Origin of the sequence: Kluyvera cryocrescens NBRC 102467 (genome assembly GCF_001571285.1) — a bacterium.
GTDB classification, from domain to species: domain Bacteria; phylum Pseudomonadota; class Gammaproteobacteria; order Enterobacterales; family Enterobacteriaceae; genus Kluyvera; species Kluyvera cryocrescens.
The window spans coordinates 1-115,343 of record NZ_BCTM01000014.1; the positions used below are offsets into that span (position 1 = coordinate 1).

At 54.4% G+C, this 115,343-nt stretch carries 100 protein-coding genes and 2 rRNA genes (1 of these 102 running past the window's edge); 66 read left to right on the forward strand and 36 right to left on the reverse strand.

The genetic code is table 11. The annotated features are described in order from the left end of the window. The 3 genes from KCR01S_RS11315 to KCR01S_RS11325 form a co-directional block, all read left to right on the forward strand. A 23S ribosomal RNA gene (locus KCR01S_RS11315) occupies positions 1-200 on the forward strand; the annotation flags it as partial. Between the two features lie 94 nt (positions 201-294). Continuing rightward, positions 295-410 (forward strand): 5S ribosomal RNA (rrf, locus tag KCR01S_RS11320). A gap of 386 nt (positions 411-796) precedes the next feature. Further along, entirely contained in the window at positions 797-2,095 is a 1,299-nt protein-coding gene (locus tag KCR01S_RS11325; RefSeq protein ID WP_061282853.1) for an MFS family transporter, read from the forward strand. A gap of 2 nt (positions 2,096-2,097) precedes the next feature. On the opposite strand, the gene KCR01S_RS11330 is transcribed toward KCR01S_RS11325, so the two are convergent. The 5 genes from KCR01S_RS11330 to trxC form a co-directional block, all read right to left on the reverse strand. Next, positions 2,098-2,424: a YfiM family lipoprotein gene (locus KCR01S_RS11330; protein WP_061282854.1), complete on the reverse strand. Its 327-nt coding sequence runs from the start codon at positions 2,422-2,424 to the stop codon at positions 2,098-2,100. Between the two features lie 43 nt (positions 2,425-2,467). Next, complete coding sequence (gene pssA / locus KCR01S_RS11335) at positions 2,468-3,823, reverse strand: CDP-diacylglycerol--serine O-phosphatidyltransferase (protein WP_061282855.1); 1,356 nt, start codon at positions 3,821-3,823, stop codon at positions 2,468-2,470. Between the two features lie 108 nt (positions 3,824-3,931). Next, the gene (locus KCR01S_RS11340; protein WP_061282856.1) at positions 3,932-6,583 is read right to left on the reverse strand and encodes a bifunctional acetate--CoA ligase family protein/GNAT family N-acetyltransferase; all 2,652 of its coding nucleotides are present in this window, start codon (positions 6,581-6,583) and stop codon (positions 3,932-3,934) included. Between the two features lie 35 nt (positions 6,584-6,618). Beyond that, positions 6,619-7,317, reverse strand: a complete 699-nt coding sequence (locus KCR01S_RS11345) for a tRNA-uridine aminocarboxypropyltransferase (RefSeq protein ID WP_061282857.1) — start codon at positions 7,315-7,317, stop codon at positions 6,619-6,621. Positions 7,318-7,386: 69 nt separating this feature from the next. Next, on the reverse strand, positions 7,387-7,812 hold the full coding sequence (gene trxC, locus KCR01S_RS11350) for a thioredoxin TrxC (protein WP_061282858.1): 426 nt from the start codon (positions 7,810-7,812) through the stop codon (positions 7,387-7,389). A gap of 204 nt (positions 7,813-8,016) precedes the next feature. Between trxC and KCR01S_RS11355 the strand changes: the two genes are divergently transcribed. Continuing rightward, positions 8,017-9,117: a tRNA/rRNA methyltransferase gene (locus KCR01S_RS11355; RefSeq protein WP_061282859.1), complete on the forward strand. Its 1,101-nt coding sequence runs from the start codon at positions 8,017-8,019 to the stop codon at positions 9,115-9,117. A gap of 92 nt (positions 9,118-9,209) precedes the next feature. On the opposite strand, the gene ung is transcribed toward KCR01S_RS11355, so the two are convergent. Further along, entirely contained in the window at positions 9,210-9,890 is a 681-nt protein-coding gene (gene ung, locus KCR01S_RS11360; RefSeq protein ID WP_061282860.1) for a uracil-DNA glycosylase, read from the reverse strand. Between the two features lie 319 nt (positions 9,891-10,209). Between ung and grcA the strand changes: the two genes are divergently transcribed. Then, the gene (grcA, locus tag KCR01S_RS11365) at positions 10,210-10,593 is read left to right on the forward strand and encodes an autonomous glycyl radical cofactor GrcA (protein ID WP_061282861.1); all 384 of its coding nucleotides are present in this window, start codon (positions 10,210-10,212) and stop codon (positions 10,591-10,593) included. Positions 10,594-10,671: 78 nt separating this feature from the next. On the opposite strand, the gene KCR01S_RS11370 is transcribed toward grcA, so the two are convergent. Then, entirely contained in the window at positions 10,672-12,039 is a 1,368-nt protein-coding gene (locus KCR01S_RS11370; RefSeq protein WP_061282862.1) for a PTS transporter subunit EIIC, read from the reverse strand. Between the two features lie 273 nt (positions 12,040-12,312). On the opposite strand from KCR01S_RS11370, the gene KCR01S_RS11375 reads away from it, so the two are divergent. Then, positions 12,313-13,512 (forward strand): enolase C-terminal domain-like protein, encoded by a 1,200-nt coding sequence (locus KCR01S_RS11375; protein ID WP_061282863.1) that lies wholly within the window; start codon positions 12,313-12,315, stop codon positions 13,510-13,512. 1 nt (position 13,513) lies between these two features. Here the strand turns inward: KCR01S_RS11375 and KCR01S_RS11380 are convergent, their stop codons facing one another. Further along, on the reverse strand, positions 13,514-14,233 hold the full coding sequence (locus KCR01S_RS11380; protein WP_061282864.1) for a GntR family transcriptional regulator: 720 nt from the start codon (positions 14,231-14,233) through the stop codon (positions 13,514-13,516). Between the two features lie 58 nt (positions 14,234-14,291). Beyond that, complete coding sequence (gene srmB, locus KCR01S_RS11385) at positions 14,292-15,623, reverse strand: ATP-dependent RNA helicase SrmB (protein ID WP_061282865.1); 1,332 nt, start codon at positions 15,621-15,623, stop codon at positions 14,292-14,294. Between the two features lie 127 nt (positions 15,624-15,750). Here srmB and trmN point away from each other — a divergent pair, with 127 nt between their 5' ends. Beyond that, the gene (trmN, locus tag KCR01S_RS11390) at positions 15,751-16,491 is read left to right on the forward strand and encodes a tRNA(1)(Val) (adenine(37)-N(6))-methyltransferase TrmN (RefSeq protein ID WP_061282866.1); all 741 of its coding nucleotides are present in this window, start codon (positions 15,751-15,753) and stop codon (positions 16,489-16,491) included. On the opposite strand, the gene nadB is transcribed toward trmN, so the two are convergent. Further along, positions 16,476-18,095, reverse strand: a complete 1,620-nt coding sequence (gene nadB, locus KCR01S_RS11395; RefSeq protein ID WP_061282867.1) for an L-aspartate oxidase — start codon at positions 18,093-18,095, stop codon at positions 16,476-16,478. The genes trmN and nadB overlap by 16 nt on opposite strands. 417 nt (positions 18,096-18,512) lie before the next feature. Between nadB and rpoE the strand changes: the two genes are divergently transcribed. The 11 genes from rpoE (at position 18,513) to acpS (ending at position 27,891) form a co-directional block, all read left to right on the forward strand. After that, complete coding sequence (gene rpoE / locus KCR01S_RS11400; RefSeq protein WP_052282240.1) at positions 18,513-19,088, forward strand: RNA polymerase sigma factor RpoE; 576 nt, start codon at positions 18,513-18,515, stop codon at positions 19,086-19,088. A 31-nt stretch (positions 19,089-19,119) separates the two neighbouring features. Beyond that, on the forward strand, positions 19,120-19,767 hold the full coding sequence (gene rseA, locus KCR01S_RS11405; protein ID WP_061282868.1) for an anti-sigma-E factor RseA: 648 nt from the start codon (positions 19,120-19,122) through the stop codon (positions 19,765-19,767). Beyond that, complete coding sequence (gene rseB, locus KCR01S_RS11410; protein ID WP_061282869.1) at positions 19,767-20,720, forward strand: sigma-E factor regulatory protein RseB; 954 nt, start codon at positions 19,767-19,769, stop codon at positions 20,718-20,720. The genes rseA and rseB overlap by 1 nt, the downstream gene beginning before the upstream one ends. Then, entirely contained in the window at positions 20,717-21,193 is a 477-nt protein-coding gene (rseC, locus tag KCR01S_RS11415) for a SoxR-reducing system protein RseC (protein ID WP_061282870.1), read from the forward strand. The genes rseB and rseC overlap by 4 nt, the downstream gene beginning before the upstream one ends. A 174-nt stretch (positions 21,194-21,367) precedes the next feature. Further along, a complete protein-coding gene (lepA, locus tag KCR01S_RS11420) occupies positions 21,368-23,167 on the forward strand; it encodes a translation elongation factor 4 (RefSeq protein ID WP_061282871.1) in 1,800 nt (599 codons plus the stop codon). Between the two features lie 15 nt (positions 23,168-23,182). Beyond that, positions 23,183-24,157: a signal peptidase I gene (gene lepB / locus KCR01S_RS11425; protein ID WP_061282872.1), complete on the forward strand. Its 975-nt coding sequence runs from the start codon at positions 23,183-23,185 to the stop codon at positions 24,155-24,157. 221 nt (positions 24,158-24,378) lie between these two features. Continuing rightward, positions 24,379-25,059, forward strand: coding sequence for a ribonuclease III (gene rnc, locus KCR01S_RS11430; RefSeq protein WP_052282246.1), 681 nt, complete (start codon positions 24,379-24,381; stop codon positions 25,057-25,059). Continuing rightward, complete coding sequence (gene era / locus KCR01S_RS11435) at positions 25,056-25,961, forward strand: GTPase Era (protein ID WP_061282873.1); 906 nt, start codon at positions 25,056-25,058, stop codon at positions 25,959-25,961. The genes rnc and era overlap by 4 nt, the downstream gene beginning before the upstream one ends. A gap of 11 nt (positions 25,962-25,972) precedes the next feature. Then, positions 25,973-26,680, forward strand: coding sequence for a DNA repair protein RecO (recO, locus tag KCR01S_RS11440; RefSeq protein ID WP_061282874.1), 708 nt, complete (start codon positions 25,973-25,975; stop codon positions 26,678-26,680). Positions 26,681-26,779: 99 nt separating this feature from the next. After that, on the forward strand, positions 26,780-27,511 hold the full coding sequence (gene pdxJ / locus KCR01S_RS11445) for a pyridoxine 5'-phosphate synthase (RefSeq protein ID WP_061282875.1): 732 nt from the start codon (positions 26,780-26,782) through the stop codon (positions 27,509-27,511). Then, positions 27,511-27,891: a holo-ACP synthase gene (acpS, locus tag KCR01S_RS11450; protein ID WP_061282876.1), complete on the forward strand. Its 381-nt coding sequence runs from the start codon at positions 27,511-27,513 to the stop codon at positions 27,889-27,891. Before pdxJ ends, acpS begins: the two co-directional genes overlap by 1 nt. On the opposite strand, the gene KCR01S_RS11455 is transcribed toward acpS, so the two are convergent. Beyond that, on the reverse strand, positions 27,888-28,148 hold the full coding sequence (locus KCR01S_RS11455; RefSeq protein WP_061282877.1) for a YfhL family 4Fe-4S dicluster ferredoxin: 261 nt from the start codon (positions 28,146-28,148) through the stop codon (positions 27,888-27,890). The genes acpS and KCR01S_RS11455 overlap by 4 nt on opposite strands. A gap of 387 nt (positions 28,149-28,535) precedes the next feature. Between KCR01S_RS11455 and KCR01S_RS11460 the strand changes: the two genes are divergently transcribed. Together KCR01S_RS11460 and potE are read left to right on the forward strand one after the other, a co-directional pair. Next, entirely contained in the window at positions 28,536-30,839 is a 2,304-nt protein-coding gene (locus KCR01S_RS11460; RefSeq protein ID WP_061282979.1) for an Orn/Lys/Arg family decarboxylase, read from the forward strand. A gap of 31 nt (positions 30,840-30,870) precedes the next feature. Further along, a complete protein-coding gene (gene potE / locus KCR01S_RS11465; RefSeq protein WP_061282878.1) occupies positions 30,871-32,295 on the forward strand; it encodes a putrescine-ornithine antiporter in 1,425 nt (474 codons plus the stop codon). Between the two features lie 26 nt (positions 32,296-32,321). Here potE and KCR01S_RS11470 read toward each other — a convergent pair whose 3' ends face one another. Further along, positions 32,322-33,170, reverse strand: a complete 849-nt coding sequence (locus KCR01S_RS11470; RefSeq protein WP_061282879.1) for a MurR/RpiR family transcriptional regulator — start codon at positions 33,168-33,170, stop codon at positions 32,322-32,324. Positions 33,171-33,394: 224 nt separating this feature from the next. On the opposite strand from KCR01S_RS11470, the gene yfhb reads away from it, so the two are divergent. Together yfhb and tadA are read left to right on the forward strand one after the other, a co-directional pair. Further along, the gene (gene yfhb, locus KCR01S_RS11475) at positions 33,395-34,030 is read left to right on the forward strand and encodes a phosphatidylglycerophosphatase C (protein WP_061282880.1); all 636 of its coding nucleotides are present in this window, start codon (positions 33,395-33,397) and stop codon (positions 34,028-34,030) included. Between the two features lie 65 nt (positions 34,031-34,095). Continuing rightward, a complete protein-coding gene (tadA, locus tag KCR01S_RS11480; RefSeq protein ID WP_061282881.1) occupies positions 34,096-34,611 on the forward strand; it encodes a tRNA adenosine(34) deaminase TadA in 516 nt (171 codons plus the stop codon). Position 34,612: 1 nt separating this feature from the next. Here the strand turns inward: tadA and mltF are convergent, their stop codons facing one another. Continuing rightward, on the reverse strand, positions 34,613-36,139 hold the full coding sequence (mltF, locus tag KCR01S_RS11485) for a membrane-bound lytic murein transglycosylase MltF (RefSeq protein ID WP_061282882.1): 1,527 nt from the start codon (positions 36,137-36,139) through the stop codon (positions 34,613-34,615). Positions 36,140-36,384: 245 nt separating this feature from the next. Between mltF and purL the strand changes: the two genes are divergently transcribed. From purL to glnB, 5 genes are all read left to right on the forward strand, one after another. Then, positions 36,385-40,272 (forward strand): phosphoribosylformylglycinamidine synthase, encoded by a 3,888-nt coding sequence (gene purL, locus KCR01S_RS11490; RefSeq protein WP_061282883.1) that lies wholly within the window; start codon positions 36,385-36,387, stop codon positions 40,270-40,272. 579 nt (positions 40,273-40,851) lie between these two features. Next, positions 40,852-42,288, forward strand: coding sequence for a sensor histidine kinase (locus KCR01S_RS11495; RefSeq protein ID WP_061282884.1), 1,437 nt, complete (start codon positions 40,852-40,854; stop codon positions 42,286-42,288). Then, positions 42,285-42,998, forward strand: coding sequence for a two-component system QseEF-associated lipoprotein QseG (qseG, locus tag KCR01S_RS11500; RefSeq protein WP_061282885.1), 714 nt, complete (start codon positions 42,285-42,287; stop codon positions 42,996-42,998). The genes KCR01S_RS11495 and qseG overlap by 4 nt, the downstream gene beginning before the upstream one ends. After that, a complete protein-coding gene (gene glrR / locus KCR01S_RS11505; protein ID WP_061282886.1) occupies positions 42,991-44,328 on the forward strand; it encodes a two-component system response regulator GlrR in 1,338 nt (445 codons plus the stop codon). The genes qseG and glrR overlap by 8 nt, the downstream gene beginning before the upstream one ends. A 68-nt stretch (positions 44,329-44,396) precedes the next feature. Next, a complete protein-coding gene (gene glnB / locus KCR01S_RS11510) occupies positions 44,397-44,735 on the forward strand; it encodes a nitrogen regulatory protein P-II (RefSeq protein WP_002438074.1) in 339 nt (112 codons plus the stop codon). A 60-nt stretch (positions 44,736-44,795) separates the two neighbouring features. Here the strand turns inward: glnB and hmpA are convergent, their stop codons facing one another. Continuing rightward, positions 44,796-45,986 carry an NO-inducible flavohemoprotein gene (gene hmpA, locus KCR01S_RS11515; RefSeq protein ID WP_061282887.1) on the reverse strand — a complete coding sequence of 397 codons (1,191 nt, stop codon included), beginning with the start codon at positions 45,984-45,986 and terminating at the stop codon, positions 44,796-44,798. Between the two features lie 327 nt (positions 45,987-46,313). On the opposite strand from hmpA, the gene glyA reads away from it, so the two are divergent. Then, positions 46,314-47,567, forward strand: coding sequence for a serine hydroxymethyltransferase (glyA, locus tag KCR01S_RS11525; RefSeq protein WP_061282888.1), 1,254 nt, complete (start codon positions 46,314-46,316; stop codon positions 47,565-47,567). Between the two features lie 65 nt (positions 47,568-47,632). Here glyA and KCR01S_RS11530 read toward each other — a convergent pair whose 3' ends face one another. The 6 genes from KCR01S_RS11530 to hcaE all read right to left on the reverse strand — a co-directional run bounded on the left by KCR01S_RS11530 (position 47,633) and on the right by hcaE (position 52,447). Beyond that, positions 47,633-48,055, reverse strand: coding sequence for a DoxX family protein (locus KCR01S_RS11530; protein ID WP_061282889.1), 423 nt, complete (start codon positions 48,053-48,055; stop codon positions 47,633-47,635). Between the two features lie 174 nt (positions 48,056-48,229). After that, on the reverse strand, positions 48,230-49,432 hold the full coding sequence (gene hcaD / locus KCR01S_RS11535) for a phenylpropionate dioxygenase ferredoxin reductase subunit (RefSeq protein WP_061282890.1): 1,203 nt from the start codon (positions 49,430-49,432) through the stop codon (positions 48,230-48,232). Between the two features lie 9 nt (positions 49,433-49,441). Next, positions 49,442-50,254, reverse strand: coding sequence for a 3-phenylpropionate-dihydrodiol/cinnamic acid-dihydrodiol dehydrogenase (gene hcaB / locus KCR01S_RS11540; protein ID WP_061282891.1), 813 nt, complete (start codon positions 50,252-50,254; stop codon positions 49,442-49,444). Then, a complete protein-coding gene (hcaC, locus tag KCR01S_RS11545) occupies positions 50,254-50,571 on the reverse strand; it encodes a 3-phenylpropionate/cinnamic acid dioxygenase ferredoxin subunit (protein ID WP_061282892.1) in 318 nt (105 codons plus the stop codon). Before hcaC ends, hcaB begins: the two co-directional genes overlap by 1 nt. Then, positions 50,571-51,089 carry a 3-phenylpropionate/cinnamic acid dioxygenase subunit beta gene (gene hcaF, locus KCR01S_RS11550; RefSeq protein ID WP_061282893.1) on the reverse strand — a complete coding sequence of 173 codons (519 nt, stop codon included), beginning with the start codon at positions 51,087-51,089 and terminating at the stop codon, positions 50,571-50,573. Before hcaF ends, hcaC begins: the two co-directional genes overlap by 1 nt. Further along, a complete protein-coding gene (gene hcaE, locus KCR01S_RS11555) occupies positions 51,086-52,447 on the reverse strand; it encodes a 3-phenylpropionate/cinnamic acid dioxygenase subunit alpha (RefSeq protein ID WP_061282894.1) in 1,362 nt (453 codons plus the stop codon). Before hcaE ends, hcaF begins: the two co-directional genes overlap by 4 nt. Before the next feature lie 136 nt (positions 52,448-52,583). On the opposite strand from hcaE, the gene hcaR reads away from it, so the two are divergent. Both hcaR and KCR01S_RS11565 read left to right on the forward strand, forming a co-directional pair. After that, positions 52,584-53,474 (forward strand): DNA-binding transcriptional regulator HcaR, encoded by an 891-nt coding sequence (gene hcaR / locus KCR01S_RS11560; protein ID WP_061282895.1) that lies wholly within the window; start codon positions 52,584-52,586, stop codon positions 53,472-53,474. Positions 53,475-53,654: 180 nt separating this feature from the next. After that, entirely contained in the window at positions 53,655-54,791 is a 1,137-nt protein-coding gene (locus KCR01S_RS11565) for a 3-phenylpropionate MFS transporter (RefSeq protein ID WP_061282896.1), read from the forward strand. Here KCR01S_RS11565 and csiE read toward each other — a convergent pair. Then, a complete protein-coding gene (csiE, locus tag KCR01S_RS11570) occupies positions 54,788-56,065 on the reverse strand; it encodes a stationary phase inducible protein CsiE (RefSeq protein WP_061282897.1) in 1,278 nt (425 codons plus the stop codon). The genes KCR01S_RS11565 and csiE overlap by 4 nt on opposite strands. 116 nt (positions 56,066-56,181) lie before the next feature. Here csiE and KCR01S_RS11575 point away from each other — a divergent pair, with 116 nt between their 5' ends. Beyond that, positions 56,182-56,820 (forward strand): DUF1007 family protein, encoded by a 639-nt coding sequence (locus KCR01S_RS11575; protein ID WP_061282981.1) that lies wholly within the window; start codon positions 56,182-56,184, stop codon positions 56,818-56,820. Beyond that, positions 56,811-57,791 carry a nickel/cobalt transporter gene (locus tag KCR01S_RS11580; RefSeq protein ID WP_061282898.1) on the forward strand — a complete coding sequence of 327 codons (981 nt, stop codon included), beginning with the start codon at positions 56,811-56,813 and terminating at the stop codon, positions 57,789-57,791. Before KCR01S_RS11575 ends, KCR01S_RS11580 begins: the two co-directional genes overlap by 10 nt. A gap of 81 nt (positions 57,792-57,872) precedes the next feature. On the opposite strand, the gene suhB is transcribed toward KCR01S_RS11580, so the two are convergent. Beyond that, positions 57,873-58,676 (reverse strand): inositol-1-monophosphatase, encoded by an 804-nt coding sequence (suhB, locus tag KCR01S_RS11585; RefSeq protein WP_061282899.1) that lies wholly within the window; start codon positions 58,674-58,676, stop codon positions 57,873-57,875. A gap of 118 nt (positions 58,677-58,794) precedes the next feature. Between suhB and trmJ the strand changes: the two genes are divergently transcribed. The 11 genes from trmJ (at position 58,795) to sseB (ending at position 67,779) form a co-directional block, all read left to right on the forward strand. Continuing rightward, positions 58,795-59,529: a tRNA (cytosine(32)/uridine(32)-2'-O)-methyltransferase TrmJ gene (gene trmJ, locus KCR01S_RS11590; RefSeq protein ID WP_061282900.1), complete on the forward strand. Its 735-nt coding sequence runs from the start codon at positions 58,795-58,797 to the stop codon at positions 59,527-59,529. Positions 59,530-59,768: 239 nt separating this feature from the next. Further along, positions 59,769-60,260, forward strand: a complete 492-nt coding sequence (gene iscR, locus KCR01S_RS11595; protein ID WP_061282901.1) for a Fe-S cluster assembly transcriptional regulator IscR — start codon at positions 59,769-59,771, stop codon at positions 60,258-60,260. 162 nt (positions 60,261-60,422) lie between these two features. After that, positions 60,423-61,637 (forward strand): cysteine desulfurase, encoded by a 1,215-nt coding sequence (iscS, locus tag KCR01S_RS11600; RefSeq protein ID WP_052282276.1) that lies wholly within the window; start codon positions 60,423-60,425, stop codon positions 61,635-61,637. Between the two features lie 23 nt (positions 61,638-61,660). Further along, positions 61,661-62,047, forward strand: coding sequence for a Fe-S cluster assembly scaffold IscU (gene iscU, locus KCR01S_RS11605; protein ID WP_004866383.1), 387 nt, complete (start codon positions 61,661-61,663; stop codon positions 62,045-62,047). A gap of 18 nt (positions 62,048-62,065) precedes the next feature. Then, positions 62,066-62,389, forward strand: a complete 324-nt coding sequence (iscA, locus tag KCR01S_RS11610) for an iron-sulfur cluster assembly protein IscA (RefSeq protein ID WP_052282277.1) — start codon at positions 62,066-62,068, stop codon at positions 62,387-62,389. A 79-nt stretch (positions 62,390-62,468) separates the two neighbouring features. Further along, positions 62,469-62,984, forward strand: a complete 516-nt coding sequence (gene hscB / locus KCR01S_RS11615; protein WP_061282902.1) for a co-chaperone HscB — start codon at positions 62,469-62,471, stop codon at positions 62,982-62,984. Between the two features lie 15 nt (positions 62,985-62,999). Continuing rightward, entirely contained in the window at positions 63,000-64,850 is a 1,851-nt protein-coding gene (hscA, locus tag KCR01S_RS11620; RefSeq protein ID WP_061282903.1) for a Fe-S protein assembly chaperone HscA, read from the forward strand. A gap of 1 nt (position 64,851) precedes the next feature. Next, positions 64,852-65,187 carry an ISC system 2Fe-2S type ferredoxin gene (fdx, locus tag KCR01S_RS11625; protein ID WP_052282280.1) on the forward strand — a complete coding sequence of 112 codons (336 nt, stop codon included), beginning with the start codon at positions 64,852-64,854 and terminating at the stop codon, positions 65,185-65,187. Positions 65,188-65,198: 11 nt separating this feature from the next. Next, positions 65,199-65,399: a Fe-S cluster assembly protein IscX gene (gene iscX / locus KCR01S_RS11630; RefSeq protein ID WP_052282281.1), complete on the forward strand. Its 201-nt coding sequence runs from the start codon at positions 65,199-65,201 to the stop codon at positions 65,397-65,399. 123 nt (positions 65,400-65,522) lie between these two features. Then, the gene (gene pepB, locus KCR01S_RS11635) at positions 65,523-66,809 is read left to right on the forward strand and encodes an aminopeptidase PepB (RefSeq protein ID WP_061282904.1); all 1,287 of its coding nucleotides are present in this window, start codon (positions 65,523-65,525) and stop codon (positions 66,807-66,809) included. A 193-nt stretch (positions 66,810-67,002) separates the two neighbouring features. Beyond that, entirely contained in the window at positions 67,003-67,779 is a 777-nt protein-coding gene (gene sseB / locus KCR01S_RS11640) for an enhanced serine sensitivity protein SseB (RefSeq protein ID WP_052282283.1), read from the forward strand. Between the two features lie 50 nt (positions 67,780-67,829). Here the strand turns inward: sseB and KCR01S_RS11645 are convergent, their stop codons facing one another. The 4 genes from KCR01S_RS11645 to KCR01S_RS11660 all read right to left on the reverse strand — a co-directional run bounded on the left by KCR01S_RS11645 (position 67,830) and on the right by KCR01S_RS11660 (position 72,445). Continuing rightward, complete coding sequence (locus tag KCR01S_RS11645; RefSeq protein ID WP_061282905.1) at positions 67,830-68,603, reverse strand: MurR/RpiR family transcriptional regulator; 774 nt, start codon at positions 68,601-68,603, stop codon at positions 67,830-67,832. Beyond that, complete coding sequence (gene sseA, locus KCR01S_RS11650) at positions 68,604-69,449, reverse strand: 3-mercaptopyruvate sulfurtransferase (protein WP_061282906.1); 846 nt, start codon at positions 69,447-69,449, stop codon at positions 68,604-68,606. Between the two features lie 73 nt (positions 69,450-69,522). Beyond that, positions 69,523-70,887 carry a 6-phospho-alpha-glucosidase gene (locus tag KCR01S_RS11655; RefSeq protein WP_061282907.1) on the reverse strand — a complete coding sequence of 455 codons (1,365 nt, stop codon included), beginning with the start codon at positions 70,885-70,887 and terminating at the stop codon, positions 69,523-69,525. Between the two features lie 13 nt (positions 70,888-70,900). Further along, on the reverse strand, positions 70,901-72,445 hold the full coding sequence (locus tag KCR01S_RS11660; RefSeq protein WP_061282908.1) for a PTS transporter subunit EIIC: 1,545 nt from the start codon (positions 72,443-72,445) through the stop codon (positions 70,901-70,903). Between the two features lie 274 nt (positions 72,446-72,719). On the opposite strand from KCR01S_RS11660, the gene KCR01S_RS11665 reads away from it, so the two are divergent. The 13 genes from KCR01S_RS11665 to KCR01S_RS11725 all read left to right on the forward strand — a co-directional run bounded on the left by KCR01S_RS11665 (position 72,720) and on the right by KCR01S_RS11725 (position 90,930). Continuing rightward, positions 72,720-77,681: an alpha-2-macroglobulin family protein gene (locus tag KCR01S_RS11665; RefSeq protein ID WP_061282909.1), complete on the forward strand. Its 4,962-nt coding sequence runs from the start codon at positions 72,720-72,722 to the stop codon at positions 77,679-77,681. Position 77,682: 1 nt separating this feature from the next. Next, the gene (pbpC, locus tag KCR01S_RS11670; protein ID WP_061282910.1) at positions 77,683-80,001 is read left to right on the forward strand and encodes a peptidoglycan glycosyltransferase PbpC; all 2,319 of its coding nucleotides are present in this window, start codon (positions 77,683-77,685) and stop codon (positions 79,999-80,001) included. Positions 80,002-80,254: 253 nt separating this feature from the next. Continuing rightward, positions 80,255-80,686 carry a nucleoside-diphosphate kinase gene (ndk, locus tag KCR01S_RS11675; protein ID WP_052282290.1) on the forward strand — a complete coding sequence of 144 codons (432 nt, stop codon included), beginning with the start codon at positions 80,255-80,257 and terminating at the stop codon, positions 80,684-80,686. A gap of 170 nt (positions 80,687-80,856) precedes the next feature. Further along, a complete protein-coding gene (rlmN, locus tag KCR01S_RS11680) occupies positions 80,857-82,023 on the forward strand; it encodes a dual-specificity RNA methyltransferase RlmN (protein WP_052282291.1) in 1,167 nt (388 codons plus the stop codon). Positions 82,024-82,300: 277 nt separating this feature from the next. Further along, entirely contained in the window at positions 82,301-83,314 is a 1,014-nt protein-coding gene (gene rodZ, locus KCR01S_RS11685; RefSeq protein WP_061282911.1) for a cytoskeleton protein RodZ, read from the forward strand. A gap of 26 nt (positions 83,315-83,340) precedes the next feature. Further along, entirely contained in the window at positions 83,341-84,459 is a 1,119-nt protein-coding gene (ispG, locus tag KCR01S_RS11690) for a flavodoxin-dependent (E)-4-hydroxy-3-methylbut-2-enyl-diphosphate synthase (RefSeq protein ID WP_061282912.1), read from the forward strand. Positions 84,460-84,550: 91 nt separating this feature from the next. Further along, a complete protein-coding gene (gene hisS / locus KCR01S_RS11695) occupies positions 84,551-85,825 on the forward strand; it encodes a histidine--tRNA ligase (RefSeq protein WP_061282913.1) in 1,275 nt (424 codons plus the stop codon). A 33-nt stretch (positions 85,826-85,858) separates the two neighbouring features. Beyond that, positions 85,859-86,479 carry a YfgM family protein gene (locus tag KCR01S_RS11700; RefSeq protein WP_061282914.1) on the forward strand — a complete coding sequence of 207 codons (621 nt, stop codon included), beginning with the start codon at positions 85,859-85,861 and terminating at the stop codon, positions 86,477-86,479. A 10-nt stretch (positions 86,480-86,489) separates the two neighbouring features. Continuing rightward, entirely contained in the window at positions 86,490-87,668 is a 1,179-nt protein-coding gene (gene bamB / locus KCR01S_RS11705; protein ID WP_061282915.1) for an outer membrane protein assembly factor BamB, read from the forward strand. 188 nt (positions 87,669-87,856) lie between these two features. Continuing rightward, the gene (der, locus tag KCR01S_RS11710) at positions 87,857-89,335 is read left to right on the forward strand and encodes a ribosome biogenesis GTPase Der (protein WP_061282916.1); all 1,479 of its coding nucleotides are present in this window, start codon (positions 87,857-87,859) and stop codon (positions 89,333-89,335) included. Between the two features lie 153 nt (positions 89,336-89,488). Then, the gene (locus tag KCR01S_RS11715; protein ID WP_061282917.1) at positions 89,489-89,893 is read left to right on the forward strand and encodes a VOC family protein; all 405 of its coding nucleotides are present in this window, start codon (positions 89,489-89,491) and stop codon (positions 89,891-89,893) included. A gap of 206 nt (positions 89,894-90,099) precedes the next feature. Continuing rightward, positions 90,100-90,582 (forward strand): cold-shock protein, encoded by a 483-nt coding sequence (locus tag KCR01S_RS11720; protein WP_061282918.1) that lies wholly within the window; start codon positions 90,100-90,102, stop codon positions 90,580-90,582. Positions 90,583-90,684: 102 nt separating this feature from the next. Continuing rightward, complete coding sequence (locus tag KCR01S_RS11725; RefSeq protein WP_061282919.1) at positions 90,685-90,930, forward strand: DUF2543 family protein; 246 nt, start codon at positions 90,685-90,687, stop codon at positions 90,928-90,930. Positions 90,931-90,938: 8 nt separating this feature from the next. Here the strand turns inward: KCR01S_RS11725 and KCR01S_RS11730 are convergent, their stop codons facing one another. Continuing rightward, positions 90,939-91,907 carry a LysR family transcriptional regulator gene (locus KCR01S_RS11730; protein WP_174522457.1) on the reverse strand — a complete coding sequence of 323 codons (969 nt, stop codon included), beginning with the start codon at positions 91,905-91,907 and terminating at the stop codon, positions 90,939-90,941. Positions 91,908-92,132: 225 nt separating this feature from the next. Between KCR01S_RS11730 and KCR01S_RS11735 the strand changes: the two genes are divergently transcribed. From KCR01S_RS11735 to KCR01S_RS11750, 4 genes are all read left to right on the forward strand, one after another. After that, positions 92,133-93,413 carry an amino acid permease gene (locus KCR01S_RS11735; protein WP_061282921.1) on the forward strand — a complete coding sequence of 427 codons (1,281 nt, stop codon included), beginning with the start codon at positions 92,133-92,135 and terminating at the stop codon, positions 93,411-93,413. Between the two features lie 51 nt (positions 93,414-93,464). Further along, on the forward strand, positions 93,465-94,646 hold the full coding sequence (gene metC / locus KCR01S_RS11740) for a cystathionine beta-lyase (protein ID WP_061282922.1): 1,182 nt from the start codon (positions 93,465-93,467) through the stop codon (positions 94,644-94,646). 89 nt (positions 94,647-94,735) lie between these two features. Continuing rightward, positions 94,736-95,827 (forward strand): Gfo/Idh/MocA family oxidoreductase, encoded by a 1,092-nt coding sequence (locus KCR01S_RS11745; RefSeq protein WP_061282923.1) that lies wholly within the window; start codon positions 94,736-94,738, stop codon positions 95,825-95,827. 51 nt (positions 95,828-95,878) lie between these two features. Continuing rightward, positions 95,879-96,100: a zinc ribbon domain-containing protein gene (locus KCR01S_RS11750; protein ID WP_061282924.1), complete on the forward strand. Its 222-nt coding sequence runs from the start codon at positions 95,879-95,881 to the stop codon at positions 96,098-96,100. A 43-nt stretch (positions 96,101-96,143) separates the two neighbouring features. Here the strand turns inward: KCR01S_RS11750 and xseA are convergent, their stop codons facing one another. After that, the gene (gene xseA, locus KCR01S_RS11755) at positions 96,144-97,520 is read right to left on the reverse strand and encodes an exodeoxyribonuclease VII large subunit (RefSeq protein ID WP_061282925.1); all 1,377 of its coding nucleotides are present in this window, start codon (positions 97,518-97,520) and stop codon (positions 96,144-96,146) included. A gap of 160 nt (positions 97,521-97,680) precedes the next feature. Between xseA and guaB the strand changes: the two genes are divergently transcribed. After that, positions 97,681-99,147 (forward strand): IMP dehydrogenase, encoded by a 1,467-nt coding sequence (gene guaB, locus KCR01S_RS11760; protein ID WP_061282926.1) that lies wholly within the window; start codon positions 97,681-97,683, stop codon positions 99,145-99,147. 68 nt (positions 99,148-99,215) lie between these two features. Then, positions 99,216-100,793 carry a glutamine-hydrolyzing GMP synthase gene (gene guaA, locus KCR01S_RS11765; RefSeq protein ID WP_061282927.1) on the forward strand — a complete coding sequence of 526 codons (1,578 nt, stop codon included), beginning with the start codon at positions 99,216-99,218 and terminating at the stop codon, positions 100,791-100,793. A 50-nt stretch (positions 100,794-100,843) separates the two neighbouring features. Here the strand turns inward: guaA and KCR01S_RS11770 are convergent, their stop codons facing one another. Together KCR01S_RS11770 and KCR01S_RS11775 are read right to left on the reverse strand one after the other, a co-directional pair. Then, the gene (locus tag KCR01S_RS11770; RefSeq protein ID WP_061282928.1) at positions 100,844-101,368 is read right to left on the reverse strand and encodes a GNAT family N-acetyltransferase; all 525 of its coding nucleotides are present in this window, start codon (positions 101,366-101,368) and stop codon (positions 100,844-100,846) included. A gap of 5 nt (positions 101,369-101,373) precedes the next feature. Next, positions 101,374-102,567: an MFS transporter gene (locus KCR01S_RS11775; RefSeq protein WP_061282929.1), complete on the reverse strand. Its 1,194-nt coding sequence runs from the start codon at positions 102,565-102,567 to the stop codon at positions 101,374-101,376. Positions 102,568-102,664: 97 nt separating this feature from the next. Between KCR01S_RS11775 and KCR01S_RS11780 the strand changes: the two genes are divergently transcribed. Next, on the forward strand, positions 102,665-103,549 hold the full coding sequence (locus tag KCR01S_RS11780; RefSeq protein ID WP_061282930.1) for a LysR family transcriptional regulator: 885 nt from the start codon (positions 102,665-102,667) through the stop codon (positions 103,547-103,549). A gap of 17 nt (positions 103,550-103,566) precedes the next feature. Here the strand turns inward: KCR01S_RS11780 and mscS are convergent, their stop codons facing one another. Further along, positions 103,567-104,445 (reverse strand): small-conductance mechanosensitive channel MscS, encoded by an 879-nt coding sequence (gene mscS, locus KCR01S_RS11785; protein ID WP_061282931.1) that lies wholly within the window; start codon positions 104,443-104,445, stop codon positions 103,567-103,569. A 363-nt stretch (positions 104,446-104,808) separates the two neighbouring features. Then, positions 104,809-105,012 carry a YfgG family protein gene (locus KCR01S_RS24175; RefSeq protein ID WP_072277141.1) on the reverse strand — a complete coding sequence of 68 codons (204 nt, stop codon included), beginning with the start codon at positions 105,010-105,012 and terminating at the stop codon, positions 104,809-104,811. Positions 105,013-105,365: 353 nt separating this feature from the next. Here KCR01S_RS24175 and KCR01S_RS11795 point away from each other — a divergent pair, with 353 nt between their 5' ends. Continuing rightward, positions 105,366-107,648: a sensor domain-containing phosphodiesterase gene (locus KCR01S_RS11795; RefSeq protein ID WP_082767958.1), complete on the forward strand. Its 2,283-nt coding sequence runs from the start codon at positions 105,366-105,368 to the stop codon at positions 107,646-107,648. Here KCR01S_RS11795 and ppx read toward each other — a convergent pair. The 4 genes from ppx to purM form a co-directional block, all read right to left on the reverse strand. Then, positions 107,601-109,148, reverse strand: coding sequence for an exopolyphosphatase (gene ppx / locus KCR01S_RS11800; protein WP_061282932.1), 1,548 nt, complete (start codon positions 109,146-109,148; stop codon positions 107,601-107,603). The two genes, KCR01S_RS11795 and ppx, sit on opposite strands and share 48 nt — an antisense overlap. A gap of 3 nt (positions 109,149-109,151) precedes the next feature. Then, entirely contained in the window at positions 109,152-111,212 is a 2,061-nt protein-coding gene (gene ppk1 / locus KCR01S_RS11805; RefSeq protein WP_061282933.1) for a polyphosphate kinase 1, read from the reverse strand. A gap of 251 nt (positions 111,213-111,463) precedes the next feature. Next, complete coding sequence (gene purN, locus KCR01S_RS11810) at positions 111,464-112,105, reverse strand: phosphoribosylglycinamide formyltransferase (RefSeq protein WP_061282934.1); 642 nt, start codon at positions 112,103-112,105, stop codon at positions 111,464-111,466. Next, positions 112,106-113,143, reverse strand: coding sequence for a phosphoribosylformylglycinamidine cyclo-ligase (gene purM, locus KCR01S_RS11815; RefSeq protein ID WP_061282935.1), 1,038 nt, complete (start codon positions 113,141-113,143; stop codon positions 112,106-112,108). A 287-nt stretch (positions 113,144-113,430) separates the two neighbouring features. Here purM and bglK point away from each other — a divergent pair, with 287 nt between their 5' ends. After that, positions 113,431-114,309, forward strand: a complete 879-nt coding sequence (bglK, locus tag KCR01S_RS11820) for a beta-glucoside kinase BglK (RefSeq protein ID WP_061282936.1) — start codon at positions 113,431-113,433, stop codon at positions 114,307-114,309. A gap of 24 nt (positions 114,310-114,333) precedes the next feature. Continuing rightward, positions 114,334-115,343: the 5' portion of a 6-phospho-beta-glucosidase gene (locus tag KCR01S_RS11825; RefSeq protein ID WP_061282937.1), read on the forward strand. It continues 421 nt past the right edge of the window; only the first 1,010 of its 1,431 coding nucleotides appear in the window; its start codon is at positions 114,334-114,336; the stop codon falls past the right edge of the window.

The following is a 115,343-nucleotide window of genomic DNA, read 5'->3' on the forward strand; positions in this document are numbered from 1 at the left end:
AATGGCATTGCCCGGTAGCTAAATGCGGAAAAGATAAGTGCTGAAAGCATCTAAGCACGAAACTTGCCCCAAGATGAGTTCTCCCTGACTCCTTGAGAGTCCTGAAGGAACGTTGAAGACGACGACGTTGATAGGCTGGGTGTGTAAGCGTAGCGATACGTTGAGCTAACCAGTACTAATGAACCGTGAGGCTTAACCTTACAACGCCAAAGATGTTTTGGTGAAAGAGACATCGATAATCAGCTTGATACAGATAATATTGACCGGCTTAAAGCGGGTTAATAACAGGATTTGCCTGGCGGCAACAGCGCGGTGGTCCCACCTGACCCCATGCCGAACTCAGAAGTGAAACGCCGTAGCGCCGATGGTAGTGTGGGGTCTCCCCATGCGAGAGTAGGGAACTGCCAGGCATCAAACAAGTGAAGAAGCCCATCCTGACGGATGGGCTTTTTTGCGTCTGTACGATGATAAAGCCGCGAATGGTAGTGGTGTTTACGCCGGCCGCTGAGCACTTCTTGCATACTGCAAATGCAGCAAATGACGAGCTCTCCTCACTCATCAACGTACTCTCAATACACGGTGCACCGTATGCACCTGTTCCCAGAAGCAATTCCTTTATTCATCAGCTCTTAAACGCTACAGCTAATCCTAAATCGTGATCTTGCTAACGAAAAATGTGACATATCTCACTAATTCTGCAATAACAATTGTATAACATTTTGTTTACTAAAATATCTGCCTATGTGTCGTGTTACGACCGGTAAGGCAGGAGATCGCTTTTGGCAGGAGTTAACTCATGGCTGTAACCAGTGTGACCACAGAAAGGACGCTAACCGACAGCGACACTCGTCGTCGTGTCATGGCGATTGTCGGCGCTTCATCAGGGAATCTTGTGGAGTGGTTCGACTTTTATGTCTATTCGTTCTGTTCTCTGTATTTTGCGCATATTTTTTTCCCATCCGGAAATACAACTACCCAGCTGCTGCAAACCGCAGGTGTTTTTGCAGCCGGTTTCCTCATGCGTCCTATTGGGGGCTGGCTGTTTGGTCGCATTGCCGACCGCCGCGGTCGTAAAGTATCAATGCTGATTTCCGTCTGCATGATGTGTTTTGGTTCGTTAGTTATCGCCTGCTTACCCGGCTATAGCGTCATTGGGACCTGGGCGCCAGCATTATTGCTGTTAGCACGCCTTTTCCAGGGCCTGTCCGTAGGCGGCGAATATGGCACCAGCGCAACCTATATGAGTGAAATCGCCGTGGAAGGGCGCAAAGGATTCTACGCCTCATTCCAGTACGTTACCCTGATTGGCGGCCAACTATTGGCGGTGCTGGTTGTGGTGATATTGCAGAATATCCTTAGTAGCGAAGATCTGCATGCATGGGGATGGCGAATACCGTTTGCGATGGGGGCCGTGCTGGCTGTTGTTGCGCTATGGCTACGTCGCCAACTGGATGAAACGTCGCAGAAAGAGACGCGAACCTTGAAAGAAGCGGGATCGCTCAAGGGGCTGTGGCGTAATCGTAAGGCATTCGTGATGGTACTTGGGTTTACCGCTGCCGGTTCACTCAGTTTCTATACGTTTACTACGTACATGCAAAAATATCTGGTCAATACTGCCGGTATGAGCGCTAACCTCGCGAGCGTGATTATGACCGCGGCGCTGTTTGTTTATATGCTGGTACAACCGCTTTTTGGCATGCTGTCGGATAAAGTCGGGCGTCGTACTTCAATGCTGTGCTTTGGTGCCTTTGCGACGCTATTCACAGTACCCATTCTGACGGCACTACAAAGCATCAGCTCTCCCTACCTGGCGTTCGCGCTGGTGATGTGTGCGCTGCTGATCACCAGTTTTTATACCTCTATCAGTGGGATCCTGAAGGCGGAAATGTTCCCCGCCCAGGTGCGTGCATTAGGCGTGGGGCTTTCCTATGCTGTCGCTAATGCTTTGTTTGGTGGTTCAGCAGAGTACGTCGCGCTATCGCTCAAATCTGCGGGTATCGAAACGGCGTTCTTCTGGTACGTTACCGTCATGGCCGCGCTGGCATTTCTGGTATCGCTCAAGCTGCACCGTAAAGGAAAAGGCTTACGTCTGTAACGCTAATGCTGCGCCAGTTGCCACACCGCATAGCCGGTTGTGGCACCGGCAACGTCCCAGGCAAAATCTTTCCAGCTCCAGCCGCTCCCCGCGGGGCGACTGTCCCAGAGCTCTTTCGATGCGCCTAAACTTACTGAGAACATAAAGCCGATTGCCGCACTGCGATCGCGACTTATGCCCTGATGCTGAGCATATTCGTTTCCCGCCGCGGCAAGCATTGCCGAGGCAATAAAGTGTTGTGCTTTATCCTGGCCACTCCAGGCATCATTCGCCATATGGCTACAGCCGCTTAGCATGAGCGTACAGCATAGAAGGGCAGTTCGTGGCATAGAGACTCCTGAAAAAAAGCCCCGCTGGAAGGGGGCTATATTTTTAAAGGATACGACTGATGAGCCTATCAATACGGATTCGTCGCAGACGGCGGATCAATTTGCGTACTTTGACCGGGTATTCCGCAATGCTCTGTAATTCACGATAGTGATTAACCACCGTGGTATGTTTGCGGATGAGATCCAGCTCTTTCTGACGCATCGAAGCCAGTTGCTTTTTCGGATCGTGGATCAGGACTGCATTTTCCAAATCCAATCGCCAGGCGCGCGGGTTAAGGTTGTTACCGGTCAGCAGCATCCACTCGTTATCGACCCACATCCCTTTCAGATGGTAGCTGTTATCTCCATCTTTCCACAGACGCACCACCAGTTGATCGGTATTAATGTAATACTGCAAGCGGCTCAGGAAGCGGCGCAGATTAATTTCATACAGATAAGGCAGTGCACCGATAATTTTAAACGGCTCGTTTTCCGGGATGTAAAAATCGTTGGCGGTTTTATCACCGACAATAATTTCCACCTTCTTGCCTTCTCGCAGCAGGCGAATGATGCTACGGACCAGCAGCGCGGGAAGGTTGAAGTATGGTGTGCAGATAGTGAGTTTTTCCTCGGTGCACGGCATAAGGTGGAAAATGGTTTTATTGAGATCGCTGGATTTGCCGAGCCCAACCAGCGGTGTGACGGTCAATTCGTCATCGCTGGCATTCCCGTCAAAATGGTAGCTGGTATCGCGCAATTCCTGGCGATACTGCCGGATATCGTTCTTGATCTCTGGGCTTTTAGGGCGTTCAGTATTATCCAGACGATTAACGCCGCGCCCTTCAACTAGGTTTTGCGAGACCCAGTTAAACATGATGTCGGACATCTGCGGGTTACGAATGCACTGATAACGGTCATAACGATACTTATCGTGCTGATGCAGATAAACATCGTTGATGCTGGCGCCGCTATACAGCACGCAATCATCGATAATAAAGCCTTTAAAGTGAAGCACGCCGAGCGCTTCACGGGTATTAATAGGAACGCCATAAACCGGAACATCTACGCCCGGGTTTTCTTTGGCTGTACGGCAATACCAGTCTGCGTTCGTATTAGACGCAGCGGCACCAATACGCCCACGCTGTGCGCGGTGCCAGTCAACCAGTACCCGTACATCAAGCTCCGGGCGTTGACGCTTGGCATCATACAGTGCTTGCAGAACCGCTTTACCGGCATCATCTTGTTCAAGATATAACGCGACGATACAAATTCGGCGCGTGGCGCTGGCGATTTTTGCGAGCAAAGCGACACGGAAATCTGCTGGAGTATAGAAAAACTCAACATCATCAACAGACTGTGAAAGCTTGGGTAGTTGGGCAAGGTGTTGTTGATGTTTATTACGCTTAAATTTTGACAACATCACAGTGCGTTTCTTCTCTGATTTAGTGAAGGGTCTTCTGTACCAGGCAGATGACGTAAGCGGTCAATGATACCACCTCTATCGGGCAAGGGTAGCATTTCCAGCAACTTAGTCATCACTTAGGCGTAATGATAGACCGACAATGCCATCTTCCAGCTGAATATCTACCTCAAATCCGAGCTTCCTCGCGAGTGCTATCATTCCGCGATTGTTTGGCATGGTAATCCCATTCAGCCGGGCTAAGCCGTGAGTTCGAGTATAGGCAATAAGTTTCTCCAGCAAACGTCCACCAAGGCCAAGGCCCTTCAAATCTGAACGCACCAGTACGGCGAATTCTGCATCGATATTATCGGGGTCGGAGATCGCGCGCGTCACGCCAAGGATCTCAGTATGTTCGCCGGAACCATACACCGCAACAAAGGCCATTTCCCGATCGTAGTCGATCTGCGTCATATTGGCTAAATCATCGTGGGTAAATTCGTTGATCTCGCTAAAATAGCGATAATAGAGATCTTCTTTTGTCACCCGTGCGATAAATTGCTGTAACAGAGGCTCATCTTCCGGAAGGATAGGACGGAAAAGGCAGCGATCGCCATTTTTCATGGTCACCCACTCTTCAAGATGCTGCGGGTAGGGACGAACCGCCAGGCGACTCTCACTTGAACCACTAAATGGCGCAATTTCCAGGCTTACATCCAGCGCGGTGAATTCATTGCCGGAAGCGAGAAGGGGATGAATATCCAACCGCTGTATTTCCGGGCAGTCGACAATTAGGTTAGAAACCTGCACCAGTAGCTGACTGAGACCGGCAATATCTAACGGGCGCAGGGCGCTACGACCACGAATTTTCTTACTCTTAATGGCCTGAATCACCAGATAACGCGCCAGCGTCATATTCAGCGGTGGCAGGGCGACGGCCGCCTGATCTTCCGCACGCCACTCCACGCCGCCTTCACCGAGCATAATTAACGGGCCAAATACCGGGTCGTGTTCAACAACGACGCGCAGTTCCTGGGCACCGGCTCGGTTAGCCATGCTTTGTACCAGCAGGCCATGAATCCGCGCCTGCGGCCAGGCCATTTTTACACGGTCGAGGATGGCGTCCGCCGCCTGCTGTACCTCGGCGGCGGTGCGCAGATAGAGCATGACGCCCTGGACTTCTGACTTATGCGGAATATCAGGTGAACGCAGCTTCAACGCCACCGGGTAGCCAATTTGCTCAGCAATATGCACCGCCTCAGCGCTGTCAGAGGCGATCCAGGTGGGTAGCGTATTCAGACCATAGACGTTTAGGATTGGGCGCACCTCATGGGTATCCAGCGCACCTATCCCGTTATCAATCGCCTGCTGTAAAAGTTCATGCGCTTGGGCAGTATTAGCGGCCAGGCTTTGAGGCAGCGCAGGCGTTTCCCGCAGCTGTTTTTGGTTACGTCGGTATTCCACCATATGCATGAAGGCCGTAATTGTCCCTTCTGGCGTCCGGTAGGTGGGAATTCCCGCGTCGCTAAACATACGGCGCGCTTCAATCGAAGAGTATTCACCGCACCAGTTGGTCAGCACGCTGATAAATTTACCCCGTGGATGCTGCTTAATCACTTCGATCAGCGCGGCGGCGCTCTCGCTGCCGGTGGCTGTGGCGCTAGGGGCGTGAATGATCATTAGCGCATCCAGATCCGCGCTATTGAGTAAAATATTTACCGCGGCAGAGTAGTGGCTAATGCTGGCGTCATCGCGCAGATCTAACGGGTTGTTTGCATCGACGGTATCCGGCAACTGCGCCTGAAGCTGCTGACGGGTTTCGTCGCTTAATGTTGCCAGCTTGCCGTGACGCGCCCAGTGCTCATCCAGCGCGAGCGCCGCAGGAGCCGCGCCATTGCTGATAATCATTAATCGTTCACCGCGAAGCGGACGCATATGGCTGAGCGTTTCAACGGCGGAAAACAGCTCATGCGTATCCTGTACCCGCAGTAAACCCGCGCGCTGAATGGCGGCATCCCAGGCAGGATCCATACCTGAATTCACGTGCAGTAAGCGCTGAGCCGCCGGGCTGCGGCCGCTTTTAATCACCAGAATCGGCTTGTTGCGTGAGGCGCTTCGCGCGGCAGAGACAAAGCGGCGGGCGTCGCTGAGCTGTTCGAGGTAGAGCAAAATGGCGCTGGTTTTGCTATCTCGCGCCAGATAATCCAGTAGGTCGTCAACGTCAATATCCAGGCTGTCGCCTAACGCAATAAAGTAGGAGAAGCCCATTTCACGCTGCTGCGCCCAGTCCAGAATGGTATTCGAGACGGCAGCAGACTGCGAAATAAACGCCAGTTTACCTTTACGAATCGGTACCGGTGAGAAGCTGGCGTTGAGCCCTTGCCACGGCGCCAGCAGCCCCAGGCTGTTTGGCCCCAACAGGCGCATTTGAAAACGCGCGGCACACTGTTTAAGCGCGCCAAACTGGTCGGGAGTGGAAGAAAGAATAATGCAGGTTTTGCAGCCTTTTTCCCCCAACGACTCCAATAGCTCAAGGTTACGGCGGGCGTGGGTACACAGTACCGCCAAATCGGGAGAAAAGGGGAGGCTTTCGACAGTCGGCCAGGCTAGAACGCCCAGCACCGCTTTCCACGCTGGGGTCACGGGTAAAACCGGGCCGGCAAAACCGCCGGCTAACAGGTTTTTCATCATCAAAAAGCCGGCACGCTGAGGCTTCATTGAGGCACCAATAACCGCAATCGATTTTGGCCTCAGAAGTGCTTCCAGCCCACGTTGACTCATACCGGTCTTCCTTACGCGACGATAATCGTATGAGTTTAACCGTTTTCCAGGCTGGCAGTTGTGATGCTGCCCTGATGATGTGATTTTCCTGCCAGATAGTTTTCACGAAAACGGGTGAAATGCTGGCTGAGCGCAGTCGCAGCGCCGGTGTCATTGGCGAGATCCAACAGCGCAATAGCCACTTCAGCGGTGCAGTACTGCCCTTCAGCGTGCACTTCACGCAGGCTGTATGCCGAGACGCGCGAAAGGTCAACGGAGATCAGCGGTAGGCCATCCAGCCACGGGCTTTTACGGAACATCTTACGCGCTTCCGGCCAGGTCCCGTCTAACATAATAAACAGCGGCGGTTTCCCGGATGGCGGAGCGCTCAATACCTGACGTTCGGGGCCCGCATAAGATGAAGGGAACACCACCAACGGCTGATAATCAGGGTTTTTCACCAGTTCCAGCAGTGCCTCAGGCGGCTCGGTACGTGACCATTGGAAGGCGTCAGTCTGCGGCAAGATATCGGCAATCAGACGGCCGGTATTGCTTGGTTTCATTGGCTCGGTATCAAACATCACGAGGCAAAAACGGCTTTTTGCTGGATGCGGAACAATGGTCTCGCACAGACAATAGCCTTTAACCAGCAGGCAGCGCTGACAGCGGCGAACCCGGTTACCTCGGGCAAGAAAAGGGCGAGTCGCGCGGGCTAAACGCTCGGCGCGCAACCGTAGAACGGCATTTTCAATCATGGGAGTCGCGTGGCAAAAACGCTATTGTCGCAGAGGAGAATACGGGGCACAAGATGCGCCCCGTGAGGACTACTGTTGCAGGGCTTCGTTCAACCAGCTATCAAATGGCGCTTTCGGAACCGCACCGTTAAGCATGTCGATAACTTCACCATTTTTGAAAATCATGATCGTCGGAATGCTGCGAATGCGAAAACGGGCGCTGAGTTCACGTTCTGCCTCGGTATTCACTTTTACAAAGCGCACTTTACCGCTACGCTCTTCTGCAACGTCTTCGAAAATAGGGGCAAAATTGCGGCAAGGACCGCACCACGGAGCCCAGAAATCAACGACAACCGGAAGATCGTCCTTCAGCAGTTTATCCAGCGTGCTGTCTGTGGCATTGATAACTTCGCCATCAAACAGATCTTCACCACAGCGTCCACATTTTGCGACGTCGTTGAGACGCTCTTCAGGAATGCGATTAAGCGCCTGGCAGTGGGCACAAACGGTATTCATAACTCACCTCTGGGTCATCGTGTTGCAGGACGGCAGCGTTGCCGAATGTTTCTATAATGTTACACATTATCAACGAGACTGTATTAATCGACAACGCGTTTTATCCAATGGGTACAATAGTCAGCGTCTTTTTTATGAAGTAATGGCTAAGCGCTACCACATCAGGTAATCTGCGCGCTTCGCGCAGCGCAGGTGGAGAAAAACATGAGCGACGAACTGAAGAACAAAAACGGCAAGGTCAAAGTGATGTACGTCCGCAGTGACGATGACTCGGACAAACGCACCCAAAATCCTCGTACTGGTAAAGGCGGAGGCCGTCCTGGCGCATCCCGCGCTGGTACTTCCCGTGCCGAAGGCGGTCGTCGCCCTGCCCGTGATGAGAGAAAGGGGCCTAACAGCGATCGCGGTCGTGAACGTGGGCGCGATCGCGATATCGAGCGCGACCGTGACCGCGGTGAAGGTTCTCCGTGGCGCACCGTTTCGCGCGCGCCGGGCGATGAAACCGCACCGAAGGCCGATCACGGCGGTATCAGCGGCAAAAGCTTTATCGATCCTGAAGTCCTGCGTCGTCAGCGCGCAGAAGAGACCCGAGTATACGGCGAGAACGCCTGTCAGGCGCTGTTCCAGAGCCGTCCAGATGCGATTGTTCGCGCCTGGTTCGTGCAAAGCGTCACGCCGCGCTTTAAAGAAGCGCTGCGTTGGATGGCGGCAAACCGCAAAGCGTATCACGTGGTTGATGAAGAAGAGCTGGCGAAAGCATCCGGCACTGAACATCACGGCGGCGTCTGCTTCCTGATCAAAAAACGTAACGGTACCTCTGTACAGCAGTGGGTTGCGCAGAGCGGCGAAGAGGATTGCGTACTGGCGCTGGAAGATGCGGGTAATCCGCATAACCTTGGCGCGATGATCCGCAGCTGTGCACATTTCGGTGTGAAAGGCGTGGTTCTGCAGGATGCAGCGCTGCTGGAATCTGGTGCGGCGATTCGTACGGCGGAAGGCGGTGCAGAGCACGTGCAGCCGATCACCGGCGACAGCTTCATCGACGCGCTGGAACAGTTCCGCAAAGCGGGCTATGCCATCGTTACGACCAGCAGCAACGGCAAAGGTATGCCGCTGTTTAACGCTGAGCTGCCGAAGAAAATGGTACTGGCGTTGGGTCAGGACCGTGATGGTGTCTCCGACGCGGCCGCAGCCATTGCCGATATGAGCGTATCCATTGATGGTACCCGCGCAGTAGAAGGCCTGAACGTCTCCGTGGCAACAGGTGTACTGCTGGGCGAATGGTGGCGTCAGCATAAAGCGTAATATTGCGAGCTGAAAAAAAACCGGTAGCGCCAGGCGTCTACCGGTTTTTTTATCGCTACAGTTTTTCCGCAGCGGCAGGAAACAGCCGATTTTTATTCCGGTAGCACCGGCATCCAATCAATAGGCGCTTCGCCGCGCTGTTCCAGCCACTGATTAGCCTGCACAAAGTGATTACTACCAAAGAAACCGCGATGCGCCGACAGCGGCGACGGATGTGGTGCTTTCAGTACGTGATGCCGTTGGGTATCAATAATGGCACCTTTCTTCTGCGCATGAGCGCCCCAAAGTAAAAACACCACCCCTTCCCGATGCTCATTAATGAGCGCAATGACCTTATCGGTAAATGTTTCCCAGCCAAGGCTGGCATGCGAGTGGGCCTGGCCTGCGCGAACGGTTAATACCGTATTCAGGAGCAGCACTCCCTGGCGCGCCCAGCTCTCCAGATAACCGTGATTCGGGCGCGTAAAGCCGGGAATGGTGCCTTCCAGCTCTTTATACATATTGAGTAGCGACGGCGGCGTCGCAATGCCCGGCTGTACAGAGAATGCCAGACCGTGTGCCTGGTTTGGACCGTGGTACGGATCCTGGCCCAGGATCACCACTTTAACATCATTAAGCTCGGTAAAGCGAAAAGCGTTAAACACATCTTTCTGCGGTGGATAAATCGTGACGCCTGACTGACGCTCGCTGGCAACGGTGGCCAGGGTATTCACAAAGTAGGGCTGTTGCTTCTCAGTTGCCAGTACGTCATGCCAGGTCAAAGGGGTTGTCATCTCGCTCTCCTGCGATTCTTCATGAGCATAGCTTAACTGCTTCTTTCAGCATCACAAAATCAGATGGTGTAACCCACTGCGTTTACTACAAAAAAAGTTGAATCTTTACAAAAATTTTTACTACCGACAAAGCGCGTAACTTGATGCAAAACAAGTATTTTCACCTATGACCACTTTTGCGGTGTGGTTTTTATTGATTTAAATCAAAGAATCAAGGGTGTTCGAGGGGTATATATACACTCAAGCAACAATGGTTTTACCAATTGGCCGCGAGACGGTCGGTTAAAAAACGAATATAAAGAGCCTTGGGAGGCATCAAATGATTACAGGTATCCAGATTACTAAAACTGCTAACAAAGACCTGCTGAACTCATTCTGGCTGCTCGACAGCGAGAAAGGCGAAGCGCGCTGCCTGTGTGCAAAAGGCGGTTATGCAGAAGATGACGTGGTTGCCGTGAAGGAACTGGGTGACATCGAATACCGTGAAATCCCGGTAGAAGCAAAACCGGAAGTCCGTGTAGAAGGTGGTCAGCACCTGAACGTTAACGTTCTGCGTCGCGAAACCCTGATGGATGCGGTTGAACACCCAGAAAAATATCCGCAGCTAACTATTCGTGTTTCTGGCTATGCCGTTCGCTTTAACTCTCTGACGCCAGAACAGCAGCGCGACGTTATTGCTCGTACTTTCACCGAAAGCCTGTAATTTCTCAGGTTGAGGAAGCCAGCGCCGGGTGTGCTGGCTATGATATCAATCCCTCGCAGGGCGCCTGCGGGGGATTTTTTATTTCACCTGCTCGCGACCAACCAGAATAGTGGTCAGGGTGAAGGAGAGTACTAGCGCAATCGCCACGCCGGAAATCGCGAAGATAAAGTACGGGCCGATATAGGCCGGCAGGCTAAAGATGCTCGATAAAATATAGCCGTACAGCCGCACGCCAAAGAAAGCGATAAAAGCGGACGCCAGCGAACTGGCCACGGTGGCGGCAATGAACGCTTTTTTGTAGCGCGTCAGGACGCCAAACAGCGCGGGTTCGGTAATACCCAGCAGTGCAGAAATGGCGGCAGACAGAGTGACCGTGCGGTTGTCTTTGTTCAAACGCCAGATGGCAAAAGTCGCTCCTGCGATAGCCATATTGGCCATAAACATCATTGGCATCAGCATGTCGTAGCCGCGGTCGCTGAAGTTTTGCAGGGCAATCGGCGTCATGGCGTGATGCATCCCGGTGAGGATTGCCACTGGACGGATAGCGCCTACCACCAGGCCGGCAAAACTTGCTGAGACCCCAAATAATCCTTCAATAAACCATGCCAGCATTTTGCCTAACCAGATGCCGATAGGGCCAATGATCACCAGCGCCGCCAGCGCACCGAGGAATAGCGTCAACGTCGGCGTAAAGACGGTTTTTAGCACCTCCGGCATGATCCGATCGACGGCCTGATGGATATATTTTAGTGCCAGTATCGAGAAGATCACCGGGATCACGCTGGAGGCGTAGTTAAATACCGAGACGGGTATGGTATTGAGCAACCAGATTGCTGAGACCGCGCCCGCCTGATGGGCTGCCAGCGCTTTGGCGGCGTCGATAAGCGTCGGATACATCAGGCATGCCGCCACGGCAACAGCCAGATATTCATTGGTTTTGAAGATCTTCGCAGCCGACACGGCGAGGAAAAACGGCAGGAAGTAAAACACGCCACTGGCGATAAGGTCGATAATCATCACCGTATCGCTTTTGGTGGATACCAGCTTAAGTGCAATAAGGCCGGCCAACAGGCCTTTGATCATCCCAGCCCCGGCAATGGCCGGAACAATTGGGCCAAAGACACCAGACACGGTATCCATAAATAGGGATACCAAGCTTTTGCGCTCTTTGCCTGGCGTACTGCTGGCTGTCTGACTGCCGGAACCCAGCGTATTTTCCAACAATTCAAACCAGCTATTGACCTTCGGGCCGATGATTATCTGAAACTGGTCGCTTTGCAGCTGCGCGCCTAATACACCAGGCAGTTGTTTAATCTCATCCTGGGCAATTTTATTATCATCAACTAAATCAAAGCGTAGTCGCGTCATACAGTGCCAGACTTTATTGATATTTTCCGGTCCGCCCACCAGACGAATAATTCTGCTGATAGCTTCTTGCGTCCCCATAACGGCTCCTGCGATTAGTTTGTTGTTTTCTTTGTGTCGCTGAATGGTAAATAAGCCAATCAACAAAAACAAACCAATAAAACATGATGACAATCACAATTAACCATTCATAAGGCTTTTGGTAGTGCTATTCGATATGATTGGTCCGTTTTTTAAATAGAAATAAACCTATTTTCAGACCAAAAAAATTAAAAAATAAAAAGGTTTACCCGCTGATAAAAATAGGGTGAAGATAATGCCATTATCATTGTTATTTTCCACAGGGAGCTGTCTGTGAAACCTACGCTAATTACTGCGATTGAGTGCTTTATTACTCGCCCTGACCGTCATAATCTGGTGACGGTTCGGGTGACCACCGACAACGGTACGGTGGGGCTTGGTTGCGCCACGTTCCAGCAGAGACCGCTGGCGGTAAAAACGCTGGTGGATGAATACCTCCAGCCGCTGTTGATTGGGCGTGATGCGAACAACATCGAAGACCTGTGGCAGATGATGAACGTCAACGCCTACTGGCGTAACGGCCCGCTGATGAACAACGCTATCTCTGGCGTCGATATGGCGCTGTGGGATATCAAAGCACAGCTAGCCGGTATGCCGCTTTACCAGCTATTGGGGGGAAAATCCCGCGATGCGATTGCGGCCTATACTCATGCCAGCGGTGAAACGCCGGAAGAACTGTTCGTCTCGGTTGATAAACTGTTGGAACAGGGCTATCGCCATATTCGCTGCCAGCTGGGTTTTTACGGCGGTACGCCGCGAGAAATGCAGACTCCGGAAAATCCCACTCCGGGGGCGTGGTTCGATCAGGATGAATATGTACGCAATACGGTCGAAATGTTTCGTCTGCTGCGTGCGCGATATGGTCACCGATTCCATATTTTGCATGATGTTCATGAGCGCCTGTTCCCCCAGCAGGCTCTGCAACTCGCAAAACAGCTCGAGCCCTACCAGCCGTGGTTTATTGAAGATATTTTGTCGCCGCAGCAAAGTCCGTGGCTGGCTCAAATTCGCCAGCAGAGCAGCGTACCGCTGGCCATGGGCGAGCTTTTCAATAATCCAGCGGAATGGCACGATTTAATCGTCAACCGGCAGATTGATTTTATCCGCTGCCATGTGTCGCAGATCGGCGGCATTACCCCGGCGTTAAAACTGGCGGTGCTGTGTCAGGCTTTTGGGGTGCGTCTGGCGTGGCATGGGCCTGGGGATATGACGCCAATCGGCGTGGCGGTCAATACGCATCTGAATATTCACCTGCATAACGCCGCTATTCAGGAATACATTCCGCGTTCGGCTACCACGGATGCCGTTTTCCCGGGCGCGCCGGAAGTTCAAAATGGCTTTATCTACCCGCCGACGGCTGCGGGCATTGGCGTCGGCTTTGACGAAGCGCTGGCGTTAGCGCACCCGGTGGTCTATCGCCCGCATGAATGGACGCAAAGCCGTTTACCGGACGGCGCAATCCATACGCCGTAGTTTATTCTGGCGCCTGCTGGCGGAAGGAGAGGTTGTCACGGTTGTGCGGGATCACATAGGTGCAGGTATAGTTGATATCAATGATATCGCTTATCTCATAAACCCGTCCGCCGTCGAGGATCCCGCGATTATTAATGTGCATCGCCGGGGCGCCTTTTTTACAGCCCAGCAACGTCGCCTGCTCCCGGCTGACGCTCACCGCGCGATAGCTGGTCAGCAGGTGAGATATTGGGTAGCCTTTCTCCAGCACGTACTGCTGCAGCGAGCGTTCAATTACCTGCTGGTTGAGGTCGGTGAACATCGCGGCGGGCATACGAGATACTTCGATTTGCGTCGCCACATCATCGACAAAACGCAGGCGGCAGAACAGCCAGATAAAATCGTTCTCGGTGAGGCCGAAAATTTGTTGGTCTTCCCGGTCTGGGCGTTTTTTATGCAGACTGATCATGCGGTAGCGCATCTGATCGAAGCGTTTTTCGGTGATTGAGTTATAGACCAGAGGATTGCTGCGCGTCTGTTCGTTAATCCAGATCCCTGAGCCCTGCACAATGCGGACGACACCAATACTGGCTAATTTTTCCAGCGCCTGGCGAATGGTAAAGCGAGAGACGCCATACTCCTGCGCCAGTTGGCGTTCAGGCGGCAGCTTACGCGCACCGTCGCTGTGCTGTTGGTATATCTTGCTGAGGAGATCCTGAGTCACAAACTCTTTTTTCTTCATGGCCGTCTGCTCTTATCCCTGAATACGAAAACGCCGGGAAGTTATCCCGGCGTTTGCTTTACTCTTCGGTGCTCTGCTCTGCGGCACTGGTGGCGCTTGGCTTACGACGCTTACCAATATTCTTGGTATCGCGGTGACGTTTCTTCACGCGCGGTTTTTCTTTGTCTTTCTCTTTCTGCTCTGCGCGTTTAGCCAGCACTTTCTTCGATGGTTTGCCCGTCATCTTCTCACTAGGTGGACGAGTCACCGGGCGCAGCCCTTCAATGACGCGGGCTTTCAGCGGCTCTTCAACGTAACGACCAATTTTCATCAGCAGCACGTAGTCATGGGCCTCAACCAGCGAAATGGCGGTACCTTTACGACCGGCACGGCCGGTACGGCCGATACGGTGCAGATAGGTGTCCCCGCTGCGTGGCATATCGAAGTTGATAACGTGGCTCACGTCAGGAATATCGATACCACGGGCCGCCACGTCGGTGGCAACCAGTACGTTAACGCGACCTTCGGTCAGGCGCTTGATGCCCTCGGTACGTTTAACCTGCGCCATCTCACCTTCAAGATAGCAGTTGTTAATCCCTACCGAGCGCAGCTTATCCGCCAGCTCGTGAACACGCTCGCGCTTACGCACAAATACGATAGTACGGGTGGCGTCTTCTTGCTTCAGCAGATGCTCAAGCAGTTTGAATTTATGGTCGAAATCATCGGCGCGGTAATACCACTGATGGATCTTCTTACGTTCACGAGTAGAAGGATCGGCAGATACTTCGACCGGATCTTCCAGCAGACGCTCTGCGAAGTCTTTAATCGCATCGCCTTCCAGCGTTGCTGAGAACAGCAGCGTTTGTTTACGCCAGCGGGTTTCACCGGCGATATGCTCGATATCCTGAGCAAAGCCGAGATCCAGCATGCGATCCGCTTCATCAAGGATCAGCGTTTCGACCGAACGGCAGTCGAAGTTCTCTTCTTTAATGTATTGCATCAAACGACCGGTAGTCGCGACGACAATATCCTGGTTTTCGCTGAATACTTCAGCGTGGTTCATATACGCCACACCGCCGGTGATGGTTGCAATGTCCAGGTGAGTGTTTTTTGCCAGCTCGCGGGCATGATCGGCAACCTGCATCGCCAGTTCACGCGTCGGCGTGAGGATCAAAATACGCGGCGGGCCGGATTTTTTGCGCGGAAAATCGAGCAGGTGCTGCAACGCAGGCAGCAAATACGCCGCTGTTTTACCGGTGCCGGTTGGCGCAGAACCAAGAACGTCACGTCCTTCGAGCGCAGGCGGAATAGCGGCAGCCTGGATGGCAGTTGGGCGCGTAAAGCCTTTACTCTGGAGGGCTTCCAGCAGGCTTTCGTCAAGTTCAAGTTCGGAAAAAGTCGTTACAGTCATGATTACCTCTGTGTGAGGCGGTGATTATAGACGTTACGGCTTTAATCTTCATCTGTTTGTATGGCTATCTGTTCTCGGGTATTGTTCATAACCGAAATATTCTCTCGTTTCATCGGCAAGGTCGCATATGACGTCTGATTCTAAATCCGTGCTGCGTCGCAACGGATTTACCTTTAAAAAATTTTTTGTGGCTCACGATCGCTGTGCGATGAAAGTGGGGACCGACGGCATTTTGCTTGGTGCATGGTCGCCCATTGCCCGCGTCAAACGGGTGCTTGATATTGGTACCGGGAGTGGTTTGCTGGCGTTAATGCTGGCGCAGCGTACTGACGATAGCGTCAATATTGACGCCGTTGAGCTAGACGAAGAGGCGGCGGAGCAGGCCAGAGAAAACGTGGCTGAATCGCCGTGGGCGGACAGAATTCAGATACACACCGCGGATGCCCAGGCGTGGATCGCGGGCCTGACGACGCGCTATAACCTTATCGTCAGCAATCCGCCGTATTACGAGCAGGGCGTGGAGTGTGCGACGCCGCAGCGCGAGCAGGCGCGGTATACCACCACGCTTGATCATCAGACGTTGCTGGCCTGCGCCGCTGATGCCATCACCGAAGACGGTTTTTTATGCGTGGTATTGCCGGAAAATATCGGCCAAACCTTTACCGACCGGGCGCTGTCGATGGGCTGGCATCTACGCCTGCGCACCGACGTGGCTGAGACGGAAATGCGCTTGCCGCATCGGGTGTTACTGGCGTTTTCACCAAAAGCAGGGGAATGCTTTAGCGACAGGCTGGTCATTCGTGGGCCAGAGCAGCAGTATTCTGAGGGCTATACGGCCCTGACCCAGGCGTTTTATTTGTTTATGTGAGTCAGTGGGGAGAGCACCGAGGGGCCGGATTCCGCTAACAGGTCTGGGTAATCCAGCGTGTAATGCAGGCCGCGGCTCTCCTTACGCATCATGGCACAGCGGACGATAAGCTCCGCCACCTGCACCAAATTACGCAGCTCCAGCAGATTGTTAGAGACGCGGAAGCGGGAATAATACTCGTCCAGCTCCTGCTGCAACATAGTGATTCGGCGCAGTGCGCGCTCCAGACGTTTGGTAGTGCGCACGATGCCGACATAGTCCCACATAAATAGACGCAGTTCGTGCCAGTTATGCTGAATCACCACCAGTTCATCCGAGTTTTCGACCCGACTTTCATCCCACGCCGGTAGTTTTTCCGTTTGACGAGCATAAGGCATCCGTTTTTGGATATCTTCTGCCGCTGACCAACCGTATACCAGACACTCCAGCAGTGAGTTCGATGCCATCCGGTTAGCCCCGTGCAGCCCGGTATAACTCACCTCACCAATGGCATATAGCCCATCAACATCGGTACGGCCGTAGTCGTCAACCATCACACCGCCGCAGGTGTAGTGCGCCGCCGGCACAATCGGCACCGGCTCTTTGGTGAGATCGATTCCTAAACCTAATAATTTTTCATAAATCATAGGGAAGTGCTGACGTACAAAGGCTTCGGGCTTGTGGCTGATATCCAGATACATGCAGTCGACGCCGAGGCGTTTCATCTCATGGTCAATTGCCCGAGCCACAATATCACGCGGTGCCAGTTCGCCACGCTCGTCAAAATCGGGCATAAAGCGGCTGCCGTCCGGGCGCTTCAGGTGTGCCCCTTCGCCGCGCAGGGCCTCGGTGAGCAGGAAATTTCGCGCCTGTGGGTGATAAAGAGCGGTAGGGTGGAACTGGTTGAATTCAAGGTTGGCAACCCGACAGCCTGCGCGCCATGCCATGGCGATGCCGTCCCCTGAGGAGATATCCGGGTTCGTGGTGTATTGGTAAACCTTTGACGCACCGCCGGTCGCCAGCACCACTGATTTTGCCGCGCAGGTTTCAACTTTCTCTTTATTACGATCCCAAATCCACGCGCCGACTACGCGACGCGTGCCCGGTAAGCCAATTTTATCGGAAACGATCAGATCAACGGCGTTACTGCGCTCAAGGACGCGGATATTGGGATGGTTAAGCGCTTTACTTACCAGCGTATTTTCGACTTCGCGCCCGGTGGCATCCGCAGCATGCAGAATTCGTCGATGGCTGTGGCCACCTTCACGCGTTAAGTGATAACTCTCTTCCCCGTTCGCCTGCACCTGGGTGTCAAACAGCACCCCTTGGTCGATAAGCCACTGCACGCAGGTTTTGGCGTTGCTGGCGACAAATGAAACGGCCTGACGGTCACAAATGCCGGCGCCGGCAATGAGCGTGTCCTCAATATGTGAGTCAATGCTGTCGGTCTCATCGAATACCGCCGCAATCCCGCCCTGCGCATAGAACGTGGAGCCTTCGCTGATCGGGCCTTTACTGAGCACAATAACGGAACTGTGCTCAGCAAGACGCAGCGCCAGCGATAAACCGGCAGCACCGCTACCGATGATCAGGACATCACAAGAAAGTTCTGGAAGTGAGTTCATTAACTTTGTTTAATTTACTAAACACGGTAACGGCAGAGTAGCACTATAAAAGCGAGTTGTGCAGGATTTTTTTACGATAGAGTTATAATGACTAAACATCTTTGGCGATACCGGCGGGCTGACACGGCATTGAAATAAGAGGAAAGCTACGCGCGCTGGCTGCTATTTATGGTGAAATAAAGGCCGGGTTACGTTACTCTTCACTGGATTTGCGTTTTTATTTCGCAACTTACGTATCGATGTGCACCGGCAGACTTATAATGACAGACAATGAAACGTCTGCTGCTAAACAAAAAACAAAGCGTAACGGAACTTTACGAAAATCGGACACTCTAAGTTTCTGCTTGCTCATAATGCAGTGGTGGAGTGGCATTCTGATTACGCATGGGAATAGGGTTTGGGGAGACATTACCTCGGATGAGCGAGCAGTTAACGGACCAGGTCCTGGTTGAACGGGTCCAAAAAGGAGATCAGAAAGCTTTTAACCTGCTGGTGGTACGCTATCAGCATAAGGTTGCGAGCCTGGTTTCCCGCTACGTGCCGTCTGGCGATGTGCCAGATGTTGTACAAGAGTCTTTTATAAAGGCCTATCGCGCGCTGGATTCTTTCCGGGGAGATAGTGCTTTCTATACCTGGCTGTATCGTATTGCAGTGAATACGGCCAAAAATTACCTGGTTGCTCAGGGGCGTCGCCCGCCGTCCAGTGATGTTGACGCGAGCGAAGCTGAAAACTTTGAAAGCGGCGGCGCTTTGAAAGAAATTTCGAACCCTGAGAACTTAATGTTGTCAGAAGAGCTGAGACAGATTGTTTTTCGCACCATTGATGCGCTTCCGGAAGATTTACGCATGGCGATTACCTTGCGGGAGCTCGATGGCCTAAGCTATGAAGAGATAGCGGCTATCATGGATTGTCCGGTGGGTACGGTTCGTTCGCGTATCTTCCGTGCGCGAGAAGCGATTGATAATAAAGTTCAACCGCTTATCAGGCGTTGACGAAAGCGGGATACTGGAAAAGGTATTAGGCATGCAGAAAGAAAAACTTTCCGCCTTAATGGATGGTGAAACGCTGGATAACGAGCTGCTGACTGAACTGTCACGCTCGTCAGAGTTGCAAGAAACCTGGGAGAGCTATCACCTCATTCGTGATTCGCTACGCGGCGACACGGCTGACGTGCTTCATTTTGATATCTCTTCTCGCGTCATGGCCGCCATCGAAAATGAGCCTGTTCGTCAAACGACAACACCGCTCATTCCTGAAGCCCAGCCAGCGCCGCACCAATGGCAAAAAATGCCGTTCTGGAATAAAGTTCGCCCGTGGGCCAGTTCGCTCACCCAAATGGGGGTGGCAGCCTGCGTATCGCTAGCTGTTATTGTTGGCGTTCAACACTACAATGGGCAATCAGATACATCTCAACCTGAATCGCCGGTGTTTAATACTCTGCCGATGATGGGGAAAGCCAGCCCGGTGAGTCTGGGTGTGCCTTCTGATGCTTCCGCAGGTAATGGCCAGCAGCAGGTTCAGGAACAGCGTCGCCGGATTAATGCTATGCTGCAGGATTATGAATTGCAGCGTCGCTTGCATTCGGAACAGCTTCAGTTTGAGCAGGCACAAACTCAACAGGCAGCGGTTCAGGTGCCGGGCTATCAAACTCTAGGAACGCAATCGCAGTAATGAAGCAACTTTGGTGTGCCATGTCACTTATGGCTGGTAGCCTGTTCTTCTGTGCAAACGCCTCGGCAGATGTATCGTCCGGGGCGTTGTTGCAGCAGATGAATCTGGCCAGTCAGTCACTCAACTACGAGCTGTCGTTCGTCAGCATCAATAAAACCGGCGTCGAATCGCTACGCTATCGTCACGCGCGTCTTAACGGACAACCGCTGGCACAACTGCTGCAGATGGATGGCCCGCGCCGTGAAGTGGTGCAGCGTGGCAGCGAAATCAGCTATTTTGAACCAGGCCTCGATCCGTTTACCTTGAACGGCGATTACATCGTCGACTCTCTGCCTTCGTTGGTTTATACCGACTTTAAACGCCTGGCGCCGTATTACGATTTCATCTCCGTTGGACGCACGCGTATTGCCGATCGCCTATGCGAAGTGATCCGCGTGGTGGCGCGAGATGGTACCCGCTACAGCTACATTGTCTGGATGGATTCGGAAAGCAAGTTGCCTATGCGCGTCGATTTGCTCGATCGCGATGGGGAAACCCTGGAACAGTTCCGGGTGATTGCTTTTAATGTCGGTGATGGCGTGGATAGCAGCATGGATAAACTGGCGAAAGCGAGCCTACCGCCGCTGCTCTCGGTACCGGCGGGAACGAAAGTGAGCTTTAACTGGGCTCCGACCTGGCTGCCGCAGGGCTTTAGCGAGGTTTCCAGCAGCCGCCGTAACTTACCCACTATTGACACTGCCGTGGAGTCACGTCTGTTCTCCGATGGCCTGTTCAGTTTCTCTATCAACGTCAATCAGGCAAATGCCAATAGCAGCGAGCAGTTGCTGCGCACCGGTCGCCGTACGGTGAGTACCACCGTGCGTAACCAGGCTGAAATTACGATTGTCGGTGAATTACCGCCGCCAACGGCCAAACGCATTGCTGACGGTATTCGTTTTAAAGGTGTGCAATGATTAAAGAGTGGGCCACCGTCATCGATTGGGATAACGGTATGGCGCAGGTTAGCTGCGACGTTAAAACTTCCTGCAATAGCTGTTCATCACGTGCCGGCTGTGGGACTCGCGTCCTGAACAAGCTGGGGCCGCAGACCAGCCACACGATTTCCGTACCTAGCGAGCAACCGCTGGTGGCCGGACAAAAAGTGGAGCTGGGCATCACCGAAAGCAGTTTGCTCGGTTCCGCCATGCTGGTGTATATGTCACCGCTGTTGGGGCTATTTGTGGTGGCGACGCTGTTCCAGGTCCTGTTTGGTTCCGATATCGCCGCGCTGTGCGGGGCGATATTAGGTGGCGTGGGTGGCTTTTTGATTGCTAAAGGCTTGTCGCCCCGGCTGGCGGCAAGGGAAACCTGGCAGCCGGTCATCCTCAGCGTCGGACTCCCTCCAGACCTGATTCGCACCACAACTTCTTCCGAAATGAGCCAGTGATTACACTGGCTTTATTATTTTTAGAACACTCCTCGCAGGAAGCGCTATGCTTGGCGGGAAGAGCATTTCCTGGTTAGGCGGTTGTAGTGTAGAATGCGGCGTTTTCGAACGACACAAACGTCAGGCTCCGTACCGCGGCCTCAAAGTATTCGTAAGGCATAAATATATTAATATATGAAGAATATACGTAACTTCTCCATCATTGCACATATCGACCACGGTAAATCAACGCTGTCTGACCGTATCATTCAGATTTGCGGCGGCCTTTCCGATCGCGAAATGGAAGCTCAGGTTCTGGATTCCATGGATCTGGAACGCGAACGTGGTATCACCATCAAAGCGCAGAGCGTGACGCTGGACTTCAAAGCGTCTGATGGGGAAACCTATCAGCTTAACTTTATCGATACTCCGGGCCACGTTGACTTTTCCTATGAAGTTTCCCGTTCACTGGCTGCCTGTGAAGGCGCACTGCTGGTGGTTGACGCCGGGCAGGGCGTAGAAGCGCAGACCCTGGCGAACTGCTACACCGCGATGGAAATGGATCTGGAAGTGGTGCCGGTTCTGAACAAAATCGACCTGCCTGCCGCCGATCCAGAGCGCGTAGCGGAAGAGATTGAAGACATTGTTGGCATCGATGCCACCGATGCGGTCCGCTGTTCGGCTAAAACCGGGCTGGGAGTGACTGATGTACTGGAACGTCTGGTGCGCGATATTCCGCCGCCGGAAGGTGATCCAGAAGGGCCTCTGCAGGCGCTGATCATCGACTCCTGGTTTGATAACTACCTGGGCGTCGTCTCATTGGTCCGTATTAAAAACGGCACCATGCGTAAAGGCGACAAGATCAAAGTGATGAGCACCGGTCAGGTCTACAACGCAGACCGTCTGGGCATTTTCACGCCAAAACAGGTTGACCGTACCCAGCTGAACTGCGGCGAGGTAGGTTGGCTGGTTTGTGCAATCAAAGACATCCTGGGAGCACCGGTCGGCGATACGCTGACGCAGGCGCGTAACCCGGCTGACAAAGCGCTGCCAGGCTTTAAAAAGGTTAAACCGCAGGTTTATGCGGGTCTGTTCCCGGTAAGCTCCGATGATTACGAAAACTTCCGTGATGCGTTAGGCAAGCTGAGCCTGAACGATGCTTCTCTGTTCTATGAACCAGAAAGCTCTTCTGCGCTGGGCTTTGGCTTCCGCTGTGGCTTCCTGGGTCTGCTGCACATGGAGATCATTCAGGAACGTCTGGAACGTGAATACGATCTGGATCTGATCACCACCGCACCGACCGTCGTATATGAAGTGGAAACCACGAGCAAAGAGACTATCTATGTTGATAGCCCGTCTAAGCTGCCGCCGCTGAATAATATCTACGAACTGCGTGAACCGATTGCTGAGTGTCACATGCTGCTGCCGCAGGCCTATCTGGGCAACGTGATTACGCTGTGTATCGAGAAACGTGGCGTCCAGACCAACATGGTTTACCACGGTAACCAGGTTGCGCTGACCTACGAAATCCCGATGGCGGAAGTGGTGCTCGACTTCTTCGACCGCCTGAAGTCTACCTCCCGCGGCTATGCGTCGCTGGATTACAACTTCAAACGCTTCCAGGCGTCTGACATGGTGCGCGTTGACGTCCTCATCAACAACGATCGCGTTGATGCGTTGGCGCTTATCACTCACCGTGATAACTCGCAGAGCCGTGGCCGTGATCTGGTTGAGAAGATGAAAGAGCTTATCCCTCGTCAGCAGTTTGATATCGCGATTCAGGCGGCCATCGGCACGCATATTATTGCGCGTTCAACGGTTAAGCAGCTGCGTAAAAACGTTCTGGCGAAATGCTACGGTGGTGATATCAGCCGTAAGAAAAAGCTGCTGCAAAAACAGAAAGATGGTAAGAAGCGCATGAAGCAGATCGGTAACGTCGAACTGCCGCAGGAAGCTTTCCTCGCCATTCTGCATGTCGGTAAAGACAGCAAATAATCTTAAGGAGTTGGCATGGCGAACATGTTTGCCCTGATTCTGGTGATTGCCACACTGGTCACGGGCGTACTGTGGTGCATTGATAAGTTCATCTTTGCACCAAAACGACGGGAACGTCAGGCTGCAGCGCAAGCTGCAACCGATGGCTCGTTAGATAACAAGACGCTGAAAAAGGTTGGCCCGAAACCGGGCTGGCTGGAAACGGGCGCATCGGTTTTCCCGGTGCTGGCTATCGTGCTGATTGTGCGCTCATTTATCTATGAGCCGTTCCAGATCCCATCGGGTTCGATGATGCCAACTCTGCTGATTGGGGATTTCATCCTGGTGGAGAAATTCGCCTATGGGATTAAAGACCCTATCTATCAGAAAACGATTATTGAGACTGGCCATCCGAAACGTGGCGATATCGTGGTATTTAAATACCCGGAAGATCCGCGTCTTGATTACATCAAGCGCACCGTAGGTTTGCCGGGTGATAAGGTCACCTACGATCCTGTCGCCAAACAGGTCACAATTCAACCTGATTGCAGCTCCGGCCAGGCGTGCGGAAATGCGCTGCCGGTAACGTATTCTAATGTTGAGCCGAGCGATTTCGTGCAGACCTTCTCCCGCAGTAACGGCGGTGAGGCGACCAGCGGCTTCTTTGAAGTGCCACAGGGCGAAAGCAAAGAAAACGGCGTGCGTCTGGCGCAGCGTCAGGAGACGCTGGGTGAGGTTAATCACCGTATCCTGACCGTGCCTATCGCCCAGGACCAGGCGGGAATGTATTACCACCAGTCCGGTCTGCCGCTGGCGACCTGGATTGTTCCACCGGGACAATACTTCATGATGGGCGATAACCGCGACAATAGCGCGGATAGCCGTTACTGGGGATTTGTGCCGGAAGCGAACCTGGTGGGTAAAGCCACCGCTATCTGGATGAGCTTTGAAAAACAAGAGGGTCAATGGCCGACTGGCGTGCGTTTAAGCCGCATTGGTGGGATCCATTAATTGATTGTTTGACTTCACGCGGTGGCCGAGCGGCTGCCGCGTGAATTATTTAATGTTTAAATCTATTCAAACTAACGACATCCATTGTCGTTGCGTATAGAATATCCCCCCGAAGTTTCGGATGTCTCTGACCGGGAGACACGGCACACGAAACCGCATTGGTTTTCCTCAGGTCTGTTTCGTGTGCTGCATTGTTGACGCATTCATTTATTTGGTATCGCATGAACCCCATCGTAATTAATCGGCTTCAACGGAAGCTGGGCTACACTTTTATTCATCAGGAGCTGTTGCAACAGGCGTTAACGCACCGTAGCGCGAGCAGCAAACATAACGAACGCTTAGAGTTTCTGGGTGATTCGATTCTGAGCTACGTGATCGCTAACGCGCTCTATCACCGTTTTCCTCGCGTGGACGAAGGCGATATGAGCCGGATGCGCGCGACGCTGGTTCGTGGAAATACGCTGGCGGAAATCGCCCGCGAATTTGAACTGGGCGAATGTCTGCGCTTAGGGCCGGGTGAATTGAAAAGCGGCGGTTTCCGTCGGGAATCCATTCTGGCGGATACGGTTGAAGCATTGATTGGCGGGGTGTTCCTCGACAGCGATATTCAAAACGTGGAAAGACTGATCCTCTCCTGGTATCAGACCCGTCTGGATGAAATTAGCCCGGGCGATAAGCAAAAAGATCCAAAAACACGCTTGCAGGAGTATCTGCAAGGCCGCCATCTGCCGCTGCCATCTTATCTGGTGGTGCAGGTGCGTGGGGAAGCACACGATCAGGAATTTACTATCCACTGCCAGGTTAGCGGCCTGAGTGAACCGGTGGTCGGCACAGGTTCCAGTCGTCGTAAGGCGGAACAGGCTGCCGCCGAAGAGGCGCTGAAAAAGCTGGAGCTGGAATGAGCGAAGAAAAGAACTACTGCGGATTTATTGCCATCGTCGGTCGACCGAACGTTGGCAAATCCACCTTACTGAACAATCTGCTCGGGCAGAAGATCTCCATCACGTCCCGAAAAGCGCAGACCACGCGTCACCGTATCGTCGGTATCCATACCGAAGGGGGCTATCAGGCGATTTACGTCGATACCCCTGGCCTGCATATGGAAGAAAAGCGCGCCATCAACCGCCTGATGAACAAAGCGGCGAGCAGCTCTATCGGCGATGTTGAACTGATTATTTTCGTGGTCGAAGGCACCCGCTGGACGCCGGACGACGAAATGGTGCTGAACAAGCTTAAAGGTGGTCGTGCACCGGTGATCCTCGCGGTCAATAAAGTGGACAACGTGCAGGAAAAAGCGGATCTCTTACCGCACCTGCAGTTCCTTGGTAGCCAGATGGACTTCCTCGATATCGTTCCTATTTCAGCAGAAACCGGGCTGAACGTGGATACCGTTGCCGGGATCGTCCGTAAGCATCTGCCGGAAGCGACCCACCACTTCCCGGAAGATTACATTACCGACCGTTCACAGCGCTTTATGGCGTCTGAAATCATCCGTGAAAAGCTGATGCGTTTCCTCGGTGCCGAACTGCCGTATTCCGTGACGGTGGAAATCGAACGCTTCCAGTCTAACGAACGCGGTGGCTACGACATCAACGGCTTGATCCTGGTTGAGCGTGAAGGGCAGAAGAAGATGGTCATTGGTAACAAAGGTTCCAAGATCAAAACCATCGGTATTGAAGCCCGTAAGGATATGCAGGAGATGTTCGAAGCGCCTGTTCACCTGGAACTTTGGGTGAAAGTGAAATCCGGCTGGGCCGATGATGAACGCGCGCTGCGCAGTCTCGGTTACACCGACGATCTCTGAGGATAACCCCGATGGAGGGCTGGCAGCGCGCTTTCGTCCTGCATAGTCGTCCCTGGAGCGAAACCAGCCTGATGCTGGACGTCTTCACGGAAGAGTCGGGTCGCGTGCGCCTTGTGGCTAAAGGCGCACGTTCCAAACGCTCTAATCTCAAAGGTGCGCTTCAGCCCTTTACCCCCTTGTTAGTTCGCTTTGGCGGACGCGGCGAAGTCAAAACGCTGCGTAGCGCAGAAGCCGTCTCCCTGGCGCTACCGCTAAGCGGCATCACGCTTTACAGCGGCCTGTACGTCAACGAGCTCATTTCTCGCGTGCTTGAGCACGAAACCCGCTTCTCTGAACTCTTCTTTGATTATTTGCACTGCATCCAGGCGCTCGCTGGCGCAACAGGCTCGCCGGAACCGGCGCTGCGTCGTTTCGAGCTGGCGCTGCTGGGGCATCTTGGGTATGGCGTCGATTTCCTGCACTGTGCGGGGAGCGGTGATGAGGTTGATGACACCATGACCTATCGCTATCGTGAAGAGAAGGGCTTTATTGCCAGTATCGTGATGGATAACAACACCTTTACCGGGCGGCACTTAAAAGCGCTGGCGAGCCGGGAATTTCCTGATACCGATGTCCTGCGCGCCGCTAAGCGCTTTACCCGTATGGCGCTAAAGCCGTATCTTGGTGGCAAACCGCTAAAGAGCCGCGAGCTGTTTCGTCAGTTTGTGCCAAAGCGATAACCCGTATTACACTCGCTCCGCTTTACCCGCTCGCGTATTTTGCGTAGAAGGACGGGGTGAGAGAAAAAGAACGTTAAAAATAAAGACACGAGGATTGTCATGGCTGAATTACTGTTAGGCGTCAATATTGATCACATTGCCACCCTGCGTAACGCACGCGGCACCGCATACCCGGACCCAGTGCAGGCTGCGTTTATCGCCGAGCAGGCCGGTGCTGATGGCATCACCGTGCATTTACGTGAAGACCGTCGTCATATCACCGACCGCGATGTGCGTATTTTGCGTCAAACGCTCGACACCCGCATGAACCTGGAAATGGCGGTGACCGAAGAGATGCTGGCTATCGCCTGCGAAACCAAGCCGCATTTCTGCTGCCTGGTGCCAGAGAAGCGTCAGGAAGTCACCACCGAAGGCGGTCTGGACGTTGCCGGCCAGCTCGACAAAATGCGAGATGCCTGCAAGCGCCTGGCGGATGCGGGTATCCTGGTCTCGCTGTTTATTGATGCTGACAACGCGCAGATTAAAGCTGCGGCTGACGTGGGCGCGCCGTATATCGAAATTCATACCGGCTGCTACGCTGATGCCACCACCGATGCTGAACAGGCAAAAGAGCTGGAACGCATCGCAAAAGCCGCCACCTACGCGGCAAGCCTCGGTCTGAAGGTCAATGCCGGGCATGGCCTGACTTACCACAATGTGAAAGCCGTTGCCGCTCTGCCAGAAATGCACGAACTGAACATTGGCCACGCCATTATCGGACGCGCAGTGATGACGGGCCTGAAAGAAGCGGTCGCCGAAATGAAACGCCTGATGCTGGAAGCGCGCGGCTAATGGCAATTCTAGGGTTAGGTACCGACATCGTCGAAATCGCCCGCATTGAAGGGGTGATCGCCCGTAGCGGCGATCGCCTCGCTCGTCGCGTGCTCAGCGAGAATGAGTGGGCTATCTGGGAAACGCATCAGCAGCCGGTACGTTTTCTGGCGAAACGCTTTGCGGTTAAAGAGGCCGCGTCAAAAGCGATGGGCACCGGTATTCGCAACGGCCTGGCGTTCAATCAGTTTGAAATATACAACGACGAGTTGGGCAAACCGAAGCTGCGGCTATGGGGGGAAGCACAACGCCTGGCAGAGCAGATGGGGATTGTGCATATTCACGTGACGCTCGCCGATGAACGCCACTATGCTTGCGCGACGGTGATTGTAGAAAGCTAAATTTTGTCCGCGTGATGCATCTGGACAAACTTGTCCCACAGCTGCTCTTCGCTTTCCAGATGTGCCGGATCCTTTAAAATAGTATTCGGGATCGGGCACACTTTCTGACAGGTTGGCGTGTCGTAATGGCCGATGCATTCGGTGCAACGATCGCTGTTGATCTCATAGATATTATCACCCATCGAAATGGCCTCGTTTGGACATTCCGGTTCACACATATCGCAATTGATACATTTTTTGGTGATTAACAGCGCCATCAGGAAATTCTCAGAAACATAATAAACAGGGCGGTATTATACGCTCATTCTCCTTCTGGGCCACGTTTTTATTGGTTTTATGTATGTTTTGCAACCGATTTAAATTTCAATTTAATGAAATTTAACGATATTATTACGCCGTTACACTTTCCAATCGCTTTGTATTAACATTTAAATGTACTTATTAAGTTGTAGCGCGATAATAACCTTAATAAAGATAATTGTATTTCCCTGGCTTATAAATGTAATTAGAGTTATTTATCCGTCTAATAGAACCTCATTTCCGTTAAATGCTTGGTATTGTTTTTCATGTTTTATTACAGCTGTATTCTTTATCGATACCTGAAGAAATATTTTCCTGGGAAGGATTCTAAAATGGAGGTAATCATGGAAGTTCACGGTGAAAGACTTATTACGTTAAAAGCATTAATTGTTCATAATAGTACTAGTCATGTCAGCGTCGTTAACGACTCGATAACGACACTAATTAACGAGATGAATAGTAAAGGTATCACTACCGTACTTGCAGATTCTGCGGATGGCGCTACAGCGGTGATACATAATGACGCAACAATTGAATTGGTTATACTTGATTGGGTAATAAATGAAGATGAGCAGCATAATGAATCTGCCAAAAAGGTGATTGAATCCTTACGCAGTAAAAGTCAGATGGTGCCATTATTTTTATTACTTGATAATCGACAGGGCGAAAATCTTACGCATGAGATTATGCGGGAGACAGATGAATTAATATGGATTCAGGAAGATACGCCTTTTTTTCTCGCCGGGCGAGCGCATTCCGCAATTTTATCTTATCGACAAAAAACAGTGCCCCCATTAACGCGCGCTATTTTTGAGTTTGCTCAAAAATACGAATATTCGTGGCATACACCTGGTCATGCCGGAGGAACTGCCTTTATGAAATCTGCCGTTGGGCGAGCCTTCCATGATTATTTCGGCGAAAATTTGTTGCGTTCGGACCTTTCTATTTCGGTGGGTGAACTGGGGTCGTTGCTGGATCACAGCGGGCCGATCGGCGAGAGTGAAAAATTCTGCGCCAAAGTTTTCGGCGCGGATAGAGCCTATACGGTCACGAATGGTTCGTCGATGTCCAACCGCGTCATCATGATGTCCTCGGTAGCACGTGGTGATTATGCTTTATGTGACCGTAATGCGCACAAGTCAACGGAGCAGGCGCTGACAATGACCGGCGTGGTGCCAACCTATTTAATGCCGTCACGTAATTACCTCGGCATTATTGGTCCGGTTTATGCCAGGACGCTGAGCGCATCTGAAGTCAAAAAAGCCATTGCCTGCAACCCACTCGCGACGGATAAAAAACAGAAACCACTACACGCGATAATCACCAACTCGACCTATGATGGCCTGACCTATCATGTGCCGACGGTAGTCAAACAGCTTGATGCTAGCGTAGATCGTATCCATTTTGACGAGGCATGGTACGGTTACGCACGGTTCAATCCGCTGTATGCCGAACGTTTTGGCATGTATGGCGAAGCGGAGGATTATCCGAAAAACCTACCGACCATTTTCACAACGACCTCTACGCACAAACTGCTGGCTGCACTTTCTCAGGCCTCACTTATCGGCGTTAGGGATGGGCGTAATCCTGTGCCGCACTCCCGCTTCAACGAATCTTACATGATGCATGCATCGACCTCGCCGCTCTATCCAATCATCATGGCAAACGAAGTTTCTGCGGAAATGATGCGCGGGCAGAGCGGAAAGTACCTGACGACAGAGTCGATTACTGAAGCGGTACGTTTTCGTAAAGCCGTTAGACGTATTCGCCGTGAATTGCAGGATAACCAGGACTGGTTTTTCTCCACCTGGAACGCGGATTTTGTTACCGATCCTGATTCAGGAAAAACAGTTTCCTTTGAAGATGCGCCGCTTAGTCTGCTGGTAAACGATCCGCGTTGCTGGGAGCTGCGGGCAGATGATAAATGGCACGGTTTTCAGGGGATTGAAGACGGTTACTGCATGCTCGACCCGATAAAAGTGTCGGTCGTGATGCCCGGCATGGCGATCGATGGGTCGCTAGAGGCAATGGGGATACCCGCGGTGCTGGTGACCGCGTTTCTTAGTCAGCGCGGTATCCAGGTAGAGAAAACCACCGATTTCACAATCTTGTTCCTCTTCTCACTTGGAATTACCAAAGGTAAATATGGCACGCTGCTAAACGCCTTGCTGAAGTTTAAAGATGCTTATGATGCCAACGTCCCTGTCGAACAGTTGCTGTATACCCAGGAGAGTGATTGCCCGGCAGCTTACAAAGGCAAGGGGCTGAAAACCCTGGCGGACGAAATGTTTACCTTCTTTAAAGATACTGGGTTAACTCACGTCCAGGCAGAGGCATTTACCACACTTCCTGAACCGGTAATGACCCCCGCGGATGCTTACGTCAAATTAGTGCATAACGACATTCAAACCGTAAGTGTAGATAACCTGTACAACTGTATTCTCGCGACCGGCGTTGTGCCTTATCCGCCTGGAATACCGATGCTGATGCCTGGGGAGAGCGCCGGTGGGAAAGGTAGCCCTTACATACGTTATTTAAAAATTCTGCAGCAGTGGGATCAGCGTTTCCCTGGCTTTGCTCATGATATTCATGGCGTAGAAAATGAAAATGGCATTTATTACGTCCAGTGCCTGAAAACCAGCAAGTAACGCATGTTAATCCTTTTTATGGGAAAATATTATGGCAATTAAAAAAATGAGCGTTACGCAGTTAACAATGCTGACTGCGATAAATATGCTGGGCTCGGGAATTATTTTACTGCCAGCTAAGCTCGCGCAGGTAGGCAATATTTCCATTGTATCGTGGCTGGTGACTGCCACCGGGTCAATGGCGTTGGCTTGGGCCTTTGCTTGCTGCGGGACCATGAGTAATAAACCCGGGGGGATGGGCGGTTATGCAGAATATGCTTTCGGGAAAGCCGGAAATTATATTGCCAATTACACCTATGGTGTAGCAATTGTGATAGGCAATGTGGCTATCGCCATTACGGCTGTAGGCTATATTATCGGCCTGTTTCATATTAATCCCAATCCGTTACAGATTGGTCTGATGACGATAGTGTTATTGTGGATAACGACATTCGCCAATTTCGGTGGGGCAAGTATCACCGGTAAAATTGGTGGAATTACGGTGTGGGGCGTGATTGCACCCGTGGTAGTGGTGTGTACCGTTGGCTGGTTCTGGTTTAAACCCGAAATCGATGCAGCCGGCTGGAATCCGCATAACAGTTCACTGTTTGGTGCCGCAGGCTCTTCGGTTGCGGTTACTCTGTGGGCGTTTTTAGGGCTGGAGTCCGCCTGTGCCAATAGCGATGCGGTGGATAACCCTCAGAAGAACGTTCCAATTGCGGTACTGTTCGGCACTCTCGGCTCGGCAATTATCTACATTGTCTCAACCAACGTCATTGGCGGCATTATTCCTAACCTGGAACTTGCTCACTCCAGCGCGCCTTTTGGCCTCGCATTCGCCACCATGTTTACCCCGATTGTGGGGAATATCGTGACGGGCTTGATGATTATCGCCTGCATCGGCTCCCTGTTGGGTTGGCAGTTCACTACAGCGCAGGTCTTTAAGAGTTCCGCCGATGTTGGTTACTTTGTGAAGATATTTGCGAAGTGCAATAAGCATGGCACGCCCATCGCGGGGATGCTTATTTTGCTGGCGATACAGACGGTTCTGAGTTGGTTTTCTATTCCCGCAAGTCCGGATGGCACGCGCTATGGCTGGGCTCACCACCTGATATCCAGCAACGTTGGTGTTTCCGATCAGTTCTCGGCGGTGGTGGATTTATCGGTGGTGACCAATCTTATCCCTTATATTTTGTCGATGGCGGCACTGGTAACCATCCAGGCGATCAATAAAGTACCGAAACATCGGGCACTTATTAATAACGCCATCGCGGGCGTAGGGGCGGCTTACAGCTACTTCGCGCTCATGAACTCTGGTGATAAGGCGTTGATGTATGGCGGCGTGGCAACCATTCTGGGGTTCACCTTATTTGGTGCCGTCAGCGCGAGGTTTGTGAAAGGCGAACAGGCTGCACATCCGGACCGCGTGATTACCGGTGAAGAAGACGTGCCGGCTATTCCCTGGAAAGAGGAATAATCCCGAACGGGTCGAACTCGGCCCGTTCAAACCAGCTTTTTCACCAGCGCTTCACTGTGGCGAATACGTTCCGGTGCGTTTTCCAGATCCTGCTGTACCAGACCCATAAACAGCAGATCCGTTAGCATCATCTGAGCGCTGGTTGAGGAAATGGCAGCACTGCGCGTGGCCTGCTCTTCGGCGATGGTATACAGGCAGTGCGTCGCACGCTGCTGGAGAGCGTTTGGCGAAAAACCGGTAATTGCCAGCACTTTACCGCCGACCCGCAGCGTTTCGTCAGCGGCCAGATTAATTTCCCGCCGCGCGCCGGAATAGGAGATTGCCAGCAGTAAATCGTCCTGGGTCATCGCCTGCACGGTTGCCAGCAGGGCGTGCATATCCAGCTCAGAAACGGCGTTGACGCCAATTTTCATCAGTTTCCAGCTAAAATTACGCGCGACCAGCCCCGATGCACCAATCCCGGTGAGGATAATGCGCCGCGCGCCGCGCAGCAGCGTGACGGTTTCCGCCAGCTTATCCTCGCTGTTGACGTCAAGAGAGGCGTGCATGGCGGCCACGTTATCCTTTATGAGCTTTTCACCAACCAGACGCAGCGGATCGTCGCCGCAAATTTGGTTATGCACCGGCACCGAGTGCGGGTTGACGCTACTGGCCATCGCTTCACTGAGGGCGAGCTTTAGCGCCGGAAAGCCTTTAAATCCGAGCTTTTGGGCAAATTTAACCACGCTGGACTGGCTGACGCCGGCCTGGCTTGCCAGCTGCTGTGAGCTTAAGTGACGCGCCTGATCGGGCTGCGCCAGAATAAAATCCGCCAGTTTTCTATCGCTTTGCGCCAGCTGAAGATAGCGCTGACGAATACTGATTAAACAATTCATAAGAACCTCACGGGCACAATGACCACTCTGTACCGAAACACCATTCTGCTCGTTTGAAAGAATTATGTATTCTATTATAACCGGATATAGCGAATTAAATATTCCTGTCGCCAGCAAAACGGCATTCTTTTCAACGGACATTTGTTGAAGACTCGTTTGGCGAAAGCGAGCGGTGTATCTGTTAATCTATTTCCTGAACTGATATGTCACTACAGGAGCCGCATTTGACCAACCATTCCCGCCGCGTGGTATTTTTTGATCTCGATGGCACGCTGCATCAGCAGGATCTGTTTGGCGCGTTTATCCGCTATTTGCTGCGCCGTTTGCCGCTGAATGCGCTATTGGTACTGCCGTTATTGCCCGTTATCGGCGCGGCAATGCTAATGAAAGGGCGTGCAGCGCGCTGGCCGATGAGCGTGTTGCTATGGGGCTGCACCTTTGCCCGCCGCGAGGCGACGTTGAACGCACTGGAGGCCAGCTTTATCATCTGGTTCCGGGCGACGGTAACGCCGTTTCCCGTGGTTCAGCAACGCCTGGACAGCTACCTGAGCCGCCAGGATGCCGACGTCTGGCTGATTACCGGTTCGCCGCAGACGCTGGTCGAGCGCGCTTACGCTGATGCGCCGTGGATGCCGCGAGTCAATCTGATTGGCAGCCAAATGCACCGAGGATTCGGCGGTCGGGTGCTATCGGTGCGCTGTCTGGGGCGCGAAAAGGTGGCGCAACTGGAGCAGCGTCTGGGCGCACCGCTGCGTTTATACAGCGGCTATAGCGACAGCAAACAGGATAACCCGCTACTCTTTTTCTGTGAGCATCGCTGGCGGGTGACGCCGCACGGGGAGCTTGAACAGCTGGAATAAGCGGGCGCTGCGCTTTGATGGATATTGTGTATAATGCGCGGCGTTGATTATCTGGAGTCCTCACGTTGTCCGACATTGAACTGAACCATGAATACTGGATGCGGCATGCGCTGATGCTCGCCAAACGCGCCTGGGAAGAGGGCGAAGTGCCGGTGGGCGCGGTATTAGTGCATAACAACCAGGTGATTGGCGAGGGCTGGAATCGTCCGATTGGCCGCCATGACCCAACCGCGCATGCGGAAATCATGGCACTGCGTCAGGGCGGTTTGGTGTTGCAAAACTATCGTCTGATTGATACCACGCTGTATGTGACGCTGGAACCCTGCGTGATGTGCGCCGGGGCGATGGTCCATAGCCGGATTGGGCACTTGGTGTTTGGCGCCCGTGATGCCAAAACCGGTGCGGCGGGGTCATTAATCGACGTGCTGCATCACCCTGGAATGAATCACCGGATTGAATTTACCGAAGGGGTGCTGGCCGACGAGTGTTCTGGCATGCTGAGCGACTTTTTCCGCCATCGACGTCAGCAGCAAAAGGCGCTGAAGCAGGCCGCGAAAGCCAATCCTCCCGCGACCCTATAACTTATTTTTGCCGTGACATTAAAAACGACACCGCGTCGTTTTGATTTGGTGACGGCATAAATGAGAACAAGCTGTAGTGATTCTGGTTCAATTCATCTGACGATACTGCCGGGTAGGCTTGCGCTATCGCCATCTCATCCGTGGCCTTTTTCTCTTTTTCCTGCAAATAACCGACTAGGCTTATCTGATACTTACGGATGTTTTCGACGTAAGTATAGGCCTCATGCCCACGTGCGTAGCCATAGGTTAACTTGCTGTACCACGGTTTCTGGCTCAGCAGCGGCAGTCGCTGTTTGACGTCAGCCCAACTGTCCGGATTGCCTTTTTGCTTCGCGGTGAGCGCTCGCGCGTCAAGCATATGGGCGTAGCCCATGTTATAGGCCGCCAGTGCAAACCAAATCCGTTCTTCCTGCGGAACGCTCTCCGGGACTTTGGTCATCATGTCCTGGATATAACGCATGCCACCGCTAATGCTCTGCTCTGCATCGGTACGGTCGGTCAATCCCAGGCTTTGGGCGGTATTTTTGGTCAGCATCATCAGGCCACGAACCCCGGTTGGCGAGGTGGCCTGCGGATCCCAGTGTGACTCCTGATACGAAATAGCGGCCAGCAGCTTCCAGTCGATTTCACTGGCGTACTTTTCAAATAGCGGCTGCAGGTCAGGCAGCACGTTATCTACCGCGCGCAGGAAGGAGCGGGTATCGACATAATCGAAATCGTCGCCATGGCCGAGATACTTCTCCTCCAGACGAGCGAGGGTACCGTCTTCATTTATATTGTTGAAGAAGTCGAGCATCGCCGCAGAGAGCGTATTGTCATCGTCCTGAAGGCTAAACCAGGTGACCGGCTGCTCGTCGGTGATATCCAGCGCCACCGCCAGTTCCGGATGGACGCGCTGGAACAGGCCGATGGCGACCGAGTCGGCAATGGTGTAGTCCAGCTTGCCGTCAATCACGGCCTGCATCAGATCCACCGAGCCGCGCTTTTCATCAACGGTCCATGAGAGATCAGGGTACTTCGTCTCTTTTAAATTTTGCAGATCGCTTATCACCACCTGGCCCGGCGCGACGGTGAGCTGGTCTGCGCTGATGTTGCTCAGATTACGCGGGCGGGTATTACCAACGCGGTAGACCATCTGTTGCGAAACAGAGTAATAGGTCGGGCCGGGCTGATAGTTTTTACTGCGCTCGCTGTTATAGACCAAGCCTGCGGCCAGCATATCGGCATTACCGTGGTCGAGGTCATCGAAAAGCTGGCTGATGTTTTGACGTACGGTAATCTTTAGCTTCACGCCGAGATAGTCAGCGAACTGCTGAGCCAGCTCGTAGTCGAGGCCGATATCTTTATCATTGAAGTTGCCATAGGTCAGCGGTGAGAGGACAGTACTGACGCGCAGCTCCCCCCGCTCCTGGATCGCGGCGATTCGGTTTTCTGGTTTGCCAAACCAGGGAATTGACGGCCACAGGGCCGCTGCCAGCAACAGCGTCACAACGCCGATGAGCAGATAGTTAATCTTTAGTTTTTTCAAATAGTTAATTCGCTGAGATGCTAAAGGGTATCCCTGACGACACTAAGGTTTGCTACAGATTGAGCGGCATTTTGCTTAACATTACGCCAGTTGGCAACTGATTCGAGAGGTGAGTCACATCTATTGGTAAAGCGCGGCGATGATTTTATTTTGACGCAAACGGTTTCGTCAGGGCGCAGGATTCTCTATAATAGCGCCCGTTCTCCCCCATTGCGCACACTGAAAGCTGAGAAGACGAGAGACTTATGATGGAAATTCTGCGTGGTTCGCCTGCACTGTCTGCATTTCGTATTAACAAACTGCTGACGCGTTTTCAGGCGGCCAACCTCCCGGTTAGCAATATATACGCTGAGTATGTCCATTTTGCCGACCTGGACGCGCCGCTAACCGAAGAAGAGCGGGCCCGACTTGAGCGACTGTTGCAGTATGGCCCAAGTCTTAATAGCCATACGCCTACCGGCAAACTGCTGCTCGTCACCCCCCGCCCTGGCACTATCTCCCCTTGGTCTTCGAAAGCTACCGACATCGCACATAACTGCGGCCTGCAGCAGGTTCTGCGTCTGGAACGCGGCGTAGCGTACTATATTGATGCTGCGAACCTGACCGCTGAACAGGTGGATGCCGTTGCCGCAGAGCTGCACGATCGCATGATGGAGAGCGTTTTTGCCTCGCTGCAGGATGCGGAAAAACTGTTTGCCCATCACCAGCCGGCTCCGGTTGCCAGCGTCGATTTGCTCGGGCAGGGCCGTCAGGCGCTGATTGATGCCAACATCCGTCTTGGCCTGGCACTGGCTGAAGATGAAATCGACTATTTGCAGGATGCGTTTAGCAAACTGGGTCGTAACCCGAACGACATCGAGCTGTATATGTTCGCGCAGGCGAACTCCGAGCACTGTCGTCACAAGATTTTCAACGCCGACTGGATTATCGACGGTAAAAAGCAGCCGAAGTCGCTGTTTAAAATGATTAAAAATACCTTCGAAACCACGCCGGAACACGTACTGTCGGCATACAAAGATAACGCCGCAGTCATGGAAGGTTCTGAAGTTGGCCGCTACTTCGCCGACTACGCGACCGGCCGTTATGATTTCCATCAGGAGCCGGCGCATATCCTGATGAAGGTTGAAACCCACAACCACCCGACGGCAATTTCTCCATGGCCGGGTGCTGCAACCGGCTCCGGCGGTGAAATCCGTGATGAAGGCGCAACCGGTCGCGGTGCGAAGCCAAAAGCCGGGCTGGTGGGCTTCTCCGTTTCTAACCTGCGTATCCCAGGCTTTGAACAGCCGTGGGAAGAAGATTTTGGTAAACCAGACCGCATTGTGACCGCGCTGGACATCATGACCGATGGCCCGCTGGGTGGTGCTGCGTTTAACAACGAATTTGGACGCCCGGCGCTGACCGGCTATTTCCGTACCTATGAAGAGAAGGTAAATAGCCACAACGGTGAAGAGCTGCGCGGTTATCACAAGCCGGTTATGCTGGCCGGTGGGATCGGCAACATTCGCGCCGATCACGTGCAGAAAGGCGAGATCGTCGTTGGGGCGAAACTGATCGTCCTTGGCGGCCCGGCGATGAATATCGGTCTGGGCGGCGGTGCGGCATCGTCAATGGCCTCCGGTCAGTCTGATGCTGACCTCGATTTTGCTTCCGTACAGCGCGATAACCCAGAAATGGAACGCCGTTGCCAGGAAGTTATCGATCGCTGCTGGCAGTTGGGCGATGCGAACCCAATTCTGTTTATCCATGATGTCGGCGCGGGCGGCCTGTCTAACGCCATGCCGGAGCTGGTCAGCGATGGTGGACGCGGTGGTAAATTCGAACTGCGTGACATTCTTAGCGATGAACCAGGCATGAGCCCGCTGGAAATCTGGTGTAACGAATCCCAGGAGCGCTACGTGCTGGCGGTTGCTGCTGACCAGTTGCCGCTGTTTGAAGAGCTGTGTAAACGCGAGCGCGCGCCTTATGCGGTGATCGGTGAAGCCACCGAAGAACAGCATCTGACCATGAATGACCGTCATTTCGACAATCAACCTATCGATCTGCCGCTTGACGTGCTGCTTGGCAAAACGCCGAAAATGACCCGTGACGTCCAGACGCTGAAGGCGAAAGGTGAAGCGCTGGCGCGGGAAAATATCTCGCTGGCCGATGCGGTAAACCGCGTGCTGCACCTGCCAACCGTGGCCGAGAAAACCTTCCTCGTCACCATTGGTGACCGTACGGTGACCGGCATGGTGGCGCGCGATCAGATGGTTGGCCCATGGCAGATCCCGATAGCGAACTGCGCCGTCACCACTGCGAGCCTCGATAGCTACTACGGCGAAGCGATGGCGATTGGTGAACGTGCGCCGGTCGCACTGCTGGACTTCGCGGCCTCCGCCCGTCTGGCGGTGGGTGAAGCGCTGACCAACATTGCCGCCACTCAGATTGGCGATATCAAACAGATTAAACTCTCCGCGAACTGGATGTCGGCTGCCGGTCATCCGGGTGAAGATGCTGGCCTTTATGAGGCGGTGAAAGCCATTGGCGAAGAGATGTGCCCTGCGTTAGGCCTGACCATCCCGGTGGGTAAAGACTCCATGTCGATGAAAACCCGCTGGCAGGAAGGCAACGAGCAGCGTGAGATGACCTCACCGCTGTCGCTGGTGATTACCGCCTTTGCGCGTGTAGAAGATGTGCGTCATACCATTACACCGCAGTTGGTTACTGAAGATAACGCCCTGCTGCTGATTGATCTTGGTAAAGGTCACAATACGCTGGGCGCAACCGCGCTGGCGCAGGTTTATCGTCAGTTGGGCGACAAGCCAGCCGACGTTCGCGACGTGGCGCAGCTGAAAGGCTTCTACGACGCCATTCAGGCGCTGGTTGCTGCGCGTAAGCTGCTGGCCTATCACGACCGTTCCGACGGCGGCCTGCTGGTGACTCTGGCAGAGATGGCGTTTGCCGGACACTGCGGTGTTGAAGCTGATATCGCGACCTTAGGCGACGATCGTCTGGCGGCGCTGTTTACCGAAGAGCTTGGCGCGGTGATTCAGGTGCGTGCCGCCGATCGCGACGCGGTTGAAGCGATTCTGGCCGCCAACGGTTTAGCGGACTGCGTGCATTATCTTGGCCGGGCCGTTGCGGGTGACCGCTTCACCCTGACCGCGAATGGCCAGCCGGTGTTCAGCGAGAGCCGTACCCAGCTGCGTATGTGGTGGGCTGAAACCACCTGGCAGATGCAGCGTCTGCGCGACAATCCGGAATGTGCTGACCAGGAGCATGACGCAAAAGCGAACGATAACGACCCGGGCCTCAACGTGAAGCTCACTTTCGATATCGATGCCGATGTGGCTGCGCCGTACATTGCGACCGGTGCGCGCCCGAAAGTTGCCGTTCTGCGTGAGCAGGGCGTGAACTCTCACGTTGAGATGGCTGCTGCCTTCCATCGTGCGGGCTTTGATGCCATTGACGTGCACATGAGCGATCTGCTGGCGGGCCGTCTCGGCCTTGACGCCTTCGATGCGCTGGTTGCCTGCGGTGGCTTCTCTTACGGTGACGTATTAGGTGCTGGCGAAGGTTGGGCCAAATCCATTCTGTTCAATAACCGCGTTCGTGATGAATTCGCCACTTTCTTCCACCGTCCGCAGACGCTGGCGCTGGGTGTGTGCAACGGTTGCCAGATGATGTCCAATCTGCGCGAACTGATCCCGGGCAGCGACCTGTGGCCTCGCTTCGTGCGTAACCACTCAGACCGCTTCGAAGCGCGCTTCAGCCTGGTTGAAGTCGCCAGCAGCCCGTCTCTGCTGCTGCAGGGGATGGAAGGTTCGCGTATGCCAATCGCCGTTTCTCACGGTGAAGGCCACGTGGAAGTCCGCGATGGTGCGCATCTGGCTCAGCTTGAAAGCAAAGGCCTGGTGGCTCTGCGCTTCGTCGACAACTTCGGCAAGGTGACGGAAACCTACCCAGCTAACCCGAACGGCTCGCCAAACGGTATTACGGCAGTCACCAGCGAAAGCGGCCGCGTGACCATTATGATGCCGCACCCTGAGCGCGTATTCCGCTCCGTGTCCAACTCCTGGCACCCAGAAAACTGGGGCGAGGACAGCCCGTGGATGCGAATTTTCCGTAACGCGCGTAAACAGCTCGGTTAAGTTAACGGTTATCACATCAGGCCCCTCTTATTGAGGGGCTTTTTTTTTGCCCGCCGCCGCCGTGGGCAAACGCTGATATCCCTGACCGTTCGCAGTGTCGGGAAAGCCCGACATTGCGGGTAGTGTACTGTCGCCAAAAAGAGACATTTAATTATCTGATATATAACGAATTTATACTTTAGTTGTACTGGTGTTGCTAATAGGCGACACAAAGGTCAAAAAGCGCTCAGCGCAGCGATAGGCCTTTATTGGTATATTTTCTATATTTATCATTATGTTAATTAATTGTTTTGTAATGTGGCACGCATCGTGCATAATAATAACCAGTGGCTCATTCACCTTCTTATGTCAGCCCCTTCGGGACGTGCTACATAAACTTCGAATGACGCACAACAAGGTGCCTGCCGTCCAGCAACTGATAATAGCTCTGCTTTATCAATCATCGGGCGAAACGTTGAGTTAGGCACCGCCTTATTCCAGAACAAAGCCGGGCTTATGCCCGGCTTTGTTCTTTCTGACCTTTCCCTCTCCGGTAACCTCAGTTAGCATTCCTGTATGTTGCTTTATTGAGACACCACCTTGAAACGCCTCTCACTTTCTCCACGTTCGCTGCGTCAGCTGGTGACGTTATCTTTTCTGCTGATCCTGTTGCCGCTGTTAGTACTGGCATGGCAGGCATGGCAGAGTCTGAATATGCTAAGCGCACAGGCAGAGCAGACTAACCGCACCACGCTTATTGATGCCAGACGCAGCGAAGCGATGGCCAACATTGCGCTGGATATGGAGCGCAGCTACCGTCAGTACTGCGTACTCGACGACCCGACTTTGGCCAAGGTGTATCAGAACCAACGTAAGCGTTATGGCGATATGCTCGAAGCACATGCGGGCGTACTGCCTGATATGGCTCTCTATCAGCAGTTGCGGCAGAATCTACACGATCTGGCGCAGTTGGAGTGCACCAACAGCGGGCCGAAAAAAATGGCGGCTGAACGTTTGGCCGCCTTCTCCAGCGCCAACGGTGAAATGGTGCAGGCGACACGTACCGTGGTCTTTTCCCGCGGGCAGCAGCTGCAACAGGCAATTGCCGAAAGGGGCCAGTTCTTTGGCTGGCAGGCGCTGGTGCTGTTTCTGGTCAGCCTGGCGATGGTATTGCTATTCACCCGCATGATTATCGGCCCGGTGAAGGGGATTGAGAGTATGATTAACCGCCTGGGGGAAGGGCAGTCGCTTGACGGTGAAGTGATGTTCCGTGGGCCGCGCGAGCTACGTTCCGTTGGCCGGCGCATCGTCTGGCTGAGTGAACGCCTGTCATGGCTGGAGTCTCAGCGCCACCAGTTTTTACGCCATCTGTCCCATGAATTAAAAACACCGCTCGCCAGCATGCGCGAGGGTACCGAACTGTTGGCCGATCAGGTGGTGGGGCCGCTTAATGCGGAACAAAAAGAGGTGGTCGCCATTCTCGACAGCAGCAGCCGCAATCTGCAAACGCTGATTGAGCAACTGCTGGACTACAACCGCAAGCTCAGCGAAACCGCGATACGCATGGAGCCGGTCACCCTGTCACCATTGGTTGATATGGTCGTTTCTGCGCACAGCCTGCCGGCGCGGGCTAAAATGATGCACACGCAGGTTGACCTTCAGGCACCTGCCTGCCTGGCGGAGCCAACGTTACTGATGAATGCGCTGGATAATCTCTATTCGAATGCGGTGCACTATGGCACTGAATCCGGTAACATTTATCTGCAAAGCCGCCGGGAAGGGGCGAGGATTATTATTGATGTGATCAATACAGGTACACCTATCCCGGATGCTGAAAAATTAATGATCTTCGAGCCTTTTTATCAGGGTAGCCATCAGCGTAAAGGTGCGGTGAAGGGCAGCGGTCTTGGCTTAAGCCTGGCGCGTGACTCGGTGCGTAAAATGCACGGCGAGCTCCATCTCATCGACGCACAGAACGGCAGCGTCTGTTTCCGTATTGAACTCCCGGCTCCCGGGCTCGAAAAAACAACCACATGAATCGATATCGAGTGACTATGCCCCAATTTTTAACGCGTTTAAACCGGCGACAACTGCCGTGGCGTGGCGGGTTATTTGGCCTCGCCTGCCTGGTTTTATCCGGCTGTCATACTTCGCTGGCGCCGCATGCCGCTGGCTCCAGCAGCGACGGTAACGAACCGCGCCAGCAGGTGGCTGATTACCTGTCGACTGATTGCGATGATATCTGGGCACTGAGCGGCGAGGCGGCGGAAAATAATCCGCTTTATTGGCTGCGCGGCATGGATTGTGCTGACCGTCTTCCGGCGGCGCGCGCTCGCGCCGATGCCAATGCGCTGCCGATGGAAAGCTGGCAGGGGGCTTTCAAACGCGGCATTTTGCTGTCGGATGCGAAAATCACCCCGACCGAGCGTCGGCAGGTGGTGGCCAACATTGATGCCCTCAGTTCAAATATCCCGGCGCGGATTCGCCCACTTTATCAAATCTGGCGTAATGACCAGACGCTACAGCTTTCGCTTGCCGATGAGCGTCAGCGCTACAGCAAGCTGCAGGAAACCAGCGATGCCCAACTGGACGCGCTGCGTTTGCAACAGCAGCAGCTACAGGCGGAGCTGGATTTAACCACCCGTAAGCTGCAAAACCTGACGGATATTGAACGTCAGCTTTCCAGCCGTAAACCGGGGGCTGATATGACCCACGGCGGCGCAACTGACGAGGATAAACATGACTAACCGTAAACCCGCGCATCTGCTGCTGGTGGATGACGATCCCGGCCTGCTAAAACTGCTGGGCATGCGTTTAACCAGCGAAGGGTATCGCGTAGTCACCGCCGAAAGCGGTCAGCAAGGATTACGGGTGCTGGCAAAAGAGCGTATCGATCTGGTCATCAGCGATTTGCGGATGGATGAGATGGACGGGCTACAGTTGTTTAGTGAAATTCAGAAAGTCCAGCCCGGGATGCCGGTGATTATCCTCACCGCGCACGGCTCCATTCCGGATGCGGTTGCTGCCACTCAGCAAGGGGTGTTCAGCTTCTTAACCAAGCCGGTTGATAAAGACGCGTTATATAAAGCGATTGATGAAGCGCTGGAGCGCTCGTCTCCGGCGATGGATGAACAGTGGCGGGAAGCGATCGTCACCCGCAGTCCGCTGATGCTGCGGCTGCTGGAGCAGGCGCAGATGGTCGCACAGTCCGATGTCAGCGTGCTGATTAACGGCCAAAGCGGTACCGGCAAAGAGATTCTGGCGCAGGCGATTCATAACGCCAGCCCGCGCCACGCCAAGCCTTTTGTGGCCATCAACTGCGGGGCGCTGCCGGAGCAGTTGCTGGAGTCTGAACTGTTTGGCCACGCGCGCGGTGCGTTTACCGGCGCGGTGAGCAATCGGGAAGGGCTATTCCAGGCGGCCGAGGGTGGCACGCTGTTTCTGGATGAAATTGGTGATATGCCCGCGCCGCTGCAGGTCAAACTGCTACGCGTGCTGCAGGAACGTAAGGTGCGCCCGCTGGGCAGTAATCGCGATCTGGAGATCAACGTGCGCATTCTTTCGGCAACCCACCGGGATCTGCCGAAGGCGATGGCGCGCGGCGAATTTCGTGAGGATCTTTTCTACCGGCTTAACGTGGTCAACCTGAAGATCCCAACGCTTGCCGAGCGCACAGAAGATATTCCGCTGCTTGCCAATTACCTGCTGCGCCAGGCTGCCGATCGGCATAAACCTTTTGTCAGGGCTTTTTCAACCGATGCCATGAAGCGGCTGATGGCGGCAAACTGGCCGGGCAACGTGCGTCAGTTGGTCAACGTAATCGAGCAGTGCGTAGCGTTAACCTCCTCGCCGGTGATCAGTGATGCGCTGGTGGAGCAGGCCCTTGAGGGCGAGAATACCGCGCTACCGACCTTCGTCGAGGCGCGCAATCAGTTTGAGCTTAACTACCTGCGTAAGCTGCTGCAAATTACCAAAGGCAACGTCACCCACGCGGCCAGAATGGCCGGCCGAAACCGCACCGAGTTTTATAAACTGCTCTCGCGGCATGAACTGGATGCGAACGATTTTAAAGAGTAGCACCCGACATACGTCTGATTTATGATACGGTGAGCAACCGGTTACGCGATAAAAACGACAGGAACACCATGAAAAAAATTGATGCGATTATTAAACCCTTCAAACTCGATGACGTACGTGAAGCGCTAGCAGAAGTTGGCATCACCGGGATGACGGTAACGGAAGTGAAAGGCTTTGGTCGTCAGAAAGGCCATACCGAACTCTATCGTGGTGCGGAATACATGGTGGACTTCCTGCCGAAGGTCAAAATTGAAATCGTGGTGACTGACGATATCGTCGATACCTGTGTGGATACCATTATCCGTACTGCGCAGACCGGTAAAATTGGCGACGGTAAAATTTTCGTCTTTGACGTGGCGCGCGTGGTGCGTATCCGTACCGGCGAAGAAGACGACGCGGCGATTTAATCCGCATCGCTACCCTGATTCAGAAGGCCCGATAACGCAATGCGTATCGGGCCTTTTTCATTACAGGACCTTATGCGGGCCGAAGCATTCGTAGTGAATACGCTCGGCGTTCACGCCCAGATCCACCAGCTGTTTCGCGGCGTACTGCATAAAGACGACCGGACCACAGAGATAGAACTGCATCTGCGGATCCTGCAGACTCGCAGCCAGTGGCGCCAGCGTCATCAGGCCTTCACTGTCAAACGCCTTACTCTGACGGTCGCTGTCGGTGGGGGTGCGATACCACAGATGAGAGGTAAAGTGCGGCAGTTGCGCGCCCAGCGCGTTAACTTCATCAGCAAAGGCATGCACCTCGCCGTTTTCCGCCGCATGGAACCAGTTTACCTGCGCTGGATGACGGTTTTTCGCTAGCGTATCCAGCATCGCCAGCATCGGCGTCTGCCCAACGCCGCCAGAGATCAGCGTCACCGGCGTTTCAGGCGTTACCTGCAGGAAGAAGTCCCCGGCCGGCGCGGCCAGATACACTACATCACCTTCTTTAGCGGCGTTGTGCAGCCAGTTTGATACCTGGCCGCCGTCTTCGCGTTTTACCGCGATACGATAACTTTTGCCGTCTGGCTTACGGGTCAGGGAGTACTGACGAATTTCCTGGAACTCAAAACCTTCCGGCTTCAACCATACCGCCAGATACTGACCTGGCTGGTAGTCTGCCACCGGCTGACCATCGACGGGCTCCATTTCAAAGCTGGTGATCAGCGCACTACGCGGGGTTTTATTGATGATGCGGAACGCGCGCGTGCCTTCCCAGCCGCCGGTTTTGCTGGCGCTCTCGCGATAGATTTCGGCTTCGCGGTTAATAAACACGCCGGCCAATACGCCGTAGGCTTTACCCCAGGCGTCCAGGACTTCCTGGCCTGGGCTGAACATCTCATCCAGCGTGGCCAGCAGGTGGCCGCCGACGATGTCGTACTGTTCAGGTTTAATCTGGAAGCTGGTGTGCTTCTGGGCAATTTTCTCGACCGCGGGCAGCAGGGCCGCCAGGTTTTCAATATTGCTGGCGTAGGCGGCAATCGCGTTGAACAGCGCTTCGCGCTGGTCGCCGTTGCGCTGATTGCTCATATTGAAAATCTCTTTCAGTTCCGGATTATGGGCGAACATCCGGTCATAAAAGTGGGCGGTGAGCTTCGGGCCGGTCTCGACCAGCAGGGGAATGGTGGCTTTTACGGTGGCGATGGTTTGAGCATCAAGCATGGCAGGTCTTCCTTTGATTATCACTTAATGTTGCATATTAAATGCATCTTATAAAAATACCCCTGCTTTGTAAATGGTTCTTTGTCATATTGCACCAACTCGGTTACAAGATGAATTATTCGCATCACAATCCTGAAAAGAAATCCGCTTCATGGCGTAAGGCCTTTATTCCTCAAGCCCTTGTGTGGCTTGAAGGTAAACGTTTGCGTAATTTCGTTTGTCAAGACCTGTTATCACAGAACGATTCGGTTATACTGTTGGCCGTTGTCCAACAGGACTGCCTTTTTCAGGTCAAAATTTTATTGTTAGCTGAGTCAGGAGATGCGGATGTTAAAGCGTGAAATGAACATTGCCGATTATGATGCCGAATTGTGGCAGGCTATGGAGCAAGAAAAAGTACGTCAGGAAGAGCACATTGAACTGATCGCCTCCGAAAACTACACCAGCCCTCGCGTTATGCAGGCGCAGGGTTCTCAGCTGACCAACAAATATGCTGAAGGTTATCCAGGCAAACGCTACTACGGTGGCTGTGAATACGTTGACGTTGTTGAGCAACTGGCAATTGACCGCGCGAAAGAACTGTTTGGCGCAGACTACGCTAACGTTCAACCGCACTCCGGTTCTCAGGCTAACTTCGCGGTCTACACCGCACTGCTGCAGCCGGGCGATACCGTTCTGGGTATGAACCTGGCACAGGGCGGCCACCTGACTCACGGCTCCCCAGTTAACTTCTCCGGCAAGCTGTACAACATCATCCCTTACGGTATCGATGAATCCGGTAAAATTGACTACGAAGACATGGCGAAGCAGGCTCAGGAACACAAACCGAAGATGATCATCGGTGGCTTCTCTGCCTACTCCGGCATCGTTGACTGGGCCAAAATGCGTGAAATCGCAGACAGCATCGGCGCATACTTGTTCGTTGATATGGCACACGTTGCGGGTCTGATTGCTGCGGGCGTTTACCCGAACCCGGTTCCACACGCACACGTAGTCACCACGACCACCCACAAAACCCTGGCGGGCCCACGCGGTGGCCTGATCCTGGCGAAAGACGGTAGCGAAGAGCTGTACAAAAAACTGAACTCCGCTGTCTTCCCAAGCGCCCAGGGCGGCCCGCTGATGCACGTGATCGCCGGTAAAGCCGTCGCGCTGAAAGAAGCGATGGAGCCTGAGTTCAAAATCTACCAGCAGCAGGTTGCGAAAAATGCTAAAGCGATGGTGGAAGTGTTCCTGAACCGTGGTTACAAAGTGGTTTCTGGCGGTACTGAAAACCACCTGTTCTTGCTGGATCTGGTGGATAAAAACCTGACCGGTAAAGAAGCTGATGCCGCGCTGGGCCGTGCTAACATCACCGTTAACAAAAACAGCGTACCAAACGATCCGAAGAGCCCGTTTGTGACCTCCGGTATCCGTATCGGTTCTCCAGCGGTGACTCGCCGTGGCTTCAAAGAAGCCGAAGTGAAAGAGCTGGCTGGCTGGATGTGTGACGTGCTGGACAACATCAATGATGAAGCCACCATCGAACGCATTAAAGCGAAAGTACTGGAAATCTGTGCTCGCTTCCCGGTTTACGCATAAGCGTGATGGGTGAGATGTGAAAAAGGCCGCGAAAGCGGCCTTTTTTTTGCCCAATGGACGACGACTTAACGTCTATCCAGCGAGAGTTTCCCCGGCCCGACGATGGCCAGCAGTAGGAATCCACCAGCAATACTGATGTTTTTGTAGAAGTTAATCATATTCGGCATCACCGCATCGCCGGTCATGTTCCAGTAGTGGTGGCCAATCACCGCGGTGCCCAGCGTATAGAACACAAAAATCACCGCCAGAGGGCGGGTGAAGAAGCCTAAAATCACCAGAATAACCGCAGGGACTTCCATCAAAATGGCAATGATTGCCGCGACGGAAGGCAGGGGGGCACCCGACGAGGCCATATATTGCACGGTGCCGTCAAAGTTGAGCATTTTGGGGTAGCCGGAAAGAATAAACAGCAGCACGATGGCAATACGGGCAATCAGCAGCAGTAGATCGCGTGAAGCGCCGAAGTCGAGATAGCGAAGACAGTTCATGGCAGTTCCTTTGTGTAAGTGCGTATGATTTAAACGTAATACACAATTTTGTGACCTGCCACACAGGAACGCGAAATCAGTATTTCGGCGGATAGGTTGTCGGGCTCCGTGGCGTTGACCGCCGCGATAAACGCCCTCGTTCACAGAGGTGAGGGCGTTTTCCGCGATGCCGCATTATAACGATTTTAATGCCACGGTTTCGTCGCACAGCGCGTCTGCACTCACCGGGCGAGAGGACTGAATCAGCTTGCGCAGCACCCGGACTTCACGTCCGTTATTGAGCGTCACCGCACCCGCGAGGGCACCATCGCGCAGGTTGAACCAGATCGCTTTTCCCTGTTCCGGGCTGCCGCGCAGTTGCCACGCGTCACCCTGCATATCGCCGACAAATTGCAGGTTATCGCGGTATTGATCGGTCCAGAACCAGCCCGCGGCGGCCGCGGTCAGCGGTTGACCAAGCATCGATGCGGCGGCCGTCTGCGCCTGCAGGTTGGCATTTTCCCAACTTTCGACCCGGCGTAGCGCACCGTCCGGTTGACGCACGAGTGCAACATCGCCGGCGGCGAAAATGGCCGGGTCCGAGGTCGTGCAGGTGCTGTCAACGATAATGCCGTTGTCCGTCTCAAGACCGACATCGCGAGCCAGCGCGTCATTGGCCACAATACCGATACCGTAGACGACCGCATCGGCGCTCAGCGTTTCGCCATTTTGCGGCGTGAGAAGAAGGCGTTCACCCGCCAGTGCATGCTCAATCGCGCAGTTGAGCAGCACCCGCACGCCTGCCTGCTGATGGCGAGCCAAAAGATAGTCGCGTACGGGCGGCGGGGCGTTGCGGCCCATCACCGTGGCGGCCTGTTCGACAACCGTCACCTGGCAGCCGCGCTGAATTGCACTGGCGGCGAGTTCGAGGCCGATAGTGCCGGCACCCACAATCACCAGCGATTTACCCGGCTGAAGCACCTGGCGCAGGCGTTCAGCGTCACCGGCGTGGCGCAGGGTCAAACAGCGCTCGCCCAGCGCATCAAGCAGCGGTAGCGGCCGTGCCGCCGCGCCGGTGGCAAACAGCAGCTGCGTCCAGCGATAGGTTTGACCGTCCGTCAGCGTCAGAGTATGCGAGACGCGATCCAACTGGCGAATCGTCACTCCCAGATGCAGCTGCACGTTGTTGTCCTGCCACCAGTTGGCCGGCAGGACCGGCTGCAGTTGCGGGTTTTCGTCCAGTAGCATGGCTTTCGACAGCGGCGGCCGCTCGTAGGGCAGGTGCATTTCATCGGAAAAAAGATGCAGCGTACCGCGAAAGCCCCGCTGGCGAAGCGCGGCGGCGGCCATAGCGGCAGCCTGTCCGCCGCCAATAATGGCAATAATCTGTTCGCTCATGACAGCTCCTTAAAGATCCAGTCCGGCGGCAACGTGACGGATCCCTCGGATCCCAAGACCCGCATCGGCATTAATCATCACGCCGCTGAGCGCGCGGTTATTACGCCGCGAGGCCAGCATCAGATACGGGCCGGTGAAATCGGCGGGTTCTGGGAAAAACTGTAGCGGCAGAATGGCAGCGATTTTTTCCGGCGTCAGCGACTGCATAATGGATGTATCGCTTTGCCCCAAAGCCTGCGGCCCTCGCAGGTCGGTGGCCATGCCGCAGGGACCGACACCGTTAACACGAACTTTCGGCGCCAGCTCGTAGGCCAACTGGCGGATAAGTCCGGTCGCCGCATGCTTGCTGGCGGTATACAGCGGGCCGCCGCCGCCGGGATACCAGGCCGCGTTGGAGAGAGTAAAGATCATGCTGCCTTGGCTTGCGATAAGCGCCGGGGCGCAGGCCTTGGCTCCCAGCAAATAGCCCAGCACGTTAACGTTAAACAGCTCGTGGAAGCCGCTCTCCAGCGAGTCGGCAGGCGTATTGACCAGCGAGGCGTTGTGATCCCAAATCCCGGCGTTGCCGATGAAACAGTCCAGTCTGCCGAAGGCGTTAAGGAGTTGTTCCACCGCGCGCTGATAGTCGGCGTAGCAGGTCACGTTGCCTTCAACCGCCAGAACGTGCTCGCCGAAACGCTGGCGCAGGCTGGCGACTTTCGCCGCCGATAGCTCCAGCGTGGCAACCTTCGCCCCTTCTTCAATAAAACGCTCAACCAGCGCCAGCCCCAGGCCGGAACCGCCGCCGGTGATAAATACCACTTCATCACGTAAATCGCTCATCACGCCTCCTCGGGAAGATCAATAAACACTTCGCTACCTTCGACGTGCACGGCATAGGTGGTGAGTGCATCGGTTGCCGGCAGGCACAGCGCTTTGCCGGTTTTCAGGCAGAAGCTGGCAGCGTGCAGCGGGCATTCCACGGTGGCGTCGTCTTCCAGATAACCTTCCGACATTGAGGCGTTACCGTGGCTACAGCGGTCATTGATGGCATAAAACTCCCCGCCGATATGAAATAAGGCGATGACGGGCGTGGTTTCGAGGCGAAGGGCTTCCCCCTCCGGCAGCTCCGCAGTGGAGCAGGCAAAGATTCGGTTCATCAGAAGAGTACGCTCAGGTTATGGGAGGCGATCACCGCTTGATCGAGCACGATCTCGCGGGCTATCAGGCGCCACTCGTCGCCCGGTAGGCGACGGACTTTATCCACGCGCGTGCCGACGTACAACGTCTCGTCGCGCTCCTTTTGTGCACGTGACAGCAGATAGTTGAGGCGCACGGCGAACACGTCCGGCTGCTCGGTTTCGCTGATCTGCAGATTGCTTATCAGATGTCGGGTACGGGATGGGGGCTCTTCCGCCCATGCCATGCCGGTTTCCAGGCGGGCAATACGCCGCTCAAGCTGATCTTTATTGTCGTTAAAAATCCAGGTGGTTGGCGGCTGCACGCCTTTACGACGGTCGCGGGTTTGGGCGTTGACGGTGGTGCGCATGGTGTAGCGGATATCGTCATCAAGCTGCGCCAGCCAGTCGTGGAACTGCCAGTCGTCCAACAGACGCGCTTCTTCAAACAAGAACTGGCTGATGCGATGATGTAGCTCCAAAGAGACGAGGGCATTCATTTCATCACCTCCTGCTGATAGGCGGCGGTTTTCGCGTTGATTTCCTGCCAGCTTTCGCTGCTGAGCAGATCGGCCCAGCGCTGGTACATGCCGCGGGCCGCGGTTTCTGAGAAGATGTAGTTGGTGATCCCCGGGATACCATCATCGCGACGTTTTTCCTGGCCTAACCCCATCTCCAGGCACAGGCTGGTATTGCGCGCCCGGTGGCCTTTGAGCAGTTTTTGAATTTCACACCAGTTTTCTGAGTCGTCTTGCTCTAAGAATCCGGCCGGGCCGAAAGCGCGGGTGGCGCTATTTTCAAAGGCTGCTTTGACTTCATCGGATGCGGCTTTATCGGTGAGACAGAAAGCCCATACTTCCACCTGATCCGGGCCGCGTGGGTGCCAAACGCGCAGCGTGGCGGTACCGTTAAGCCAGGAGAGCGTGGGGAAAATATTGTTATGGCCGGCGAGACGCAGGGCGCGTACTTTTCCCAGACGCTGTTCGGCTTCCGCATAGGTCTCGCGGTAATAGCTGGAGACTTCACCGTCCACCCAAACGTTGGCGTCCGGTTGTTCGGTAAAGAAGAAGCCGCTGCCGTGTCCATCCTGGCCAAACTGCAGCGCGTCTTTGGCGGTTTCCCATACCGGACGGGCGGTTTGCCCATCGCCCAAGCGTTTGTCGCTACCGTCATCTTTCGCCCCCAGCACCTGCACCGCTGAGGCGTGGCTGAATAACGCATGATATTGGTCGCTGGCAAACTGCTCGGCGGGGAATTTCCAGTTACAGTCGATAACCCATTTCTGTACGCCGCCGACAATTTCCGTGCCGCCTTCGCGACGGTCGAGTACGCCGTCCAGGTACCAGGCCATGTCGCCCAGATAGTCACGCAGCGTTGGCGCGGTGGTATCCCAGTTGCCGAAGATAAGTCCCTTGTAGCTCTCGACGCACGGGACCTCATTCAGGCCCCAATGTGATTTGCACAGCCCCTGAGGGTAGGCTCGTGGCTCCAGGGGAACATCAATAAGCTCGCCGTTGATCCCGTAGGACCAGCCGTGATAAGGGCAGGTGAAAGCGCGGGTGTTACCGCAGTCGGCATAGCTCACGCGCATTGCGCGATGGCGGCACTGGTTTAAAAACGCCTTGATGCTGCCGTCCTTTTGGCGCACCACTACTACGGCGTCTTCGCCCATGTAGGTGTTAAAGAAATCGCCCGCTTTGGGGATCTGGCTTTCATGGGCCAGGAATAGCCAGCAGCGACCAAAGATCCGCTCCTGTTCGAGCTGATAGATTTCGGGATCGGTATAAATACGTGGGGTCACCCGACCGTGTTGGGTGTCTACCAGTTGGTAAACGTCGAGTTTGGCTTTTGTGGTCATATTTTTTAATCCTGCAGGGTAAGAGGTATTGACCTTCTATTTTTTGTGTCATCCTTATGTTGCTTGTGGGTTATGGGCATGTGAAATAGATAATTTCTACCAGCTGAGACGTTTTATCGATAACAAGGAGATGGGAATGGAGCTGAGGCATTTACGCTATTTCGTCGCAGTGGCACAGGAACTCAATTTCACCCGGGCGGCGGAAAAACTGCATACCTCACAGCCTTCCCTCAGTAGCCAAATTCGCGATCTGGAGCAGTGCGTTGGCGTGGCGCTGCTAGAGCGTGATAAGCGAAAGGTGACGTTAACCAGTGCAGGAGAGGGTTTTCTGGCCGATGCGCTGGCCATTCTCGAACAGGCGGAAAACGCGAAAATGCGCGCCCGCAAGGCCGCGCTCGATAACGATCATCTGGCGATCGGTTTTGTCCCTTCAGCCGAAGTGAACCTGCTGCCGCGCGTACTGCCGATGCTGCGTATGCGGCAGCCGGAGACGGATATTGAGCTGGTGAGCCTGATAACCACCCAGCAGGAAGAAAAGCTGCGCAGCGGCGAGCTGGACGTGGGGCTGATGCGCTATCCCGTCGTGGGCCAGGATATCAACGTGGTGGAGCTGTTTCATGAACCGCTGGTGGTGGTGCTGCCGGCGGACCATCCGCTGGCGAGCGAAAGCCGTATCTCCGCTCAACAGCTGCACGGCGTTGACTTTGTGACCACCGACCCGGACTACTCCGGCGAGTTGTCGGCGGTGGTCAAAGCGTGGTTTGAAAAAGAGCATAGCCAGCCGAATATTGTGCAGGTGGCGACCAATATTCTGGTCACCATGAATCTCGTTGGAATGGGGCTGGGCGCGACTTTGATACCCGGTTATATGAATAATTTTAATACTGGTCAGGTGGTTTTTCGGCCAATTGACGGCGAGGCGCCGACCCTGGCGCTGCTGATGGCCTGGAAAAAGGGCGAACTCAAACCGGCTTTACAGGATTTTATCGAACTGGCGCAGCGCCAGCGTGAACCCGCCAATCTCTAGCGTGAGATTTTTCTACGCCGTCAGGAGGTTGCCCCGCTGAAGCGGCGGTTTTCGGCCCTGAACGGCAACAATAACCGACAAAGGTGATATCTGTCACAGTTCTCTGGTAAGCAGGATGAGTAATACTCTTCGAAATGCGCGTTGAGTCAGTAGACTAAGGCCTCCAAAACGGGAGGACCCATGGTTTTGCACTCCACGCGCTGGCTGGCGCTCAGTTACTTCACCTATTTCTTTAGCTACGGTATTTTTCTGCCTTTCTGGAGCGTCTGGCTCAAAGGGGTGGGGCTGTCGCCCGAAACCATCGGTATTTTACTTGGCGCGGGTCTGGTCGCGCGTTTTCTCGGAAGTCTGCTGATTGCCCCGCGCGTCAGTGACCCATCGCGCTTGATTCGCGTGTTACGCATTCTCGCGCTGATGACGCTGCTGTTTGCTTTGACCTTCTGGGCGGGTAACCACGTTGCCTGGCTGATGGTGGTGATGATCGGCTTTAACCTGTTCTTCTCGCCGCTGGTGCCGTTAACCGACGCGCTGGCAAACACCTGGCAAAAACAGATAACCATGGATTATGGGCGGGTGCGGCTGTGGGGGTCGATTGCCTTTGTGATTGGCTCCGCGCTGACCGGCAAGCTGGTGAGCCTATACGGTTATCAGGTCATTTTGTTGATGCTGAGCCTGGGCGTGGCATCCATGCTGCTGGGGATGCTGTTGAAACCCTCAGTGATGCCGCTGGGCGAGTCTCGCCATCAGGAATCCGTTGGCTGGTCGGCCTGGCGTAGGTTAGTGGCCCAAAACTGGCGCTTTCTTGCCTGCGTCAGTTTGCTGCAGGGGGCGCACGCGGCCTATTACGGCTTTAGCGCCATTTACTGGGAAGGGGCAGGTTATTCGGCGTCGGCCATTGGCTATTTGTGGTCCTTAGGTGTGGTTGCGGAGGTAGTGACCTTTGCCCTGAGTAAAAAGGTCTTCCGTCGTTTCAGCGCTCGCGATCTGCTGCTGCTGTCGGCCATTTGCGGGGTAATTCGTTGGGGGCTGATGGGCTGGACGACCAGTCTGCCGTGGCTGATTCTGATTCAAATCCTTCACTGCGGTACCTTTACCGTCTGCCACCTGGCAGCGATGCGCTACATTGCGGCGCGTCAGGGCGGTGAGGTGATTCGCCTGCAGGCGGTCTATTCTGCGGTGGCGATGGGCGGCAGTATTGCGGTGATGACGATGTTTGCCGGATTCCTGTATCAGCATTTGCATCAGGGGCTGTTCTGGGTGATGGCGTTGGTCGCGCTGCCGGCCGTGCTACTGCGCCCCAAAACGGTCGCGCGCTAAGTCTCCAGTATTTTACAGATGTGCTGCTGCTGATGCTCGCTAAGCGACTGCTCGGCGTGTATCAGCGGCGGTGAGAACAGCGGCAGGACGATGGCGTAAGGCGAGATCACCAGCGTGCTGTCCTTCGGCGCGCCTTCTTTCTGGAAAATGGGGACCGCCAAATACTTCACATTGAGCGGCAGCAGAGTCAGCTCACGCAGCTGCTGTTCAATTTCCTGTTCCAGCGACGGATTATCACCGGTTAATAACACTACCTGTTTTTCGTGCAATTCGCTCTCCTGCATCAGTCCTGCGCCAAAAATCACCGCAATCAACGCCGCTTCATCATCGCTAAAGCGCAGGCCATAGCGTGCCTCAAACTCGCACAGCGCCTGGCGAGTCGTGCGGATGAGCCTAGGGTAGAGGCGGTGAATTTCCTCGGATAAGTGGTTGTCGATACCAATCTTAAAAATGCAGCGATTGAGCGCCTGCGCCAGATGAATATAAAGGTGCTGACTTAAGCCTTTTTCATCGGTAAAACGGCAGCCGGCGGTGCGTTGAAATTGGTCGACTAATTGCGTGACGGCCTGCTGTAGCCGTTGGTCCTGATCGCGTTCGTCGTGATTCGGGTCCGGGATTTTTAGCAGCATAAAAAGCAGCGCCAGAAAATGCTGTTCGTTATGGTCGGGAATTTGCCGCACGCGTCGCTGCCAGTGGCGCACGATCTCCGCCGCCGTCTGGAATTCGGCGCTTGCGCTGGCCCATGCGCTTTGTTGTGTAGAGAACTGCGGGCTTTCTCCTTGATGATGCTGTAACAGGCAGTACTGCAAATAGAGGCGTAAAAATTGCCCATCGCGGGATTCAAACTGCCGTTGCAAACTGCGCCCACAGCGGTTGACCAGCGCCTGCAGATTGGTTTCGTCATAGAGGTTACGGGCGATTTTTAGCTGTTTAAGCTGTGTTTTAATCGCGGGCGTAAAATGGTGGCTGATGAAATGCGGACACAGGCGCAAAGCACGGCGAAGCCAGTGCAGTAAGCACAGGCGCAGGTCGAGGTTCGTGCCTTCAATCCGATAGCTGCCATCCGCCAAAGTGGCGATCGCCAGGCGATGGTAACGCTCGATCTCCTGTCCGGCATCAACGAGATCTTGCCGGGCCGTTGAAACATCGACATTATTCACTTTGCCAATATATTCCGGCGTAATGACATGTCCAGGGAGATACAGCATCAGCAGCGCCTGGCAACGGCGCTGCGGACTGGAAAGCACAGATGGCGGTTCGTGTACGGTCATCATCTGTTGGCATCCAGCAGCAGGTATTAGGAATAAGCGTAGACAAAAGATAACGGCAGCTAATGGGCTTTCGCTTAGGAATGCTGGCGGCGGTCACAGAATTTTTCACTGAGGAACGGATGAAGAGAGTGAAACAATGCGCGGTTATGGTGTTTCTTGCGGTTTTATCGTTAAGTGCCCGCGCGCACCCGCACAGTTTTATCACTATCACCAATCAGCTGGTGGTCAGTGACGGCCAGCTCACCGGCATGAACATGCGCTGGACGATGGACGAACTGACATCCGCCGATCTGCTCTACGACGCCGGAAATGCCAAGCCGGGGGATGAAGTGTGGAAAAAACTGGCGGCTGAGGTGATGGCCAACGTGCTGGGGCAGCACTATTTTTCTGAATTGTGGCATGACGGGAAAAAGGTCAAGTTTGATAATTTGCCCACCGCCTATGGCCTGGCGCGGCAGGGGCATCAGGCGGTGCTGACCTTCACGCTACCGCTGGCAAAGCCGCAGCCGCTGGCCGGACAGACCTATATCTTCTCCACTTTCGATCCCACCTATTACGTCGATATGAGTTATGAAAAAGACGGCGATGTCGCCTTTGCACCTGATTATAAAGGCGCGTGTAAAGTGAGCGTGCATACGCCAAAGCCTAATGAAGATATGCTGCTGTACGCCCAGTCGCTCGATAAAGAAGATGCACCGGCAGAGGACATGGAGTTAGGTAAGCAGTTTGCGCAGAAGGTGACCATACAATGTCCGTGATCTCCGTTAATCGCCGCCCCGCGCGCCGTTGGCTACAGCTATGGCCCTTGTTGATTTTCGCCGTCGCGGCCATCGGCGGGTTGCTCTGGCTGTGGCAGGTCTGGCCGCAGGTGATGCTCAAGAGCGTTATCTGGCAGCGCGAAGTTAACCAGCAGATGAGCAGCCTGCTCAAAGCGGTGGCCGCCAATCCGGGACAGGCGGGGATGACGCTGCTGCTATTTAGCTTCACCTATGGCGTGCTGCATGCGTTAGGGCCGGGTCACGGTAAAGTGGTGATCACCACCTGGCTTGCCACGCATCCATCCAAACTGAAATCAAGCATTGGCCTGACGCTGGCGGCTTCTTTATTACAGGGGCTGGTGGCGATTGCGCTGGTGGTCGTGGTGCTGAGCGTCCTGCAACTGCCGGCGCGCCAACTGCATTTAAGCAGTTTCTGGCTGGAGAAGGGCAGCTACGCGCTGGTTGGCGTACTGGGGCTACTGCTGTGCTGGCGAGCGCTAAAAAAGCTCCGCGTGCTACTGCGAAAACTGAAATTCACCGCGTTCACCCCACAGCATGTCCATCACGACGGCTGCGGCTGCGGGCATCAGCATATGCCGAATCCCGACCAACTTGCGCGTGACGACGACTGGCGCGCCAGGTTGATGATTATTCTTTCAATGGGAATGCGTCCATGTTCAGGGGCGATTATGGTGCTGCTGTTCAGTAAGGTGATTGGCGTATTTGCCTGGGGAATGGCCTCGGCGCTGGCAATGGCGGCGGGTACATCATTGACTATCACCTCGTTAGCGCTGCTGGTGCATGGGTTTCGCATGCTGGCGGTCAAACTGAGTGGTAATAAAACGCCGGCGCTGTGGCGACAGGTGGGCTGGAGCACGCTGGCATTAGCCGGCGGCGTCATTCTGGTCGTTGCGGCGGTAGTGATGTGGGGAAGTGCGGTTCCGGCGGGACGTGGGCTGCGTCCATTCTAAAAAAAAGGCCGGATAGTGGCTGACGCCCTATCCGACCTTCAATCTTGTTACCCGGTAAGCATCACGCTACCGGGTAATCACTTAGCGCTTCAGCGCTTCGCTCAGTTCGTCACGCATGTTAGCCAGCATGGCTTTCACAACGCGTGGGTTACCCGCAACGATGTTGCCGGTCATCATGTAGTTGTGGCCGCCGGTGAAGTCACACACCAGTGCACCAGCTTCACGAGCGATCAGTTCGCCTGCCGCGAAATCCCAAGGCTTCAGGCCAATCTCGAAGTAGCCATCAACGCGCGCCGCAGCCACGTAGGCCAGATCCAGCGCAGCAGAACCGGTGCGACGGAAGTCCGCGCATTCGGTGAACATGTTGCCGAGGATTTTCATGTAAGCCGGAGCGTGCTGCTTCGCTTTGAATGGGAAACCGGTAGCGATGATGGTGCCATCCAGGTCGCGAGCGATGCTGCCACGCAGACGGTAGCCGTTGAGCTGTGCGCCCTGACCGCGGGTAGCGGTGAACAGTTCGTTACGCATTGGATCGTAAACAACGGCGACTTCAGTACGGCCTTTGATGCGTACTGCGATGGATACCGCGAAGTGCGGCAGACGTTTGATAAAGTTGGTGGTGCCATCCAGTGGATCGATAACCCATTGTACATCCAGATCTTCGCCAACATGTTCACCGCTTTCTTCGGTGATAATGGTGTGTTGCGGGTAAGATTTGCGGATTGTTTCGATAATAATCGCTTCGGCGGCTTTATCGACGTTAGTCACGAAATCGTTACTGCCTTTCTGGCTCGTTTCTACTGAGTCAGGCGTTTCATAGTGTTTGGCAATTACATTACCCGCCTTGCGCGCTGCGCGCACGGCGATGGTCAGCATCGGATGCATCGGTCTCTCTCACTGGATGTTAAAGAACGGGAAAACGGCGCAGAGTATAGCAGCGAGAAAGGAACATGTCTTCGTTTTATGATAATATGGCCGAATAATCTTTAGACGAAGAATGACAATGCTGCAAAATATCCGAATCGTACTGGTCGAAACCTCTCATACCGGCAACATGGGCTCCGTGGCCCGCGCGATGAAAACCATGGGTTTAACTAACCTGTGGTTGGTTAACCCGCTGGTGAAACCAGACTCCCAGGCTATCGCCCTCGCGGCAGGCGCCAGCGACGTTATTGGTAACGCGCAGATCGTCGATACGCTGGACGAAGCGCTGGCCGGGTGTAGCCTGGTGGTGGGGACCAGTGCGCGTTCCCGTACTCTGCCGTGGCCGATGCTTGACCCACGTGAATGCGGCTTGAAAAGCGTCGCAGAAGGCGCGCATGCGCCGGTAGCGCTGGTGTTTGGCCGTGAACGCGTTGGCCTGACCAACGACGAATTGCAAAAATGTCACTATCACGTGGCGATTGCTGCAAACCCTGAGTACAGCTCGCTGAACCTGGCGATGGCGGTACAGGTCATTGCGTATGAAGTACGTATGGCCTGGCTGGCATCACAGGAAAGCGATGCGCCGGTGGTTGAACAAGATGAGACGCCTTATCCGCTGGTCGACGACCTGGAACGTTTCTATGGCCATCTGGAGCAAACGCTGCTGTCTACCGGCTTTATTCGTGAAAACCACCCGGGACAGGTGATGAATAAACTGCGTCGCATGTTTACCCGCGCCCGTCCGGAAAGCCAGGAGCTGAACATCCTGCGCGGTATTCTGGCGTCGATTGAACAGCAGAATAAAGGCAAGTAGCTGCGCTGAGGCCGGATAGCGCCTGCTTATCCGGCCCGCTGGGCGTGCAATGTGTTGTCCCAATAAGCGAAGCACTTTCTGGCAGATGAATACCGCACGGAACGCCAAATACCTGACTAATTTACTCAAGTAAATAGTTGACTGTTTTAGTCGGGAATGTCAGACTTGGCCCTGCTATGCAATACCCCCACTATTATTAAAAACCCCGGGCAGGGGCGAGTTTTGAGGTTAAGTAAGACATGAGACTGACATCTAAAGGGCGTTATGCCGTGACCGCGATGCTGGACGTTGCACTCAACTCCGAATCGGGCCCGGTACCGTTGGCCGATATTTCTGAACGTCAGGGAATCTCACTCTCCTATCTGGAGCAGCTGTTTTCCCGTCTGCGTAAAAATGGATTAGTATCCAGCGTTCGCGGACCAGGCGGTGGTTATCTGCTGGGGAAAGAAGCTATCCACATCGCAGTGGGTGAAGTGATTAGCGCAGTGGATGAGTCCGTTGACGCGACCCGCTGTCAGGGTAAAGGTGGCTGCCAGGGCGGCGATAAATGTTTGACCCACGCACTGTGGCGCGATCTGAGCGACCGTCTGACCGGTTTCCTGAACAACATCACCTTAGGTGAACTGGTAAATAACCAGGAAGTTCTGGATGTGTCTGGCCGCCAGCATTCGCATGACACCTCCCGCAATAATCGCGTACAAGACGCAATCGACGTTAAGTTACGTGCATAATCTACCGGCCCTGCGGTGTGCCGCGAAGGCGCATTTGGCAGGGCAGGCTAAATAAAAAAGAGATTTCAGAGTCAGGCCGGGATTCACCTCCCGTCAACACGGTCGTACATCCAGCCGGTTGCCTGATTCCTTGCATTGAGTGATGTACGGAGTTAAAGAGCAATGAAATTACCGATCTATCTCGACTACTCCGCAACCACGCCGGTGGACCCGCGTGTTGCCGAGAAAATGATGCAGTGTCTGACCCTGGACGGAAACTTTGGTAACCCCGCTTCCCGTTCACACCGTTTCGGCTGGCATGCTGAAGAGGCGGTAGATATCGCCCGTAACCAGATTGCCGAGCTCGTTGGTGCAGACCCGCGTGAAATCGTATTTACTTCCGGTGCGACTGAATCCGACAACCTGGCGATTAAAGGTGCAGCCAACTTTTATCAGAAAAAAGGCAAGCACATCATCACCAGCAAAACCGAACATAAAGCCGTGCTCGACACCTGTCGTCAGCTTGAGCGCGAAGGTTTTGAAATTACCTACCTGGCGCCACAGCGCAACGGGATTATCGACCTGAAAGAACTCGAAGCGGCGATGCGTGATGACACCATCCTCGTTTCTATCATGCACGTGAATAACGAAATCGGCGTGGTGCAGGATATCGCGACTATCGGCGAAATGTGCCGTGCGCGCGGCATCATCTATCACGTTGATGCGACTCAGAGCGTGGGCAAACTGCCAATCGACCTGAGCCAACTGAAAGTTGACCTGATGTCCTTCTCCGGTCACAAAATCTACGGTCCAAAAGGTATCGGCGCGCTGTACGTCCGTCGTAAACCGCGTATTCGTATCGAAGCACAGATGCACGGCGGCGGTCACGAGCGCGGTATGCGTTCCGGTACTCTGCCTGTCCACCAGATCGTCGGTATGGGTGAAGCTTACCGTATCGCCAAAGAAGAGATGGAAACCGAGATGGCGCGCCTGCGTGGTCTGCGTAACCGTCTGTGGAACGGCGTGAAGGATATGGAAGAGGTTTACCTTAACGGTGACCTCGAGCAGGGCGCACCAAACATCCTCAACGTCAGCTTCAACTTTGTTGAAGGTGAATCGCTGATTATGGCGCTGAAAGACCTGGCCGTCTCTTCCGGTTCTGCCTGTACTTCCGCAAGCCTTGAGCCATCCTACGTGCTGCGCGCGCTGGGTATGACTGACGAGCTGGCGCATAGCTCTATTCGTTTCTCTTTAGGTCGTTTCACTACCGAAGAAGAGATTGACTACGCCATCAATCTGGTTCGCAACTCCATTGGCCGTCTGCGCGACCTTTCTCCACTGTGGGAAATGTTCAAGCAGGGCGTGGATCTGAACAGCATTGAATGGTCACATCATTAATCGGTAGATAAGGAGAATTCATCATGGCTTACAGCGAAAAAGTAATCGATCACTACGAGAACCCACGTAACGTCGGTTCTTTCGACAACAGCGACGATAGCGTCGGCAGCGGCATGGTCGGCGCACCGGCCTGCGGCGACGTGATGAAGTTGCAGATTAAAGTCAACAATGAAGGTATCATTGAAGACGCGCGTTTCAAGACTTACGGCTGCGGCTCCGCCATTGCCTCCAGCTCCCTGGTGACCGAATGGGTGAAAGGGAAATCGCTGGACGAAGCACAGGCGATTAAAAACACCGATATCGCAGACGAGCTTGAACTGCCGCCAGTGAAAATTCACTGTTCTATCCTGGCAGAAGACGCGATTAAAGCCGCGATTGCGGACTACAAAAGCAAACGTGAAGCAAAATAATTAAGAGTTGAGGTTATTATGTCGATTTCCTTAAGCGACAGTGCAGCAGAGCGAGTCAATACCTTCTTGTCAAACCGTGGTAAAGGGTTTGGCCTGCGCCTGGGCGTCAGGACGTCAGGCTGTTCAGGTATGGCCTATGTACTGGAATTTGTTGACGAGCCGGCGGCAGAAGACACCGTATTCGAAGACAAAGGCGTGAAGGTTGTCATCGACGGTAAAAGCCTGCAATTTCTTGATGGTACGCAGCTAGACTTCGTGAAAGAAGGTCTGAACGAAGGGTTTAAATTTACCAACCCTAACGTGAAAGACGAGTGCGGCTGCGGCGAAAGCTTTAACGTCTAATGTTGAGTCCTGCCAACCCCACTCATGGTTTTATCGCTGTGCGTGGGGTTTGTTTTAAATAGTTAACCCTGAGATCGTCATGGATTACTTTACTCTCTTTGGATTGCCAGCCGGTTATCACGTAGACACTCAGGCCCTTGCGGCACGTTTTCAGGACCTGCAGCGTCAGAACCACCCCGACCGTTTTGCCAGCGCCAGCGACGCCGAACAGCTTGCTGCGGTTCAGCGCTCTGCCAACATCAATCAGGCATGGCAAACGCTGCGTCACCCGCTGATGCGCGCGGAATATCTGCTCTCCCTGCACGGTTTTGACCTCTCATCCGAACAGCACACCGTCCGCGACACCGCGTTCCTGATGGAACAGCTGGAGCTACGCGAAGAGCTGGATGAGATTGAGCAGGCGAAAGACGCCGACCGCCTTGAAAATCTGCAAAAGCGCATCAAAACAATGTATACCCAACGCCAGCAGCAGATGGTGGCGGAATTAGACGCTAAGACGTGGGACGCGGCGGCGGATACCGTGCGTAAACTGCGTTTTCTCGATAAACTCCAAAGCAGCGCTGAATTACTCGAAGAAAAGCTGCTCGATTTCTGATTTTGGAAGCTTAACATGGCCTTATTACAAATTAGTGAGCCGGGGCTGAGCGCCGCGCCGCACCAGCGTCGTCTGGCGGTAGGCATCGACTTAGGCACCACCAATTCTCTGGTTGCGACCGTACGTAGCGGCCAGGCCGAGACGCTGGCTGACAGCCAGGGACGTCACCTGCTGCCATCCGTCGTTCATTACCAGGCGCAGGGCCACGTGGTCGGCTATGACGCGCGTGCCAACGCAGCGCAGGATCCGGCCAACACCATCAGCTCCGTAAAACGCATGATGGGCCGCTCGCTGGCCGACATTCAGGCGCGTTACCCACACCTGCCGTACCAGTTCCAGGCCAGTGAAAACGGCCTGCCAATGCTGGTGACCGACGCCGGCGTGCTGAACCCGATTCGCGTCTCCGCCGATATCCTTAAAGCGCTGGCCGCACGCGCCACGGAATCCCTTGCGGGTGAGCTGGATGGCGTGGTGATCACCGTTCCTGCTTACTTTGATGATGCTCAGCGTCAGGGGACTAAAGACGCAGCGCGTCTGGCTGGCCTGCACGTTCTGCGTCTGCTCAATGAGCCAACCGCAGCGGCGATTGCCTACGGCCTCGATTCTGGCCAGGAAGGTGTGATTGCCGTTTACGACCTCGGCGGTGGCACCTTTGATATCTCGATTCTGCGTCTGAGCCGCGGCGTGTTTGAAGTGCTGGCAACCGGCGGTGATTCCGCATTGGGCGGCGATGACTTCGACCACCTGTTGGCTGACCATATCCGCGACCTGGCGGGCATTGCCGATCGTAGCGACAACCGCGTACAGCGCGAACTGCTTGATGCCGCGATCGCGGCCAAAATCGCACTGAGCGATGCCGACCGCGTTGCCGTTGACGTTGCCGGTTGGCAAGGCGAAGTGACCCGCGAGCAGTTTAATGAGCTCATTTCCGCGCTGGTGAAGCGCACTCTGCTGGCCTGCCGCCGCGCGCTGAAAGATGCGGGCGTGGAAGCCGAAGAGGTGCTGGAAGTGGTGATGGTGGGCGGTTCAACCCGCGTACCGTTGGTGCGTGAGCGCGTGGGGGAATTCTTCGGCCGTACGCCGCTGACCTCCATCGACCCGGACAAAGTCGTCGCCATTGGCGCCGCCGTTCAGGCCGATATTCTGGTCGGTAACAAGCCGGACAGCGAAATGCTGCTGCTTGACGTTATTCCGCTGTCGCTGGGCCTCGAAACCATGGGCGGCCTGGTGGAGAAAGTGATCCCGCGTAATACCACCATTCCGGTGGCGCGTGCGCAGGAGTTCACCACCTTTAAAGATGGCCAGACCGCAATGTCTATCCACGTCATGCAGGGTGAACGCGAACTGGTGCAGGATTGCCGTTCGCTGGCACGTTTTGCGCTGCGCGGTATTCCCGCATTACCGGCGGGCGGTGCGCATATTCGCGTCACCTTCCAGGTTGATGCTGACGGTCTCTTGAGCGTTACGGCGATGGAGAAATCGACCGGCGTAGAGTCCTCCATCCAGGTGAAACCGTCCTACGGTCTGACCGATGGCGAAATCGCCACCATGATTAAAGATTCCATGAGCTACGCCGAGCAGGACGTGAAAGCACGCATGCTGGCGGAGCAGAAAGTGGAAGCGGCGCGCGTGCTGGAAAGCCTGCATAGTGCGCTCGCTGCTGATGCCGCGCTGTTAAGCGCCGCAGAGCGCCAGGAGATTGACCGCGTTGCCGCCGAACTGAGTGCGGCAGCCGAAGGTGATGATACTGACGCCATAGAACAAGCCATTAAAAACGTTGACAAACAAACCCAGGAATTTGCCGCTCGTCGTATGGACCAATCCGTCCGTATGGCGCTGAAAGGCCAATCCGTGGACGAGGTTTAATATGCCAAAGATTGTGATTTTGCCTCATCAGGACCTGTGTCCGGATGGTGCGGTTTTGGAAGCTGAAAGCGGTGAAACTATTCTCAACGTTGCTCTGCGTAACGGTATTGAGATTGAACATGCCTGTGAGAAATCCTGTGCGTGCACCACCTGCCACTGCATCGTTCGCGAAGGTTTTGACTCGCTGGCGGAAAGCACCGAAGACGAAGACGACATGCTGGATAAGGCATGGGGTCTGGAGCCGGATAGCCGTTTAAGCTGCCAGGCGCGCGTTGCCGATGAAGATCTGGTGGTCGAAATTCCGCGTTACACAATTAACCACGCGCGCGAGCACTAACAGGGGATAGTATGGGACTTAAGTGGACTGACAGCCGCGAAATCGGCGAAGCGCTGTACGATGCTTTCCCGGACACCGATCCGAAGACCGTACGTTTCACCGACCTGCACCAATGGATTTGCGACCTCGAAGACTTTGATGATGACCCTCAGGCATCAAATGAAAAAATTCTTGAGGCAATTCTGTTAGTCTGGTTGGATGAAGCAGACTAACTTCGCCTCATGATTCATGCTGCCCTGTGCGGACTTACCGCCGGCCTGCTGGCTGAATCATTGAGTGAATAAATCTTAACGGGCTGCCATTCGGCGGCCCGTTTGCTAATAAGGATAAATATAATGACAGAAGCGATGAAAATTACCCTGTCCACTCAGCCAGCCGACGCGCGCTGGGGCGACAAAGCGACTTATAGCATTAATGGCGATGGTATTTCCCTGCACCTTACCGGCCGTGATGATACCGGCCTGATTCAGCGCGCGGCGCGTAAAATTGACGGCATGGGCATCAAGCACGTTGCGCTGACCGGCGAAGGCTGGGATGTTGAGCGCACCTGGGCGTTCTGGGCCGGTTACAAAGGGCCAAAAGGCAGCCGTCAGGTCGAATGGCCTGAACTGGATGATGAGCAAAAAGCCGAGCTGGATAACCGCCTGACCTACATCGACTGGGTTCGCGACACCATCAACGCTCCGGCGGAAGAATTGGGTCCTGAGCAGCTGGCGCAGCGCGCGGTGGATCTGCTGTGCGGCGTGGCGTGTGACCACGTTTCCTACCGTATTACCAAAGGTGACGATCTGCGTGAGCAGAACTATATGGGCCTGCACACCGTGGGCCGTGGCTCGGATCGCCCGCCGGTTCTGCTGACCCTGGACTACAACCCAACCGGTGATAAAGACGCGCCGGTCTATGCCTGCCTGGTGGGTAAAGGCATCACTTTCGACTCCGGCGGTTACAGCATCAAGCAGAGCGCCTTTATGGATTCCATGAAGTCCGATATGGGCGGCGCGGCGACCGTAACCGGCGCGCTGGCGCTGGCGATTACTCGTGGCCTCAACAAACGCGTGAAGCTGTTCTTGCTTTGTGCGGACAACCTGATCAGCGGCAATGCCTTTAAGCTTGGCGACATCATTCACTATCGTAACGGTAAAAACGTTGAAGTGATGAACACCGACGCCGAGGGCCGCCTGGTGTTGGCCGACGGCCTGATTGATGCGAGCGCACAGAAACCTGAGCTGATTATCGATGCCGCCACGCTGACCGGGGCGGCAAAAACCGCGCTGGGGAACGACTACCACGCGCTGTTCAGCTTTGATGATCAGTTGGCAAATCGTCTGCTGGCAAGTGCCCAGGCGGAAAACGAAGCCTTCTGGCGTCTGCCGCTGGCCGAGTTCCATCGCCATCAGCTGCCGTCCAATTTTGCCGAACTGAACAACACCGGCAGCGCCGCCTATCCGGCCGGTGCTAGCACTGCGGCGGGCTTCCTGTCCCACTTCGTGGAAAACTACCACACGGGCTGGCTGCATATTGACTGCTCCGCAACTTACCGCAAATCTGCCGTTGAGCAGTGGTCGGCGGGCGCGACCGGGCTGGGCGTACGTACGATTGCCAATCTGTTGACCGCCGAATAATCTTTGCCCCTCACCCTAACCCTCTCCCCATAGGGGAGAGGGAACCGTTCGGCTCTCTCCCTTAATGCATGAGCTGAGGTCAGGTGCCGGTTTTCTGCCTCGACTTGAGGGTTGAAGAGAAGTGCCGGTTTCCTCCCTCGCCCCTTTGGGGAGAGGGCCGGGGTGAGGGGAAATCATGCCATCTGGAACCACTATGTCCGAAACGAAAAACGAATTAGAAACCCTGTTGGAGCAGGCGGCGACTGAGCCTGCGCATCGCCCGGCTTTTTTCCGTACGTTGCTAGAATCTACCGTCTGGGTACCGGGAACCGCTGCTGATGACCAGCAGGTTGTCGACGACAGCGCTCTTGAGTTACAGCATTGGGAAAAAGATGACGGAACCTCGGTTATCCCTTTCTTTACTTCGCTTGAGGCTTTGCAGCAGGCGGTCACCACCGAACAGGCGTTTGTCGCCATGCCGGTGCGCACGCTGTTTGAAATGACTCTCGGTGAGACGCTGTTCCTGAATGCGAAACTGCCGACCGGCAAAGAGTTCACCCCGCGCGAAATCAGTCATCTGATCGGCGAAGAGGGCAACCCGCTCAGTACCCAGGAAGTGCTGGAAGGCGGCAGCGCGCTGCTGCTTTCTGAAGTTGCCGAGCCACCGGCGCAAATGGTGGAGTCGCTGACGACGCTGTTTAAAACGCTGAAAACGGTGAAGCGCGCATTCCTGTGCTCGATTAAAGAGCATGCGGATGAACAGCCAAACTTGCTGATCGGTATCGAAGCGGAAGGGGATATCGAAGAGATTATCCATGCCGCGGGAAGCGTGGCGACCGACACGCTGCCGGGGGATGAACCGATTGATATCTGCCAGGTGGTTGAAGGCGAAAAGGGCATCAGCCACTTTATGCTGGCCCATATTACGCCATTCTATGAAAAACGCTGGGGCAGCTTCCTGCGCGATTTCAAACAAAACCGCATCATCTAAACGGTGGTTCGCGTCGCTTATTGACCCGCAATAGGTCAATAAGCGGCAGATTACCCCGTCGCTTCCAGCAGCAGTAAATCCATCAATAAAACCAGATTCGACTCGAACGAGGTGACGCCGGCGGCCTCGGCGGCGAAATGCACCGCCTCGTCGTAGAGCGCAAAATGAAGGTCGGCCAGACCGGCAAGGGAATTCGCCGAAGCGCGGGTAAACGCGACCACCGTCATTCCGACGTTACGAGCGATACGCGCTTTGTCGAGTACCTGCTCGGTTTCCCCACTGCGCGACACGGCGATAAACACCTGATAGCGCGCGGCGTTGCTGAGGAAAATATTGCGGCTATCGCCTGGCCCGGAAATAAACGCCGTTTTGCCCAGCACCTGTAGCTTTTTGGTCAGATACTCCGCGAAGAGGTAGGAGAACCCGGCGCCGTAGAGGAAAAAACGCTCCTGCTCGCGTAACAGGCGGGTGAAGTACTGACGTTTTTCCGCCGTCGCCCACTGAAAGGTGAGCTGGTAATTGGCGAGAAAATGGTTGAACAGCGCCGAGCTTTCACCGGCGTTGTCCGGTTGCTGCACGGCAATGTGCGGCGTCTCCGCCAGCAGATTTTTGCAGTGCCAGATAAATTCGCTGTAGCCGCTAAAGCCCAGCTTCTGGCATAACCGCATAATGGTTGCCGTGGAGACAAAGGTAGCCTGAGCCAGCTGACGGACGGTGATATTGCCCACCAGTAGCGGATGTTCCGTCAGGTGAGCGAGCACCCGATATTCGGCGCGAGTTAATGATTCCCCGCGCATCAGCAGCGTCGTCAGGCGATTATCCATTTATTGAGCAGACTCGATTGGCAGGTCGTCCCGTGCTCCCCATTCACTCCATGAACCATCGTACAGCGTCACGTCTGGAGCATCCAGAGTGGCCAGAGCCAGCGCAACGACCGCCGCCGTGACGCCGGAACCGCAGCTGACGATGATCGGTTTATGTAAATCAACGCCCTGGCGAGCAAAAATGGCTTCCAGCTCATCGGTGGTTTTCAGTTCGCCATTGATAACCAAATCGCCCCACGGCACGTTGCGCGCGCCGGGAATATGCCCGCGACGCAGTCCCGGGCGCGGTTCATCAACCTGTGCGTTAAAACGCGGCGCCGGACGGGCATCAACGATTTGCGCGGTGCCTTCGTGGCTGGCCAGCAGCACGTCGGTAAGTCGTTTCACGGCTCCTGGGGCAAATTCTGCTTCAAATTCGCCTTCGGCTGCTGTCGCGTCACCGTGTTCCAGCAGCAGATCGTCGCGCTGCCAGCCGGCCAGACCGCCCGCCAGTATCGACACCCGCTGTGCGCCAAAGGTACGCAGCATCCACCACGCGCGCGGCGCGGAGAACAGGTTACCCTCATCGACAATCACCAGATGTTTATCGCGGCTGACGCCCAGCTCGCGCATGGCGACGGCAAACGCCTCCGGACGCGGCATCATATGCGGCAGGGGAGAGGTGTGATCGGAGAGGGCTTCAATATCAAAAAAAACGGCGCCCGGCAGGTGCCCGGCGCGAAATTCTGCGTTGAGATCGCGGTGTTCCTGGCCCGGTGGCGCCATACGGGCGTCGATAATCTGGACTTCCGGGTCATCAACGTGCTCTGCCAGCCAGTCGGCGGCAACGAAAAACGAAGTGGTCATATTACCCTCCATTGATGAATTACAAAGGGATTGTCGGTGTTTTTCACCACACCGACAAGTGACCAGCGGTTTATTAGCGCGTTGCTTCACCATTTTGCCAGGCGCGCTGCAAATGCGGCCAGTAATCCCGGTTGGCGGTAATCATCTCATCGAGAATGGCTTTAGCGTGCGCCATGGTCGGTACCGTCCGATTGAGGGTGAAAGCCTGTAGCGCTTTTTCGTAGCTTCCCTCAAGCGTGGCTTCAACCAGCAGTTGTTCAGAGGCGAGCTGCTGCATCAGCAGCGTTTGGTGGAACAGCGGCACATTGCCCATCCGCACCGGTTCTGGGCCATTGGCGGTGATATAGGCCGGAACTTCAACCATCGCATCATCCGGCAGATTGGCGATAGCCCCTTGGTTTTCCACAATCACCAGATGACGCTGACGCAGATCAAAGGCCAGCGAACAGGCGACATCGACAATAAATGCGCCGTGTACGCCAACGTGAAACGCGTCGGGCAGAATGCCGGTGTTTTTATATTCCACCGCCGCCGCAAACAGCTTTTTCTCACGCCCGTCCATCACTTCGTTGGCGCGGGTATAGTCCGGGTTTTGATGCTCAACAATTTGATTGGGCATCAGGTAGTACTGCAAGTACGGGTTCGGCAGATACTCCGGGAAGCACTCCATTATTGGCTGAATGTTGCGCCAGGTCTTCACCCACGACGGGTCGGCGTGCTGCGGATCGGTTTGCGCCGCGTCTTCCGTCAACAGGCCAAATTTCGCCACGTGGCGGCGCAGTTCCGGCATTTTGTCTTCGCCGTCAACGCGGACCTGGGTAAACCAGCCGAAGTGGTTGAGGCCAAAATAGTCAACGTCAAGTTTATGGCGGTCCACGCCGAGAATCGCGCCCATATTCCGCATCGCCGCTACCGGCATATCGCAAATATTCAGCACCCGCGCTTTCGGGCGCAGGCGACGGATCCCTTCGGCGACGATCGCCGCCGGGTTGGAGTAGTTGACGATCCATGCTTTGGGATCGGCGTAGCGCTCTACCAGATCGATCAACTCAGCCATTGGCAGGATCGTGCGTAAACCGTAGGCCAAACCGCCGGGCCCACAGGTCTCCTGGCCGACGACACCGTGACGCAGCGGAATTTTTTCATCCTGCTCGCGCATTTTGTATTGCCCAACGCGCATTTGTGCAAAGACAAAATGGGCGCCGCTGAATGCCGTTTCCGGGCAAGTGGTGACGGTAAACTTGATGCTCTGGCTGTGGTCGCGAATCACTTTTTCCACCACCGGCGCAATGGTGTTCTGGCGGGCTTCGTCAATATCGTAGAGACGGATTTCTGCCAGCGGGAAGTCCGCAAGCCGTACCATCAGGCTTTTTACGATACCCGGCGTGTAGGTGCTGCCGCCGCCGGCGATAGCGAGAATAAATGGGGATTTCAACATGGTATAGCCTCCTTTAGAGAACCGCTTCAACGGCTTCTCGCATTTTTTTGACATGCAGCCCGTAGACCACCTGAACGTTATTACCTTGCTTGATGATGCCTTTGGCACCGGTCGCTTTAAGCTGCGGCTCGTTAATCTGCGCTACGTCTTTGACCGTGACGCGCAGTCGGGTGTAGCAGTTATCCACCACCTCAATGTTGTCGCGACCGCCAAGCCCTTCAATGATGGTTGCGCCTAACCCATCGTTATTGCCCTTCGCCTGATACTCCTGCTTGCTGTAGAGCTTCGTCTGCTGGTCGTCCTCTTCGCGGCCCGGCGTATTCATGTCAAAGCGCAGGATCAGGAAGCGGAAGATGACGAAGTAGAGCGCGAACATGATTAGCCCCACCACGATGTACATTGGCCAGTTGGATTTGGTGGTGCCCAGCGGCAGGTTGTAGAGGATGAAATCGATAATGCCGTTGGCACCGATAGCGTGAACGCCGAACAGGGAGAACAGCATCATGCCAATACCGGTCAGCACCGCATGCACCACAAACAGCAGCGGGGCGACGAACAGGAAAGAGAACTCAATAGGCTCCGTTACCCCGACCAGCATAGAGGTCAGTGCGGCTGGGATCAGAATGGCTTTTGCTGCCGCCTTTCGTTCCGGTTTGGCGGTGACGTACATCGCCAACGCGGCGGCCGGCAGGCCGAACATTTTGCTGATGCCGCGTGCGTCCCACACCACCGTATGACTTAACTGCGTGACGCTGGGACAGGCCATCTCGGCGAAATAGATGTTACGCGCGCCCTGGTACAGCGTGCCGCATACCTCTTGTGAACCTCCGAGCTCGGTGTAGAGGAAGGGGGTATAGACCAAATGATGCAGACCGGTGGGGACCAGAATACGTTCCAGGAAACCGTAAATGGCGACGCCGAAAGGGCCAGAGCCTTTGATCGCCAGCGCCAGTGCGCTGATACCGTGCTGTGCCCACGGCCACAGTTCGCTCATGACTACGCCGAGCACAATTGCCACCGGCAGGATAATTATGGTGACAAAGCAGTGGCCGGAGTAAATCGCCATCGCGCCGGAGAACTGCACGCCGGAGTAGCGGTTATACAGATAGCCGGTGAGCGCGCCGGTCAGGATCCCTGCAAAGACGCCCATCTCCAGCACCTGCACGCCCAGCACCATGCTTTGTCCTGCGGTGCGCATCTGGTCAGCCGGAGCCAGTTCGCCTTGCAGCTGCAGCGTAACGTTCATGGCGTTGATAAACACGATAAAGGTCACCAGCCCCAGCAGGGCGGCGTAGCCTTTGTCACGAGCGGCAAGGCCGATAGGGATACCGACGGCAAAAATCATCGCCAGGTTGACCAGCAGCGACACCGCCGATTTGGCAATCAGCTGCCCGAGGTTTTGCACCGCCGGATAGCCCAGCACGTGAATATATTCGGCTAGGCTGCCGTTACCCAGCACGTTACCAAAAGCGATAAACAGGCCGACAATAGGCAGGATCAGCACCGGTCCGTAAAGCGACTTGCCAAAATTTTGTAGGGCATTAACGGCTCTTTTCATTCTGTTCTCCAAATTTTGAACCGCATCGATAAGAGGATAAGACCCGCTGACGGTAGCAGCACTCCGCTAAGTTAATCTAGCTATCTTATTGTTTTAAAAACAAAGTACGCTCAACGTCACATGTTACGTTATGACCTGTGATCGCAGTAACATCGCGGGCAGATGGAGAGTAGGAAGGGATTTTTGGGAGTTTAACGACTACTGGCGGGCTACGGCCTCAGGCATAATACTGTGTTGACCACACAATCAGACATCACCAGTCAGAGGTTACAGGATGAAACCCTTTCGTTTGGCCACGCTAGCCCTCGCGCTGGCAATGACGTTCACGCTGGCGGGTTGCGACAATAACAACGACGACAAGCCGACCGTTTCCGCTACGCCGAGCAATACTGACGGCGCAAAAAACCATAATGCCGCAGCGAAAGCGGATGCCGCCACGCTGGAAAAACTGGCTCAGCAAAGCCAGGGAAAATCCCTTTCGCTCCTTGACGCATCTGAAGTTCAGCTGGATGGTGCGGCGACGCTGGTGCTCACCTTCTCGATTGCACTTAATCCCGATCAGGACTTCAGCAAAACGGTCCACGTGGTGGATAAAAAGAGCGGCAAGGTCGATGGTGCCTGGGAGTTGTCACCCAATCTTAAAGAGCTGCGCTTACGCCATCTTGAACCGAAACGTGACCTGATTGTGACGGTTGACCCGCAGCTGGTGGCGTTGAACAAAGCCACCTTTGGCACCAGCGTTGAGAAAACGCTGACCACTCGCGATATTGCGCCGAGCGTAGGCTTTGCGAGCCGCGGTTCGCTGCTGCCAGGCAAAGTCATTGAAGGGCTGCCGGTGATGGTGCTTAACGTGCCGCACGTTGACGTCAACTTCTTCCGCGTTAAGCCCGAAGCGCTGGCGGCATTTGTCAGCCAGTGGGAATACCGCAGCTCGCTAAGCAATTGGGAATCGGACGAACTGCTGAAAATGGCCGATCTGGTCTATACCGGCCGCTTCGATCTTAACCCAGTGCGCAATACGCGGGAAAAACTGCTGCTCCCGCTGAAGGACATTACGCCTTTACAACAGTCCGGGGTCTATATCGCGGTCATGAATCCGGCCGGACAGTACAGCTATAGCAATGCTGCCACGCTGTTCACCCTCAGCGATGTTGGTGTCTCCCTGCACCGTTATCACGACCAGTTGGATGTCTTCACCCAGAGCCTGGAAAACGGCGCTGCGCAGTCAGCCGTGGAGTTAACGCTGCTGAACGACAAAGGGCAAACGCTGGCGCAGGCAACCAGCGATGGCAAAGGCCACGCCGCGCTGAAAACTGATAAAGAAGCGGCACTCCTGCTGGCGCGTAAAGAGGGACAAACTACGCTTCTCGATCTCAAACAGCCCGCGCTGGATCTGGCCGAGTTCGATATTGCCGGTGCGCCGGGCTATCGTAAACAGTTCTTCATGTTTGGCCCGCGCGATCTCTATCGTCCGGGAGAAATGGTGATATTGAACGGCTTGCTGCGCGACAGCGACGGTAAACCGTTACCCGACCAGCCGGTGAAGCTCGATGTGGTGAAACCCGATGGCACGGTAGTCCGCAGCGTCGTGAGCCAGCCGGTCAACGGCCTGTACCAGCTTAACTGGGCGCTAGACAGCGGGGCGGAGACCGGGATGTGGCACATTCGTGCCAATACCGGCGATAACCAGCCGCAGGAGTGGGATTTCCACGTTGAAGATTTTATGCCGGAACGGATGGCGCTGAACATCACGCCGCAGGCCGCACCGCTGGCGCCGGATGATGACGTAAAATTCAGCGTGGTGGGCTATTACCTCTACGGCGCTCCGGCCAACGGCAACAGCCTACAGGGCAAACTGTTCTTACGTCCGCTGCGCGATGCCGTGGCGGCGCTACCGGGCTTCCAGTTTGGTGATATCGCTCAGGAAAATATCAGCCGTAGCCTTGATGAAATGAACCTGACGCTGGACGACAAAGGGCACGGCGAAGTGACCACCGCCAGCCAGTGGCAGGAAACCCACTCACCGCTGCAGGTGATTTTACAAGCCAGCCTGCTGGAATCGGGCGGTCGCCCGGTGACCCGCCGAGCAACTCAGGCCATTTGGCCTGCCGCCGAACTGCCGGGGATCCGTCCGCAGTTTGCCAGCAAAGCGGTGTATGACTACCGTACCGACACCACCGTTAACCAGCCGATTGTGGATGAAAATGGACAGGCCGCATTTGATATCGTTTACAGCAATGCGCAGGGCGATAAAAAAGCGGTATCCGGCCTGCAGGTACGGCTGATCCGCGAGCGCCGTGACTATTACTGGAACTGGTCGGAAGGCGATGGCTGGCAGTCTCGCTTTGATCAAAAAGATCTGGTGGAAGGCGAAGAAACGCTGGATCTGAAAACCGATGAAACCGGAAAGGTCAGCTTCCCGGTGGAGTGGGGGGCTTATCGTCTGGAGGTGAAAGCGCCAAACGATGCGGTCAGCAGCGTGCGCTTCTGGGCGGGTTATAGCTGGCAGGATAACAGCGATGGCAGCGGTGCTGCGCGTCCCGATCGCGTGACGCTGAAACTGGATAAACCGAACTACCAGCCAGGCGACACCATCAAGCTGCACGTTGCCGCCCCGGCGGCAGGTAAAGGTTATGCCATGGTGGAATCCAGCGAAGGGCCGCTGTGGTGGCAGGAAATTGACGTCCCGGAAAAGGGGCTGGATCTGACTATTCCGGTGGATAAAAGCTGGAACCGCCATGATCTCTATCTGAGTACGCTGGTGGTCCGTCCGGGCGATAAATCGCGTTCTGCAACGCCGAAGCGGGCCGTGGGAGTCCTTCACCTACCGCTGGGCGATGAACAGCGTCGATTGAATGTTGCGCTCGATGCGCCGCAGAAAATGCGGCCAAACCAACCGCTGACCGTCAAAGTGAAGGTCAATCGCAAAGACGGCGCAGCGCCGAAACAGGTTAACGTTCTGCTGTCGGCGGTTGACAGCGGGGTTCTCAATATTACCGATTACACCACGCCGGACCCGTGGCAGGCCTTCTTTGGCCAGAAACGCTATGGCGCGGATATCTACGATATTTACGGTCAGGTGATTGAAGGCGAAGGGCGACTTGCCAGCCTGCGCTTTGGCGGTGATGGCGATGAGCTTAACCGCGGCGGGAAACCGCCGGTCAACCACGTCACCATTATCGCCCAGCAGGCGCAGCCGGTGACCCTTGATGACAACGGCGAAGGCACAATAATGATGCCGATCGGCGATTTTAACGGCGAACTGCGGGTGATGGCGCAGGCATGGACGACGGAGGATTTCGGCAGCAGCGAGGATAAAGTGGTGGTGGCGGCACCGGTTGTCGCCGAGCTGAATACGCCTCGCTTTATGGCCAGCGGCGACAGCGCCCGCCTGACGCTTGATGTCACCAACCTGACTGACCAGCCGCAGACCCTTACGGTGCAAATTGCCGCCAGCGGCCTGATGCAGCTAAACGGCGCTCAGCCATCGCCGCTGAAACTGGATCCTGGCGTCCGCAGTACGCTGTTTGTCCCGGTTAGCGCGGGTGAGGGTTATGGCGAGGGGGATGTCAGCGTGACCGTATCGGGTGTCAACCTGCCGGGCGAAACGTTGGCGGATTTGCATAAGCAGTGGAAAATTGGCGTCCGCCCAGCCTTCCCGGCCCAGACGGTGAGCCTTGGTGCGGTGCTGCAGCCGGGGGAGCGCTGGAGCCTTCCTGCCAATCAGATTGCGGAATTTTCACCGGCCACGCTGCAGGGGCAACTCCTGCTGAGTGGCAAACCGCCGCTCAATCTCGCTCGTTATATTCGTGAACTGAAAGCCTATCCATACGGTTGTCTGGAGCAGACCGCCAGCGGACTCTTCCCGCAGCTTTATACCAATGCTGAGCAGTTGAAAGCGCTGGGTATTGTCGGCGATAGCGATGACAAGCGGCGCGCTGCCGTGGATATTGGCATTTCGCGTCTGCTGCAAATGCAAAAGGATAACGGTGGCTTTGGCCTGTGGGATAAAGACGGCCCGGAAGAGTACTGGTTGACGGCTTACGTCATGGACTTCCTGGTGCGTGCAGGCGAGCAGGGTTACAGCGTGCCGGCCGAAGCGATTAACAAAGGCAACAACCGAATGCTGCGCTATCTGCAGGAGCCGGGGCTGATGAGCGTTCGTTATACCGACGACACCGCGGCCAGCCGCTTTGCCATTCAGGCATACGCAGGCCTGGTACTGGCGCGGCAGCAAAAAGCACCGCTTGGTGCACTGCGCGAGCTGTGGGAGCGTCGTGAACAGGTGCGTTCTGGTTTGCCGTTGATGCAACTGGGTATCGCACTTAAAGCCATGGGGGACGCCCCGCGTAGCCAGCAGGCTGTGCAACTGGCGCTGACCACCAAACGTTCCGAACAGCCGCGCTGGCTGGCGGACTACGGTAGCGACTTGCGCGACAATGCGTTAATGCTCTCTCTGCTTGAGGAGAACAAACTGCTGCCGGATGCGCAAAATACGCTGCTGCAAACCCTCTCGGAGGAAGCGTTTAGTGAGCGCTGGCTGTCAACGCAGGAAAACAACGCCTTGTTCCTGGCGGCCAAAGGGTTGCTGAGTCTGCCGGGTAACTGGCAGGCGCAGACGTCGCTGGAAACGCAGCCGCTGCAGGGCGACAAATCTCTGACGCGCAATCTGGATGCGGATCAGCTTTCGGTACTGCAGGTGACCAACAAAGGTGAACAGCCATTGTGGCTACGCCTTGATAGCAGCGGCTATCCAAACAGCGCCCCTGCGCCGGCAAGTAACGTTTTGCATATTGAACGCCAGTTCCTGGGGACCGATGGGCAAAGCAAATCGCTCTCCTCGCTGCGTAGCGGTGATTTGCTGCTGGTGAAGCTGGAAGTGAAAGCCAGCCAGAACGTGCCGGATGCCCTGGTCGTCGACATGCTGCCGGCGGGGCTGGAGCTGGAGAACCAAAACCTGGCCAACAGCAGCGCCAATCTGCAGGATAATGGCACGGCGGTACAGGAGTGGCTCAATCAGATGCAGCAGGCGGATATCCAACATATGGAATTCCGTGACGATCGCTTTGTGGCGGCCGTTGCGCTTAACGCCGATCGGCCGCTGACGCTGGTGTATCTGGCGCGCGCGGTGATGCCGGGTGCTTACCATGTACCGCCGTCGCAGGTTGAATCAATGTATGTTCCAGGCTGGCGCGCAACGGGTGCGGCTGACGATATGCTGATTGTCGTTCCGTAAGATGCGGTTTGGTTGCTTTAAACACCGCGGCTGGCGCTGGCTGGCCGCCGCGGTGGTGCTTTTGGGCACCAGTATTGTGCTGGCGGATAGGCTTTGGCCGCTGCCGCTGCACGAAGTGACGCCAGCGCGCGTGGTGGTTGCTGAGGACGGCAGCCCGCTGTGGCGTTTTGCCGACGCCGAAGGAATTTGGCGATATCCGGTCACCATCGAGGAGGTTTCTCCCCGCTACCTCGAGGCGCTGATCCAGTATGAAGATCGCTGGTTCTGGGATCATCCAGGGGTGAATCCATTCTCGATTGTGCGTGCGGCCTGGCAGGATCTGACGGCCGGCCGGGTGGTGTCTGGTGGCAGCACCCTCACCATGCAGGTGGCGCGACTGCTCGATCCGCATCCTCGAACCTTTGGTGGTAAAGTTCGCCAGCTCTGGCGCGCCTTCCAGCTGGAGTGGCATCTCTCAAAGCGTGATATTCTTACTCTCTATCTCAATCGTGCGCCGTATGGCGGCACGCTGCAGGGCATCGGTGCCGCTAGCTGGGCATATCTGGGGAAACCTCCGGCCCAGCTCAGCTATGCCGATGCCGCCTTATTGGCGGTATTGCCGCAGGCGCCCAGCCGCCTGCGACCGGATCGTTGGCCGGAGCGCGCGCAGGCGGCACGCAATAAAGTGCTCGACCGTATGCTTACCCAGCAGGTGTGGACAGCCAAGGTCGTGAACGAGGCCAAAGAAGAGGCCGTCTGGTTATTCCCCCGGCAAATGCCGCAGTTGGCACCGCTGTTCTCGCGGCAGATGCTGGCGCGCAGCCGGGACGAGAAAGTGGTGACCACGCTGGATGCCGGGCTTCAGCGTCAGCTGGAAGAGCTAGCGATGAGCTGGAAATCGCGCCTGCCGCCGCGCAGTTCGCTGGCCATGCTGGTGGTGGATAATCGTGACATGAAAGTGCGCGGCTGGGTTGGCTCGGCCGACATTGCCGACGACAGCCGATTTGGTCACGTGGATATGGTGACCGCAATCCGCTCGCCGGGATCCGTACTAAAGCCGTTTTTATACGGTATGGCGCTTGATAATGCGCTAATCCATCCGGCGTCGCTGCTGCAGGACGTGCCGAGAAAGGTCGGCGACTATCGGCCCGGTAACTTTGACAGTGGTTTTCACGGCCCGGTAAGCATGAGTGAAGCGCTGGTGCGTTCACTTAACCTGCCCGCGGTACAGATTCTTGATGCCTACGGCCCGAAACAGTTTGCTGCGCGTCTACGAAATGCGGGGCTGCCGCTGATTTTACCCGCCGGCGCAGAGCCTAATTTGTCGTTGATTCTTGGCGGTGCCGGGGCTCGACTGGCGGATATTACGGCGGCTTATAGCGCGCTCGCCCGCCATGGGAAGGTCGGCAAATTGCGGATGCTGGCACGCGATCCGCTGGTGGAACGCCCGCTGCTTTCGCCCGGCTCCGCGTGGATCATCCGGCGTATTCTGGCCGGAGAAGCGCAGCCACTGCCGGACGACTCGCTGCCGCAGGTGGTGCCGCTGGCGTGGAAAACCGGCACCAGCTACGGCTACCGAGACGCGTGGGCGATTGGCGTTAATGCCCGCTACAGTATCGGCATCTGGACCGGGAGACCGGACGGCACGCCGGTAGCCGGGCAGTTTGGCTTTGCTAGCGCAATACCGCTGCTCAATCAGGTCAGTAATCTGCTGCTTTCGGGAGCCGCACGCCGGCAGGAGGAACGCGATCCCCGGCCGTCATCGGTTAGTACCGCCGAGATTTGCTGGCCCGGTGGTCAACCGCTGCCGGCGGGTGACAGCAACTGCCGTCGTCGCTTGTCAACCTGGGTGTTGGACAACGGCCTGCCGCCGACGCTACTGCTGCCAGGACAAGAAGGTGTGCAGGGCATACATTTCCCTCTTTGGTTAGATAAATCAGGCCTGCGGGTGGCGGCAGACTGTCCGGATGCGCGCGAGGTGAGTATGGACGTCTGGCCGCTGCCGCTGGAGCCCTGGCTGCCGGCGGGAGAACGCAGGGCGGTAAGGCTGCCGGCCGCTTCGCCGCAATGCCCGCCGCGGCAGTTACAAAATGCTGCTCCGCTGATGCTTACGGGGATCCGCGAAGATGCGGTGATCCGTCGTTTACCGGGAGAAGCGAGCGCGAAGGTGGTGCTACAGGCAAGCGGAGGCGAAGGGCAGCGCTGGTGGTTTGTGAATGGTGAGCCTCAGCGCAGTGCTGGTAACCAACTGACGTTAGGGCTTGAAACCGTGGGGCGCTATCAGCTGGTCGTGATGGATGAGGCCGGACAGATGGCAGTGGTGAATTTTACCTTGCAGTAACGAAGAACAGCGCAACTGCCTGCTCTGCGCTGCGGGAAATAATCTCATCGGCAAACGTCGTGCCATTTGTCATGTCGAAGTACGAAGGGGATAGGCAAATTTGTTACACAATGTGTTGCTTAAAAGTGTTTTATTTTAAAAAAATGTTACCTTCATCCATAGGCAAGGGCGCAACGGGTCATTATAATCCGCGCCAGGTCATACAACCGCTGTATGCACGACAACAGAACAAATTTTATTATTAGAGGTAATCATGGCAATTGAACGTACTTTTTCCATCATCAAGCCAAACGCGGTGGCAAAAAACGTTATTGGTAGCATCTTTGCTCGCTTTGAAGCAGCAGGGTTCAAAATCGTCGGCACCAAAATGCTGCACCTGACCGTTGAACAGGCTCGCGGTTTCTACGCTGAGCACGACGGTCGTCCATTCTTCGACGGTCTGGTTGAGTTCATGACTTCCGGCCCAATCGTGGTTTCCGTACTGGAAGGCGAAAACGCCGTTCAGCGCCACCGCGATCTGCTGGGTGCGACCAACCCAGATAACGCGCTGGCAGGCACCCTGCGTGCTGACTACGCGGACAGCTTCACCGAGAACGGTACCCACGGTTCAGACTCCGTTGAATCTGCCGCGCGTGAAATCGCGTTCTTCTTCGCAGAAGGTGAAGTGTGCCCACGTACCCGCTAAGGGCACGTTTACACTTTATTTAGCGATTGCCGCGTGCAGACGTGGCATCCATGCGCCAGAATTTGTACAATGCAGCGCCCCCGGACGAGCAGACCGCTTTCCTGGGGCGCTTCTTTTTATCATTCACCCTCCAGGGGCCATAACGTGTAACAACGAGGCCGGAATAGAAAATGTCTGAACAAATTGTCACGCCTGAGAGCGCCATCCCGGCGGTTCCCAATAAAGATGGAAAAATTAACCTGCTGGATCTTAACCGTCAGCAGATGCGCGAGTTTTTTAAAGACTTAGGCGAAAAACCCTTCCGCGCCGATCAGGTGATGAAGTGGATGTATCACTATTGCAGCGATGACTTTGATGATATGACCGATATCAACAAGGTTCTGCGTAACAAACTGAAGCAAGTTGCAGAGATTCGCGCCCCGGAAGTGGTGGAAGAACAGCGTTCCTCTGATGGCACCATCAAATGGGCGATTGCCGTAGGCGATCAGCGCGTTGAAACCGTGTATATCCCGGAAGACGATCGCGCTACCCTGTGCGTGTCTTCACAGGTTGGTTGTGCATTAGAGTGTAAATTCTGCTCTACGGCGCAGCAGGGCTTTAACCGCAACCTGCGCGTCTCGGAAATTATCGGCCAGGTGTGGCGCGCGGCAAAAATTGTCGGCGCGGTCAAAGCCACCGGCGTACGTCCTATTACCAACGTGGTCATGATGGGCATGGGTGAGCCATTGCTGAACATGACAAACGTGGTTCCAGCGATGGAAATCATGCTTGATGACTTCGGTTTCGGTCTCTCCAAACGCCGTGTAACCCTGTCGACTTCAGGCGTTGTGCCTGCGCTGGATAAACTGGGCGATATGATTGACGTTGCGCTGGCGATCTCTTTGCACGCGCCGAACGATGCGATTCGTGATGAAATCGTACCGATCAACAAGAAATACAATATCGCGACCTTCCTGGAATCCGTGCGTGGCTACATTTCGAAGTCCAATGCCAACCAGGGCCGCGTGACTATCGAATACGTTATGCTGGATCACGTCAACGACGGTACCGAGCATGCGCATGAGCTGGCCGAGCTGCTGAAAGATACGCCGTGCAAGATTAACCTGATTCCATGGAACCCGTTCCCAGGTGCACCTTATGGGCGTAGCTCGAACAGCCGCATCGATCGCTTCAGTAAAGTATTGATGGGCTACGGCTTTACGACCATCGTGCGTAAAACCCGTGGTGATGATATTGATGCCGCCTGCGGTCAGCTGGCCGGGGATGTGATTGACCGTACCAAGCGTACAATGCGTAAGCGTATGCAGGGTGAATCTATCTCGGTCAAAGAGCTGTAATACTGTATCGTGTGCGTCAGAAATGGCGCACACAGAGTTAAGTGCTTAAGGATTAGGCGAAACGTACTGATCTGGTTAATAATTACGGTGCGTTTCCTCAAGTATTGAGGCAGTATGTAGCGTTGTCATAACAGCGCCAATAGGGCTTTTGACGCTGCTTTGCCATCGGATAAGTGCGGACAGCCTGTCAGCCTTATCTATACACGATCGGATGTTTCGCGGTGTGAACGCGGTTTACACCAGAATCTTAAATTTCACGAATCAGCAGCTGTAGCGAATGAATACTGAAACCAACCACGACCAACCAGAAGCACAAACTACGGGTGTCCGTTTGCGTAATGCCCGTGAACAACTCGGACTCAGTCAGCAAGCCGTTGCAGAACGCTTGTGCCTGAAGGTTTCCACCGTTCGTGATATTGAAGAAGATAAGGCGCCGGCTGAACTTGCTTCAACATTCTTGCGTGGTTATATCCGTTCCTATGCTCGCCTCGTGCATATTCCTGAAGAAGAACTGCTGCCGATGATGGAAAAGCAGGCACCGGTCAGAGCCGCAAAAGTGGCGCCGATGCAGAGCTTCTCTTTAGGAAAACGTCGTAAAAAACGCGATGGCTGGCTGATGAGCTTTACCTGGCTCGTGCTGTTCGTGGTTATCGGTTTGACCGTAGCCTGGTGGTGGCAAAACCATAAAGCGCAGCAGGAAGAGATCACCACCATGGCCGATCAATCCTCCGTTGAGCTGAAGGCTAGCGGCAGCGAATCACAGAATATTCCACTGAATACCGGGACTGACGCGACGTCGGCTCCGGCGGCAACAGACACGACCGCAGACAACAGCGCTGCGACGCCGGTCGAAACCGCGCCGGCGGCCACTGCGGCACCAACTGATACCGCCCAGAATAACGCGGTTGTGGCACCGTCTCAGGCGAACGTTGACGCAACCGCAGCCCAAACCACCGCGCCTGCTGCGCAAACCGCAGCGCCGGGCGCACTGCCAACTGACCCAGCACAAACTGCTGCACCGGTTGCTGACGCTAACGCGCTGGTGATGAACTTCTCCGCCGACTGCTGGCTGGAAGTGACCGATGCAACCGGTAAAAAACTGTTCAGTGGGCTGCAGCGTAAAGGTGGTAACCTGAATCTTGCGGGCCAGGCACCCTACAAACTGAAAATTGGTGCACCGGCTGCAGTGCAGATCGAATTCCAGGGTAAACCTGTCGATCTGAGTCGTTTTATCAGAACTAACCAGGTTGCGCGCCTGACGGTGAATGCTGAACAATCACCGGCACAATAACAGATGCGTAATGCGGGAGATTTTTCATGCACAATCAGGCTCCTATTCAACGTAGAAAATCCACACGCATTTACGTTGGGAACGTGCCGATCGGCGATGGGGCTCCTATCGCCGTCCAGTCGATGACCAATACGCGTACGACGGATGTCGAAGCAACGGTCAATCAGATCAAAGCGTTAGAACGCGTTGGTGCGGATATCGTTCGTGTATCCGTGCCAACGATGGACGCTGCCGAAGCTTTCAAACTCATCAAACAGCAGGTTAACGTCCCGCTGGTCGCCGATATCCATTTTGACTACCGTATCGCGCTGAAAGTGGCGGAATACGGCGTTGATTGCCTGCGCATCAATCCGGGCAACATCGGTAGCGAAGAGCGCATTCGTATGGTTGTTGACTGCGCGCGCGATAAAAATATTCCAATTCGTATCGGCGTTAACGCCGGGTCGCTGGAAAAGGATCTGCAGGAAAAATATGGCGAGCCCACGCCGCAGGCGCTGCTCGAATCAGCCATGCGTCACGTGGATCACCTCGATCGCCTGAACTTCGATCAATTCAAAGTCAGCGTGAAGGCGTCTGATGTTTTCCTGGCGGTTGAATCCTATCGCCTGCTGGCATCGCGCATCGATCAGCCTCTGCACTTAGGGATCACCGAAGCGGGCGGCGCTCGCAGCGGTTCGGTGAAATCGGCGATCGGCCTTGGTCTGCTGCTGTCCGAAGGGATTGGCGATACGCTGCGCGTTTCATTGGCGGCGGATCCGGTTGAAGAGATCAAGGTTGGCTTTGATATTTTGAAATCGCTGCGTATTCGTGCGCGCGGGATCAACTTCATCGCCTGTCCTACCTGCTCACGTCAGGAATTTGACGTTATCGGTACGGTCAACGCGTTAGAACAGCGCCTGGAAGACATCATTACCCCGATGGATGTTTCCATTATCGGTTGCGTGGTGAATGGTCCTGGCGAAGCGCTGGTGTCGACGCTGGGCGTTACCGGCGGCAATAAGAAAAGCGGCCTGTACGAAGATGGCGTACGTAAAGACCGTCTGGACAACAATGATATGATTAGCCAGCTTGAAGCACGCATCCGCGCGAAAGCGACAATTCTGGATGAAGCCAATCGTATCGATGTTCAGCAGGTTGAAAAATAACGAGATGGGAAGCGGCTTGCTTCCCGTGTATGATTGAACCCGCTGGCACCCTGGTGCTGAGGGTTCATTTTTATATATAAAGAGAATTAACGTGGCAAAAAACATTCAAGCCATTCGCGGCATGAACGATTATCTGCCTGGCGAGACCGCCATCTGGCAGCGCATTGAAGGCACACTTAAGCAGGTGCTCGGCAGCTACGGTTATAGCGAAATTCGTTTGCCGATTGTAGAGCAGACCCCGTTGTTCAAACGCGCTATCGGTGAAGTCACCGACGTGGTTGAAAAAGAGATGTATACCTTTGAAGACCGCAATGGCGATAGCCTGACGCTGCGTCCGGAAGGTACTGCGGGCTGCGTACGCGCCGGCATCGAGCATGGTCTTCTGTACAATCAGGAGCAGCGTCTGTGGTATATCGGGCCGATGTTCCGCCACGAACGTCCGCAGAAAGGGCGCTACCGCCAGTTCCATCAGTTGGGTTGCGAAGTCTTTGGCCTGCAGGGTCCGGATATCGACGCCGAGCTGATTATGCTGACCGCCCGCTGGTGGCGCGCGCTGGGTATTTCCGAACACGTGAATCTGGAGCTGAACTCCATCGGTTCTCTGGAAGCTCGTGCAAACTACCGCGATGCGCTGGTTGCCTTCCTCGAACAGCATGTTGAAGTGCTGGATGAAGACTGCAAGCGTCGCATGTATAGCAACCCACTGCGCGTACTGGATTCCAAAAACCCAGACGTTCAGGCGCTGCTGAATGACGCCCCGGCGCTGGGCGACTATCTGGATGAAGATTCTCGTGAGCACTTTGCTGGCCTATGCGCACAGCTTGATGCTGCGGGTATCGCGTATACCGTTAACCAGCGCCTGGTTCGCGGTCTGGATTACTATAACCGCACCGTGTTTGAATGGGTCACCAATAGCCTCGGCTCGCAGGGTACCGTTTGTGCGGGCGGCCGTTACGATGGTTTGGTCGAACAGTTGGGCGGTCGTGCGACCCCGGCCGTTGGCTTCGCCATGGGCCTCGAAAGACTTGTTTTGTTGGTTCAGGCAGTTAATCCGGAATTTAAAGCCGATCCTGTTGTCGATATATACCTGGTCGCTTCAGGCACCGATACTCAGTCAGCCGCTATGCGTTTGGCCGAGCAGGTTCGTGATGCGTTACCGGGCGTGAAGCTGATGACCAACCACGGCGGCGGCAACTTTAAGAAGCAGTTTGCACGTGCTGATAAATGGGGCGCTCGCGTAGCCCTAGTGTTGGGTGAATCTGAGGTTGAGCAGGCTACCGTGGTCGTGAAGGATTTGCGCTCTGGTGAGCAGTCAACCGTAACGCAGGAAGGCGTTGCCGCGCATTTGCGCACTATTCTGGGTTGATCTCCAGAACATTATTATCAGGAGAAGGGCTGCGTGGAAATTTACAATAACGAAAATGACCAGGTTGATGCGATCAAACGCTTCTTTGCTGAAAATGGCAAAGCACTGGCCGTTGGGGTGATTTTGGGGATCGGGGCGCTGGTTGGCTGGCGTTACTGGAATTCTCATCAGGTAGACTCGGCCCGGGAATCTTCCGTGGCTTATGAAAATGCCGTTTCTTCTCTGTCTTCAGGGAAACCAGAAGCGCTGGCCTCTGCCCAGAAGTTTGCGGCGGAGACGAAAAACACCTACGGGGCGTTTGCTTCTCTGGAACTGGCGCAGGCCTTTGTTGATAAAAACGATCTGGCACAGGCGGAAAAACAGCTGCAGCAAGGCTTAGCCGCTGCGTCTGATGAGAATCTGAAGTCCGTGATTAATCTGCGCCTGGCGCGCGTTCAGCTGCAGATGAAGCAGGCTGATGCGGCGCTGAAAACGCTGGAAGGCGTGAAAGGTGAAGGTTGGACGGCGATTGTTGCTGATTTACGTGGGGAAATCCTGCTCAGTAAAGGTGACAAACAGGGTGCTCGTGCAGCGTGGGAAGCCGGCGCGAAGAGCGATGCATCACCCGCGCTGAGTGAAATGATGCGCATGAAAATTAATAATTTGTCCGTCTGAGAGGGACCCGATGCAATTGCGTAAAGTACTTTTGCCAGGACTGCTTTCTGTCACTCTGTTGAGTGGTTGTTCGTTATTCAGCGGCGAAGAAGATGTTGTTAAAATGTCTCCTCTGCCAACCGTAGAAAACCAGTTTACGCCATCGACCGCGTGGGATGTTTCCGTCGGCAGTGGTATTGGTGATTTCTACTCGAACCTGCATCCGGCCTATGCGGACAGCGTAGTCTACGCCGCTGACCGTAAAGGTACCGTGAAAGCGGTTAACGCTGACGATGGTAAAGAAGTCTGGTCCGTGAATCTGGCGGAAAAAGACGGCTGGTTCAGTCGTAAGCCTGCTCTGCTGTCCGGTGGTTTGACCATTGCGGACGGCCACGTTTACGTTGGCAGCGAAAAAGCGCAGGTTTACGCGCTGGATGCTGGCACCGGTGCGATTGTCTGGCAGACAACGGCGGCAGGTGAAGTTCTGTCTCGTCCAACCGCGAGCGATGGCCTGGTTCTGGTACACACCAGCAACGGTCAGCTGCAGGCGTTGGATCAGAACAGCGGCGTAGTGAAATGGACGGTGAACCTGGATATGCCTGCGCTTTCTCTGCGCGGTGAATCTGCCCCGGCCGTCGCCTACGGCGCAGCCATTGTTGGCGGCGACAACGGTCGCGTGAGCGCGGTGCTGATGCAGCAAGGCCAGCTTATCTGGCAGCAGCGTATTTCTCAGGCTACCGGTACCACTGAAATCGACCGCCTGAGCGATGTCGATACCACGCCGGTTATCGTGAATGGCGTTGTTTACGCATTAGCCTACAATGGTAACCTGACGGCGCTGGATCTGCGCAGTGGTCAGATTCTGTGGAAACGTGAGCTGGGCTCGGTGAATGATTTCATCGTTGACGGCAACCGTATCTACATTGCTGACCAGAATGACCGTATCCTGGCACTGACCACCGACGGCGGCGTAACGCTGTGGACGCAAAGCGATCTGCTGCACCGTTTGCTGACCGCTCCTGCGCTGTATAATGGCAGCCTGGTGGTGGGCGATAGCGAAGGCTACCTGCACTGGATTAATCCAGAAGATGGGCGCTTCGTGGCCCAGCAGAAAGTCGACAGCTCTGGCTTCCTGACGGAGCCGGTTGTCGCTGACGGTAAACTGCTGATTCAGGCGAAAGACGGTACGGTTTACGCGATTACGCGTTAACGTCTGTAGTTTTTCAGCGATGGACGGCTCCTGTTTAGTCAGGGGCCGTTTGCTATTTTTATTGTTACTGATTTTTATGCCCGATGGCGCTTCACTTATCGAGCCTGCCGCAGTTGCGCAGGCCGGATAAGCGAAACGCCACCCGGCAAAGCAAATTGTCAGAAATTTTGAGTATATGAGGCTTTAACATGGTTCCTGTGGTCGCGCTTGTCGGGCGCCCTAATGTCGGAAAATCCACGCTCTTTAACCGCTTGACGCGCACTCGTGATGCGCTGGTCGCGGATTTCCCGGGTCTGACTCGTGACCGTAAGTACGGTCGTGCTGAAGTTGAAGGGCGTGAGTTTATCTGTATCGATACCGGCGGTATCGATGGTACGGAAGAAGGCGTGGAAACACGCATGGCGGAACAGTCGCTGCTGGCGATTGAAGAAGCTGACGTCGTACTGTTTATGGTTGATGCGCGTGCCGGGCTGATGCCTGCGGACGAAGGTATCGCTAAACATCTGCGCGCGCGCGAGAAGCCAACTTTCCTGGTGGCGAACAAAACCGACGGGATTGACCCGGATCAGGCGGTGGCTGACTTCTGGTCGCTGGGCCTCGGGGAAATTCACGCGATTGCCGCCTCCCATGGTCGCGGCGTCACCACGCTGCTGGAAACCGTTCTGCTGCCGTTCGTTGACGACGTCAACCCGCCGGAAGAAGTGGACGAAGACGCGGAATACTGGGCTAAGTTTGAAGCCGAGCAAAACGGTGGTGAAGTTGAAGAACCGGAAGATGACTTCAACCCACAGGATTTGCCGATCAAAATCGCTATCGTGGGTCGTCCAAACGTTGGTAAGTCAACGCTAACTAACCGTATCCTCGGTGAAGACCGCGTGGTGGTTTACGACATGCCGGGCACCACTCGCGATAGTATCTATATCCCAATGGAACGCGATGAGCGTGAATATGTGCTCATTGATACTGCGGGTGTGCGTAAGCGCGGTAAAGTGACTGATACGGTTGAGAAATTCTCCGTTATCAAAACGCTTCAGGCGATTGAAGACGCTAACGTTTGTCTGCTGGTTATTGATGCCCGTGAAGGTATCTCCGACCAGGACCTGTCGCTGCTGGGCTTTATCCTCAATAGTGGGCGCTCACTTGTTATCGTCGTCAATAAGTGGGACGGCCTGAGCATGGAAGTGAAAGAGCAGGTGAAAGAGACGCTGGACTATCGTCTGGGCTTTATCGACTTTGCGCGCGTGCACTTCATCTCCGCACTGCACGGCAGTGGCGTCGGCAATCTGTTCGAATCCATTCGTGAAGCGTATGACAGCTCTACCCGTCGCGTCGGCACGGCGATGCTGACTCGCATCATGAGCATGGCGACAGAAGATCACCAGCCACCGTTGGTACGTGGTCGTCGCGTGAAGCTGAAGTATGCTCACGCCGGTGGCTACAACCCGCCGATCGTGGTTATTCACGGTAACCAGGTAAAAGACCTGCCTGATTCCTACAAGCGCTATCTGATGAACTACTTCCGTAAGTCGCTGGACGTGATGGGGACACCTATCCGTATCCAGTTCAAGGAAGGGGAAAACCCGTATGCGAACAAACGCAATACGCTGACCCCAACCCAGATGCGTAAGCGTCAGCGTTTGATGAAACACATCAAGAAAAGCAAGTAATAGACCGCAGGGTTTATGAGTGCTGAAGAAAAAGCCCGCGTATCGCGGGCTTTTTTATTGGCGCATCTCGCCTGTTTCAGAGGGCAGAGCTGCGCGCCTTTATGGTAAAAAGACGAGGCAGACGATAATGCCTGCAAACGACCGGAGCAGAAAATGAGAACACGGAAACGGTGCCTGGGACATGTCGCGGTGGTGGTCGATGACTATGACCGCGCCATTGAGTACTACACGGATAAACTGGGTTTTATCCTTGTGGAAGATACGCCGCAGCCGGGAAAACGCTGGGTGGTCGTCGCCCCCGGTCCGGAGAGCGATTGCCATATCCTGCTGGCCCGAGCGTCAAACGAGACGCAGGAAGGTTTCATTGGCAACCAGTGCGGCGGTAGGGTGTTTCTGTTCCTCCAGACGGATGATTTCTGGCGCGATTACCACGCTATGAAGTCAAAAGGTGTCCATTTCTGCGAGGAGCCGCGCGAAGAGGAGTATGGCACGGTGGTGGTATTTGAAGACCTGTATGGCAATCGTTGGGATCTCTACCAGAATGCGCAGCCGAAATAAGGCGCTTTGCGGTACTCACCATGAGGGATGCTATCGGTTAGCGTTTGACAGCCGATTCAGCCCCTGTTCAGGTCTGGCATTAGGCTGCTTCTCGCGTAGCTGAAATTTATCGTCCAGACTGATAGCAAAGACATGGTCTGTACAGGCATTGTGCTTTACACTGCGCGCTGCAAAAACTGAGTAAATAAACGATTAAGTAGGCGGTAATGGCGATGAACGGAACGATCACAACCTGGTTTGAAGATAAAGGTTTTGGATTTATCAAAGATGAAAACGGTGATAACCGCTATTTTCATGTGATTAAGGTTGCCAACCCTGAACTGATTAAGAAAGATGCCGCGGTGACATTCGAACCGACGACCAACAATAAAGGGCTGTCGGCTTATGCGGTGAAAGTGGTACCAGAGAGCAAATATATCTATATCGCAGGCGAACGGATCAAACTTACGGCGATCAAATCTTACGTAGTTTACCGTGAAGAAGTGCCTGCTGAGACGCGAATCGATAAAGAAAATGCGGTGCTGTCGGTCGGGGCATTGATGAACAGCATCAAGCCAAAATCGGCGGTGAAGCCGGGCGACATGCGTTCGCTGCAAAAACTGGCTATTACGACCTTCCAGGGAACAACGCTCATTTTCTCGGAAGATGAAATCGATATCGCTGAAACGGTAAAAATGCTGAAGGTCTGAAACCATTCGGACTCACCTGCGTGCCAGAAGAACCTGCGACCCGTTTGCAGATGCTGGCACGCAGGCGACAATTGACATAGACGTTAATCCGGGGAGTAATTTATGAGCCATAAAGTAGACATCAAATATTATGACATCGCCGATGAGTACGCGACGGAATGTGCAAAACCGGTGAGCGATTCAGAGCGTGATGCGCTGGCGCACTATTTCCAACTGCTGCTGACTCGTTTGATGAACAACGAAGAGATCAGCGAAGAAGCGCAGCAAGAGATGGCGCGCGAAGCGGGAATTGAAGAGCAGCGCATTGATGAAATTGCCAATTTCCTCAATGAATGGGGTAACGCCTAAGCTGTTGCTCATGGCTCTGTGCGCGGAGTCAGCATGCCTCTGTCCCAGGCCGGAGTGTTGCCAATATTCTCCACCAGGAAATCGATAAAGGTTCTGATTTTCGGATCCTGGTAGTGCCCGGGATGGTACAGCGCGTACAGACTGTATTCGTTATCTCTGACGCTATAATCCGTCAGCACCGGCACCAAGTCAGAATCGTCCAGCATGTAGGTTGGTAGACTGACAATCCCCTGATGCTGCAACGCCGCGTGCAGCAAGCCAAGCGTGCTGTTGACCTCAATAATACTATTGACCTTTAAAGCGCTAACGTTGCCGTGGTGGTCCCGATAACGCCAGTTGTCTGAAACATTAGGATTAATCAGACAGTCGTGGTGTTCCAAATCTTCCAGCTTTTGCGGGATCCCGCGCTGTTCAAAATACTGCCGACTCGCGCAGTAGACCCAGTTAATCGTGCAGATTTTACGCAGCGCAAAATTCGTGGGCGGATGAGCGGTGATGCGTAGCGCAATATCAAAATTTTCCTCGTTAAGATTGACGTTCTGGTCATTGAGATCGACAGACAGCGTGACGTCGGGGTAATGCTGACGATAGGCGCTGTATAGCTTCATCAAATGGCAGACGCCAAAGGCGATAGAGCAGGTAACCCGGAGCTTGCCCTGGGGATGGTGATTAAACCTAGCGATATTGGCCAATGATTCATCCAACTCTTCCAGCAGGCGCTGAGCGCGGAATAACAGGTATTGTCCCGGCTCGGTGAGGATAAGAGAGCGGGTGGTGCGTTTTAACAATACTACGCCAAGCTGGTCCTCAAGCTGCGCAATGCTGCGGCTCACGGAGGAGGGGGTGAGATTGAGTTTTTGCGCAGCGGCAGAAAAGCTGTGGCACTCCACAACTTTAATGAAAATTTTTAGATGGTGGAATATGGAATAGTTATCAATTTTTGCGGTGAGCTGCGATGTGATTTTATTGGTGGACACGACAATTCTCATTGTTAGATGTAATGGCGGTAGTATTGATTTTTTCGCGACGGTAAAGTGAGACCGTCATCAATTTTTGCGTGGGACGCAAAAGTCTTGTTAGTGATTAACACCGTTGAGCCCTTCTTTAACCTCAGCGTATCCCCTACCATGTATTTCAGTAAATGCAGTAGTTTCGTTTTTTGAGTTTCTATTCTTAATAACACTTATAATAGGAATGCACAAATGGCTGAGATACTCGAAAATAAGTCGAAGAACCTTTATAAATCGGTGCCGTTCACGAAATATGATATCGGCTGGGTTATTCTCTGTATTGGTATGGCAATTGGCTCGGGCATTGTTTTTATGCCAGTGCAGGTAGGGATAAAAGGCATTTGGGTATTTATCGCCTCGGTGGCTATTTCTTATCCGGCAATCTATATCCTACAAAATCTGTATCTTAAAACACTTTCTGAATCTGAAAATTGTCAGGACTATGCCAGCGTAATTACCCAATATCTGGGGCGTAATTGGGGCGTAGGGTTGGGGATTGCCTATTTCCTGATGCTACTGCACGGCATGCTCTCTTACTCACTTGCCGTCACCTTTGATAGCGCTTCTTATATCAAAACTTTCGGCTTAACAGAGGGGTTACTGTCGGATTCGGTATGGTATGGGCTGATCATACTGACCGTGCTGGTCTGTATCGCCGCGCAAGGGGAGCGATTGCTGTTTAAAATATCCGGGCCGATGGTGTGCGTAAAGTTTGGTATTATTGTGGTGCTTGGCGTGGTGATGGTTCCGTACTGGAACCTTAATAATATTTCAGCATTCCCTCCGATGGCCGAGTTTTTCCGCGATGTATTTTTAACGCTTCCATTTACATTGTTTTCAATTCTTTTTGTGCAAATACTCAGTCCGATGAATATTGCGTACCGAAAGGTGGAATCGGATAAGCGCATAGCCACCTATCGTGCGATTCGTGCCAACCGCGTGGCCTATATTATTCTGGCAGTAGCAGTACTGTTTTTTGCATTCTCATTTACTTTCGCGATTAGCCATGAACAAGCGGTCTCGGCATTCGAGCAAAATATCTCTGCATTGGCTATTGCGGCACAGGTTATTCCCGGGTCTGTCGTTAAAGTGATGAGCGCATTGCTGAATATTTTTGCCATTCTCACCGCATTTCTGGGGATTTATCTCGGGTTCCAGGAGGCGATTAAAGGCATCGTCACTAACGTTATTACCCGCTTTATTGCCGAAGAAAAGATTAATCAGAAGGTGCTGCATGTCGCCATTAGTATCGGTGTTATCCTCGCATTATGGTTCTGGATCTCAACGCGTTTCTCGATTCTGTTCTTCATGCAGCTTGGCAGCCCGCTGTTTGGCCTGGTGTCCTGCCTGATCCCTTGCTATCTGGTCTATAAAGTTCGTGTTCTTCAACAGTTCAAAGGGCCCGGCGTCTGGTTCATCATTTTCTTTGGGGTCTTGCTGTGTCTATCGCCTTTCTTTAAGTTCTTTGAATAACCGTCGAGGGCTGTCATGACAGGGCAGCCACTGAAATTGATGAGGTAAGTTATGAGTAACCGTTCCACGTCAGATTTTAATATCAGCACCCAAATCACCCAGCTTGGCCGCGATGTGTCGAAACAGGCTGGCTTTGTGAATGCTCCGGTATATCGCGGGTCGACCGTGGTTTTCCCAACCGTCAACGACCTTGAGAATAACCGTGCCGAATTCAATTACGGCACCATGGGCACGCCAACCATCGCCAGTCTGGAAAATGCCTGGAGTGCGCTGGCGGGGGCTGCCGGAACGGTTTTATCCCCCTCCGGGCTCGGCGCTATCGCGCTCTCTTTGCTGACAACGCTTAAGTCTGGCGATCATCTGCTCATGCCGGATAGCGTTTATAGACCTACGCGTCATTTCTGTGCCGGCATGCTCGCAAAAATGGGCATTGAGACCACCTATTACGATCCATGCATTGGCGCGGCGATTGAGACGCTATTCCGCCCCAACACCACCACGCTATTCCTGGAATCACCGGGCTCGCAAAGCTTTGAGATCCAGGATGTCCCGGCAATGACCCGAGCGGCCAAAGCGCATGGAGTAACCACCATCATCGACAACACCTGGGCGACGCCGATTTTCTTCCGCGCCCATGAACACGGCTGCGATCTCTCACTGGAAGCCGGAACCAAATACCTTGGCGGCCACTCCGACCTGCTGATGGGGTTGGTGTCAGCCAATGAGGCCTGGTGGCCGCAGCTGCGGAAAACCTATGATTTAATGGCGATGTTGCCGGGGGCTGAGGACTGTTTCCTGGCGCTGCGCGGCCTGCGGACTATGCATATTCGCCTCAAAGAGGCAGAAAAACGCGGCCTTGAAATGGCGCACTGGCTTAAATCGCGTCCAGAGGTTTTAAAGGTCCTCCATCCTGCGCTGCCAGAGTGCCCGGGGCACGAGATTTGGAAACGCGATTTCACCGGCTCCTCGGGGCTGTTCTCCCTCGTTTTACAGCCCGAGTACACTAAAGCATGTATTGCAAATATGCTTGATAACATGGGTATTTTTGGCATGGGATATTCGTGGGGCGGCTTTGAAAGCCTGATTATTCCGTTCAACTGCGCCGACTATCGTACGGCCACGACCTGGCAGCCGGGTGGCTTGACGTTACGTCTGCAAATAGGTCTCGAAGATATGGACGATCTGAAAAACGATCTGGCGGAAGGGTTTGACCGATTACGTTCGGCGTTGTGAGGCAATTGGCCATCGCGCGCAATATTTCGCGGTGGCCGTTCACGCATAATAATTCGTGATACCACTTTCCTGTTTATGAGTCAGAGATTATGAATATTGGTTTTGTCGGCCTGGGGGCCGTTGTTGAAACGGCCTGGCTTCCTGCGCTACAGCGGCTGTCTTTACCGGTTTCAACCTTATGGGGGTACGACCTTAACGCACAGCGTACGCTACCCGGCGTGACCCGTTGTGATTCCCTCGCCGCACTACTGGCAAAACCTATCGATACGCTGTGCATCACCACCGCGTCGCTACAGCATTTATCGGTATTAGAAGCGGCGCTGTCCACGCCAATCCCGCGGATTGTGGTCGAAAAACCGGTTGTGGCAACGCTTGGCCAAATTCAGTATCTACGTACCTTGCTCACGCCGGCTGAACAGGCCTCGCGCGTACTGGCGCTGGATCACTGGATGGCGCGAGACGGCGCATTATGTCTGGCACAGGGCAAAATGGATAAACGCTGGCTGGCAGAAGGTCAGGATGAGCTAACGGCGCCGCCGGTCACGACCCTTGACGATATTGTCGGTATCGAGGGTTTCCTGTTAGAGCCGAGTGGGTTCAATGCCGCTGGAGAGCCGATCGCACTCAACTTTGCCACCGGTGAACCGGATACCCGGCAGTTCCGTCACCCGGATGGGGTGATTATGGACGTCGGCACCCATGTGCTGGCGATGATGCGCGAAACGGTTCGTTATTTAGGCGGCAACGATACACTACAGCTGAAAGTCCTGCAGGCAAAAGACCGTCTGGGAAGGCCTATCGCCATCGGTGACACGCAAACCGCAGAGGGTGAGGCGCATTTGCAGGGGACACTGGGCGGCCTACCGGTCAACCTGTGGCTCAATAAATATGCCGGCCCCGGCGTTGAACGCAAGGGCATCCGCCTCCATCTACGCGATGGGCGGATGATTAGCCAAAACCGAGGTCCGGGCGGTGAACGGGTTGAATTGATCAGCGGAGAAGGGACGATGCGCTGGACGCGTGAAGGCGCGGTTTACGCCCATTGCCTCGGCGAACATATTTTCGGCGCGAATAGTCTTTTTGCGCGAGCCCCGGCGGAAGTGGCCCGGCTAACCCAGCGGCGAATAGCCGAAGTGGAAGCGTTGTTACAGCTACAGCAACAGCTGCGCGGCGCACACTGAAGCTTGAGTCGTGGTAAAATAGCGGCACAAAACAGAAGAGAAGGAATCGCTATGGAATTCATCTGCCCAATCTGTCAGGCATCGCTGGAAGTGCAGGGAAATCACGCGCACTGCCAGCGCTGCGAAAAAGAATATACCCTTGAGGCGCGTTGCCCGGAGTGTCATCAGCCGCTGGAAGTGTTAAAAGCCTGTGGAGCCGTAGATTTTCTGTGCCAGCACGGGCACGGACTGGTCTCGAAAAAGCGGGTGGAGTGGGCGCCAGTCGGCGAATAACGATTAAGGCGAACCGGGCAGGTTGCCCGGTTATGCTGGCCGATCAGGCCGTCTTCTTACGCGTGCGGGTTTTCTTTTCCGCTGTCACCGTTTTAATTTCACTTTCAACCCAGCCATCTGCCAGCCGAGTCGTTAGCAGATCGCCTGCTTTCGCCTGTTTCGTCTGTTTCAGTACTTTGCCATCGCTGGCGGTGGTGACGCTGTAGCCGCGCGCCAGCGTTGCCAATGGGCTGACGGCTTCCAGATGCGTGACGGCATTACCAAAACGCTCGCGCTGCTCGCTAAGGCGAGCGCGGATATTCTCCGCCAGCCGATATTCCAACTGCTGAACGTGCGACTGCGCGCGATGAATGCGCGGCTGTGGGTTGTGCTGATTCAGGCGTTGCAGCGTGCGCTGCTGGCGCTGATTAGCCTGTTTGATTTGGTTTTCCAGCGCAAAGCTCATGCGCTGGCGTAGCCGCTCCAGCGTCGTTTGCTGGCGAGCCAGACGCAGCTGCGGATGCTGTTGCTGAAGGCGATGGGATAGCTGCGTAAAGCGGCGGCTGCGGTTGGCGAGGTAATAATCCATCGCCATGCCTAAGCGCTGCTGAACGGACTGAATCTGGCGCATCAGCTCCTGCTGATTGCGGCTAACCATTTCAGCCGCAGCTGATGGAGTTGGCGCACGCAAATCACCGACAAAGTCGGCGATAGTCACGTCAGTTTCATGGCCGACGGCGCTCACCACCGGAATGCGGCTGGCAAAAATCGCCCGCGCTACGCGCTCGTCGTTAAAGCTCCACAAATCCTCCAGTGAACCACCGCCGCGGCCAACGATGAGCACATCGCATTCGTGGCGGGCGTTAGCCAACTCAATCGCGCGGACGATTTGCATCGGTGCATCTTCACCCTGTACTGCTGTCGGGTAAATCACTACCGGCAAAGAAGGGTCGCGGCGTTTGAGGACATGGAGAATATCGTGCAGCGCGGCGCCGCTCTTGGAGGTGATCACGCCAATACAGTGGGCCGGGGCAGGAAGCGGCTGCTTAAACTGTGGGTCGAACAGACCTTCAGCCTGCAGTTTGGCTTTCAACTGCTCATATTTTTGCTGCAAGAGCCCTTCGCCCGCAGGCTGCATGCTTTCGACAATAATCTGGTAGTCGCCGCGCGGTTCATACAGCGTGATATTGGCGCGCACCAGCACCTGTTGCCCATGCTGCGGGCGGAACGTGACGCGGCGGTTGCTGTTGCGGAACATTGCGCAGCGCACCTGGGCGTTATCGTCTTTTAAGGTGAAGTACCAGTGACCAGAAGAGGGCTGGGAGAAATTGGAAATCTCGCCGCTAATCCACACTTGCCCCATCTCTTGCTCGAGCAGCAGACGAACCGTCTGATTCAGGCGGCTAACGGTAAAAATTGAGGGGCTTTGTGAGGATAACATGTGAGCGGGATCAAATTCTAAATCAGCAGGTTATTCAGTCGATAGTAACCTGCCCATCGACGAGCGCAAGTATTTTTTTCAGAAAAGTGTAGATGCAATCGCTTACGCTCTGTATAATGCCGCGGCAATATTTATTAACCTCCCAGGTGAGATATTGCCCATGCTACGTATCGCAAAAGAAGCCCTGACGTTTGACGACGTTCTCCTCGTTCCCGCTCATTCTACCGTTCTGCCGAACACGGCTGACCTTGGCACCCAGCTGACTAAAACTATTCGTCTGAACATTCCTATGCTCTCTGCGGCAATGGATACCGTGACTGAAGCGCGCCTTGCAATCGCACTGGCACAGGAAGGCGGCATCGGTTTTATCCACAAAAACATGTCCATTGAGCGCCAGGCGGAAGAAGTTCGCCGCGTGAAGAAACACGAATCTGGCGTGGTTACCGACCCGCAGACCGTTCTGCCAACCACCACTCTGCACGAAGTAAAGGCGCTGACCGAGCGTAACGGCTTCGCAGGCTATCCGGTTGTGACCGAAGAAAACGAACTGGTCGGTATTATTACCGGTCGTGACGTTCGCTTCGTGACCGATCTGAACCAGCCGGTGAGCGTATACATGACGCCGAAAGATCGTCTGGTCACCGTTCGTGAAGGCGAAGCGCGCGACGTCGTGTTTGCCAAAATGCACGAGCGCCGCGTAGAAAAAGCGCTGGTTGTTGATTCCAGCTTCCACCTGCTGGGCATGATCACCGTTAAAGACTTCAAAAAAGCCGAGCGTAAACCTAACGCATGTAAAGATGAGCAGGGTCGTCTTCGCGTTGGCGCAGCAGTAGGCGCAGGCACTGGCAACGAAGAGCGCGTTGATGCGCTGGTTGCCGCAGGTGTTGACGTATTGCTGATTGACTCCTCTCACGGTCACTCTGAAGGCGTTCTGCAGCGCATCCGCGAAACGCGTGCGAAATACCCTGACCTGCAAATCATCGGCGGTAACGTGGCGACTGGCGCAGGGGCTCGTGCCCTGGCAGAAGCTGGCTGTAGCGCGGTGAAAGTGGGTATCGGTCCTGGCTCCATTTGTACTACCCGTATCGTTACCGGCGTAGGCGTTCCACAGATCACTGCCGTTTCCGACGCGGTTGAAGCGCTGGAAGGTACCGGTATTCCGGTTATCGCTGATGGCGGTATCCGCTTCTCTGGTGATATCGCGAAAGCTATCGCCGCTGGCGCTGCTGCCGTGATGGTGGGCTCTATGCTGGCAGGTACCGAAGAATCCCCGGGTGAAATCGAACTCTACCAGGGCCGTTCTTACAAATCTTACCGCGGTATGGGTTCCCTGGGCGCGATGTCCAAAGGTTCCTCCGACCGTTACTTCCAGAGCGATAACGCCGCGGACAAACTGGTACCAGAAGGTATCGAAGGTCGCGTCGCGTACAAAGGTCGCCTGAAAGAGATCATTCACCAGCAGATGGGTGGCCTGCGCTCCTGTATGGGCCTGACCGGCTGTGGTACCATTGACGAACTGCGTACGAAAGCTGAATTCGTTCGCATCAGCGGTGCGGGTATCCAGGAAAGCCACGTTCACGATGTGACCATCACCAAAGAGTCCCCGAACTACCGCATGGGCTCCTGATAAGTTTCCGCGCCCGGTTTTCACCGGGCGTTTTGTTATTGTTTCACTTGCCTCGGAATTAACGTCAAATGACTGATAATATTCATAAACATCGCATTCTTATCCTTGATTTCGGATCGCAGTACACGCAGCTGGTTGCACGTCGCGTACGTGAACTGGGCGTCTACTGTGAACTGTGGGCATGGGATGTTACTGAAGCACAAATCCGTGAGTTCAATCCGAGCGGTATCATTCTCTCCGGTGGCCCGGAAAGTACGACCGAAGACAATAGCCCGCGCGCGCCAGAATACGTCTTCGAAGCCGGTGTACCGGTCTTCGGCGTGTGCTACGGCATGCAGACCATGGCAATGCAGCTGGGTGGTCACGTAGAAAGCTCCAACGAGCGTGAATTCGGCTACGCTCAGGTTGAAGTGAAAACCGATAGCGCGCTGATCCGTGGTATCGAAGATGCGCTGACCGCAGACGGCAAACCGCTGCTGGACGTGTGGATGAGCCATGGCGATAAAGTTACCGCTATCCCAGATGACTTCGTGACCGTTGCCAGCACCGAAACCTGCCCGTTCGCCATTATGGCTAACGAAGAAAAACGCTTCTATGGCGTGCAGTTCCACCCGGAAGTGACCCACACTCGCCAGGGCCTGCGCATGCTTGAGCGTTTTGTTCGCGATATCTGCCAGTGCGAAGCGCTGTGGACCGCTGACAAAATTATCGAAGATGCGATTGTCCGTATCCGCGAGCAGGTTGGCGATGACAAAGTTATCCTTGGCCTGTCCGGCGGCGTTGACTCTTCCGTAACCGCAATGCTGCTGCACCGCGCTATCGGCAAAAATCTGACCTGCGTCTTCGTTGATAACGGTCTGCTGCGTCTTAATGAAGCCCAGCAGGTTATGGACATGTTTGGCGACCACTTCGGCCTGAACATCGTTCACGTGGAAGGCGAAAAACGCTTCCTCGACGCGCTGGCGGGCGAAAATGATCCGGAAGCTAAGCGTAAAATCATCGGTCGTGTATTCGTTGAAGTATTCGACGAAGAAGCGCTGAAGCTGGAAGACGTGAAATGGCTGGCGCAGGGGACTATCTATCCTGACGTTATCGAATCTGCCGCTTCCGCAACCGGGAAAGCACACGTCATCAAATCTCACCACAACGTGGGCGGCCTGCCGAAAGAGATGAAGATGGGGCTGGTTGAACCGCTGCGTGAGCTGTTCAAAGATGAAGTGCGTAAAATCGGTCTCGAACTGGGTCTGCCGTACGACATGCTGTACCGTCACCCGTTCCCGGGTCCAGGTCTGGGCGTACGCGTACTGGGCGAAGTGAAGAAAGAGTACTGCGACCTGCTGCGCCGCGCGGACGCTATCTTCATCGAAGAACTGCACAAAGCCGACCTGTACAACAAAGTAAGCCAGGCATTCACCGTGTTCCTGCCGGTTCGTTCCGTTGGCGTGATGGGCGATGGCCGTAAGTACGACTGGGTGGTTTCCCTGCGTGCGGTGGAAACCATCGACTTTATGACCGCTCATTGGGCGCACCTGCCGTATGACTTCCTGGGACGCGTATCCAACCGCATCATCAACGAAGTGAACGGCATTTCCCGCGTGGTTTATGACATCAGCGGCAAGCCACCGGCAACGATCGAGTGGGAATAATTTCCCCACTGCGTTAGCGTTAAAAACCCTCTGCCCGGCAGAGGGTTTTTTTATGCCTGTGATTCCCTGCGGCGCATAAACATCAGGCTGGGTTCGGATCCCGGCACATCATCAATTTCCCGGACCAGCGTCAGGCCACACTTTAGCAGTACTTTCTGCGAGGCATGATGGTTCTTGCGCACGATACCCACGACTTCTTCGAGCTTTAAGGTATTGAATGCATAGTCAATGGCCAGCAGAGAAAACTCCGATGCCAGCCCTTTGCCCCATGCTTCCGGGGCGAAACGATAGCCCAGATTGTTGACCGTGCAGTCGGGGTATTCCACGATACGCAGCCCGCCAAAGCCGATAATATGTGAGGGATGGTTATGCAGACTAATAGCCCAGTTGCCGAAACCATAATGCTGGAGATGCTCAAGCCATCCGTCCAGCACCCGACGCGAGTGCGCGATGTTGGCATGTGGGCCGGCGGGGTTGAACATGTTAGTGGCCGGATCGCCGTAAATTCGAAACAGCGCGTCGATATCGCTCGCTGCCGCCGGACGGAGGAGGAGGCGTTCTGATTGCAGGTGCATGGTGATTATCCTTGTCGATAAGCGTGGTTTTCCGCATCGTTTTTTAGGCGACTAGCCTGGCATATCGCTACTGACACTGCCAGCCCTGCGGCGATCAACGCTAGCGTCGCTGAGACCGTCAGCGCCCCCTGGATCCCTCTATTTTGGTTCAGCCATGCATAGGCGAAGGGGGAAACCGCCGCCAGCAGTTGGGCGGGGATCAGCAGGGAGCCGGTGCGTCGGGCATACTCCTCAGCGCTGAACAATTGTAGAGGCAACGTGGCTTTAAACACTGTTGTCAGGCCATTTAGCGCCCCGTAGCTAAACACAAATCCCGCAGCCGCCCAGGCAAGATGTGTACTGCAGATGCCGAGCATAAAGCAGAAAGGGATGAGCAATGTGGTGAACAGCGTGAGCCTTAGCGGCGTGAGCCTTGAGCCGGAGGCAACTTCAAGAAAACGAGCCCCGGTCTGCCCGACTCCCCACAGTATACCGATGGTGACGGGCAGGCCGTGGGCGGCGATAAATTCCGGTAGATGCGTTGAGGTGCCGTTAGATATAAACGTCGCCAGCGCGATGAGCGCGGCATAGAGTAAGCCAATACGACGGTCCTGGGGGGAATTTCGGGACGGAGCGCGCGCAGGAGCAGGTGGAAGCTTTTGGTTGGGTAACCATGCTAGCAAAAGGGCGCTACACAGCCCCAGCAGGCTATAGACCAGCAGCGCCTGACGCCAGTGGAGGACCGTCAGCAGAGTCGTACCGAGCGGCCAGAACAGCGCAGAGGCGAGCCCTCCCGCTAATGTCACGCGGGAGATAGTTAATCTGGCTCGTTGGCCGTAGAGATTCACCAGTGCGGCGAACAGGCTATCGTATAGTGCCAGGCGCATGCCGACGCCGGTAATTAACCACGCGAGGTACCAGCCAACCAGCGTATCGCTAACCGACATCATCAGACATCCACTGGCAATCAACAGCGTTCCACAACGCAGTACGCGCTGGCCGCCAAAATGGGCCAGCAGCCGGGCAACCCAGGGCGAAATTAAGGCCATCATCAGCATCGCCAGCGTGAGCCCGAAGTAGATATGGGTTGGCTGCCAGCCGGTATCTTGGGCGATAGCGCGAGCGAAGGTGCCCGGCAGGTAAAATGAGATCCCCCAGTTAATCAGTTGATTACCTCCGGCGGCGAGGGTTATGCGAAGCGGAGCGGCAGGTTTATTCATGAAATTCTCGCACGTTATACAGTTGCTGGCAGCATAACGCGCGCGTTATTGTGCAGGCAGGGCCCTCCGTTTATGACCTTGATAAGAGAAACTTTGAATGACAACGCTGAATCTGGGAAATCTCGCGACCTTTCGTCTGGTGATACAGCGCGGCAGCTTTTCAGCGGCGGCTGATGTGCTAGGGATTTCGCAGCCAGCCGTCAGCCTACAGGTGCGCCAGTTAGAGCAATTTCTTCAGGCCCGGCTGATTGAGCGCACGGGCCGAGGAACCAAGGCGACAGCGGCTGGCATGGCGCTGTTGCTTCACGGTGAACGTATTGAACAGGCCGTCAATGACGCCGTCCAGTCTGTCGATGCCTGTCGCGAGAGCGTCAGCGGTTCGGTGTCGCTTGGCACCGGAGCGACGGCCTGCATTCACCTGCTCCCGCCGTTATTACAACGACTTCGTGAACGTCATCCGCTGCTGGCTGTCGGCGTGACGACGGGGAATACGCCGGAGATCGCCCGAGCGATAGAAGAAAATCGCCTCGACCTTGGGTTAGTGACGCTGCCGGTGAGCGGGCGAAATCTGGAGGTGATGCCCGTCCAGCGGGAGGAGTTTGTGCTGGTTATCGCCGAGCAGCACAAATCTCAGGTTATGCAGGCTACACCTACTGAGCTGGAAGCGTTGCCGCTGGTAGCCTTTGAGCAGGGGAGTGGCACTCGAGATTTGATTGATAGTTGGTTTCAGCAGGCCGGCTTTCAGGCGAGGCCAGTGATGCAACTGGGGAGCATTGAGGCCATTAAACGTATGGTGGGCGCCAGATTGGGCTACAGCATTATTCCCAGAATGGCAGTAGAAACGCCTCGCGATAGCGAAGGTCTATACGTTTGTTCACTGACGCCACCGTTATATCGTCAACTGGCCTTGGTCATGCGCAAGGACAGAGCCCTCAGTAAAGGGATTGCTGAGATTGTGCGCTTATTGCAGGAAGCCCAATAAGCGCAAGACAGCGTGCTCTAATCCACTCTCTGCAGCAACGCTGGCGCTTTAGCGGTAATGTTTTCGACGCGAACATCCATATGCGGGTAGGGCAAATCAATATGGTTAGCGTCCAGCGCCTCTTTGATTTTTTCCAGCATGTCGTAATAGGTATTCCAGTACTCAGCGTTGGCGACCCATACGCGCACGTAGAAATTGAGCGAGGAAGGTGCAAGCTCTCCCAGGCGTACAACGAAACCGCGGTTGCGGTCGATACGCTTGTCCTGCTCAATAATCATCGTAATGACTCTTTTTACGTCGGCAATGCAACTGTGGTAGCCGACGCCGATTACCAGATCGATACGACGAAATGGGTGGCGAGAATAGTTGATGATATTGTCAGCGATTATTTTGCCGTTTGGGATCACTACCGATTTACTGTCACCGGTCAGCAAAGTGGTTGAAAAAATATGCACCTTTTCAACCGTCCCGATGATGGCACCAATCTGTATGATTTCACCTGCGCGGAAGGGACGTAAGGAGACCAGCATGACGCCCGCTGCGAAGTTAGACAACGAGCTTTGTAATGCCAGGCCAATAGCCAGACCTGCGGCGCCAATCACTGCAATGATTGAGGATGTTTCAATGCCAACACGGCCAAGCGCGGCAACGGTGAAAAATGCGAGCGTGATATAGCGGACCAGAGCGGTAAAAAACTGCACGATCGTGATATCGACGTTTCGTTTTATCAGCAGTGTCTCCAGACCATGAGCGAGCAGGCGAGAAATAAACTTACCGACAAACAATAAAATGATCGCGGCAACAATGCTCCAGCCGAACTGGATGACCGCGTCCCCGTGTTCAAAAACCCACTCAATACTGCTTCTTATTTTCGGGAATAATGCAAAACCGCTCATGGTGTTACCTTGCTATATTTAAAAAATATATATAAATATTCAATTGAAAATTAAGTGACGTGCGCAAAAAATAGCAATATATACGTCGCTTATATTTTCAGTCGTTATGGGTTAGCGGCTATTCGTGCCGTGTGGATGTTTTTATGTCCGTTAAATAGCAACGTAAAAAATCTGCAGAATGGTGCGGTTAAGCGAGAATAAAAGTTTGTGTTATTGTGCGAAAAAACGGGGGCAGGCAGGTGCGAAAGCGCACTGGACAAAAAGGGTAAAGTACTCAAATCCCTTACCGGATGACTAAATGCTCTTCTATTAGCCATCCGGTAAGGAATCTTGATGCGGAAAGATTACAGGGGGTTAATGCGATCAGCGATTGTCGTTCTGTGTGGGGGGAGTCTGCTGGGACAGGCTGTTTTGCTGGGTTTCTTTTTTGTCCTGGTGATGATGCCACGCACCGATAGAGGAGTAGACAAAGCGCCCGAAGAAGAAGATAAAACTGATAAGCAGTATGATTCGGATCATGCGACCGTTGAATTGGTGTCGTTTTCGTAGGCTGGTAACCTGGCTCACAAAGGGGTCCTTTAGCAATACCCATAGACGGGCGATTGCTACATTAAGGCACAGAGTAGCGTAAGGGTCAATTGGATTGAATGTAAAAAACCGTCAGGAGAAATATTAATTAATGTTATGTAAGATATTACTTATATTCACAAGCGTAAAAATACACCTGCGTTAATCCACGAAATGACCATTAATTATTTAGATGTACGTATCTTTTTTGACGCATATCAAGCATCATTCGAAACTGCTAACTAAAATATTTTCCCTGACCCGCGTATTATCATATCTCGCGGACTTTTTAAGCCAGGGAGGATGCCTGTCTAAAAATACCCAGCAGGATTTGGGGTATCCGTTGAGTATCTATGAATCTCTGTAAATGGTATAAGCAATATCGTGATTGTTGGTGGGGATTACCCCTGATTCTGCCTCTTTTGGTATTGCCAATAATTAAAAGCGCAAATACATACACCTATGTTGGCGGCGGCAAGACCTATCTTTATTACCTACCGTTACCTTTTCTGCTGTGCATGATGCTGTTTTTTGGCTGGAAAGCGTTACCTGGCCTGATTGCGGGCATCTGCTGCTATCTCACGCGCGATCTGCGTACGGCTGAGGAAGTCGGGCTTACGCTGCAATTTCTTATTCCAACGCTGGTGGCGTGGGGCGGCTATCAATATTTTAACGGCGGGCGAAAAATGATTTCGCACGGCGATACGCGCTTGATGGCGCATCGATTATTCTGGCAGATGTTCGTACCTGCCTCGCTGTTTATGTTCCTGATACAGTTCACGCTGTATATCGGTGTGTACCCGAGTCTAAGTGAGATGCAGCTGACTTCGCCGTTGACCGAACGTAACCTTATTAACTATCAGTCGCTGCTGATGGGTTATCTGACCGGCGTACCGTTGTGCTACCTGTTGATTCGGCTTATCCGCAATCCCTACTACATCCGCAGCTTTATCTCCCAGGTGCGGCTTGATTTTGATACAAAGGTCAAATGGCCGGAAATCCTGGTGTGGGGCACCGTGGTGCTGGGGATCTTTTCGATGCTGATGATGCCCTTGAGTAAAACCAGTACGATTTTCAGTACCAACTACACCATTTCCCTACTGTTGCCGGTTATGCTGTGGGGCTCAATGCGCTTTGGCTATCGGTTTATCTCGATTGTCTGGACGCTGATGCTGATTGTGGCCCTTCACTATCATTATCACTTCGTACCGCATACCAGTGGCTATAGCGCGCAGCTGGCGATTACGTCATCCAGCTTCCTGGTTTTCTCGTTTATTATTGCCTACATGGCAATGCTCTCCAGCCGCCAGCGCGCGATACACGAGCGGGTCAGGCGCATGGCTTTTATCGATCCGGTGGTAAACCTGCCGAACATGCGGGCGCTGAGCCGGGCAATAAACAAGGCGCCTTGGTCGGTGCTGTGTTTTTTGCGTATGCCAGATCTCGAAATTCTGGCTCGTCACTACGGAATTATGCTGCGCATTAACTACAAGCAGAATCTGGCGGAATACCTTCGCGACTTCTTACGTCCGGGGGAGGGAGTGTTTCAACTGACGGGCAGCGATCTGGCAGTACAGCTGCATACGGAATCCTATAAAGAGCGTATTGATGAACTCTATGCCCGTCTGAAGATGTTCCGCTATAGCTGGAATGGGATGCCGCTACAGCCGCAGATCGGCCTGAGCTACTGCTATATTCAATCACCTATCGCTCATCTTCCGTTAATGCTAGGTGAACTGAATACGGTCGCGGAGCTGTCGCTGGTCACCGATCGCCCGGAAAACATGCAACGACGCGGTGCACAGCATCTACAGCAAGAGCTGAAGGGGAAAATTGCGATGATGGTCCGCGTTCAGCAGGCGCTGGAAACCGATCGCTTTCTCCTGATGGCGCAGCCCATCGTTGGCATTCGTGGCGATGACTACCATGAAGTCCTGCTGCGCATGCTGGGGGATGATGACGAATTGATCTCACCGGCGCTGTTTTTACCGGTAGCTCACGAATTTGGTATGGCCTCCCGTATTGACCTTTGGGTACTCAAGAATACGTTACGCTTTATGGCTAGCCGTCGCGAAAGCCATCCTGGAATGCGTCTGGCGGTAAATCTCTCACCGTCGACGGCTAGCGGGCTGGGCTTTGCGCACAAGGTTGAATCGCTGCTTGGTGAATACAGTATTGAAGCGTGGCAACTGGTGTTTGAAATTACGGAAAGCCACTCGTTGGTCAACGTCGAGCAGGCGCGACAGACGCTGCGTGAACTGCAGGAGCTGGGGTGTCGGGTGGCGATTGATGACTTTGGCACCGGCTATGCCAGCTATGCGCGTTTAAAGCACATTAGTGCGGACATCCTCAAAATTGACGGCAGCTTTATTCGCAATATCGCGACCAGCAGCCTTGATTACCAAATTGTTTCATCGATCTGTCATCTGGCGCGAATGAAGAAAATGCGGGTGGTGGCGGAATATGTTGAAGATGAGGATATCCGTACTGCGGCGATCGCGCTGGGGATCGATTATTTGCAGGGTTACGCGATTGGCAAACCAGCTCCTCTGGAGGAGCTGGCAATGCCGAAGGGAGAGGCGAAGGAATCAGGCGGCGACAACTTCGTCGGGCGCACTCTCCTCAGTGATTTTTAGCAACCAGCCGGTGACGCTTTCCCAGTACTGCTGCTCTTTTTCCAGATCGAGCAGCACCAGCGCATTTTGAGAAAACCAATCGTACGGGAAGCAGAGCGTCCAGTGGTTGGCTTCAGTGGTGAGCTTCAGCGTCGGTGGCGTGGTGGTCGCCTGCCGCTGGTTGTTTAACAACACACCCAGGCGCAGAAGCTGAATCATCGGCAGGAACTGCTTTTTCTTAAACAGCGTGAAGCGCGGCAGTTCATCAAGCTTAATGGCTTTACGGTGGAAACGCACCAGCGTTGCCATGAGGTACTGCTGTTCCTGATTAAAGCCCGGCAGATCGCTGTTTTGCAGAATATAAGCCGAATGGCGGTGCATCCCGCTGTGGTTAATGTTCAGCCCTACTTCATGCAGCATGGATGCCCACTTCAGCAGCGCGGTCAGCTGGGGGTTGCCAAGCTTAGGATTTTGCTCCAGCCACTGATCGTAGATATGCATGGTGGTTTCCAGAACCCGCTGCGCCTGTTCGCGATCGATGTTGTACTGGTTAGCCAGGCTTTGCGCCGTGCGGCTACGCACGTCCTGATGGCGGAATCGGCCCTCCATTTCATACAGCACGCCTTCGCGCAGCGCACCGTCAGAAAGGCGCAGCTCTTTGATTCCCAGGGCGTCAAAGACCCCGCAAAGAATGGCCAGACCCGGTACGAAGACGTATTTGCGCTCTTCTGAAAGCCCTGGCAGGCTGAGCGAATTGAAGTTTTTGCTCTTCAGCACTTCTTCAACCAGCATCTCGAGACGTTCAGGAGTGATAAAGCCGTCCTTTTCCCCCATTGCCAACAGCACTTCATGAGCGGCTTTAATGGTACCGGAAGCGCCCATCGCCACGTTCCAGCCCTGAATGCGATACTGCCATGCCAGCGTTTCCAGCTTCTGTACTGCGGCCAGGCGCGCGCGCTGGAAGTTTTCCCGATTGATAGTCCCCGCGAGGAAGAACTGCTGGCCGAAGCTCACGCAGCCCATACGGCGGCTCTCTACCAGCATCGGTTCAAAATCTTCACCAATGACCAGTTCGGTAGAACCGCCACCGATATCAATCACCAGCTTGCGGCCTTTTTCTGGCTGCGTATGCTCCACGCCCATAAAAATCAGACGCGCTTCCTCATTCCCGGAGATAATTTCAATCGGGTAGGGGATCACTTTTTCTGCGCGCTTCAAAAACTCGGTAGCGTTGACCGCCTGACGTAACGAGTGTGTGCCGACGATGCAGACGCTGGAAGGGGAGAAGCCCTGTAGTCGTTCAGCGAACAGCGACAGACAGCTGAGTCCACGCTCCATAGCGTCTTCGCTCAGCATGTTGTTTTCATCCAGACCGTCGGCCAGATGAACGCGCTGTTTCAGACGGCCAATAATCTGCATGGCGCCATCCACAACGCGCGCGATGACCATATGAAAACTGTTTGAACCAAGATCAACCGCCGCAAACTCCTGCGGCCGGGGTGCTTTGCTTTTTATTGGCATAGGTTAGTCAGGCTGTTCAAGTGATTTGAGATAATCGTAGATCGCCTGCTGCGCACGGACTTTGCGTCGGTTACCGCGCGGAACATAGCGATTACTCAGTTCTTTATCGACATAACGGGCTTTCACCGTGTCACTAAACAGGATATCGATAATATCGAGGATCCGTTGTTTGAGACGCGGGTCGAGTAGTGGCGTTGCAACTTCAATACGGTAATCGATATTACGGGTCATCCAGTCCGCGGAGGAGAGATACACCCGCTTATCGCCGCCGTTATCAAAAATATAGATCCGATCGTGTTCAAGGAAACGGTCAACGATACTGATCACTCGGATATTATCGCTGATCCCTTCTAATTCAGGGATCAGCGAGCACATTCCGCGGATCAGCAGATTCACCTGTACGCCGGAACTTGAGGCCGCATACAGACGATCAACCAGCCCTTTATCCACCAGGTTGTTGAGTTTGAGGGTAATGCCGGCCTGAATGCCGTTTTGGGCATTGGCAATTTCCTGGTCAATCATGCTGTACAACAGACGACGAGAGTTTTGCGGCGATACCAGCAGGTAATCAAAGCTCACCGGACGATAGGGGTTTTCGATAAAGTTAAACACCCGGCGCACTTCGTTAGTGATACGCGCGTCGGCGGTAATCAGCGAATAGTCGGTGTAGATTCGCGCGGTTTTTTCGTTGAAGTTACCGGTACCGATGTGGGCATAACGCACCACGTCATCCCCTTCTTTACGCGAAATCAGGAACAATTTGGCGTGAATTTTCAGGCCCGGGGCGGAGAAGATCACGTGGACGCCCGCTTCGGTAAGACGCTTCGCCCAATGAATGTTTGCCGCTTCATCAAAACGCGCCTGCAGCTCGACCACCACGGTGACTTTCTTGCCGTTATGGGCGGCGTGAATCATGGCATCAATAATGCGCGAATCTTTGGCCACGCGGTAAATATTGATCTTGATGGCCAGCACATTGGGATCGAACGAGGCCTGACGCAGCAGTTCCAGTACGTGCTCAAAAGTGTGGTATGGGTAGTAGAGCAGCACATCGCGTTCGCGAATGGCATCAAAACCGTTGCGGAACTTATCAAACCAAACGTGGCGCAGTCTCGGCATCGGTTTATTCACCAGATTGGCTTTGCCGACGTTCGGGAAACCAATAAAGTCTTTGAAGTTGTGATAGCGCCCGCCGGGAACGATCGAGTCATAGCGTGAAATGGTGAGTTTCTTACGCAGCATCTCAACCATGGCATCGGGCATATCGCGCTGATAGACAAAGCGCACCGGCTCGGCGGTCAGACGCTGCTTGAGACTTGAAGACATCAGCTCCATCAGGCTCGATTCCATTTCGTGCACCAGATCGTACTCGGCGTCACGGGTCATCTTCATCGAGTAAGCGTTCAGCGCATCGTAGTCGAAGAAGCCTTTGAAGATATCATCAAGGCAGTAGCGCAAGATGTTATCCAACAGGATCATTGGCTTACGTCGGCGTGGAGTTTCAGGCGGCAGGTTAACGAAGCGCGGTACTTTATCCGATGGAATTTCCAGCAGCGCATAGTTAATTTCGTCACCGCGAATAATTTCCACCGCCAGATAGGTGTAATCGTCTTTCAGGAACTGCACCAGATCGGTTTCCCGGTTCAGCAGAATCGGGGTGATATGCTGGCGCAAATGCTGTTTGAAATAGTGACGCAGCCAGCTTTGTTGATTGACGGAAAGCTGACGTTCGTTAATCAGGAAGATTTGGTTGCGCGCCATCTCCAGCAGCAACTCATTGTACAGACCATCAAACTCCTGATCGGCTTTCAGTACCCGTGCCTGAATCCGGCTCAGCAGGTGGCGGGAGTGCGTGGTCACGCCCTGTTCTTCGCTAATGATAATCCGCCGCTTGAGCTCCGCGAAACGGACCTTATAGAACTCGTCGAGGTTGTTGGAGTAAATCCCCAGAAAACGCATACGCTCAATCAGCGGATTGCTTTTGTCTGCCGCTTCCTGGAGGACGCGCTCGTTGAATGACAACCAGCTTAGTTCTTTTTCGATGTACAGTTTTTCCTGACCCATTACTACTCACACTCCGGTTTGTTCACGGGACGCGGCAAAGTCGTCTCACTGTTTATATTGCTAGCTTTGCCGGACGATGTCCAACTGTGTCAGCTAAGTATGACAGTAATCCTATTTCCCATAAGAAAATATTCATTATTCTTTTTGATATCTAAGTCTTTTTTGCTGTTTATACTGACGCTAAATAGGCAGTTTTCAGGCATAAAAAAGAGGGCCGTAGTGGCCCTCCTGAAAATCGGTATCGGTACGTTTTATTCGTCCGCGGCGTAGCCTGCCGGCGGCAGCCTGACGCCATCAATCCATGCATGGTTATCCTGCATTTTCAGGCGACCATCCAGGAACCAGCCCACCACCAGCGGGTAGATAGCATGTTCCTGAACCTGCACTCGGGAGGTGATTTCGTCTTCGTCGTCACCGTCGAAAACCGGCACTTTGGCCTGTAAAATCACCGGCCCGCCGTCCAGCTCTTCCGTGACGAAATGCACAGACGTTCCGTGCTCCGTATCGCCGTTTTCCAGCGCCTGACGATGGGTATTCAGACCCGGATATTTGGGCAACAGCGACGGATGGATATTCAGCAGCTTTCCGTGATAATGCTGAACAAAATCGGCGCTGAGGATACGCATATAGCCTGCCAGAACGACAACATCCGGGGCATAGGCGTCGATTTCATGCATCAATTCGCGATCGAAGGCTTCCCGACTGGCAAACTGGCTGGCGGCCAGCGCGTGCTGGGGGATACCCGCTTCACGTGCGCGCTCAAGGCCGAACGCGTCGTCCTTATTGCTGAAAACCGCCCGAATGGTGCCATTAATCCTTTTTTGCTCACAGGCGTCGATAATTGCCTGTAAATTGCTGCCGTTGCCGGATATCAGCACCACGATGTTTTTCATTTATTCGATGACCACACGCTGTTCGGAATCAGTGGCTTTGATATAGCCGATTTTCCACGCGTTTTCACCTTTTTCGTTCATTAGCGCAATCGCTTTGTCCGCCTGATCGGCGGCCAGTGCAATCACCATACCGACGCCGCAGTTAAAGGTGCGGTACATTTCGTGACGGCTCACGTTACCGGCATCCTGCAGCCAGTTGAATACGGCTGGCCACTGCCAGGAGGATTCGTCGATCACCGCCTGGGTGTTATCCGGCAGAACGCGCGGAATGTTTTCCCAGAAACCGCCGCCGGTGAGGTGGGCGATGGCGTGAACGTCAACGCTGGCAATCAGCTCGAGAATAGACTTCACATAAATGCGGGTTGGGGCCAGCAGATGGTCGGCCAGGGTTTTGCCTTCCAGCGGGGTGGTGTCCGGGTTGCAACCGCTGACTTCTACGATTTTGCGCACCAGAGAGTAACCGTTGGAGTGCGGGCCGCTGGAGCCGAGAGCAATCAGCACGTCGCCGTCGGCCACTTTGCTGCCGTCAATGATTTCTGATTTCTCAACGACGCCAACGCAGAAACCGGCGACGTCATAATCTTCACCGTGATACATGCCCGGCATTTCGGCGGTTTCGCCACCCACCAGCGCACAGCCGGACTGCAGACAGCCTTCAGCGATACCGCTGATCACGCTAGCGGCGGTATCGACGTCCAGTTTGCCAGTGGCATAGTAGTCGAGGAAGAACAGCGGCTCAGCGCCCTGAACGACCAGATCGTTAACGCACATGGCAACCAGGTCGATACCGATGGTATCGTGACGTTTTAAATCCATCGCTAAGCGTAACTTTGTGCCAACGCCGTCAGTGCCTGAAACCAGCACCGGTTCGCGATATTTTTGCGGCAGCGCACACAATGCGCCGAACCCACCTAATCCACCCATCACTTCCGGACGGCGAGTTTTCTTCACCACCCCTTTGATACGGTCAACCAGAGCGTTTCCTGCGTCAATATCAACACCGGCATCTTTATAGCTGAGAGAGGTTTTGTCGGTCACTGCTAAGTCTCCACGCGTTTGCGTTAGCAAGAAAAATCGGCGCAATTCTATCAGTCCAGGCAAACGTTTGCGAGCCTATTCTGCACCCAATTTTTAACACCTGATTTTTCCGCCTTTTCAGACATTAAATCGGTCAAATATGATACTGCTCACGAAAATGAAACCGGGTACATCCTTGTCCTTGCATCCACTGAACAGAATCCACATCATATGACTGAAACCGGTTTCTGTTTTTGTTACAGATACCAGACTAATCGATTTAAATGCGGCCAGAAGGGATGAATGGAATGAAAATCGCTGCCTTTGATATTGGTGGTACAGCGTTAAAAATGGGCGTAGTCGATGCAAATGGTGAATTGCTGGAAAAAGGAAAGCAGCCCATCAGCAATAGCGACGGTGAGCAAATTCTTTCAGCCATTGAAGCCTGGATTGCCGCTCATCCTGAGTGTACCGGTGTTGCGATTAGCGCGCCGGGCTACGTCAACCCGCATACCGGTTTTATCGAAATGGGCGGTGCTATCCGCCGGTTTGATAACTTCGCCATTAAGGCATGGCTCGAAGAGCGCTGTGGTTTACCCGTTGCCATTGAAAACGACGCCAACTGCGTCCTGCTGGCCGAACGCTGGCAGGGGAAGGCGACGGAGATGGCAAACTTCCTGGTTCTGACCATCGGCACTGGCATCGGCGGCGCGATTTTCTGCAATAACCAACTGGTCCACGGTGCGCGTTTTCGCGCCGGTGAATTCGGCTATATGCAAACCTCACGCCCCGGCGGCCGTGATGTACGCCGCTACACCATGAATGAAAACTGCACGCTGCGCGTTCTGCGCCATCGCTATGCACAACATATAGGTATACCGTTGGATGCTGTCACCGGTGAAGAGATCTTCGATGGCTTTGATGCGGGTGATGCTGTTTGCCAGCGTCTGGTGGCGGAATTCTTTAATGGTCTTGGCTCCGGGCTCTATAACCTGGTCAATCTGTTTGACCCACAAACTATTCTTATCGGCGGCGGCATCGTGGAGCGCCCCGGTTTTCTGGCGCTGATGCGTAAGCATTTGGCCTGGTTCGGCATCGCCGACTACATCGATACGGTCAGCCACGGCAATGACGCCGGGCTGATTGGCGCGGTTTATCATTTCAATCAGCAATACTCGCAGCGATAACTTACTGATTAACGAGGGAAAGATATGTCTGGATTTAAAGCTGGGTTTCTCTGGGGCGGCGCGGTAGCTGCACATCAACTGGAAGGTGGCTGGAAAGAAGGCGGCAAGGGCATCAGCGTCGCGGATGTGATGACCGCCGGCGCACACGGCGTTCCGCGCGAGATTACCGACGGCGTGCTGCCGGGGAAAAACTATCCAAACCATGAAGCCATTGATTTCTATCATCGCTATAAAGACGACCTGAAGCTGTTCGCTGAAATGGGCTATAAATGCTTCCGTACTTCTATTGCCTGGACGCGTATTTTCCCTAACGGCGACGAGCTGACGCCGAACGAAGCTGGTCTGCAGTTTTATGATGATATGTTCGACGAGTGTCGGAAATTAGGCATCGAGCCGGTCATTACCCTGTCGCACTTTGAAATGCCGTATCACCTGGTCACCGAGTACGGCGGCTGGCGCAACCGTAAGCTGATTGAGTTTTTCGTCCGCTTTGCGAAAGTGGTGTTTACCCGCTATCAGCACAAAGTGAAGTACTGGATGACGTTTAACGAAATCAACAACCAGGCTAACTTCCACGAAGATTTTGCGCCGTTCACCAACTCCGGTCTCAAGTATCAGCCGGGTGAGGATCGTGAACCGGTCATGTATCAGGCGGCGCACTACGAGCTGGTGGCGAGCGCGCTGGCGGTTAAAGCGGCGCGTGAAATAAATCCTTCGCTGCAGGTGGGCTGCATGATTGCCATGTGCCCAATCTATCCGCTGACCTGTGCGCCAAACGATATGATGATGGCGATGAACGCTATGCACCGTCGCTATTGGTTCACCGATGTGCACGTGCGTGGCAAATACCCGCAGCACCTGCTGAACTACTTTGAGCGTCGTGGTTTCGAACTGGATATCACTGATGAGGATCGCCAGGCGCTGACCCAAGGCTGCGTCGACTATATCGGCTTTAGCTATTATATGTCGTTTGCGACCAAAGCCACGCCGGATAACCCGCAGTTGGACTACGATGAGACCACCAGTCTGGTGTC

What these genes read in the sequence shown, in the direction of transcription:
- KCR01S_RS11325 (WP_061282853.1), top strand. Translation starts at nt 797, where the DNA reads ATGGCTGTAACCAGTGTGACCACAGAAAGGACGCTAACCGACAGCGAC.
- KCR01S_RS11330 (WP_061282854.1), bottom strand. Translation starts at nt 2,424, where the DNA reads ATGCCACGAACTGCCCTTCTATGCTGTACGCTCATGCTAAGCGGCTGT.
- pssA (WP_061282855.1), bottom strand. Translation starts at nt 3,823, where the DNA reads ATGTTGTCAAAATTTAAGCGTAATAAACATCAACAACACCTTGCCCAA.
- KCR01S_RS11340 (WP_061282856.1), bottom strand. Translation starts at nt 6,583, where the DNA reads ATGAGTCAACGTGGGCTGGAAGCACTTCTGAGGCCAAAATCGATTGCG.
- KCR01S_RS11345 (WP_061282857.1), bottom strand. Translation starts at nt 7,317, where the DNA reads ATGATTGAAAATGCCGTTCTACGGTTGCGCGCCGAGCGTTTAGCCCGC.
- trxC (WP_061282858.1), bottom strand. Translation starts at nt 7,812, where the DNA reads ATGAATACCGTTTGTGCCCACTGCCAGGCGCTTAATCGCATTCCTGAA.
- KCR01S_RS11355 (WP_061282859.1), top strand. Translation starts at nt 8,017, where the DNA reads ATGAGCGACGAACTGAAGAACAAAAACGGCAAGGTCAAAGTGATGTAC.
- ung (WP_061282860.1), bottom strand. Translation starts at nt 9,890, where the DNA reads ATGACAACCCCTTTGACCTGGCATGACGTACTGGCAACTGAGAAGCAA.
- grcA (WP_061282861.1), top strand. Translation starts at nt 10,210, where the DNA reads ATGATTACAGGTATCCAGATTACTAAAACTGCTAACAAAGACCTGCTG.
- KCR01S_RS11370 (WP_061282862.1), bottom strand. Translation starts at nt 12,039, where the DNA reads ATGGGGACGCAAGAAGCTATCAGCAGAATTATTCGTCTGGTGGGCGGA.
- KCR01S_RS11380 (WP_061282864.1), bottom strand. Translation starts at nt 14,233, where the DNA reads ATGAAGAAAAAAGAGTTTGTGACTCAGGATCTCCTCAGCAAGATATAC.
- srmB (WP_061282865.1), bottom strand. Translation starts at nt 15,623, where the DNA reads ATGACTGTAACGACTTTTTCCGAACTTGAACTTGACGAAAGCCTGCTG.
- trmN (WP_061282866.1), top strand. Translation starts at nt 15,751, where the DNA reads ATGACGTCTGATTCTAAATCCGTGCTGCGTCGCAACGGATTTACCTTT.
- nadB (WP_061282867.1), bottom strand. Translation starts at nt 18,095, where the DNA reads ATGAACTCACTTCCAGAACTTTCTTGTGATGTCCTGATCATCGGTAGC.
- rpoE (WP_052282240.1), top strand. Translation starts at nt 18,513, where the DNA reads ATGAGCGAGCAGTTAACGGACCAGGTCCTGGTTGAACGGGTCCAAAAA.
- rseA (WP_061282868.1), top strand. Translation starts at nt 19,120, where the DNA reads ATGCAGAAAGAAAAACTTTCCGCCTTAATGGATGGTGAAACGCTGGAT.
- rseB (WP_061282869.1), top strand. Translation starts at nt 19,767, where the DNA reads ATGAAGCAACTTTGGTGTGCCATGTCACTTATGGCTGGTAGCCTGTTC.
- rseC (WP_061282870.1), top strand. Translation starts at nt 20,717, where the DNA reads ATGATTAAAGAGTGGGCCACCGTCATCGATTGGGATAACGGTATGGCG.
- lepA (WP_061282871.1), top strand. Translation starts at nt 21,368, where the DNA reads ATGAAGAATATACGTAACTTCTCCATCATTGCACATATCGACCACGGT.
- lepB (WP_061282872.1), top strand. Translation starts at nt 23,183, where the DNA reads ATGGCGAACATGTTTGCCCTGATTCTGGTGATTGCCACACTGGTCACG.
- rnc (WP_052282246.1), top strand. Translation starts at nt 24,379, where the DNA reads ATGAACCCCATCGTAATTAATCGGCTTCAACGGAAGCTGGGCTACACT.
- era (WP_061282873.1), top strand. Translation starts at nt 25,056, where the DNA reads ATGAGCGAAGAAAAGAACTACTGCGGATTTATTGCCATCGTCGGTCGA.
- recO (WP_061282874.1), top strand. Translation starts at nt 25,973, where the DNA reads ATGGAGGGCTGGCAGCGCGCTTTCGTCCTGCATAGTCGTCCCTGGAGC.
- pdxJ (WP_061282875.1), top strand. Translation starts at nt 26,780, where the DNA reads ATGGCTGAATTACTGTTAGGCGTCAATATTGATCACATTGCCACCCTG.
- acpS (WP_061282876.1), top strand. Translation starts at nt 27,511, where the DNA reads ATGGCAATTCTAGGGTTAGGTACCGACATCGTCGAAATCGCCCGCATT.
- KCR01S_RS11455 (WP_061282877.1), bottom strand. Translation starts at nt 28,148, where the DNA reads ATGGCGCTGTTAATCACCAAAAAATGTATCAATTGCGATATGTGTGAA.
- KCR01S_RS11460 (WP_061282979.1), top strand. Translation starts at nt 28,536, where the DNA reads ATGGAAGTTCACGGTGAAAGACTTATTACGTTAAAAGCATTAATTGTT.
- potE (WP_061282878.1), top strand. Translation starts at nt 30,871, where the DNA reads ATGGCAATTAAAAAAATGAGCGTTACGCAGTTAACAATGCTGACTGCG.
- KCR01S_RS11470 (WP_061282879.1), bottom strand. Translation starts at nt 33,170, where the DNA reads ATGAATTGTTTAATCAGTATTCGTCAGCGCTATCTTCAGCTGGCGCAA.
- purL (WP_061282883.1), top strand. Translation starts at nt 36,385, where the DNA reads ATGATGGAAATTCTGCGTGGTTCGCCTGCACTGTCTGCATTTCGTATT.
- qseG (WP_061282885.1), top strand. Translation starts at nt 42,285, where the DNA reads ATGAATCGATATCGAGTGACTATGCCCCAATTTTTAACGCGTTTAAAC.
- glrR (WP_061282886.1), top strand. Translation starts at nt 42,991, where the DNA reads ATGACTAACCGTAAACCCGCGCATCTGCTGCTGGTGGATGACGATCCC.
- glnB (WP_002438074.1), top strand. Translation starts at nt 44,397, where the DNA reads ATGAAAAAAATTGATGCGATTATTAAACCCTTCAAACTCGATGACGTA.
- hmpA (WP_061282887.1), bottom strand. Translation starts at nt 45,986, where the DNA reads ATGCTTGATGCTCAAACCATCGCCACCGTAAAAGCCACCATTCCCCTG.
- glyA (WP_061282888.1), top strand. Translation starts at nt 46,314, where the DNA reads ATGTTAAAGCGTGAAATGAACATTGCCGATTATGATGCCGAATTGTGG.
- KCR01S_RS11530 (WP_061282889.1), bottom strand. Translation starts at nt 48,055, where the DNA reads ATGAACTGTCTTCGCTATCTCGACTTCGGCGCTTCACGCGATCTACTG.
- hcaD (WP_061282890.1), bottom strand. Translation starts at nt 49,432, where the DNA reads ATGAGCGAACAGATTATTGCCATTATTGGCGGCGGACAGGCTGCCGCT.
- hcaB (WP_061282891.1), bottom strand. Translation starts at nt 50,254, where the DNA reads ATGAGCGATTTACGTGATGAAGTGGTATTTATCACCGGCGGCGGTTCC.
- hcaC (WP_061282892.1), bottom strand. Translation starts at nt 50,571, where the DNA reads ATGAACCGAATCTTTGCCTGCTCCACTGCGGAGCTGCCGGAGGGGGAA.
- hcaF (WP_061282893.1), bottom strand. Translation starts at nt 51,089, where the DNA reads ATGAATGCCCTCGTCTCTTTGGAGCTACATCATCGCATCAGCCAGTTC.
- hcaE (WP_061282894.1), bottom strand. Translation starts at nt 52,447, where the DNA reads ATGACCACAAAAGCCAAACTCGACGTTTACCAACTGGTAGACACCCAA.
- hcaR (WP_061282895.1), top strand. Translation starts at nt 52,584, where the DNA reads ATGGAGCTGAGGCATTTACGCTATTTCGTCGCAGTGGCACAGGAACTC.
- KCR01S_RS11565 (WP_061282896.1), top strand. Translation starts at nt 53,655, where the DNA reads ATGGTTTTGCACTCCACGCGCTGGCTGGCGCTCAGTTACTTCACCTAT.
- csiE (WP_061282897.1), bottom strand. Translation starts at nt 56,065, where the DNA reads ATGATGACCGTACACGAACCGCCATCTGTGCTTTCCAGTCCGCAGCGC.
- KCR01S_RS11575 (WP_061282981.1), top strand. Translation starts at nt 56,182, where the DNA reads ATGAAGAGAGTGAAACAATGCGCGGTTATGGTGTTTCTTGCGGTTTTA.
- KCR01S_RS11580 (WP_061282898.1), top strand. Translation starts at nt 56,811, where the DNA reads ATGTCCGTGATCTCCGTTAATCGCCGCCCCGCGCGCCGTTGGCTACAG.
- suhB (WP_061282899.1), bottom strand. Translation starts at nt 58,676, where the DNA reads ATGCATCCGATGCTGACCATCGCCGTGCGCGCAGCGCGCAAGGCGGGT.
- trmJ (WP_061282900.1), top strand. Translation starts at nt 58,795, where the DNA reads ATGCTGCAAAATATCCGAATCGTACTGGTCGAAACCTCTCATACCGGC.
- iscR (WP_061282901.1), top strand. Translation starts at nt 59,769, where the DNA reads ATGAGACTGACATCTAAAGGGCGTTATGCCGTGACCGCGATGCTGGAC.
- iscS (WP_052282276.1), top strand. Translation starts at nt 60,423, where the DNA reads ATGAAATTACCGATCTATCTCGACTACTCCGCAACCACGCCGGTGGAC.
- iscU (WP_004866383.1), top strand. Translation starts at nt 61,661, where the DNA reads ATGGCTTACAGCGAAAAAGTAATCGATCACTACGAGAACCCACGTAAC.
- iscA (WP_052282277.1), top strand. Translation starts at nt 62,066, where the DNA reads ATGTCGATTTCCTTAAGCGACAGTGCAGCAGAGCGAGTCAATACCTTC.
- hscB (WP_061282902.1), top strand. Translation starts at nt 62,469, where the DNA reads ATGGATTACTTTACTCTCTTTGGATTGCCAGCCGGTTATCACGTAGAC.
- hscA (WP_061282903.1), top strand. Translation starts at nt 63,000, where the DNA reads ATGGCCTTATTACAAATTAGTGAGCCGGGGCTGAGCGCCGCGCCGCAC.
- fdx (WP_052282280.1), top strand. Translation starts at nt 64,852, where the DNA reads ATGCCAAAGATTGTGATTTTGCCTCATCAGGACCTGTGTCCGGATGGT.
- iscX (WP_052282281.1), top strand. Translation starts at nt 65,199, where the DNA reads ATGGGACTTAAGTGGACTGACAGCCGCGAAATCGGCGAAGCGCTGTAC.
- pepB (WP_061282904.1), top strand. Translation starts at nt 65,523, where the DNA reads ATGACAGAAGCGATGAAAATTACCCTGTCCACTCAGCCAGCCGACGCG.
- sseB (WP_052282283.1), top strand. Translation starts at nt 67,003, where the DNA reads ATGTCCGAAACGAAAAACGAATTAGAAACCCTGTTGGAGCAGGCGGCG.
- KCR01S_RS11645 (WP_061282905.1), bottom strand. Translation starts at nt 68,603, where the DNA reads ATGGATAATCGCCTGACGACGCTGCTGATGCGCGGGGAATCATTAACT.
- sseA (WP_061282906.1), bottom strand. Translation starts at nt 69,449, where the DNA reads ATGACCACTTCGTTTTTCGTTGCCGCCGACTGGCTGGCAGAGCACGTT.
- KCR01S_RS11655 (WP_061282907.1), bottom strand. Translation starts at nt 70,887, where the DNA reads ATGTTGAAATCCCCATTTATTCTCGCTATCGCCGGCGGCGGCAGCACC.
- KCR01S_RS11660 (WP_061282908.1), bottom strand. Translation starts at nt 72,445, where the DNA reads ATGAAAAGAGCCGTTAATGCCCTACAAAATTTTGGCAAGTCGCTTTAC.
- KCR01S_RS11665 (WP_061282909.1), top strand. Translation starts at nt 72,720, where the DNA reads ATGAAACCCTTTCGTTTGGCCACGCTAGCCCTCGCGCTGGCAATGACG.
- pbpC (WP_061282910.1), top strand. Translation starts at nt 77,683, where the DNA reads ATGCGGTTTGGTTGCTTTAAACACCGCGGCTGGCGCTGGCTGGCCGCC.
- ndk (WP_052282290.1), top strand. Translation starts at nt 80,255, where the DNA reads ATGGCAATTGAACGTACTTTTTCCATCATCAAGCCAAACGCGGTGGCA.
- rlmN (WP_052282291.1), top strand. Translation starts at nt 80,857, where the DNA reads ATGTCTGAACAAATTGTCACGCCTGAGAGCGCCATCCCGGCGGTTCCC.
- rodZ (WP_061282911.1), top strand. Translation starts at nt 82,301, where the DNA reads ATGAATACTGAAACCAACCACGACCAACCAGAAGCACAAACTACGGGT.
- ispG (WP_061282912.1), top strand. Translation starts at nt 83,341, where the DNA reads ATGCACAATCAGGCTCCTATTCAACGTAGAAAATCCACACGCATTTAC.
- bamB (WP_061282915.1), top strand. Translation starts at nt 86,490, where the DNA reads ATGCAATTGCGTAAAGTACTTTTGCCAGGACTGCTTTCTGTCACTCTG.
- der (WP_061282916.1), top strand. Translation starts at nt 87,857, where the DNA reads ATGGTTCCTGTGGTCGCGCTTGTCGGGCGCCCTAATGTCGGAAAATCC.
- KCR01S_RS11715 (WP_061282917.1), top strand. Translation starts at nt 89,489, where the DNA reads ATGAGAACACGGAAACGGTGCCTGGGACATGTCGCGGTGGTGGTCGAT.
- KCR01S_RS11720 (WP_061282918.1), top strand. Translation starts at nt 90,100, where the DNA reads ATGGCGATGAACGGAACGATCACAACCTGGTTTGAAGATAAAGGTTTT.
- KCR01S_RS11725 (WP_061282919.1), top strand. Translation starts at nt 90,685, where the DNA reads ATGAGCCATAAAGTAGACATCAAATATTATGACATCGCCGATGAGTAC.
- KCR01S_RS11735 (WP_061282921.1), top strand. Translation starts at nt 92,133, where the DNA reads ATGGCTGAGATACTCGAAAATAAGTCGAAGAACCTTTATAAATCGGTG.
- metC (WP_061282922.1), top strand. Translation starts at nt 93,465, where the DNA reads ATGAGTAACCGTTCCACGTCAGATTTTAATATCAGCACCCAAATCACC.
- KCR01S_RS11745 (WP_061282923.1), top strand. Translation starts at nt 94,736, where the DNA reads ATGAATATTGGTTTTGTCGGCCTGGGGGCCGTTGTTGAAACGGCCTGG.
- KCR01S_RS11750 (WP_061282924.1), top strand. Translation starts at nt 95,879, where the DNA reads ATGGAATTCATCTGCCCAATCTGTCAGGCATCGCTGGAAGTGCAGGGA.
- xseA (WP_061282925.1), bottom strand. Translation starts at nt 97,520, where the DNA reads ATGTTATCCTCACAAAGCCCCTCAATTTTTACCGTTAGCCGCCTGAAT.
- guaB (WP_061282926.1), top strand. Translation starts at nt 97,681, where the DNA reads ATGCTACGTATCGCAAAAGAAGCCCTGACGTTTGACGACGTTCTCCTC.
- guaA (WP_061282927.1), top strand. Translation starts at nt 99,216, where the DNA reads ATGACTGATAATATTCATAAACATCGCATTCTTATCCTTGATTTCGGA.
- KCR01S_RS11770 (WP_061282928.1), bottom strand. Translation starts at nt 101,368, where the DNA reads ATGCACCTGCAATCAGAACGCCTCCTCCTCCGTCCGGCGGCAGCGAGC.
- KCR01S_RS11775 (WP_061282929.1), bottom strand. Translation starts at nt 102,567, where the DNA reads ATGAATAAACCTGCCGCTCCGCTTCGCATAACCCTCGCCGCCGGAGGT.
- KCR01S_RS11780 (WP_061282930.1), top strand. Translation starts at nt 102,665, where the DNA reads ATGACAACGCTGAATCTGGGAAATCTCGCGACCTTTCGTCTGGTGATA.
- mscS (WP_061282931.1), bottom strand. Translation starts at nt 104,445, where the DNA reads ATGAGCGGTTTTGCATTATTCCCGAAAATAAGAAGCAGTATTGAGTGG.
- KCR01S_RS11795 (WP_082767958.1), top strand. Translation starts at nt 105,366, where the DNA reads ATGAATCTCTGTAAATGGTATAAGCAATATCGTGATTGTTGGTGGGGA.
- ppx (WP_061282932.1), bottom strand. Translation starts at nt 109,148, where the DNA reads ATGCCAATAAAAAGCAAAGCACCCCGGCCGCAGGAGTTTGCGGCGGTT.
- ppk1 (WP_061282933.1), bottom strand. Translation starts at nt 111,212, where the DNA reads ATGGGTCAGGAAAAACTGTACATCGAAAAAGAACTAAGCTGGTTGTCA.
- purN (WP_061282934.1), bottom strand. Translation starts at nt 112,105, where the DNA reads ATGAAAAACATCGTGGTGCTGATATCCGGCAACGGCAGCAATTTACAG.
- bglK (WP_061282936.1), top strand. Translation starts at nt 113,431, where the DNA reads ATGAAAATCGCTGCCTTTGATATTGGTGGTACAGCGTTAAAAATGGGC.